Source organism: Streptomyces sp. MAI_2237 (genome assembly GCF_054189285.1).
This window is the reverse complement of record NZ_JAJPGQ010000003.1, coordinates 2975072-3088527: the sequence shown is the minus strand read 5'-3', so window position 1 is coordinate 3088527 and position 113456 is coordinate 2975072. Positions and strand designations below refer to the sequence as shown.

Annotated in this window: 100 protein-coding genes and 4 pseudogenes (2 of these 104 running past the window's edge); 51 read left to right on the top strand and 53 right to left on the bottom strand. The window is 72.5% G+C overall.

Annotated elements, in window-relative coordinates; all coding sequences use genetic code 11:
* The 5 genes and pseudogenes from LN251_RS24580 to LN251_RS24560 form a co-directional block, all read left to right on the top strand.
* Positions 1 to 701: the 3' portion of an ABC transporter permease gene (locus tag LN251_RS24580; RefSeq protein ID WP_458246788.1), read on the top strand. It extends 46 nt beyond the left edge of the window; the window shows 701 of its 747 coding nt (coding positions 47-747); its start codon lies off the left edge, out of view; the stop codon is at positions 699 to 701.
* A gap of 159 nt (positions 702 to 860) precedes the next feature.
* Positions 861 to 2314: pseudogene (locus LN251_RS24575) on the top strand (phytoene desaturase family protein).
* Positions 2315 to 2319: 5 nt separating this feature from the next.
* Positions 2320 to 2832, top strand: a complete 513-nt coding sequence (locus LN251_RS24570) for a hypothetical protein (RefSeq protein ID WP_458246787.1) — start codon at positions 2320 to 2322, stop codon at positions 2830 to 2832.
* Between the two features lie 67 nt (positions 2833 to 2899).
* Complete coding sequence (locus LN251_RS24565) at positions 2900 to 3487, top strand: TetR/AcrR family transcriptional regulator (protein WP_458246277.1); 588 nt, start codon at positions 2900 to 2902, stop codon at positions 3485 to 3487.
* Entirely contained in the window at positions 3480 to 4316 is an 837-nt protein-coding gene (locus tag LN251_RS24560; RefSeq protein ID WP_458246276.1) for an alpha/beta fold hydrolase, read from the top strand. Before LN251_RS24565 ends, LN251_RS24560 begins: the two co-directional genes overlap by 8 nt.
* Here the strand turns inward: LN251_RS24560 and LN251_RS24555 are convergent.
* From LN251_RS24555 to LN251_RS24540, 4 genes are all read right to left on the bottom strand, one after another.
* A complete protein-coding gene (locus LN251_RS24555; RefSeq protein ID WP_458246275.1) occupies positions 4313 to 5149 on the bottom strand; it encodes an isocitrate lyase/PEP mutase family protein in 837 nt (278 codons plus the stop codon). The two genes, LN251_RS24560 and LN251_RS24555, sit on opposite strands and share 4 nt — an antisense overlap.
* A gap of 115 nt (positions 5150 to 5264) precedes the next feature.
* Positions 5265 to 5633, bottom strand: a complete 369-nt coding sequence (locus tag LN251_RS24550; protein WP_458246274.1) for a VOC family protein — start codon at positions 5631 to 5633, stop codon at positions 5265 to 5267.
* 97 nt (positions 5634 to 5730) lie between these two features.
* A complete protein-coding gene (locus tag LN251_RS24545) occupies positions 5731 to 7422 on the bottom strand; it encodes a DUF2264 domain-containing protein (protein WP_458246273.1) in 1692 nt (563 codons plus the stop codon).
* 210 nt (positions 7423 to 7632) lie between these two features.
* Positions 7633 to 8679: a rhamnogalacturonan acetylesterase gene (locus tag LN251_RS24540; RefSeq protein WP_458246272.1), complete on the bottom strand. Its 1047-nt coding sequence runs from the start codon at positions 8677 to 8679 to the stop codon at positions 7633 to 7635.
* A gap of 202 nt (positions 8680 to 8881) precedes the next feature.
* On the opposite strand from LN251_RS24540, the gene LN251_RS24535 reads away from it, so the two are divergent.
* The gene (locus LN251_RS24535) at positions 8882 to 10555 is read left to right on the top strand and encodes a rhamnogalacturonan lyase B N-terminal domain-containing protein (protein ID WP_458246271.1); all 1674 of its coding nucleotides are present in this window, start codon (positions 8882 to 8884) and stop codon (positions 10553 to 10555) included.
* Between the two features lie 12 nt (positions 10556 to 10567).
* On the opposite strand, the gene LN251_RS24530 is transcribed toward LN251_RS24535, so the two are convergent.
* From LN251_RS24530 to LN251_RS24520, 3 genes are all read right to left on the bottom strand, one after another.
* Positions 10568 to 11977 carry an RICIN domain-containing protein gene (locus LN251_RS24530; protein ID WP_458246270.1) on the bottom strand — a complete coding sequence of 470 codons (1410 nt, stop codon included), beginning with the start codon at positions 11975 to 11977 and terminating at the stop codon, positions 10568 to 10570.
* A gap of 1 nt (position 11978) precedes the next feature.
* Positions 11979 to 13076, bottom strand: coding sequence for a glycoside hydrolase family 43 protein (locus tag LN251_RS24525; protein WP_458246269.1), 1098 nt, complete (start codon positions 13074 to 13076; stop codon positions 11979 to 11981).
* A 340-nt stretch (positions 13077 to 13416) separates the two neighbouring features.
* Positions 13417 to 14805, bottom strand: a complete 1389-nt coding sequence (locus LN251_RS24520; RefSeq protein WP_458246268.1) for an APC family permease — start codon at positions 14803 to 14805, stop codon at positions 13417 to 13419.
* A 124-nt stretch (positions 14806 to 14929) separates the two neighbouring features.
* Between LN251_RS24520 and mmuM the strand changes: the two genes are divergently transcribed.
* Entirely contained in the window at positions 14930 to 15847 is a 918-nt protein-coding gene (mmuM, locus tag LN251_RS24515; RefSeq protein WP_458246267.1) for a homocysteine S-methyltransferase, read from the top strand.
* Positions 15848 to 16068: 221 nt separating this feature from the next.
* Here mmuM and LN251_RS24510 read toward each other — a convergent pair whose 3' ends face one another.
* Entirely contained in the window at positions 16069 to 17652 is a 1584-nt protein-coding gene (locus LN251_RS24510; protein ID WP_458246266.1) for a carboxylesterase/lipase family protein, read from the bottom strand.
* Positions 17653 to 18028: 376 nt separating this feature from the next.
* Here LN251_RS24510 and LN251_RS24505 point away from each other — a divergent pair, with 376 nt between their 5' ends.
* Both LN251_RS24505 and LN251_RS24500 read left to right on the top strand, forming a co-directional pair.
* The gene (locus tag LN251_RS24505; RefSeq protein WP_458246265.1) at positions 18029 to 19081 is read left to right on the top strand and encodes a LacI family DNA-binding transcriptional regulator; all 1053 of its coding nucleotides are present in this window, start codon (positions 18029 to 18031) and stop codon (positions 19079 to 19081) included.
* Positions 19082 to 19137: 56 nt separating this feature from the next.
* Positions 19138 to 19704, top strand: a complete 567-nt coding sequence (locus LN251_RS24500) for a GNAT family N-acetyltransferase (RefSeq protein WP_458246264.1) — start codon at positions 19138 to 19140, stop codon at positions 19702 to 19704.
* Here LN251_RS24500 and LN251_RS24495 read toward each other — a convergent pair.
* A complete protein-coding gene (locus LN251_RS24495) occupies positions 19691 to 20347 on the bottom strand; it encodes a ThuA domain-containing protein (protein ID WP_458246263.1) in 657 nt (218 codons plus the stop codon). The two genes, LN251_RS24500 and LN251_RS24495, sit on opposite strands and share 14 nt — an antisense overlap.
* Positions 20348 to 20480: 133 nt before the next feature.
* Between LN251_RS24495 and LN251_RS24490 the strand changes: the two genes are divergently transcribed.
* Together LN251_RS24490 and LN251_RS24485 are read left to right on the top strand one after the other, a co-directional pair.
* A complete protein-coding gene (locus LN251_RS24490) occupies positions 20481 to 21113 on the top strand; it encodes a VOC family protein (RefSeq protein ID WP_458246262.1) in 633 nt (210 codons plus the stop codon).
* A 65-nt stretch (positions 21114 to 21178) separates the two neighbouring features.
* Entirely contained in the window at positions 21179 to 21577 is a 399-nt protein-coding gene (locus LN251_RS24485; RefSeq protein WP_458246261.1) for a VOC family protein, read from the top strand.
* Here the strand turns inward: LN251_RS24485 and LN251_RS24480 are convergent.
* The 3 genes from LN251_RS24480 to LN251_RS24470 are packed head-to-tail and all read right to left on the bottom strand — an operon-like array spanning position 21563 to position 24395.
* Positions 21563 to 22246: a helix-turn-helix domain-containing protein gene (locus LN251_RS24480; protein ID WP_458246260.1), complete on the bottom strand. Its 684-nt coding sequence runs from the start codon at positions 22244 to 22246 to the stop codon at positions 21563 to 21565. The genes LN251_RS24485 and LN251_RS24480 overlap by 15 nt on opposite strands.
* 10 nt (positions 22247 to 22256) lie before the next feature.
* The gene (locus LN251_RS24475) at positions 22257 to 23204 is read right to left on the bottom strand and encodes a cupin domain-containing protein (protein WP_458246259.1); all 948 of its coding nucleotides are present in this window, start codon (positions 23202 to 23204) and stop codon (positions 22257 to 22259) included.
* Positions 23205 to 23258: 54 nt separating this feature from the next.
* Entirely contained in the window at positions 23259 to 24395 is a 1137-nt protein-coding gene (locus LN251_RS24470) for a YihY/virulence factor BrkB family protein (protein ID WP_458246258.1), read from the bottom strand.
* Between the two features lie 166 nt (positions 24396 to 24561).
* On the opposite strand from LN251_RS24470, the gene LN251_RS24465 reads away from it, so the two are divergent.
* The 14 genes from LN251_RS24465 (at position 24562) to LN251_RS24400 (ending at position 38246) form a co-directional block, all read left to right on the top strand.
* On the top strand, positions 24562 to 26196 hold the full coding sequence (locus LN251_RS24465; RefSeq protein ID WP_458246257.1) for an acyl-CoA dehydrogenase family protein: 1635 nt from the start codon (positions 24562 to 24564) through the stop codon (positions 26194 to 26196).
* Positions 26197 to 26544: 348 nt separating this feature from the next.
* A complete protein-coding gene (locus LN251_RS24460; protein ID WP_458246256.1) occupies positions 26545 to 27861 on the top strand; it encodes a GAF domain-containing protein in 1317 nt (438 codons plus the stop codon).
* 157 nt (positions 27862 to 28018) lie between these two features.
* Entirely contained in the window at positions 28019 to 29284 is a 1266-nt protein-coding gene (locus tag LN251_RS24455) for a hypothetical protein (protein WP_458246255.1), read from the top strand.
* A gap of 164 nt (positions 29285 to 29448) precedes the next feature.
* Positions 29449 to 30021, top strand: a complete 573-nt coding sequence (locus LN251_RS24450) for a GNAT family N-acetyltransferase (protein WP_458246254.1) — start codon at positions 29449 to 29451, stop codon at positions 30019 to 30021.
* Between the two features lie 127 nt (positions 30022 to 30148).
* Positions 30149 to 30232, top strand: coding sequence for a putative leader peptide (locus LN251_RS24445; protein ID WP_309486338.1), 84 nt, complete (start codon positions 30149 to 30151; stop codon positions 30230 to 30232).
* A 127-nt stretch (positions 30233 to 30359) separates the two neighbouring features.
* On the top strand, positions 30360 to 32057 hold the full coding sequence (locus LN251_RS24440) for a nitrite/sulfite reductase (protein WP_458246253.1): 1698 nt from the start codon (positions 30360 to 30362) through the stop codon (positions 32055 to 32057).
* A complete protein-coding gene (locus LN251_RS24435; protein WP_458246252.1) occupies positions 32054 to 32230 on the top strand; it encodes a hypothetical protein in 177 nt (58 codons plus the stop codon). The genes LN251_RS24440 and LN251_RS24435 overlap by 4 nt, the downstream gene beginning before the upstream one ends.
* Positions 32227 to 32934 carry a phosphoadenylyl-sulfate reductase gene (locus LN251_RS24430; RefSeq protein ID WP_458246251.1) on the top strand — a complete coding sequence of 236 codons (708 nt, stop codon included), beginning with the start codon at positions 32227 to 32229 and terminating at the stop codon, positions 32932 to 32934. Before LN251_RS24435 ends, LN251_RS24430 begins: the two co-directional genes overlap by 4 nt.
* The gene (gene cysC / locus LN251_RS24425) at positions 32934 to 33497 is read left to right on the top strand and encodes an adenylyl-sulfate kinase (RefSeq protein ID WP_079077873.1); all 564 of its coding nucleotides are present in this window, start codon (positions 32934 to 32936) and stop codon (positions 33495 to 33497) included. Before LN251_RS24430 ends, cysC begins: the two co-directional genes overlap by 1 nt.
* Complete coding sequence (cysD, locus tag LN251_RS24420) at positions 33494 to 34432, top strand: sulfate adenylyltransferase subunit CysD (protein ID WP_458246250.1); 939 nt, start codon at positions 33494 to 33496, stop codon at positions 34430 to 34432. The genes cysC and cysD overlap by 4 nt, the downstream gene beginning before the upstream one ends.
* A gap of 2 nt (positions 34433 to 34434) precedes the next feature.
* On the top strand, positions 34435 to 35763 hold the full coding sequence (locus LN251_RS24415; RefSeq protein ID WP_458246249.1) for a sulfate adenylyltransferase subunit 1: 1329 nt from the start codon (positions 34435 to 34437) through the stop codon (positions 35761 to 35763).
* Between the two features lie 70 nt (positions 35764 to 35833).
* Positions 35834 to 36619, top strand: coding sequence for an ABC transporter ATP-binding protein (locus tag LN251_RS24410; RefSeq protein WP_458246248.1), 786 nt, complete (start codon positions 35834 to 35836; stop codon positions 36617 to 36619).
* On the top strand, positions 36606 to 37490 hold the full coding sequence (locus LN251_RS24405) for an ABC transporter permease (protein WP_458246247.1): 885 nt from the start codon (positions 36606 to 36608) through the stop codon (positions 37488 to 37490). Before LN251_RS24410 ends, LN251_RS24405 begins: the two co-directional genes overlap by 14 nt.
* A gap of 6 nt (positions 37491 to 37496) precedes the next feature.
* A complete protein-coding gene (locus LN251_RS24400; protein WP_458246246.1) occupies positions 37497 to 38246 on the top strand; it encodes a sirohydrochlorin chelatase in 750 nt (249 codons plus the stop codon).
* Between the two features lie 21 nt (positions 38247 to 38267).
* On the opposite strand, the gene LN251_RS24395 is transcribed toward LN251_RS24400, so the two are convergent.
* The 4 genes from LN251_RS24395 to LN251_RS24380 are packed head-to-tail and all read right to left on the bottom strand — an operon-like array spanning position 38268 to position 41187.
* Positions 38268 to 38894, bottom strand: a complete 627-nt coding sequence (locus LN251_RS24395; RefSeq protein ID WP_458246245.1) for a mycothiol-dependent nitroreductase Rv2466c family protein — start codon at positions 38892 to 38894, stop codon at positions 38268 to 38270.
* 55 nt (positions 38895 to 38949) lie between these two features.
* Positions 38950 to 39540, bottom strand: a complete 591-nt coding sequence (locus LN251_RS24390) for a TIGR03086 family metal-binding protein (protein ID WP_458246244.1) — start codon at positions 39538 to 39540, stop codon at positions 38950 to 38952.
* A 25-nt stretch (positions 39541 to 39565) separates the two neighbouring features.
* Positions 39566 to 40588, bottom strand: coding sequence for a ketopantoate reductase family protein (locus LN251_RS24385; protein ID WP_458246243.1), 1023 nt, complete (start codon positions 40586 to 40588; stop codon positions 39566 to 39568).
* A 50-nt stretch (positions 40589 to 40638) separates the two neighbouring features.
* Positions 40639 to 41187 carry a DUF1697 domain-containing protein gene (locus tag LN251_RS24380; protein ID WP_458246242.1) on the bottom strand — a complete coding sequence of 183 codons (549 nt, stop codon included), beginning with the start codon at positions 41185 to 41187 and terminating at the stop codon, positions 40639 to 40641.
* A 276-nt stretch (positions 41188 to 41463) separates the two neighbouring features.
* Here LN251_RS24380 and LN251_RS24375 point away from each other — a divergent pair, with 276 nt between their 5' ends.
* Positions 41464 to 43719, top strand: a complete 2256-nt coding sequence (locus LN251_RS24375) for an MMPL family transporter (protein WP_458246241.1) — start codon at positions 41464 to 41466, stop codon at positions 43717 to 43719.
* A 54-nt stretch (positions 43720 to 43773) separates the two neighbouring features.
* Here the strand turns inward: LN251_RS24375 and mgt are convergent, their stop codons facing one another.
* The 4 genes from mgt to LN251_RS24355 all read right to left on the bottom strand — a co-directional run bounded on the left by mgt (position 43774) and on the right by LN251_RS24355 (position 48105).
* The gene (gene mgt / locus LN251_RS24370; RefSeq protein ID WP_458246240.1) at positions 43774 to 44976 is read right to left on the bottom strand and encodes a macrolide-inactivating glycosyltransferase; all 1203 of its coding nucleotides are present in this window, start codon (positions 44974 to 44976) and stop codon (positions 43774 to 43776) included.
* 74 nt (positions 44977 to 45050) lie between these two features.
* On the bottom strand, positions 45051 to 46334 hold the full coding sequence (locus LN251_RS24365) for an ABC transporter substrate-binding protein (RefSeq protein WP_458246239.1): 1284 nt from the start codon (positions 46332 to 46334) through the stop codon (positions 45051 to 45053).
* Positions 46334 to 47167 (bottom strand): carbohydrate ABC transporter permease, encoded by an 834-nt coding sequence (locus tag LN251_RS24360; protein WP_458246238.1) that lies wholly within the window; start codon positions 47165 to 47167, stop codon positions 46334 to 46336. Before LN251_RS24360 ends, LN251_RS24365 begins: the two co-directional genes overlap by 1 nt.
* On the bottom strand, positions 47164 to 48105 hold the full coding sequence (locus LN251_RS24355) for a carbohydrate ABC transporter permease (RefSeq protein WP_458246237.1): 942 nt from the start codon (positions 48103 to 48105) through the stop codon (positions 47164 to 47166). Before LN251_RS24355 ends, LN251_RS24360 begins: the two co-directional genes overlap by 4 nt.
* 186 nt (positions 48106 to 48291) lie before the next feature.
* On the opposite strand from LN251_RS24355, the gene LN251_RS24350 reads away from it, so the two are divergent.
* Complete coding sequence (locus LN251_RS24350) at positions 48292 to 49155, top strand: phosphotransferase enzyme family protein (protein WP_458246236.1); 864 nt, start codon at positions 48292 to 48294, stop codon at positions 49153 to 49155.
* Positions 49156 to 49171: 16 nt separating this feature from the next.
* Here LN251_RS24350 and LN251_RS24345 read toward each other — a convergent pair whose 3' ends face one another.
* Positions 49172 to 50080: a LysR family transcriptional regulator gene (locus LN251_RS24345; protein ID WP_458246235.1), complete on the bottom strand. Its 909-nt coding sequence runs from the start codon at positions 50078 to 50080 to the stop codon at positions 49172 to 49174.
* 94 nt (positions 50081 to 50174) lie between these two features.
* Between LN251_RS24345 and LN251_RS24340 the strand changes: the two genes are divergently transcribed.
* A complete protein-coding gene (locus LN251_RS24340; protein ID WP_458246234.1) occupies positions 50175 to 51095 on the top strand; it encodes a DMT family transporter in 921 nt (306 codons plus the stop codon).
* Between the two features lie 25 nt (positions 51096 to 51120).
* Here the strand turns inward: LN251_RS24340 and LN251_RS24335 are convergent, their stop codons facing one another.
* The 4 genes from LN251_RS24335 to LN251_RS24320 all read right to left on the bottom strand — a co-directional run bounded on the left by LN251_RS24335 (position 51121) and on the right by LN251_RS24320 (position 55487).
* The gene (locus tag LN251_RS24335) at positions 51121 to 51843 is read right to left on the bottom strand and encodes an exonuclease domain-containing protein (RefSeq protein WP_458246233.1); all 723 of its coding nucleotides are present in this window, start codon (positions 51841 to 51843) and stop codon (positions 51121 to 51123) included.
* Positions 51844 to 51945: 102 nt separating this feature from the next.
* Entirely contained in the window at positions 51946 to 53193 is a 1248-nt protein-coding gene (locus tag LN251_RS24330; RefSeq protein ID WP_079077874.1) for an SAV2148 family HEPN domain-containing protein, read from the bottom strand.
* A 103-nt stretch (positions 53194 to 53296) separates the two neighbouring features.
* Positions 53297 to 54616 carry a copper amine oxidase gene (locus LN251_RS24325; RefSeq protein WP_458246232.1) on the bottom strand — a complete coding sequence of 440 codons (1320 nt, stop codon included), beginning with the start codon at positions 54614 to 54616 and terminating at the stop codon, positions 53297 to 53299.
* A gap of 58 nt (positions 54617 to 54674) precedes the next feature.
* The gene (locus LN251_RS24320) at positions 54675 to 55487 is read right to left on the bottom strand and encodes a Tat pathway signal sequence domain protein (protein ID WP_458246231.1); all 813 of its coding nucleotides are present in this window, start codon (positions 55485 to 55487) and stop codon (positions 54675 to 54677) included.
* 179 nt (positions 55488 to 55666) lie between these two features.
* Between LN251_RS24320 and glgX the strand changes: the two genes are divergently transcribed.
* The 3 genes from glgX to LN251_RS24305 all read left to right on the top strand — a co-directional run bounded on the left by glgX (position 55667) and on the right by LN251_RS24305 (position 61735).
* The gene (gene glgX, locus LN251_RS24315) at positions 55667 to 57790 is read left to right on the top strand and encodes a glycogen debranching protein GlgX (RefSeq protein ID WP_458246230.1); all 2124 of its coding nucleotides are present in this window, start codon (positions 55667 to 55669) and stop codon (positions 57788 to 57790) included.
* 93 nt (positions 57791 to 57883) lie between these two features.
* Positions 57884 to 60238 carry a malto-oligosyltrehalose synthase gene (gene treY, locus LN251_RS24310; RefSeq protein ID WP_458246229.1) on the top strand — a complete coding sequence of 785 codons (2355 nt, stop codon included), beginning with the start codon at positions 57884 to 57886 and terminating at the stop codon, positions 60236 to 60238.
* A gap of 246 nt (positions 60239 to 60484) precedes the next feature.
* The gene (locus LN251_RS24305; RefSeq protein WP_458246228.1) at positions 60485 to 61735 is read left to right on the top strand and encodes a M14 family zinc carboxypeptidase; all 1251 of its coding nucleotides are present in this window, start codon (positions 60485 to 60487) and stop codon (positions 61733 to 61735) included.
* 168 nt (positions 61736 to 61903) lie between these two features.
* Here LN251_RS24305 and LN251_RS24300 read toward each other — a convergent pair whose 3' ends face one another.
* The 3 genes from LN251_RS24300 to LN251_RS24290 all read right to left on the bottom strand — a co-directional run bounded on the left by LN251_RS24300 (position 61904) and on the right by LN251_RS24290 (position 64393).
* Positions 61904 to 62320 (bottom strand): SSI family serine proteinase inhibitor, encoded by a 417-nt coding sequence (locus tag LN251_RS24300; RefSeq protein WP_458246227.1) that lies wholly within the window; start codon positions 62318 to 62320, stop codon positions 61904 to 61906.
* Positions 62317 to 63681, bottom strand: a complete 1365-nt coding sequence (locus tag LN251_RS24295) for a M14 family zinc carboxypeptidase (RefSeq protein WP_458246226.1) — start codon at positions 63679 to 63681, stop codon at positions 62317 to 62319. Before LN251_RS24295 ends, LN251_RS24300 begins: the two co-directional genes overlap by 4 nt.
* 160 nt (positions 63682 to 63841) lie before the next feature.
* Positions 63842 to 64393 carry an FHA domain-containing protein gene (locus LN251_RS24290; RefSeq protein ID WP_458246225.1) on the bottom strand — a complete coding sequence of 184 codons (552 nt, stop codon included), beginning with the start codon at positions 64391 to 64393 and terminating at the stop codon, positions 63842 to 63844.
* Positions 64394 to 64566: 173 nt separating this feature from the next.
* Here LN251_RS24290 and treZ point away from each other — a divergent pair, with 173 nt between their 5' ends.
* The gene (treZ, locus tag LN251_RS24285; RefSeq protein WP_458246224.1) at positions 64567 to 66312 is read left to right on the top strand and encodes a malto-oligosyltrehalose trehalohydrolase; all 1746 of its coding nucleotides are present in this window, start codon (positions 64567 to 64569) and stop codon (positions 66310 to 66312) included.
* 42 nt (positions 66313 to 66354) lie between these two features.
* Here treZ and LN251_RS24280 read toward each other — a convergent pair whose 3' ends face one another.
* The 3 genes from LN251_RS24280 to LN251_RS24270 all read right to left on the bottom strand — a co-directional run bounded on the left by LN251_RS24280 (position 66355) and on the right by LN251_RS24270 (position 69232).
* Positions 66355 to 67296 carry an aminoglycoside phosphotransferase family protein gene (locus LN251_RS24280; protein ID WP_458246223.1) on the bottom strand — a complete coding sequence of 314 codons (942 nt, stop codon included), beginning with the start codon at positions 67294 to 67296 and terminating at the stop codon, positions 66355 to 66357.
* Between the two features lie 46 nt (positions 67297 to 67342).
* Entirely contained in the window at positions 67343 to 68470 is a 1128-nt protein-coding gene (locus LN251_RS24275) for a M24 family metallopeptidase (protein ID WP_458246222.1), read from the bottom strand.
* 117 nt (positions 68471 to 68587) lie between these two features.
* Entirely contained in the window at positions 68588 to 69232 is a 645-nt protein-coding gene (locus LN251_RS24270; protein ID WP_458246221.1) for a LysE family translocator, read from the bottom strand.
* Positions 69233 to 69423: 191 nt separating this feature from the next.
* Here LN251_RS24270 and LN251_RS24265 point away from each other — a divergent pair.
* A pseudogene (locus LN251_RS24265) lies at positions 69424 to 69726 on the top strand (phosphodiesterase); the annotation flags it as partial.
* On the opposite strand, the gene LN251_RS24260 reads toward LN251_RS24265, so the two are convergent.
* The 7 genes and pseudogenes from LN251_RS24260 to LN251_RS24230 form a co-directional block, all read right to left on the bottom strand.
* Positions 69719 to 70303 (bottom strand): PDZ domain-containing protein, encoded by a 585-nt coding sequence (locus tag LN251_RS24260; RefSeq protein WP_458246220.1) that lies wholly within the window; start codon positions 70301 to 70303, stop codon positions 69719 to 69721. The pseudogene LN251_RS24265 and the gene LN251_RS24260 overlap by 8 nt on opposite strands.
* Positions 70304 to 70470: 167 nt before the next feature.
* A pseudogene (gene phsA, locus LN251_RS24255) lies at positions 70471 to 72346 on the bottom strand (O-aminophenol oxidase PhsA).
* Between the two features lie 124 nt (positions 72347 to 72470).
* A complete protein-coding gene (gene cyc2, locus LN251_RS24250) occupies positions 72471 to 74660 on the bottom strand; it encodes a germacradienol/geosmin synthase Cyc2 (RefSeq protein WP_458246219.1) in 2190 nt (729 codons plus the stop codon).
* A gap of 140 nt (positions 74661 to 74800) precedes the next feature.
* Positions 74801 to 75553: an ABC transporter ATP-binding protein gene (locus LN251_RS24245; RefSeq protein ID WP_458246218.1), complete on the bottom strand. Its 753-nt coding sequence runs from the start codon at positions 75551 to 75553 to the stop codon at positions 74801 to 74803.
* Positions 75550 to 76401 (bottom strand): ABC transporter permease, encoded by an 852-nt coding sequence (locus LN251_RS24240; protein ID WP_458246217.1) that lies wholly within the window; start codon positions 76399 to 76401, stop codon positions 75550 to 75552. Before LN251_RS24240 ends, LN251_RS24245 begins: the two co-directional genes overlap by 4 nt.
* Positions 76398 to 77204: an ABC transporter permease gene (locus LN251_RS24235; protein ID WP_458246216.1), complete on the bottom strand. Its 807-nt coding sequence runs from the start codon at positions 77202 to 77204 to the stop codon at positions 76398 to 76400. The genes LN251_RS24240 and LN251_RS24235 overlap by 4 nt, the downstream gene beginning before the upstream one ends.
* Positions 77205 to 77210: 6 nt before the next feature.
* A complete protein-coding gene (locus LN251_RS24230) occupies positions 77211 to 78167 on the bottom strand; it encodes an ABC transporter substrate-binding protein (RefSeq protein WP_458246215.1) in 957 nt (318 codons plus the stop codon).
* A gap of 296 nt (positions 78168 to 78463) precedes the next feature.
* Here LN251_RS24230 and LN251_RS24225 point away from each other — a divergent pair, with 296 nt between their 5' ends.
* Positions 78464 to 79726, top strand: a complete 1263-nt coding sequence (locus LN251_RS24225) for a cytochrome P450 (RefSeq protein WP_458246214.1) — start codon at positions 78464 to 78466, stop codon at positions 79724 to 79726.
* A 3-nt stretch (positions 79727 to 79729) separates the two neighbouring features.
* Here LN251_RS24225 and LN251_RS24220 read toward each other — a convergent pair whose 3' ends face one another.
* The gene (locus tag LN251_RS24220) at positions 79730 to 80899 is read right to left on the bottom strand and encodes a damage-control phosphatase ARMT1 family protein (protein WP_458246213.1); all 1170 of its coding nucleotides are present in this window, start codon (positions 80897 to 80899) and stop codon (positions 79730 to 79732) included.
* 103 nt (positions 80900 to 81002) lie between these two features.
* Positions 81003 to 81650: a ScbR family autoregulator-binding transcription factor gene (locus tag LN251_RS24215; RefSeq protein ID WP_458246212.1), complete on the bottom strand. Its 648-nt coding sequence runs from the start codon at positions 81648 to 81650 to the stop codon at positions 81003 to 81005.
* 469 nt (positions 81651 to 82119) lie between these two features.
* Here LN251_RS24215 and LN251_RS24210 point away from each other — a divergent pair, with 469 nt between their 5' ends.
* Complete coding sequence (locus LN251_RS24210) at positions 82120 to 83049, top strand: lytic polysaccharide monooxygenase auxiliary activity family 9 protein (protein WP_458246211.1); 930 nt, start codon at positions 82120 to 82122, stop codon at positions 83047 to 83049.
* Positions 83050 to 83067: 18 nt separating this feature from the next.
* Here the strand turns inward: LN251_RS24210 and LN251_RS24205 are convergent, their stop codons facing one another.
* A complete protein-coding gene (locus tag LN251_RS24205) occupies positions 83068 to 83721 on the bottom strand; it encodes a Tat pathway signal sequence domain protein (protein WP_458246210.1) in 654 nt (217 codons plus the stop codon).
* A 670-nt stretch (positions 83722 to 84391) separates the two neighbouring features.
* Between LN251_RS24205 and LN251_RS24200 the strand changes: the two genes are divergently transcribed.
* On the top strand, positions 84392 to 85063 hold the full coding sequence (locus LN251_RS24200; protein WP_058922373.1) for a DUF6230 family protein: 672 nt from the start codon (positions 84392 to 84394) through the stop codon (positions 85061 to 85063).
* Positions 85063 to 85515, top strand: coding sequence for a DUF6114 domain-containing protein (locus LN251_RS24195; protein ID WP_458246209.1), 453 nt, complete (start codon positions 85063 to 85065; stop codon positions 85513 to 85515). The genes LN251_RS24200 and LN251_RS24195 overlap by 1 nt, the downstream gene beginning before the upstream one ends.
* Positions 85516 to 85633: 118 nt before the next feature.
* On the opposite strand, the gene tatA is transcribed toward LN251_RS24195, so the two are convergent.
* The 3 genes from tatA to LN251_RS24180 all read right to left on the bottom strand — a co-directional run bounded on the left by tatA (position 85634) and on the right by LN251_RS24180 (position 89152).
* Entirely contained in the window at positions 85634 to 85858 is a 225-nt protein-coding gene (tatA, locus tag LN251_RS24190; RefSeq protein WP_403949157.1) for a Sec-independent protein translocase subunit TatA, read from the bottom strand.
* A gap of 131 nt (positions 85859 to 85989) precedes the next feature.
* The gene (locus tag LN251_RS24185; RefSeq protein ID WP_458246208.1) at positions 85990 to 88812 is read right to left on the bottom strand and encodes an HAD-IC family P-type ATPase; all 2823 of its coding nucleotides are present in this window, start codon (positions 88810 to 88812) and stop codon (positions 85990 to 85992) included.
* The gene (locus LN251_RS24180) at positions 88802 to 89152 is read right to left on the bottom strand and encodes an ArsR/SmtB family transcription factor (protein ID WP_058922376.1); all 351 of its coding nucleotides are present in this window, start codon (positions 89150 to 89152) and stop codon (positions 88802 to 88804) included. Before LN251_RS24180 ends, LN251_RS24185 begins: the two co-directional genes overlap by 11 nt.
* 326 nt (positions 89153 to 89478) lie before the next feature.
* On the opposite strand from LN251_RS24180, the gene LN251_RS24175 reads away from it, so the two are divergent.
* The 6 genes and pseudogenes from LN251_RS24175 to LN251_RS24150 all read left to right on the top strand — a co-directional run bounded on the left by LN251_RS24175 (position 89479) and on the right by LN251_RS24150 (position 96564).
* Entirely contained in the window at positions 89479 to 90492 is a 1014-nt protein-coding gene (locus LN251_RS24175; protein WP_458246207.1) for a substrate-binding domain-containing protein, read from the top strand.
* Positions 90493 to 90662: 170 nt separating this feature from the next.
* Positions 90663 to 92799, top strand: a pseudogene (locus LN251_RS24170) (nitrate- and nitrite sensing domain-containing protein); the annotation flags it as partial.
* 838 nt (positions 92800 to 93637) lie between these two features.
* Complete coding sequence (locus LN251_RS24165) at positions 93638 to 94069, top strand: roadblock/LC7 domain-containing protein (RefSeq protein WP_058922378.1); 432 nt, start codon at positions 93638 to 93640, stop codon at positions 94067 to 94069.
* 1 nt (position 94070) lies between these two features.
* Positions 94071 to 94427: a DUF742 domain-containing protein gene (locus LN251_RS24160; protein ID WP_058922379.1), complete on the top strand. Its 357-nt coding sequence runs from the start codon at positions 94071 to 94073 to the stop codon at positions 94425 to 94427.
* Positions 94414 to 94989, top strand: a complete 576-nt coding sequence (locus LN251_RS24155) for a GTP-binding protein (protein WP_458246206.1) — start codon at positions 94414 to 94416, stop codon at positions 94987 to 94989. The genes LN251_RS24160 and LN251_RS24155 overlap by 14 nt, the downstream gene beginning before the upstream one ends.
* A gap of 168 nt (positions 94990 to 95157) precedes the next feature.
* Complete coding sequence (locus LN251_RS24150; RefSeq protein WP_458246205.1) at positions 95158 to 96564, top strand: glycoside hydrolase family 43 protein; 1407 nt, start codon at positions 95158 to 95160, stop codon at positions 96562 to 96564.
* A 49-nt stretch (positions 96565 to 96613) separates the two neighbouring features.
* Here the strand turns inward: LN251_RS24150 and LN251_RS24145 are convergent, their stop codons facing one another.
* On the bottom strand, positions 96614 to 97570 hold the full coding sequence (locus tag LN251_RS24145) for an ABC transporter substrate-binding protein (protein ID WP_458246204.1): 957 nt from the start codon (positions 97568 to 97570) through the stop codon (positions 96614 to 96616).
* A 357-nt stretch (positions 97571 to 97927) separates the two neighbouring features.
* Here LN251_RS24145 and LN251_RS24140 point away from each other — a divergent pair, with 357 nt between their 5' ends.
* Genes LN251_RS24140 through LN251_RS24125 form a run of 4 tightly spaced genes read left to right on the top strand, consistent with a single transcriptional unit; the run spans position 97928 to position 102363 of the window.
* Positions 97928 to 100819 carry an ATP-binding protein gene (locus tag LN251_RS24140; RefSeq protein ID WP_458246203.1) on the top strand — a complete coding sequence of 964 codons (2892 nt, stop codon included), beginning with the start codon at positions 97928 to 97930 and terminating at the stop codon, positions 100817 to 100819.
* Positions 100816 to 101295: a roadblock/LC7 domain-containing protein gene (locus LN251_RS24135; protein WP_058922384.1), complete on the top strand. Its 480-nt coding sequence runs from the start codon at positions 100816 to 100818 to the stop codon at positions 101293 to 101295. Before LN251_RS24140 ends, LN251_RS24135 begins: the two co-directional genes overlap by 4 nt.
* Before the next feature lie 59 nt (positions 101296 to 101354).
* Positions 101355 to 101774 carry a DUF742 domain-containing protein gene (locus tag LN251_RS24130; RefSeq protein ID WP_058922385.1) on the top strand — a complete coding sequence of 140 codons (420 nt, stop codon included), beginning with the start codon at positions 101355 to 101357 and terminating at the stop codon, positions 101772 to 101774.
* Positions 101761 to 102363 carry a GTP-binding protein gene (locus tag LN251_RS24125; protein WP_458246202.1) on the top strand — a complete coding sequence of 201 codons (603 nt, stop codon included), beginning with the start codon at positions 101761 to 101763 and terminating at the stop codon, positions 102361 to 102363. The genes LN251_RS24130 and LN251_RS24125 overlap by 14 nt, the downstream gene beginning before the upstream one ends.
* 39 nt (positions 102364 to 102402) lie before the next feature.
* Here the strand turns inward: LN251_RS24125 and LN251_RS24120 are convergent, their stop codons facing one another.
* The 6 genes from LN251_RS24120 to LN251_RS24095 form a co-directional block, all read right to left on the bottom strand.
* Positions 102403 to 103071 (bottom strand): ABC transporter permease, encoded by a 669-nt coding sequence (locus LN251_RS24120; protein WP_458246201.1) that lies wholly within the window; start codon positions 103069 to 103071, stop codon positions 102403 to 102405.
* The gene (locus LN251_RS24115) at positions 103068 to 103778 is read right to left on the bottom strand and encodes an ABC transporter permease (protein WP_458246200.1); all 711 of its coding nucleotides are present in this window, start codon (positions 103776 to 103778) and stop codon (positions 103068 to 103070) included. Before LN251_RS24115 ends, LN251_RS24120 begins: the two co-directional genes overlap by 4 nt.
* The gene (locus tag LN251_RS24110; RefSeq protein WP_458246199.1) at positions 103775 to 104905 is read right to left on the bottom strand and encodes an ABC transporter ATP-binding protein; all 1131 of its coding nucleotides are present in this window, start codon (positions 104903 to 104905) and stop codon (positions 103775 to 103777) included. The genes LN251_RS24115 and LN251_RS24110 overlap by 4 nt, the downstream gene beginning before the upstream one ends.
* A 126-nt stretch (positions 104906 to 105031) precedes the next feature.
* Complete coding sequence (locus LN251_RS24105; protein ID WP_458246786.1) at positions 105032 to 105751, bottom strand: FAD:protein FMN transferase; 720 nt, start codon at positions 105749 to 105751, stop codon at positions 105032 to 105034.
* A 25-nt stretch (positions 105752 to 105776) separates the two neighbouring features.
* Positions 105777 to 106190 carry an FMN-binding protein gene (locus tag LN251_RS24100; RefSeq protein ID WP_458246198.1) on the bottom strand — a complete coding sequence of 138 codons (414 nt, stop codon included), beginning with the start codon at positions 106188 to 106190 and terminating at the stop codon, positions 105777 to 105779.
* Positions 106191 to 106209: 19 nt separating this feature from the next.
* Positions 106210 to 107547 (bottom strand): ferredoxin reductase family protein, encoded by a 1338-nt coding sequence (locus tag LN251_RS24095; protein WP_458246197.1) that lies wholly within the window; start codon positions 107545 to 107547, stop codon positions 106210 to 106212.
* Between the two features lie 154 nt (positions 107548 to 107701).
* Between LN251_RS24095 and LN251_RS24090 the strand changes: the two genes are divergently transcribed.
* From LN251_RS24090 to LN251_RS24080, 3 genes are read left to right on the top strand one after another with little or no spacing between them, the layout of a single operon-like run.
* Positions 107702 to 108391, top strand: a complete 690-nt coding sequence (locus tag LN251_RS24090) for a response regulator transcription factor (protein WP_458246196.1) — start codon at positions 107702 to 107704, stop codon at positions 108389 to 108391.
* A complete protein-coding gene (locus LN251_RS24085) occupies positions 108388 to 109848 on the top strand; it encodes a sensor histidine kinase (protein ID WP_458246195.1) in 1461 nt (486 codons plus the stop codon). Before LN251_RS24090 ends, LN251_RS24085 begins: the two co-directional genes overlap by 4 nt.
* Positions 109849 to 109901: 53 nt before the next feature.
* Positions 109902 to 110906, top strand: a complete 1005-nt coding sequence (locus LN251_RS24080) for an NAD-dependent epimerase/dehydratase family protein (protein ID WP_458246194.1) — start codon at positions 109902 to 109904, stop codon at positions 110904 to 110906.
* 290 nt (positions 110907 to 111196) lie between these two features.
* Here LN251_RS24080 and LN251_RS24075 read toward each other — a convergent pair whose 3' ends face one another.
* Positions 111197 to 112309 carry a sensor histidine kinase gene (locus tag LN251_RS24075; protein ID WP_404157085.1) on the bottom strand — a complete coding sequence of 371 codons (1113 nt, stop codon included), beginning with the start codon at positions 112307 to 112309 and terminating at the stop codon, positions 111197 to 111199.
* Between the two features lie 2 nt (positions 112310 to 112311).
* On the bottom strand, positions 112312 to 113025 hold the full coding sequence (locus LN251_RS24070) for a response regulator transcription factor (protein ID WP_458246193.1): 714 nt from the start codon (positions 113023 to 113025) through the stop codon (positions 112312 to 112314).
* A 183-nt stretch (positions 113026 to 113208) separates the two neighbouring features.
* On the opposite strand from LN251_RS24070, the gene LN251_RS24065 reads away from it, so the two are divergent.
* On the top strand, positions 113209 to 113456 hold the beginning of the coding sequence (locus LN251_RS24065) for a glycosyltransferase family 2 protein (RefSeq protein ID WP_458246192.1). 484 nt of this gene lie beyond the right edge of the window; 248 of the gene's 732 nt are visible here — the first part of the coding sequence; its start codon is at positions 113209 to 113211; the stop codon falls past the right edge of the window.

Below are 113456 nucleotides of genomic sequence, written 5' to 3'. Positions count from 1 at the left end.
TCTGGCAGGTGTCGGTGATCGTGTTCGCCACCGTGCTGCTGGCCCGGTTCACCGGGATGGGCGGCTGGGACAGTTCGGAGGTGCTGCTGATCCCGGCGACGCGGATGCTGGCGCACGGGCTGTTCGTGCTCTTCCTGGGGCGGATGCACGGCATCGGCCGGTTCGTCCAGGAAGGGAAGATCGACATCTATCTGGTGCGGCCGCTGCCGGTTCACCGCCAGGTGCAGCTGGAGTACTTCCCCACCAACGCGATCGGCGACCTGACGGTGGCCGCGGGACTGATGGCCGGGGCGGTCGGCCGCAGTCACCTCGACTGGACGGCGGGCCGCGTCACCTACCTGGTGGCCTGCCTGATCGGCGGCATGCTGCTGGAGGCCGCCCTGTTCACGGCGGTGGCCTGCGCCTCGCTGCGCTTCCCGGCCGCCGGCTACTGGGGCCGCTGGCTGGAGGAGCTGCTCGGCACCTTCGGCAGCTATCCGCTGAACGTCCTGCCCAAGGCCGTCGGCGGCCTGCTCACCTTCGGCCTCCCGCTGGCGTTCGTCGCCTACTTCCCCGCCGCCGTCCTCACCGGACACGGCCACGAAACGGGCGTCCCGTACTGGCTGGCGGCCGCCTCCCCGCTGCTCGGGGTGCTCGCCTACCTCGCCGCGCGCCTCCTGTGGCGGTGGAGCCTGGACCACTACACGGGGGTGAACGGCTGAGGGCACCCGAGCCGGTCCACCGCGGGGCCGGCAGGGGCAACGCGTGTGTCCGGGCCCGCGGGCAGCCGTACGGCAGCGAATGACGGGCAGGACGCGGCCCGCCGCCTACGATCCCTGTGCGGTGTCTTCGATCCGTCCGGTCCCGGCGAGGAGAGTTGCATGAGTACGGCCGTCGTGGTGGGCAGCGGTCCCAACGGACTGGCGGCGGCCGTCCTCCTCGCCCGCGCGGGCGTGGACGTCACCGTCCTGGAGGCGGCCGCGACGATCGGCGGCGGTACGCGGACCAGCGAGCTGACTCCGGGCCTGCTGCACGACCACTGCTCCGCCACCCACCCCATGGCCGCCGGCTCGCCCTTCCTGCGCGAACTCGGTCTGGACCGGCACGGTCTGCGCTGGCGCCTGCCCGAGATCGACTGCGTGCATCCGCTGGACTCCGGCGAGGCCGGGGTGCTGCGCCGGTCCGTCCACGAGACGGCCGAGAGGCTCGGCGCGGTCGACGGGCCCCGGTGGCGGCGGCTGTTCGGCCCGCTCGCCGACGGCTTCGACGCCTTGGCCGACGGCATCATGGGGCCGCTCGCCAGGGTGCCCCGCCATCCGCTCCTGCTGGCCCGCTTCGGGGCTACTGCCCTGTTGCCCGCCGCGACTGTGGCCGGACTGTGGCGCACCGCGACGGCCCGGGCCCTCTACGGCGGAGTGGCCGCCCACGCCTTCCGGCCGCTGAACCGGCCCGCGACCGCGGCGATCGGTCTGTCGATCGTCGCGTCCGGGCACCGGTACGGCTGGGCGGTGGCCGAGGGCGGCTCACGGGCGATCACGGACGCGCTGGCCTCGCTCCTGACCGAGCTGGGCGGCCGGGTCGAAACGGGTGTCCACGTGCGTTCGCACAGCCAACTCCCTCCGTCGGACGTGGTGTTGTTCGACACCGCGCCGCGGGCGGTCGCGGACGTCCTGGGCGACCGGCTGCCGGCCCGGGTGGCCCGCGCCTACCGCCGCTACCGGCACGGTCCCGGCGCCTTCAAGGTGGACTTCGCCGTCGAGGGCGGGGTGCCGTGGACCCACCAGGCGGCGCGGCGCGCGGGGACGGTCCATCTGGGCGGCACGTTCGAGGAGGTCGCCGAGGTGGAACGGCAGGTCTGCGCCGGGCGGATGCCGGAACGGCCGTTCGTGCTGGTCGGCCAGCAGTACCTGGCGGACCCGAGCCGGTCCGACGGCGACGTCCATCCCGTGTGGACGTACGCCCATGTGCCGCACGGCTACGCCGGGGACGCCACGGAAGCGGTCGTACGGCAGATCGAGCGCTTCGCACCGGGCTTCCGGGACCGGATCGTCGGCACGGTGACCCGCTCGCCCGCCCAGTTCGAGGCGTACAACCCGAACTACGTCGGCGGCGACATCGTCACGGGCGCCAACACCGCCTCCCAGCTCCTGCTCCGGCCACGCCTCACCCTCGACCCGTACAGCACCGGCGTACCAGGCGTGTTCATCTGCTCTGCGGCCACACCCCCGGCGCCGGCGCCCACGGCATGTGCGGAGCCAACGCGGCACGATCGGCGCTGCGGTATCTGGTCCGAGGATCAACTCGTTCTTCTGCTGGGGAAGTTGGTAGCACGTGACCCGCATGCGTCCGCCCGTCGGTGAGTTCGAGCCGCGCCGGGTCGAGCCCGGCGAGCACCCGGCCCTGGACGAGGCCCTGGCTCTGGTCAACCGGGACCTGGCCGCGACGCTGCCCGAGCGGGAGCCGCTCCGGCTGATGGCACTGGCGTCCTGGGAAGAGGGCGATCCTGAGGACGTGTACGTCGCCCTCGCCGACGGCACCTGGTGGGGCAACCAGCTCACCCGGACCGGCGCGGGGGCCGGCGTCGACCCGCGCGCCGTCCTCGCCGACATCGCCGAGGCGGCGCAGGACACGGTGACCGAACGCCTGCGGCGGGCCTGGCCGGTGTGCGCGGTGCACAACCTCGGCATGCACCTGGGCGAGGCGGAGGGGCGTCCGGTGTGGCGGTGCGCCGGTGCCGGAGGGGATCCGGGACATGTGCGTGCGGCGGTCGGCGAACTCGAAGCCTTCCGCCGCCCGAACCGCAAGCGGAAGGGGGAGGGGAAGGGAAATCAGGGCTCGCCCGGACGCGATTAATCGGTGGCCGACGAAAACCTCGGATGGCTAGGCTCTTTCCTAGGACCTCTAGGAAAGGCGGGGCGTCATGGTCAGGGCCGGTCTCACCGCGGAGCGCATCACCGCGGCCGCCGCCGACCTCGCCGACGAGGTGGGGTTCGAGAACGTCACGCTGTCCGCCGTGGCCCGGCACTTCGGAGTCAGGGACGCGAGCCTGTACTCACACGTCAGAAGCCTTCAGGATCTGCGGACGCGGATGGCGTTCCTGGCCGGCGGCGAGCTGATCGACCGCATCGCGTCGGCGGTGGCGGGACGCGCCGGGAAGGACGCGCTGGCCGCCTTCGCTGGCGCCTACCGGGAGTTCGCGCTGGAGCGTCCCGGACGGTACGCGGCCACCCAGATCCGTATCGACCAGTCCCTGGTCGCCGACTCCCCCGAGCTGCGCCGCACGGCCGACATCACCTACGGCATGCTCCGCGCCTACGGCCTGGAGGAACCCGATCTCACCGACGCCGTGCGTCTGTTGCGCAGCACCTTCCACGGCTACTGCGCCCTGGAGGCGAGCGGCGGCTTCGGTGCCCCGCGCGATGTGCGCAGGTCCTGGGACAAGGCGGTCGACGCCCTGCACATCGCCCTCGCACACTGGCCCCGGGAAGGAACACACGACGATGACTGAACCGCACCACGACAGGCGAGGCGAGGGACCCGTCCTGCTGGTCGTCCCCGGAGGGGCGGGGCACCCGATGGGACTCGGCCCGATGACGGACGTCCTCGCGGAGCGGTTCACCGTGGTGACGTACGACCCGCTCGGGCTGGCGCACGGCCGGCTCGGCGAGCCGGTCGCCGATCAGCGGGTGGAGGAGTGGAGCGACGGCGCGTCCCGGCTCCTCGAAGTGGTGCTGCCCGAAGGGGAGTCGGCGTCCGTGCTCGGTCTCAGCTCCGGCGGGATCGCCGCGCTCGACCTGCTCACGCGCCATCCGCAGCGGCTGCGGCACGTCGTCGCGCACGAGCCGCCGTGCGTGGGGGTTCTGCCGGACGGGGCGCGGCAACGGGCCGTGTTCCAGGAGGTGTACGACACCTACCGCGCCGCCGGACCGCAGGCGGCCGCCGCCCGGCTCGGCGCCGCGCTGACGGGGCAGGAGCCCGGCGACGCCGCCCCGGGCCGACCTCTCAGCAGGGAGCAGGAGTTGACGAGCCCGATGGCGCTCTTCCTCGCCCACGTCGTCCGGGGCTTCAGCTCGTACACTCCCGACCTCGTGGCCCTGGCCGGCGCCCCGGACCGACTCACCCTCGCCGCCGGGTCCGACTCGCGTGGACAACTCCTGCACCGCACGGCCGAGTTCATCGCCGGGCGCACCAGCGCCCGCTTCGTCGAGTTCCCGGGAGGGCATGTCGGGGCCGGCGAGCATCCCGTCGCGTTCGCGGAACGGCTCGTGGAGACGCTGGGCCGTCACGACGGAGCGCGGGGGGCGGTGGACGAACGGCGCGGGCCGCTGACCGCCTAGCGCACGGTGCCGGCGGGTGTCCCGTGCCGGCTCAGGCCGTCGACCTCGGCGTACGACGGTGCCGGATCCAGCGGCCGGCGGCCGGTTCCGATGTCCGCCACCGTCTCCAGGGCCGCTCCCAGCGCACGCCGGTACAGCAGTGAGCCGAGGCTGACGCGGCGCACCCCGAGGTCGGCGAGGTGGGGGACGCTGGGGCCGTCGGGCGAGTAGAGGATGTTGAGGGGGACCCCGGCGCGCCGCACCACGGCGGCGATGGTGCCGGGGTCGGTGAGGCCGGGCACGAACACGCCGTCGACGCCCGCCTGTTGGTAGGCGTCGAGTCGTCGCAGCGTCTCGCGCTCGCCGCCCTCCCCCAGCCAGTACGTGTCGGTGCGGGCGTTCACGAAGAGGCCGGGCGCCGCGGCCTTGACGGCGGCGATCTTGTCGGCGTGCCGCCGGACCGGCCCGAGAGCGTCCTCCAGGTTGATCCCGACGGCACCGGCGGCGGCCAGTTCGCGCGCGAACTCGCCCACCGTGGCGGGATCTTCGCTGTACCCGTCCTCCGCGTCGACCGACAGCAGAAAGGGCCCGGCGCCCAGGGTACGGGCCAGCCGGAGTGTCTCGTCCCGGGTGGCGGAGGCGCCGTCGGGCAGACCGGCGGCCGCGGCGACGCCGAGGCTGGTCGTGCCGACCGCGGGGAATCCGCGCGCGGCTAGGGCGGTCGCCGAGGCGTGGTCCCAGGCGTTGGGCAGGAACAGGGGCCCGTCGGCGTGGTGGAGGACGGCGAAGGCGGTCAGGGAAGGCCGGCCCACCGCATCGACGTGCGGCTCGGTCGCCCTCGGGCTGTCGGTCATACGGGAACGGTAGGCGCCGATCGCTTCGGTGCCCGCCGAAGTGTGAGCGCGCGGCCGGCCATATCCGGCGGCACGGCGTTCCCCCGGTGCGCGGTGTTCGCCCGGGGCACGGTGTTCAGCCGACGCGCTCCCCCGCGCTGCGCTCGACGCAGAACTCGTTGCCCTCCGGGTCGGTGAGCACGGCCCAGCCCTTGCCGTCCGGCTTGCGGTGGTCGTCCACGAGGGTGGCGCCGAGCGTGAGCAGGCGGTCGACCTCCTCGTCGCGGGTGCGGTCCTGCGGCTGCAGGTCGAGGTGCACGCGGTTCTTGACGGCCTTGGCCTCCGGGACGGTGACGAACAGCAGGCTCGCCCCCTCGATCAGCACCTCGGGATCGCCGGGCTCGTTCTCGGGGTGCAGGGGGTGACCGAGCACCTGGGACCAGAAGCCGGCGAGGGCGTAGGCGTCGGCGCAGTCGAACGTCGTGTGGCGGACGGCGGAAGTCATGCAGGGGATTCTCGGGCGCCGGGCCGAGCCGGGCAACGGAGATTCGGGCAGGCGGTGAACACGCACGTCGCCGTGGGCCCCGTCCTGCCCGACCGGATCACCCCGCGCCGATCTCGACCCCCGTCGGACCGAACACCACCCGCAGCTCGGGCCCTTCGCTCCAGCGCACCGTCAACGCGCCCTCCCCGTCGGCCCGTACGTCGACCGTCTCGGCCAGCGGCGGCGGATCCGCCTCGCCGGTGAGCCGGGCCAGGGCGACGAAGAGGGTGTCGCCGTCGCCGGTGACGCCGGTCAGCGCCTCCGACAGGCCGACCGCGGGCAGCAGTTCGGCCCGGGGAACCGGCTCCGCCGTGGGCCAGCCGGTCACCCGGATCGCCGTACCCGGCTCGGCCCCCGAGACCAGGTGTGCCCGCACCTCCACGGCGCCGCGCGCCAGCACCGCACTGGTCACCCGCGCGCCTCCGCCGGCCGTGTGCCGGGAGGCGGCCCAGCCCTCCCCGACGCCCAGCGGCTCGATCCCCGTCCGGCTCGGGTCGTCCCCCACGAACACGCTGTTGTCGTACGAGGAGGAAGGCGCCGTCGCGGTCGAGTACGCCAGCCGCGTGTAGTAGGGGTCGTAGCGGACGTCCTCGCTGCCGTGGTTGTGCAGGCGCACCAGGCCGTCCGAACGCGTCGACTGCACCAGCCAGTTGGGAGGTCCGACCGGGGTCACCGCGTCGGCCCGCTCGGCCGGTCCCGGCTCCTCGGGGGCCGTCCACACCGGATGGTCCGGCGGCAGCAGCAGGCCGACGAAGCCCTTGCTCGCCCAGTAGGGCGAGGCGGGTCCGGAATAGCCCTGCAGGACCGCCGGGTCGGGGCCGTGCCAGCCGAGGGTGAGCAGGCCCCGCTCGTCGACCGCGCCCCGGTCCAGGAAGTACTTGAGCGCGCCGGACGCCAGCCGCCGCGTCTCGCCCGGCGACAGCGGCGTACGGCCGCACAGGGCGCCCAGCCACAGCGGGGCGGTCGTCGCGAAGCGGTAGGTGAGCGAGCGGCCCTGGTGCATCGGCGCTCCGTCCGCGCCGAACAGGCGGGCGTAGTCCTCCAGATGACGTGAGAGCCGGCCGCCGTACAGCTCCAGCAGCCGGGTGTCGTCCGCGAGCCAGGCGTGCAGCACCGGGTACAGATGCATCGCCCAGCCGTTGTAGTAGTCGAACTTGCGGCCGTCTCCGTCGGTGTACCAGCCGTCGCCGAGGTACCAGTCCTCGATCCGGGCGAGTCCGCGGTCGATCGCCTTGCGGGAGGCGTCCGTCTCGTACCCGATCTCGTCGAGGAATCCGCCGACCGTGACGGGGAACAGCTCCCAGTTGCAGGGCCACGCCTCGGCGGTCAGCGCGTCGCTCAGCCAGGCCGCCGCCCGTTGCCGTACGCCGTCGTCCAGGCGGTCCCACAGCAGCGGCCGGGTCAGGCGCAGGGCGAGGGCGACGGACGCGGCCTCGACGAGGGGCTGGCCACGGTCCTCGATGCGGGGCCACACGCCCGCGGTGCCGGCCGCGAGGCCCTCGGCGTAGCGCTGCAGCGCGGTCTCGTCCCGGCGGAAGGCCGCGAGCAACAGCGTACGGGCGTAGCCCTCCAGGCCGTCGGAGAGCCGGCCGGACCAGCTCTGCCGGTCGCCGGGGAGGTGGTAGAGCGCGCCGCCCTCGGTGGCGTACGGCTCGACCGCGGCGAGCAGGGCGTCGGCGGTCGCCTCCCAGTGGGCGCGGGTGTAACCGGTGTACGGGCTGCGGGCGTGGTCGGCTGGGGGCAGGTGCATCGGCTCTCTCTCACGGCTCACGACATCACGGCTCACGACATCAGGGCTGACGACAGCACGGCTGAAGACAGCACGGCTTACGGCAACACCGCCCATGGCATCACGGCTCACGGCTCCCCTGGGCCACGGCTGTGACACGGCGCTCACGGCAGCGCGCTCGGGAAGGGGAGACCTGGGGCGCCCCGGTTCCGGTCGAGACGCCCCAGGGGCTCATCCCACCCGCACCGTGCCCCTGGGCACGAGATGCCGGGCGAGAAGTTCGTCGCGGACAAGGCCCGCGTACACGGTGGCGCCGTGCACGGAGGTGTGGGTGTTGTCCTTCTTCTCGTTGTAGAGGTAGATCGCCTTGGAGCCTTCGACACCAAGGGATTCCACCAGTGCCTTCGTCTTCGCCGTCAGGTCGATGAGCGGTACGTGCTCCGCGGCCGCGACCGACCGGATGACGGCCGGATGGTCCACACCCAGACCATTGACGAGCAGCGCGGTGTCGTTGTTCAAGGTGCCGTCGGCATTGAACCACCGTCGCACGATCGGCGTCACCAGGACGGGCCGTCCGCCCTTGTCCCTCACCCCGGCCACCAGCGTCTCCAGGTTGGTTCTGTAGGTGGCCTCGTCCGTGGTCTTGTCGTTGTGGGCGAGCTGGACGAGCACCAGGTCGCCGGGGCGGATCAGTGGCTGGACGGTGCCCCACAGCCGCGGGTTCCCCAGATAGGTGACCGTACTCTCTCCGGAATCGGCGTAGTTGGCGACGGACACGCCCTTGCGCAGGAACTGCGGGAGCTGCTGGCCCCAGCCGGAGTAGGGGTCGGCCGGCTGATCGCAGACCGTGGAGTCGCCGATCAGCAGAATTCGGCGGGTGTGCCGGGCGGCCGGGGTGACGCGGATGTCCGCGAGGGCGGGGGCCGAGCCGCCAAGGGCCAGGTCCAGTCCGGGAGTTCCGTCGGGGCCGGTCGGCTCGCCCTCCGGGGTGCGGACGTCGACCGTGAAGCTGCGGGCGACGCGCTCGCCTGCCGCGACGGGCGTCTCGGGGAGCAGGGAGCGCCGGGTCTCGCCGCTGACGGCGGTGCTGGAGTCGGCGTCACCGCCGAGCAGGACCCGCACGTCGTAGGTACCGGGCGGGACGTCGAAGTGGCAGGCGGTGGCGGTGCAGTCGTCGACGCCGAGGGCCATGGGGCCGTCGTGCGCACGGGCGGGCACGGCGGTCAGACAGGCGCTCAGGATCAGCGCGGCGGACATGGCGAGGCTGAAACGTCTCATTCGCGAATTCCTCCGACGGGACACCGGGGGCGACAGGATCGGCGGCTGGACCGTACCGCCATCGACAAGCGCTTTCTAGTCTTTAGGTCATTTTCGCAAGACGACCAACGAGCACACCGTGAAAGCCCTTTCGCGAAATCGATTCAACTGCCACCCTCACACTCACCCGCACCCCCACCCGCCCCCCGAAGGAGGCACCCCCATGTCCGACACCGCGAACAGACCGGTCGGCCGCCGCACCTTCGTCCTCGGCTCCGCCGCCGCCGGCACCGCGGCCGTCGCCGGACCCCTCGCCCCGTCCGCGTCCGCCGCTGGCTTCGGCTGGAGCGACGACGGCTCCCACTACGTCGTCGACACCGGCGCGAGCCTCGTCTTCAAGGTCAGCAAGACCAACGGCGACCTGACCTCGCTGGTCTACAAAGGCACGGAGTACCAGGGCTACGGCGGCAAGAACTCCCACGTCGAATCCGGCCTGGGCACCTCCACCGTGACCGTCAAGCAGTCCGGCTCGACGATCCTGATCTCCGTGGCGTACGGCACGCTCAAGCACTATTACGCGGCCCGCAGCGGCGAGAACAACGTCTGCCTGTGGACGAACAAGGCCGACGACTCGGTCTCCGCGACCCGTTACATCGTGCGCGTCAGGGCGGGCCTGTTCCTCAACGACGAGCCCGACTCCTACACGTACACGACCAGCACCGTCGAGGCCTCCGACGTCTTCGCCAAGTCTGACGGGCAGACCCGATCCAAGCACTACTCCAGGCTCCGGGTCATCGACTACGACTGCATCGGCTGGAGCACGGGAAGCGTCGGCCTGTACGTCGTCCGCTCCAACCACGAGAAGGCCTCCGGCGGCCCCTTCTACCGCTCTCTGCTGCGCCACCAGAGCGCCGACGGCGGCGGGCTGTACGAGATCCTCTACTACGGCGAGAACCAGACGGAGGCCCAGCGCTTCGGCCTCCAGGGCCCGTACGTCATCGCCTTCACCGACGGCGGCACGCCCTCGACCTCGCTCTACCACGCCAACCTCACCACCCCCTGGGCGGATTCGCTCGGCATCTCCGGGTACGTGGCGGCGAGCGGGCGCGGCAAGGTGGCCGGGGTCGGCATCACCGGCCGCAACACGGCCTTCCCGTACACCGTGGGGCTCGCCAACTCGGCCGCTCAGTACTGGGGTTCGGCCAGGTCCTCGGACGGCTGGTTCTCCATCGGGGGCGTTCTGCCGGGGACGTACACGCTGACCGTCTACAAGGGCGAACTCGCCGTGTACACAGGGTCGGTGACGGTCACGGCAGGCGGCACCACCACCCTGAACACCCTCGCGATCCCGCCCTCCAACGACCCGGGCAACGCGAGCGCGATATGGCGCATCGGCGAATGGAACGGCACGCCGAGCGGGTTCAAGAACGCGGACCTCATGACGTACGCGCATCCGTCCGACGTCCGGGCCGCGTCCTGGGCCGGGAACGTCGTCGTCGGCAGCGGCACCGAGACGTCCGCCTTCCCCTGCTATCTGTGGAAGGACGTCAACAGCGGCATCCTCGTCTACTTCAGGCTGACGGCCGCCCAGTCCGCCGCCGCGCACACCCTGCGGATCGGCGTGACGACGGCCTACGCCAACGGACGGCCGCAGATCTCGGTCAACGACTGGACGTCGTCGATCCCCTCCCCGCCCTCCCAGCCGAGCACCCGGTCGCTGACCGTGGGCTCCTACCGGGGCAACAACTACACGTTCACCTACAGCGTTCCGGCGAGTGCCTGGCTCACGGACACCAGCCAGTACAACGTGCTGAAGATCAACGTGGTGAGCGGTTCGGGGACGACGTCCTTCCTCAGCGCCGGCACGTCGATCGACGCGATCGACCTGCTGGTCTGACCCGACGGAGCCTCAGGTCCCGCGCGTCCACTGCTGGTTGGTGGCTCCGCTGCAGGTGTAGGTGATGATGGCGGCGGAGTTGGCGGTGGACGCGCCGGACACGTCCAGGCACTCGCCGGTGGCGCGGGCCTTGATGTTCACGTAGGAGCCGGAGGTCACCACCGACCACTGCTGGGCGGTGGCGCCGGTGCAGTTCTCCTGGGTGACGGTGGAGGCGTTCTCCTGAAGGCACAGGGAGCTCCCCCGGCCCATCAGCGCGTAGTAGCCGGTACCGAGATCCTTGAACCACCACTTCTGGTTGGTGCCGCTGTTGCAGGTGTACTGGCTGATCGCGGCGCCCTGCCACAGCGACTGGTTCGGCACGTCCGCGCACTTGCCGCTGTTGCGGGCGACGAGCGTGTTGTACGTGGCGGCGGTCCCGGCGACCGTGCCCGCGGCGGTGTCGACCATGACCTCCGGGTACCAGGACAGGGACAGGGAGGTCGAACTCGGGAACGTCAGCGGCAGCCAGACGTAGCGCGAGTCGTTGACCGTGCCGCCGAAGGAGTTGCCCCAGCGGTCGCCCATGTAGAGGTACGAGGTGCCCGAGGTGCCGGTGACCGGGAGCACGTACGCGGTCTGGGAGTTGTAGGCCGTGGAGTCGCCGACGTTCGTCCACGACGTCCACGGGCCCGAGAGGGAGGTCGCGGTGGCGTACTGCTGCTGGTTGGGGCTCCAGCCGGTGGCTCCGGACGTGAGCATGAAGTAGACGCCGCCCCGCTTGAACAGCGCGGGAGCCTCGCGGTGGCCGCCCGGCCAGGGGTTGGCGACCAGGCTGTCGATCGCCGTGTAGTCGGCGGTGAGCCGGTAGATGTGCAGGTCGTAGTTCTCGTTGGCCGCCGAGACCATGTACGCCGTGCCGTCGGTGTCGACGAAGGTGGTGATGTCCCGGGACATGTACTGCCCGAGCGGCTGGAAGCTGCCCCGGTAGGTGTAGCTGCCGTCGACGGTGTCGGAGACGGCGACGGCCGCGCGGGCCTGGCTGTAGTCGACGCCGTTCTCCTTGTGCATCCACATCACGAACTTGCCGGTGGAGGCGTTGTAGATGACCTTCGGGCGCTCGATGTAGGCGGTGGCCAGCTCGGAGGCGGAGGACTGGGTCAGGACGTGGTTCCTGAACTCCCAGTTCTTCAGGTCGGTGGAGCGGTAGGCGTCCACGTACCGGAAGGTGTTGTCGGCGTTGCGGTCCTCGCCGAACCAGTAGTAGTACGAGCCGACCTTGATGACCCCGCCGCCGTGGGCGTGCACGGGGTTGCCCGAAGTATCCGTGAACTGGGTGCCGTTGGTGATCGTCTGGGTGGCCGCCTGGGCCGGGCCCGCGGTCGCGAGGGCGCCGAACAGGCCCAGGCAGAGGGCGAGCAGCACCGCGTGGGCACGTCTCATCTCACAACTCTCCTTCGCTTCGGTCGGCGGCCGTGTCGGCCACGGGGATGCCGAAGTCGGGGGTGCCGTCCGGGTTCCAGCCGAGCTTCTGGACCCGGGTGTGCCGGTTGGGGTCGTTCAGGGGATCGCCTGTGATCTCCTTGTACGGGCGGGCGTGGTAGACGAGGACGTCGCTGCGGCCGTCCTCGGCGACCGTGAAGCAGTTGTGGCCGGGTCCGTACTGCTTGGTGGTGTCGTTGCTGGTGAAGACGGGGACCGGGGACTTGGACCAGGTGGCGGGGTCCATCAGGTCGGCGTCCGCGGCGGCCGTGAGCAGACCCATGCAGTAGTGGTGATCGGTGGCCGACGCCGAGTAGGACAGGAACAGGCGGCCGTTGCGGGCGAGGACGGCGGGGCCCTCGTTGACCTTGTAGCCGACGCACTCCCAGTCGAACTCCGGTGTCGACAGGCGCACCTGAGGCCCGGTCAGGGTCCACGGGTTCGCCATCCTCGACAGCCACAGGGCCGTGTTGTTGTCCATGTCGGGCTCGTGCTGGGCCCAGACGAGGTAGCGGGTGCCGCGGTGGCTGAAGGTGGTGGCGTCCAGGGAGAAGGTCTCCCAGGCGGTCTTCACCTGCCCCTTCTCCACCCATGTGCCCCTGAACGGGTCGGGGTCGGCGTTCTCCAGGACCCAGATGCGGATGTCCCAGACGCTCTCGGCGGGCGCGGAGGCGAAGTAGACGTACCACTTGCCGCCGATGCGGTGGATTTCCGGCGCCCAGATGTGCGCGCCCATGACACCGGTGGCGTGCTTGGTCCAGATGACCGACTCCGTTGCGGTCGCGAGGCCGTTCAGGGTGCGGGAGCGGCGCAGGACGATGCGGTCGTACTCGGGGACGGTGGCGGTGAAGTAGTAGAAGCCGTCGGCGTGACGGTGGACGAAGGGATCGGCGCGCTGCCGGACGAGCGGGTTCACGAACGGGGCGGCCTTCGGCCTCGGTGCTGCGTCGGCCGTCCCGGGGGCCGCCGCCAGGGCGCCCGCTGCGAGGGCGGCTCCCTTCAGCATCAGGCGGCGCGTGGGGGGCGGGGTGCTGGCGGGCAGGTCGTCATCGCGGCTCATACGGCTTGCCTCTCGGGGCGCGGGGGGAGTGTTCGAGATGTCAAACAACATCTGTCATGACGAACGCCGAAAAGGTAAGGGTGTGGAACCTGGAGGTCAACGGGTCTGACGGGTCCGACAGGAAGCGCTTTCACAATTCTTGTCGCGGCACCCGTTCTTCGGCCTGCTCCCCGGGGCTCGCGGCGCCGGCCGTCCGACGGCGGGGGTACGCCGGACGGCGGAGCGGCGGTGGCGGGGACGCGGCGCAGCGGCGCAGCGGCGCCGGCTGACGGCGCAGCGGCGGTGGCGGGGACTGCCGCCTTCGGCGGAGCGGCGGCAGGTGTGCGGTGCGGGGCTGAAATCAGGCCCGCGCCGCCTCCGGGGTCTCCTCCGGCTGCCGGCCCCGCAGCCACACGTACACCGGGATGCCCGCGAACAGGAACAGCACACCCTGGTAGACGGCGGCGTAACCGGCGCCCGCGATCAGCCAGAACGAGAACGCGAAGGACAGCGCCGCGACGATCAGGTCGCGGACCAGGCCCGCCGGGCGGACCCGCTCCCGGGTGCCCCGGGCGAGCCAGAACAGCTGGGCCGCCGCCGACAGCAGGTACGGCACGCAGCCGGTGAACGTGGTGATCAGGACGAGGACGCGGAAGGTGGAGTCGGGGCCCGCCGTGTAGTTGAGGGCGATCAGGAGCGTGCCGAGGACCGCCACCGCCCAGACGCCGAAGCCGGGCACACCGCCCCTGCCCACCTTGGCGAACGGCTTCGGGAACAGTCCGTCGCGGGCTGCGGCGTACGGCATCTGCGCGGCCAGCAGGATCCAGCCGTTGAGGCAGCCGGTGATCGAGGCGACGGCGACGAGCGCGATGGCGGTGCCGCCCCAGGAGCCGCCGGTGATCGCGTTCACCGCGTCGGCGAAGGGCGCGCCGGAGTCGACCAGCCGGTCGTGCGGAACCAGCCCGAAGACCGCGACGGTGCCCAGGATGTACACCAGCGCGGAGGCGAGCGTGCCGAGGACGCTCGCGCGGCCGACGTTGCGCTCGGGGTCGTCCACCTCGCCCGCGCTGACCGCGGCCGACTCGACGCCGAGGAAGCTGTACAGCAGCAGCGCGGCCGCGGCGGCGAGCGCGCCCGGCGTGCTGTCGCCGGAGGCGTTGAACGGCCCGAAGTTGTCCGGGTCGACGAAGAACAGCCCGATCGTGGCCACCAGCAGCAGCGGGACGAATTTGAGGACCGTGGAGACGATCTGGACCGCGCCGACCCAGCGGGTGCCGGCGAAGTTGGCGGCGGCGGGCAGCCACAGCGCGGCCAGGGCGACGGCCCCTTCGAGGGTGTGGTCGCCGTGCAGGGGGATCAGGACGTCGACGTAGCCGACGACCGCGACGGCGAGGGCGGCGATGCTGACCCAGCACATCGTCCAGTACGACCACGCCGACAGGAATCCCGCGAACGGGCCGAAGGCGTCGCGCGGGTAGACGTACAGACCGCCGGTGACGGGGCTGCGCCGGGCCAGGCTGCCGAACAGCAGGGCGAGCAGCACGGCGGCGACCGACAGGACGGCGAAGGCGAGCAGACTGACCGTGCCGTAGGGGGCGACGGCGGCGGGCAGCGCGAAGATGCCGCCGCCGATGATGTTGCCCATGACGAGCGCGGTGGCGGCGGCCGGGCCGAAGGTGCGGCGGCGCGGGGCGGGGGCCGCCGGGGTGCCGGACGGGTCGGTGGCCTCGGTGGGGCTGGGGGCGGTCATGGTGGTTCCAGATGCAGGCGGGCGGGGAGGGCGTGATCGTAACCCGGCGTCCCACATGCTGGGCGCAGTGTTCACCTGCTGGACACATGCCGTCGGTCGGGGGCCGTTCGCCTAGCCTCGTGGCATGACCAGCGACACCTCCCTCGCCGCCGCCCTCGCCGCCGGAACCGTCGTCCTCGACGGCGGCATGTCCAACCAGCTCGAGTCCGCCGGGCACGACCTGAGCGACGAGCTGTGGTCGGCGCGGCTGCTCGCCGAGCGGCCCGAGGCGATCACCGAGGCCCACCTCGCCTACTTCGAGGCCGGCGCGGACGTGGCGATCACCGCCAGCTACCAGGCCACGTTCGAGGGCTTCGCGAAGCGCGGGATCGGTCGCGAGCAGGCGGCCGAACTCCTCGCGCTGAGCGTCGAGGCGGCGCGTGAGGCGGCGCGGCGGGCGGCGGCGAAGGGAGTCACCCGGCCGTTGTGGGTGGCCGCCTCGGTGGGCCCGTACGGCGCGATGCTCGCGGACGGCTCCGAGTACCGGGGGCGGTACGGGCTGAGCGTGGACGAACTCGCCGACTTCCACCGGCCGCGCGTCGAGGTGCTGGCCGCGGCCCGTCCCGACGTGCTCGCCCTGGAGACGGTCCCCGACGCCGACGAGGCACGGGCGCTGCTGCGGGTGGTGCGGGGGCTCGGGGTGCCGGCCTGGCTGTCGTACACCGTGGACGGCGAGCGCACCCGCGCCGGGCAGCCGCTGGAGGAGGCGTTCGCCCTGGCCGCCGATGTGGACGAGGTGATCGCGGTGGGCGTCAACTGCTGTGCCCCGCAGGACGTCGACGGCGCGGTCCGGACCGCCGCGCGCGTCACCGGCAAGCCGGTGGTCGTCTACCCCAACAGCGGCGAGGCCTGGGATGCCGGGGCCCGCGCCTGGGACGGGCGCTCCAGCTTCACGCCCGAGGAGGTCACGGGCTGGCGGGCGTCTGGGGCACGGCTGATCGGCGGGTGCTGCCGGGTGGGACCGGAGGCGATCGCCGGGATCGCGGCGGCGCTGACGCCGTGAGGGAACGCCGGCCCACTCCCCCGGCGCACTGCCGACCCCCGGACGGAAACCTGCGGCGGCTTCCGTCTTCCGGGATTCCGGGACTCCGGGACGCCGGGACTCCGGGACTCCGGGGCGGCGATGACGCGGCGCGCTTCGGTCGGGCAACCGGTCCAGGCGGGCAAGGCACACGTCCAGCGCCCCGCCCCAGCCGTGGCCGGCCACCGGCCGAGCGGCCCGGCTCAGCCGCGCCGTACTCCGGTCGAGCGCCGCAGCCGTCGGACCGTCGCGCGCAGGTCCGCCGTGCGGGCGGGTGACGGGTCCGTCACCGCAGTGACGGGGGGCTCGCCGGGCGTCGCGCCGGGCGCGGTCCACAGGGCCAGTTCGGCGTCGCGCGGACCGTAGGCCGTGCGGGGCTCGTCGGCGTCGAAGATCCGCACCGGATGCCGCGCGTCCCAGGCCTCCCAGCCGGGGTCGCCGTCGGCGGCGAAGCGCACCCACGCGCCGTGCATCGCGTCGGCCAGTTCCTGCGGCGCTTCGTCACCGGCCAGCTTGCGCGACTCCGGTACGTCGCCGCTGTCGAAGACGAAGCCGAGTTCCAGCGCGTGGCAGGAGCCGAGGCCGGGCAGGCCCGAGGGCCAGGCGAACTCGTAGACCCAGGAGCCTGCGGGGCGGGCGTCGGCCAGGCGGTGCAGGGGGCGGCGCAGCAGGTGGTCGGTGACCATCTGGCCGACGATCTCGGCGGTCCCGGCCCGCGGGTGCAGGGCGCGGTAGCCGCGGGGCACCTCGGTGCCGCAGTGGCAGCGGGCCATGGCGCCGGCGAGGGCGACGGCCCCGAGCCGGTCGAGGCGTTCCAGCAGGCCGCCGGGGACGAGCCAGAGGCGGTACTCGTCGCTGGTCCAGCCCATCATCAGGTCGACGCCGGTGGCCGCGTCGCCGTCGACGAGGGCCTCCAGCGGGTCGCGCGGGACGAGGTCGCCGTCGACGACGATGCCGAAGGAGGGGCCGCCGAGCACCGGGCTGCTGAGCCGGCCCACCTCGGCCTGGGTGCGCAGCAGCAGCTCGCGGTCGACCTCGGCGAAGGCGGCGGCGGTGGCGGGGATCTTCAGGCGGGTGGCCATACGGCGCACCATGCGCCGTACCTTGTCCCGTTCGAACGCCTCGGGCGGCCCGCTCTGCAGGACCGCCCGCCGCACGAGCCCCTGCGCCTGCGGGGCGGCCAGCAGGGCGCCGGCGCTGATCGCCCCCGCGGACTGTCCGGCGAGGGTGACGCGGTCCGGGTCGCCGCCGAAGGCCGCTATCGCGTCGCGCACCCATGTCAGGGCGGCGAGCTGGTCGCGCAGTCCGGGGTTGGCGGGGGCGTCCGGGAACAGTCCGTAGCCCTCGACCCCCAGCCGGTAGTTCACCGAGACGAAGACGACGCCGTCGCGGGCGAAGGTCCGCCCGTCGTACACGGGGACGGCGGACGAGCCCCTGGTCAGAGCGCCGCCGTGCAGCCACACCAGGACCGGGAGCCGGGCTCCGGGGCCCGGCTCCGGCGTCCACACGTTGAGGTTGAGGCAGTCGTCGCCCGGCACGACGGGGTCGGACAGGTACTTGTCGAAGGCTTCGGAGTACGGCGGTTTCGGCGCCGTCGGCCCGAAGGCGCCCGCGTCACGGACGCCGTCCCAGGGCTCGGGCGGGACGGGCGGCCGGAACCGGCGGGGACCGAAGGGAGGGGCGGCGTACGGGATGCCCCGGAAGACCGCGACGCCCTGCTCGAACCGACCTCGTACCGCCCCGTACGGGGTGCTCACCACGGGGTCCGCCTGGATTGCTGCCGTCATGGGCTCACCAGCCTCCTCACCGCGCTACTGCACCGGTAAGACCACAGCACCACAGATCGCCGCGATATTCCGGTGGGGAGGGCGCTTCGGGGGGCCGCACGAGGTACCCCCGGGAGCTCCGGGCCGGGAGCCCGGGCCGGTCGTGGCCGGGAGCCCAGGCCGGTCGTGGCCGCCGGAAGGCCCGGCTGCCCCGACCGCCTCCGGCCCCCCTCGCCCGCCGCCGCGTTCGAAGTTTCGAAAGCCGGGGCCTGTGAAGACCTGGCGAAGTCGCCCTCTTCCCCGCTCCAGCCCGCGAACCTAGGGTAGGAAGCGCTTACTGCCGTGCACCTGTCGAAACTTTTCATGGCCCTCGGGCGGGCCGGAGAGGTGGTTCCCTATGGTCCGTACGGGGAGTGCCGGCGTGGCCGCCGGTCCGACGCTGGCCGTGGTGGCCCGCGAGGCGGGGGTCTCCGTGCCGACCGCGTCCAAGGTGGTCAACGGCCGCGAGGACGTGGCTCCGGAGACGCGCCGGCGGGTGACGGAGGCGCTCGACCGGCTCGGCTACGTCCGCAGGCCCCGGTTCGACGCGGCGAAGGTCCCCGGCCTGGTCGACCTGGTCGTGCACTCGCTCGACAGTTCCTGGTCGGGCGCGATCCTGCAGGGCGTCGAGGGGGCCGCGCACGACGCGGGGCTGGAGGTCGTGGTCTCGGCGGGGCTGACCCGGACGCGGGGCGCGCGGCCGGAGCGCGGCTGGCTGGACAAGCTGATCGCGCGCGGCTCCTCCGGGGTGCTGTTCAACCTGTCCGAGCTGACGCAGTCGCAGTACGCCTGGCTGGACCAGCACCGCATTCCGTACGTCCTGATCGACCCGGTGCTGGAACCGCCGCCGGGTGTCGTGTCGGTGGGCGCGGCGAACTGGCAGGGCGGTGTGACGGCGACCGAGCACCTTCTGGCGCTCGGCCACCGGCGCATCGCGGTGATCGCCGGGCATCAGCGCAAGATGTGCAGCAGCGCGCGAGTCGCCGGCTACCGCTCGGCCCTCGCCTCGGCGGGCGTGCGGCACCGTCCGGAGTACGTCCGCCACGCCGGGTTCGACGAGTCCGTCGCCCACCGCCGCATGCTGGACCTCCTGGACCTGCGGGAGCCTCCGACGGCCGTCTTCGTCTGCTCGGACCGCATGGCGCTCGGGGTGTACGAGGCGCTGGCCGAGCGGGGGTTGAGGGTGCCCGAGGAGGTCAGCGTCGTGGGCTTCGACGACCTGCCCGAGTCCCGTTGGGTCACTCCCGCGCTCACCACCGTCCGCCAGCCGCTGTCGGAGATGGCGGCGACGGCCCTGCATCTACTGGTCCGCATGATGGAGGGCGACCGCCCGGAGGGGACGCGCACGGAGTTGTCGACGCGGCTGGTGCGGCGGGCGAGCACGGCACGCGCGCCGATGCCCCAGGCGTGACCGGTGACCGCGGGGCCCGTTGCGGTGGCGTGTGCCGCGAACCGATCATGGCTGTCATGGAGCGACCGAGTCAGTTCATCGAATGCGGCGGCCTGGTGCTGCGACGCTGGCGGCCGCAGGACGACTTCACCCCGGCGTTCAGGCTGATCGAGGAGTCGGTGGACCACCTGCGTCCCTGGATGGGCTGGGTCGCCCGGCACGGCGAGGAGACCACCCGGGACTTCCTCGCGAAGGCCGAGTCGAAGTGGGCGGCCGACGAGGCGTACAACTACGCCATCGCCGAGGGCGGCACGCTCGTCGGCATGTGCCAGACCTACCGCGTGGAGGCGCCCGCCCGCTGGCGGATGGGGTACTGGCTGCACCCGGCGGCCACCGGCCGGGGCATCGCCACGAGAGCGACGGCCGCCCTGGTCGCCGAGATGTTCGCCCTGCCGGGCGTGGAGTACGTGGAGATCACCCACGACCTGGCCAACACGGCCAGTGGCAGGGTTCCGCGCCGTCTGGGGTTCACCGAGATCGGCCACGAGCGGACCCTGCCGGAAACGCCCTCGCTCGTCGGCGTCGACGTGGTCTGGCGCCTGGACCGCCCCGGCACGCCGGCCGACGGCACTACGGCTCGGTGAGCGTCCGCCCCGCCCAGCCGATGCCGCCGCGCAGGTGCTCCCGGAACTCGGGCGACGCGTAGGCCTCGGCGGTGTGGCCGAGTGCCGTGTAGAACACCCGGCCCGCGCCCTGCTCCCGGCACCACGCCAGCGGATGGTCGGCGCCCATGCCGCCGCCTTCGTACGACGACTCGTCGGCGCTCATCAACACCCGCACCCGGTCGCGGGGGTTGGTGCGGAAGTCGTACCACTCGTCGGTGAAGTCCCAGGCGGCGGGCAGGTGCCGGGTGGCCGGATGCGCGCGGTCCTCGACGACGGCCCGTCCCGGCTGGAGCGCGGGGTGCCGGTCGAAGCGGGCGCCCAGCAACTCGCCGTAGTACGGCCAGTCGTACTCCGTGCAGGCCGCCGCGTGCACCCCGGCGAACCCTCCGCCGTCCTCGATGTAGGCGGCCAGCCGCTCCCGTCCGGCCGGGGTGAGCACCTCGCCGCTGGTGGAGAGGAAGACGACGGCGGCGTAACCGTGCAGGGGGCTCTCGAAGACGGCGGGATCTTCGCTGTGGTCCACCTCCAGATCATCGAGCGCGCGCATGGCGGCGACGGCGGCCGGTATGGAGTCGTGGCGGTAGTCGGTGGTGCGCGTGTAGACGAGGAGTCGGGGGGCCATGGACGCGAGCCTAACCGGGGACCAGGGGTGTTCCCGGTCCCCTGACCGCCGCGAGATCGACGCCCGGGCCTCCTGCCGAGGTCACCGCACAGGTGTTCCATCGGGGGCCGGTCGCCCCCTAGCCTCGACTGCGATGAACGCCATTCCCGCGCATCTCGACCATCTCGTCCTCGCGACCCCCGACCTGGCGGCGACGGTCGCCGACTTCACGCGGCGCACGGGCGTCGCGCCCGCTCCCGGCGGCGCCCACGTGGGCCGCGGGACGCGCAACTTCCTGGTGGCGCTGGGCGGTGGCAGCTATCTGGAGATCATCGGGCCGGACCCGGAGCAGACCGATCCGGACGGTCCGCGCCCGTTCGCCGTCGACGAGCTGGCGGCCGCGCGCACGGTGACCTGGGCCGTCAGCCCGCCCGACCTGGACGCCGCGGTCGCCGCCGCCCGGGCCCGCGGCTACGATCCGGGCGCCATCCGCCCGATGAGCCGCCGCCGCCCCGACGGCACCCTCCTGCGGTGGCGGCTGACCGACGGCGACACCCAGCACCCCTCGGGCCTGGTGCCCTTCCTCATCGACTGGGGGTCCGCCGTCCACCCCTCCGCCTCGGGGCTGCCCGTCACCCCGCTGCTCCGGCTGTCGGCGAGCGCCCCCGACCCGGCCGAGCTCCGCCCGCTGCTGGCCGCCGTGGACGCCGAACTCCCCCTGACCGAGGGGCCGGTGGCCCTCACCTTCACCCTGGACACCCCGCACGGCCCCGTCACCTTCTCCTGACCCCCGAGCCGGCTCTGTCCGATTCCTTCAAGACCGCCGTCAGGTCCGCTGCCTACGGTGGCGGCATGACTCCACGATGCGCCGTGATCGGCCTGGTCGCCTCCGACATGGCGGCCTCACTCGCCTTCTACCGCCGCCTCGGCCTCGTCTTCCCCGACGGCGCCGAGGACCAGCCGCACGTCGAGGCCGAACTGCCCGGCGGGCTGACCCTCGCCCTGGACACCGAGGAGACGATCCGCTCCTTCCACCCGGGGTGGCGCCCGCCGCGCGGCGGCGGGCGGATCGCGCTGGCCTTCCGGTGCGGGTCGCCCGCCGAGGTCGACACGCTGTACGAGGACCTCGTGGGCGCCGGCCACCACGGCGAGCTCAAGCCGTGGGACGCCTTCTGGGGCCAGCGGTACGCGGTCGTGCACGACCCGGACGGCAACGGCGTCGACCTGTTCGCGCAGCTACCCCAGCAGTAGCCGGCCGAGCGGCACCCCGGCCAACTCCTTGACGTCACGGGCCAGATGGGCCTGGTCGGCGAACCCGGCCCGGGCGGCCGTCTCCGCGAACGGCAGCCCCTCCCGGGCCATCCCCACGGCCCGCTGCAACCGCAGCACGCGGGCCAGCGTCTTGGGCCCGTACCCGAAGGCCACCAGCGCCCGCCGGTGCAACTGCCGGACCCCGAGGCCCAGTTCGTCGGCGGCCCGGCCGACGGGACGGCCCGCGTCGAGGGCCGCGACCAGGTGCCGCAGCAGCGGGTCAGGGGGTGCGGCGGCCGCGGCCAGCCGCACCGCCGCCTCCTCCAGGCCCAGGGCCGGTTCGGGGGCCGCGTCGACCAGTGCGGCGAGCCGGCGGACCTCCGCGGCGGGCCGCAGTGCGGCGAGTTCGGCGCGCCGGTCGCGCAACTCGTGCGCGGGCACGCCGAGGATCGAGGGCGCGGTCCCGGGGAAGAAGCGGACGCCCGTCCAGAGGCCGGGCGCGCCGTCGGTGACGTAGGCGCGGGTGTCGGGTCCGGCGACGAGCAGCCGGCCGTCGTGCCAGAGCAGGTCCATGCATCCGTCGGGCAGCACCCGCCCCACGCCGGCCTCGGCCGGGGTGTTGCGCCACACGACCGCTCCGGGGAGCCGGGAGGGCCTCTCCTCGTACACGCCCGCCAGCCTACGCGCGCGCGGGTGCCGGCCGCCCCCGGTGTTCCTGCGGGCTGACGCCGTGGACCCGCTTGAACGCGGTGGACAGGGCGAAGGCGCTGCCGTAGCCGACGCGGCGGGCGATCGCCTCCAGGGTGTCGTCGGTGTCGCGCAGCGCGTCCGCGGCCAGGGCGAGCCGCCAGCCGGTCAGGTAGGTCATCACGGGTTCGCCCACCAGGCCGGTGAAGCGCCGGGCGAGCGCCGCGCGGGACACTCCGGCCCTGGCGGCCAGTGAGGCCACGGTCCAGGGGTGCGCGGGGTCGTTCTGGACCAGCCGCAGCACCCGCCCCACCACCGGGTCGCCCAGCGCCCGGTACCACGCGGGCGCCGCCGCCTCGGGGCGGGCGAACCAGGCCCGCAGCGCGGTGATGACCAGCAGGTCGAGGAGCCGGTCTAGGACGACTTCCTGCCCCGGTTCGTCGCGGACGATCTCCTCCATGAGCATCGGTGTGAGCGGGCTCGGCCACATGCCGGAGGTCAGCGCCAGCAGGGGCGGCAGGACGTCCAGCAACCGTCCGCCGACCTCGCCCTGCCACAGGTATGTGCCGATCAGCAGGACGGCCGAGCCGTCCGGCCGGTCGCCCCAGGTGCGCACGCCGAGGTCCATGGAGCCGTTCAGGGACCGCCCGTCGGGGTAGCTGCACTCCGCACCCGGCAGGATCACCACCTGCGGCCGCGTTCCGGGGGCGTCGCCGCAGGTGTAGGGGTCGGGGCCGCGGGCGATCGCGAGGTCACCGGCCCGCAGCCGAACCGGCTCCCCCGCCTCCGGCGTGACCCAGGCGTCGCCGCGGACCAGGAGCATCACGGTCAGCGGGGCCCGGTCCTCCACCCGCACGGCCCAGGGCGGGTCGAAACACGCCCGGATCATGAAGGCGCCACGCGCGCGGGGGCCTTCCAGCAGACCTGCGAGGGCGTCCATGGCGGTCAGCGTAGACGCGCGCGGCGGAGGCGGCGGACGGTTCCCGGGGAGCCGTCAGGGGCTCTCCGGTTTGTGCGGCGGGTGGGTGCTCTTGACGTGGGTGCGCAGGCGGGAGGTCACATCCTCCGGTGGGAGGAAGCGGGACCAGCGCTCGGGGAACTCCGAGGGCATGTCGGGGTCGTCGGGATCGGCGTCGATTCCGGCCGCGGCGCGGGCCACGTGTTCGGCCAGCTGGGCCTCGCGCAGCCGCTCGTTGGCGGCGCGGGCCGCGGCCGTGGCCGCCGCCGGCCACACCCGGTCGATCGCCGCGTTGACCGCGGCCCCGACGAGCACGGCGAAGGCGCCCACCCCGATCCACAGCAGCACGGCGACGGAGGCGGCGAGGGAGCCGTAGATGGAGGCGCCCTCGATGGTGCTGGTGAGGTAGATGCGCAGCAGGAAGCTGCAGACGACCCACATCGCCAGGGCCACCAGCGCGCCGGGCACGTCCTCGATCCACGGGGACCGCACGGGAACGGACACGTGGTAGAGCGTGGTCAGGAAGACGATCGACAGGATGATGACCACGGGCCAGTACAGGACCTGCACCAGCGTCTCCGACCACGGCACGATCCGCACCACCGCGTCCGGGCCCGCGACCATCAGGGGCAGCGCGACCGACCCGATCACCAGGGCCGCGAGAAACAGCAGGAACGCCACGATCCGGGTCTTGACGATGCCGCGCACGCCGTCGAGCCCGTACATGACGGTGATGGTGTCGATGAAGACGTTGACCGCGCGGGAGCCCGACCACAGGGCGAACAGGAAGCCGATGGAGATGACGTCGGGTCTGCCGCCCTTCATCACGTCGTGCAGGATCGGTACGGCGATCTCGTTGACGCCCTTCTCGGACAGGACGGTCTGCGACGCGTTCAGGAGGTTCGTCTCCAGGCTGGAGATGCTGTCGGTGCCGGTCCAGGCGTCGACGTAGCCGAGCAGGCCGATGAGGCTGAGCAGCAGTGGCGGCACGGACAGCAGCGTGAAGAACGCGGCCTCCGCCGCGAGGCCGAGGATGCGGTACTCCATGCAGGAGTTGACGGTGTCCTTGAGCAGCAGCCAGGCGGTCCTGCGCTTGGAGACGTTCCGGTAGAGGGCACGCGCCCGGTGGAGACGGCCGGAGGGCCGCGGCGAGGACTCACTTGCTGACTGCACGACCTAACGGTATCCGGCGGGTCCACGTGCGCTCATCCCCCGGCCCCGGGCAACACGGCCGGAAACCCGCGCCGCGACCCGGCCACGTAACTGTCATGTCCCCGTAGACCGGAATGTTCCCGGCCGGGTCGTGCTGACCGGCGCCGAGAGCGGGTACTTTCGCGGCATGGCAGGCACCACGCACACCGTGTCCAACCAGCCCCCACCGCTGACCGGCTACGACGTCTACTCCACCGACCGCGCGCTCACCGAGGCCGTCGACCGGCACGTCTCCCCCGACCTGCTCGACGAGGTCCACGGCGAGCTGGCCGCACTCGGCCGGGCCTCCGGGTCCGCCCAGGTGCAGGAGTGGGGCGCGCAGGCCAACGACAACCCGCCCCGGCTGCGCACCCACGACCGCCACGGCCACCGCGTCGACGAGGTCGAGTTCCATCCGGCCTGGCACCGCGTGCTCGGCAAGGGCGTCGGCGCCGGACTCACCGCTGCCTGGGCCCGCCCCGCGGGCCATGTGCGCAGAGCGGCGGCGTTCCTGGTGTGGACGCAGGTCGAGGCCGGCAACCTCTGCCCGCTGTCCATGACCCACGCCGCCGTCCCCGCGCTGCGGACCGACCCGGATCTCGCCGCCACGTGGGAACCCCGACTCACGTCCATGATCTACGACCGCGAGCTGCGGCCCGCCCGCCTGAAGGCCGGCGCCCTGTTCGGGATGGGCATGACGGAGAAGCAGGGCGGCAGCGACGTACGCGCCAACACGACGGCCGCGACACCGCTCGCGGAGGAGGGGACGTACACGCTCACCGGGCACAAGTGGTTCTGCTCGGCGCCCATGTCCGACGGCTTCCTGGTCCTCGCCCAGGCACCGGAGGGGCTCACCTGCTTCCTCGTGCCCCGCGTCCTGGAGGACGGCTCCCGCAACGTCTTCCTGCTGCAACGCCTGAAGGACAAGCTCGGCAACCGCTCCAACGCCTCCGCCGAGGTCGAGTTCGACGGGACCTGGGCGCGGCGGGTCGGTGAGGAGGGGCGCGGGGTGCGCACCATCATCGACATGGTGGCCGCGACCCGGCTGGACTGCGTGCTCGGTTCGGCCGGCCTGATGCGGCAGGCGGTAGCGCAGGCCGTCCACCACTGCACGTACCGCGAGGCCTTCGGCGGCAAGCTCGTCGACAAGCCGCTGATGCGCAACGTGCTCGCCGACCTCGCCCTGGAGTCCGAGGCAGCGACCGTCCTGGCGCTTCGCCTCGCGGCCGCCTGTGACGACGGCGGCGAGCAGGAACGGGCGCTGCTGCGGCTCGCGGTGCCGGCCGCCAAGTACTGGGTGACCAAGCGGTGTACGCCCGTCGTCGTCGAGGCCGCCGAGTGCCTGGGCGGCAACGGCTACGTCGAGGAGTCGGGGCTGCCCCGGCTGGTGCGCGAGTCGCCGCTGAACTCCGTCTGGGAGGGCGCGGGGAACGTGCAGGCCCTGGACGTGCTGCGCGCCCTGCGCCGGGAGCCGACGGCGCTGAACGCCTACCTCCAGGAGGTGGGCCGGGCCAGGGGCGCCGACCACCGCCTCGACCAGGCGATCAAGAACCTGCTGACCGACCTGGCCGACCTGGACGGGATCGAGGCCCGCGCCCGCCGCCTGACGGAACGGCTGGCCCTGGTCCTGCAGGGTTCGCTCCTGGTCCGGTTCGCACCCCCCGAGGTGGCCGACGCCTTCTGCGCCTCCCGCCTGGGCGGCGACGCCGGCACGGCCTTCGGCACCCTCCCCCACACCCTGAACCTGAAGTCGGTGGTGGAACGGGCCCGGCCGCACGACTGACGGGGACGTCACCCACGCAAGGGGCGCGGGGAACTGCGCGACCAGCCACGACCCGACCCGCACCCGCCGTCACACACAAGCCCCCCCAAGGCGAGGTCGGCCCCATCGCCGAAGGCAAAGGCAGGGGTGGTGCTGCGCCGACACGGCACCACCCCCGCCGCACTGGCCCGGTCGAGGCCGCGAACGCCGCTCGGGACGGCGTCGCTCAATATTCAAACAGTCCGGGAGCGTTCACCAGGGTTGCAGGGGGTTGCAACTTGCTGCTGTCTGTGGCCGGACTGTGTCCGTCCGTCATGAACCGGCGGCACTATTGGACGGACAGTCAGGACGTTTCCTCCGGGAGGACCCGTGGCACTCTCGCCGACGGACGTGACGCAACTCGCGGTGGTGGACACGGCCCGCGCGGCACGGGTACTGAGCGACGTCCGCTCCGCCGCGCTCTCCGGGCGGCGGGCGCCGGTCCCGCCGCGGCCGGTGATCGAGCAGTCCTGGGGACGCATGCTGCGCAGCGGCGTCGACCCCGACCACGACTTCCGCACCGGGCTGCTGTCCCGGGAGGAGGTGCGGCGGCGCCGGGAGGCCTCGGAGCTCCGGCATGTGCTGCCGGTGCTGCGGGAGGGGCTGCTGTCGGTCGCGGACACCGCCCACCACATCATGGTGATCGCCGACGCCGATGGCCGCGTGCTGTGGCGGGAGGGCAGTTCACCGGTGCTGCGCAAGGCCGACGGGACCGGCTTCGAGATCGGCGCGGACTGGCGGGAGAGCGTCATCGGCACGAACGGCATCGGCACCCCGGTGGTGGAGCGCCGGCCGGTGCAGGTGTTCGCCTCCGAGCACTTCGTGCGCTCGCAGACCTCCTGGACCTGCACCGGCGCGCCCATCACGGACCCGCGCGACGGCCGGCTGCTCGGCGTCGTGGACGTCAGCGGGCCGCTGGAGACGATGCACCCGGCCACCCTCGCCTGGGTCGACTCGGTGGCGAAGCTCGCCGAGTCCAAGCTGCGCGAACTGCATCTGGGCTCGCTGGAACGGCTGCGCTCGGTGGCGGCCCCGGTGCTGGCCCGGGTGGGCGGCCGCGCGCTGGTGGTGGACCGGGACGGCTGGACGGCGGCGGTGACGGGGATGCCGTACACGAGCCGGACCTTCCTGCCCAGGTCCCTCTCAGCGGGCCGCCGGTTGCTGCCGCCGTTCGGGCTGTGCGCGGTGGAGCCGCTGGCCGGGGGCTGGTTGATCCGGGTCTCGGACGAGCAGGTGCCGCGGGTGGCCACCCGGGTCGTCCTGGATCTGACGCGGCCGCGCCGCGGCTCGGTGACGGTGTCCGGGAGCGCCGGCTCGTGGAGCCACGAACTGAGTCCGCGGCACGCCGAGTTGCTGTACCTCCTGGCCCTGCACCGCGACGGCCGCAGCGCGGCGGGCCTGGCCGAGGACGTGTTCGGTGACCCGGCCCGCACGGTGACGGTGCGGGCCGAGATGTCGCGGGTACGGCGTTACCTGGGCGGTCTGCTGGAACACCGCCCCTACCGCTTCGCCGAGAGCGCCGACGTCGAGGTGCTGCTGCCGGACGACCCGCGCGAGCTGTTGCCGCACTCGACGGCGCCGGCGGTGGTGAGCGGGCGAACGCCGGGCGACATGCCAGGAATGTATCCTTCCGCTCCCTCCGAGTGACAACGCGGGCCATCGAGGGAGCATCTTCCGCATATTTGCAGGGTCTTCGCCCTGGACCGCCCCGAACTGCCGTAGCATCCCTCTTCGGGCCACCCCACCTGCTCCTTTGGTCAACACACGGACCAATGAACGCAGTTGGCTCGCCTCGGGAGGACCTATGAAGCAACGTGGCAGGCACCGTCGGCAGAAGCGGGGCCGAGCGCTGCGCGCTTTCCTTGCCGGGACCGCCCTCGCGCTCACCGCGGCGGCCACGATGATCAGCGCCTCGCAGGCGACGGTCAGCAAGGATCCCGGGGGGTTGAAGACCCTCGCCGCGTCCGCCCGCGAGTTCCGGCTGCGGGAGCAGCTGGTGCCACAGGCCACGCTGGACCGGCTCGCCTCCGAGATGGGCAGGCCCGTCGGCGTGAGCGCCGTCCTGGACGACGCCGACCACTCCCTGCGCACGCCGGCCGACTGCACCACCGCCGACCGTGCCGCGCTGCCCGTCGAGCCGGCGGCCACGCGCGCGTACTGCTGGGACGCCGCCGACACCCGCGGCTGGCGGCCCGGCGCCGTCACCACCTCGGGCGACGCCGACGACGACGGCCACTGGGGCGAGCACCGGGTGCTGCTGTCCGGCTGGGCCCACTCCGGCAGGGCGGGCGTGCCGGGGCTGGCCCGGGTCGCCTTCGTCGACGCCGACGACCCCGACAACCTCGTCTACACCTGGGCCCTCCTCGCCGTCCCCGTCGACGGCGGCCGCGACTACCGAGGGCTGGCCTCCGCCGTGTCCGGCATGACCTGGTACCAGGGCAAGCTGCTGGTCACCACGGCCGACGGCCTGTACGTCTACGACCTGCACCGCGTCCAGCGGGCCACCGTCGACAGCGGACAGGTCGGCAAGGTGCCCGGCGGCTGGTCGGCCCACGGCTACCGGTACGTGTTGCCGGCCATCGGCTCCTACCGGCCGGCCGCCGGCGCCGCCCGCCCCGAGGCGATCTCCCTCGACCGCAGCACCGCGCCCGACAGCCTTGTCGCGAGCGAGCGGGTGGCCTCGGACAGCGGCCGGCACACCCGCCTGTGGCGCTACGCGTTCAGCGCCGACCCGGCGCGCGCCGGGCTGCTGGCCACGGACGCCGCCGGACAGGCGTCGGCGACCCGGGCGTACGAGACGAAGACGACCGACGTCACGGGCGTCCTGTCGTACGGCTCGAACTGGTACCTCGACCGCGCGGCGGACCATCAGGCCGGACACGGCACACTGTGGCGGCAGAACAGCCGCGACGCGCGGGCCACCCAGTGCGGCACGGACGAGTCCACCAGTTGCTGGAGCGGCCGGTCCGGCTCCCTGTCCTACTGGGAGGAGACCGGCGAGGTGTGGTCGCAGTCCGGGCAGATGCTCTACGCACTGCCGCTGAGCTCGATCGACAGGTCTCTGAACTGAATCGAAGGGGCCCGGGCATTGATCGACGGGAATCCGAGCGGTGATCGACGGGGCCCGGGCATTGATCGAAGGGGCTCCGAGCGGTGATCGACGATGCTTCGGGCTGATCGACAGGTCTCGGGGCAGATCGACAGATCTCGGGGCCGGATGATTCCCTGGCGGACATGACGAACATCCCCGTGACCACCTGGTCCCTGGAGCAGACCGCCCCGACCGACCTCCTGCCGGCCTCCGCGCCCGAGGGAGACGTCCGGATCGTGCGCTCCGAGGTCCCCTCCCCCGAGTTCAGCCGCTTCCTCTACGCCTCGGTCGGCGGCGACATCCGCTGGACCGACCGGCTGGACTGGACGTACGGGCGGTGGGAGGAGCACCTGGTGCGGCCCGGCGTGGAGACATGGGTGGCCCACGACCGGGGCACGCCCGCCGGGTACGTGGAGCTGGAAGCGCAGGACGACGGGGTCGTGGAGATCGTCTACTTCGGGCTGATCCCCGCCTTCCGGGGCCGCCGGATCGGCGGGCATCTGCTGTCGTACGGCGCTGCCCGCGCCTGGGACCTCGCGGACCGCTGGCCGGGGCGTGACCGCACCAAGCGGGTCTGGCTGCACACCTGCAGCCTTGACGGCGAGCACGCCATGGACAACTACCAGCGCAGGGGCTTCAAGCTCTTCGACACCAAGGTCGAGGAGCAGGCCGAGGTGACCGCTCCCGGCCCGTGGCCCGGCGCCTACCGCGTCTGACCTGCGCGGACAAGAGTCCGTGCACACGGTGTGATCGACGACACCCTTGTCTCGCCTGTCGGGACAAGGGTGTCCGCATCTTGGACGAAGCTGGACTGTGTCCAGATCGCCATGACACGCTTCCGTCATGTCCGGAACTGGAATTGCCTTGGTGAGTCGGCGGCACGTCGACCTCGGCCGCATGTCCAGCGCCATCTGTCCGGCGAGCTGACAGCTCAGAGCCGCCCGACATCTTCTGACATCTCCTCTTTCCCTGCGCAAAGACGCGCACGTATGCCCATGCGCGTGTACGCGCAGGCCAGAGCCGCTTTCCGCCTGTCCCGAAGGACGTAATCACCATGGCCGCCTCCCCGCAGAACCCTGCCGCCGCGACTTCCCGCCGCAAGGTGAGCCGTCACCGTGGCGAGGGTCAGTGGGCCGCGGGGCACTTCACTCCGCTGAACGGCAACGAGCAGTTCAAGAAGGACGACGACGGTCTCAATGTGCGGACACGCATTGAGACGATCTACTCCAAGCGGGGCTTCGACTCGATCGACCCGAGCGACCTGCGCGGACGGATGCGCTGGTGGGGCCTGTACACCCAGCGCAAGCCCGGGATCGACGGCGGCAAGACCGCGATCCTGGAGCCGGAGGAGCTGGACGACAAGTACTTCATGCTGCGGGTGCGCGTCGACGGCGGCCGCCTGACGACCCAGCAGCTGCGGGTGATCGGCGAGATCTCGCAGGAGTTCGCGCGCGGCAGCGCCGACATCACCGACCGGCAGAACATCCAGCTGCACTGGATTCGCATCGAGGACGTGCCGGAGATCTGGGAGCGGCTGGAGGCCGTCGGGCTGTCCACCACCGAGGCCTGCGGCGACTGCCCGCGTGTCGTCATCGGCTCGCCGGTCGCCGGGATCGCCGAGGACGAGATCGTCGACGGCACCTGGGCCATCGAGGAGATCCACGACCGCTACATCGGCAGCAAGGAGTTCTCCAACCTGCCGCGCAAGTTCAAGACGGCGATCTCCGGCTCCCCGCTGCTGGACGTCGTGCACGAGATCAACGACGTGGCGTTCGTCGGCGTCGAGCACCCCGAGCACGGCCCCGGCTTCGACCTGTGGGTCGGCGGCGGACTGTCCACCAACCCCAAGCTCGGCGTCCGGCTCGGCGCCTGGGTGCCGTTGGAGGAGGTCCCGGAGGTGTGGGCCGGCGTGGTCGGCATCTTCCGCGACTGGGGCTACCGCCGGCTGCGCAACCGCGCCCGTCTGAAGTTCCTCGTCGCCGACTGGGGGCCGGAGAAGTTCCGCCAGGTCCTGGAGGACGACTACCTGAGCCGCAAGCTCGTGGACGGCCCCGCGCCCGCCGACCCCTCGGGCCGCTGGCGCGACCACGTCGGTGTGCACCGGCAGAAGGACGGCCGTTTCTACGTCGGTTTCGCCCCGCGCGTCGGCCGCGTCGACGGAACCACCCTCACGAAGATCGCCGAGGTGGCCGAGGCGCACGGTTCGCACCGGGTGCGGACCACCGTCGAGCAGAAGATGATCGTCCTCGATGTCGAGGAGGCGCAGGTCCAGCCGCTGGTGGAGGCTCTGGACGCGCTGGACCTGACGGCCGAGCCGTCGCCGTTCCGGCGGGGCACCATGGCCTGCACCGGCATCGAGTACTGCAAGCTCGCCATCGTCGAGACCAAGCAGCGCGGTTCGTCGCTGATCGACGAACTGGAGCGCCGTATCCCGGACTTCGACGAGCCGATCACCATCAACCTCAACGGCTGCCCGAACGCCTGCGCCCGTATCCAGGTCGCGGACATCGGCCTCAAGGGGCAGTTGGTCCTCAACGACCAGGGCGAGCAGGTAGAGGGCTACCAGGTGCACTTGGGTGGGGCACTCGGCCTGGAGGCCGGCTTCGGCCGCAAGGTGCGCGGCCTGAAGGTCACTTCGGAGGAGCTGCCCGACTACGTCGAGCGCCTCCTGAAGCGGTTCCAGGCGGAGCGCGAGGACGGCGAGCGGTTCGCGGCCTGGGCCGCGCGCGCGTCCGAGGAGGCCCTGTCGTGAGCGAGCGGGCCGCCCCCTTCTACTGCCCCTACTGCGGCGACGAGGACCTGCGTCCCGGCGAGCAGAGCCACGGCGCGTGGGAATGCGCCGCGTGCAACCGGGCCTTCCAGTTGAAGTTCCTCGGGCTGCTGGCCCGGGGCCTTCGGACAGAAGCAGGGGGAGATCAGACATGACCGCGGTGACGGAAGAACGCACCACCGATGACCTCAAGGCGCTCGCCGAGCAGGCGGGCCGCGACCTGGAGGACGCCTCCGCCCTGGAGATCCTGCGGTGGGCGGCGCAGACCTTCGGCAAGCGTTTCTGCGTGACGTCGTCGATGGAGGACGCGGTGGTCGCCCACCTCGCCTCCCGCGCGATGCCCGGCGTCGACGTGGTGTTCCTCGACACCGGCTACCACTTCCCGGAGACCATCGGCACCCGCGACGCCGTCGAGGCCGTGATGGACGTCAACGTCATCACGCTGACGCCGCGTCAGACGGTCGCCGAGCAGGACGCGGAGTACGGCCCGAAGCTGCACGACCGCGACCCCGACCTGTGCTGCAAGCTGCGCAAGGTGCAGCCGCTGGAGCAGGGCCTGCGGAACTACGTGGCCTGGGCGACCGGTCTGCGCCGCGACGAGTCCCCGACCCGGGCGAACACCCCGGTCGTCGGCTGGGACGAGAAGCGGCAGAAGGTCAAGATCTCCCCGATCGCCCGCTGGACCCAGGACGATGTGGACGCCTATGTCACCGAACACGGCGTTCTGACCAACCCGTTGCTGATGGACGGCTACGCGTCCGTCGGCTGCGCCCCCTGCACCCGCCGGGTGCTCGAGGGCGAGGACGCGCGCGCCGGCCGTTGGGCCGGGCGGGCCAAGACCGAGTGCGGGCTGCACTGATGACCACGACGACCGAGGAGTTGCAGGTGACGACCGGAGCCACCGTCTGGCTCACGGGTCTGCCGAGTGCCGGCAAGACCACCATCGCGTACGAGCTGGCCGGCCGGCTGCGCGAGGAGGGCCACCGCGTCGAGGTGCTCGACGGCGACGAGATCCGCGAGTTCATCTCCGCCGGTCTCGGCTTCAGCCGCGAGGACCGGCACACCAACGTGCAGCGCATCGGCTTCCTCGCCGAACTGCTCGCCCGCAACGGCGTCAAGGCGCTGGTCCCGGTCATCGCGCCGTACGCCGACAGCCGCGAGGCGGTGCGCAAGCGCCACCAGGACAGCGGGGCGCCGTACGTCGAGGTGCACGTCGCGACCCCGGTCGAGGTGTGCTCCGTACGGGACGTGAAGGGCCTGTACGCCAAGCAGGCGGCCGGCGAACTGACCGGGCTGACGGGTGTGGACGACCCCTACGAGCAGCCCGAGTCGCCCGACCTGCGCATCGAGTCGCAGCACCAGACCGTCCAGGAGTCCGCGGCCGCGGTCCACGCGCTGCTCACCGAGAGGGGACTGGCATGACGACGACCGTCGCCGAGACCGAGGAGGGCACGGAGGCTCCGTACGCCCTCTCGCACCTGGACGCGCTGGAGTCCGAGGCGGTGCACATCTTCCGTGAGGTGGCGGGTGAGTTCGAGCGGCCGGTGATCCTGTTCTCCGGCGGCAAGGACTCCATCGTCATGCTCCACCTGGCGCTGAAGGCCTTCGCCCCGGCCGCGGTGCCGTTCTCGCTGCTGCACGTGGACACCGGGCACAACTTCCCCGAGGTCCTCGACTACCGCGACCGGGCGGTCGCCCGGCACGGGCTGCGGCTGCACGTCGCCTCCGTGCAGGAGTACATCGACCGCGGTGTCCTCAAGGAGCGCCCGGACGGTACCCGCAACCCGCTGCAGACGCTGCCGCTGACGGAGAAGATCCAGGCCGAGCGGTTCGACGCCGTCTTCGGCGGCGGGCGGCGCGACGAGGAGAAGGCCCGCGCCAAGGAGCGGGTGTTCTCGCTGCGCGACGAGTTCTCCCAGTGGGACCCGCGCCGCCAGCGCCCCGAGCTGTGGAACCTGTACAACGGCCGCCACGCGCCCGGCGAGCACGTCCGCGTCTTCCCGCTGTCCAACTGGACCGAGCTGGACGTGTGGCAGTACATCGCCCGCGAGGGCATCGAGCTGCCGGAGATCTACTTCGCCCACGAGCGCGAGGTGTTCGCCCGCAACGGCATGTGGCTGACGGCCGGCGAGTGGGGCGGCCCCAAGGACGGCGAGACGGTCGAGAAGCGCCTGGTGCGCTACCGCACGGTCGGCGACATGTCCTGCACGGGCGCCGTCGACTCGGACGCCGTGACGCTGGAGCAGGTCATCACCGAGATCGCCGCCTCCCGGCTGACCGAGCGTGGCGCGACGCGTGCCGACGACAAGATGTCCGAGGCCGCGATGGAAGACCGTAAGCGCGAGGGGTACTTCTAAGCATGAGCACGACCACGGAAATCTCCGAGACCACCCTGCTGCGTTTCGCGACCGCCGGCTCCGTCGACGACGGCAAGTCCACCCTGGTGGGACGGCTGTTGCACGACTCCAAGTCGGTCCTCGTCGACCAACTGGAGGCGGTCGAGCGTGCCTCCGCGAGCCGCGGCCAGGACGCCCCCGACCTCGCGCTGCTCACCGACGGCCTGCGGGCCGAGCGGGAGCAGGGCATCACGATCGACGTGGCGTACCGTTACTTCGCCACGCCGAGGCGGCGGTTCATCCTCGCCGACACCCCCGGCCACGTGCAGTACACCCGCAACATGGTCACCGGCGCCTCCACGGCCGAGCTGACGGTGATCCTGGTCGACGCCCGCAACGGCGTCGTCGAGCAGACCCGCCGCCACGCGGCCATCGCCGCCCTCCTGCGGGTCCCGCACGTGGTCCTCGCCGTCAACAAGATGGACCTGGTCGAGTACCGGGAGTCGGTCTTCGCGGCGATCGCCGAGGAGTTCACGGCGTACGCGCTCGAACTGGGCGTCCCGGAGATCACCGCGATCCCGATCTCCGCGCTGGCCGGCGACAACGTGGTGGAGCCGTCCGCGAACATGGACTGGTACGGCGGCCCGACCTTCCTGGAGCACCTGGAGACGGTCCCGGTCACCCACGACCTGAGCCACTGCCACGCCCGTCTTCCCGTGCAGTACGTGATCCGCCCGCAGACCGCCGAGCACCCCGACTACCGGGGCTACGCGGGGCAGATCGCCGCCGGTTCGTTCCACGTCGGTGAGGCGGTGACGGTCCTGCCGTCCGGCCGTGCCTCCCGGATCGCCGGCATCGACCTGCTCGGCGAGCCGGTCGACTTGGCCTGGACGACGCAGTCGGTGACCCTCCTGCTGGAGGACGACATCGACATCTCGCGCGGCGACCTCATCGTGCCCAGCAAGGACGCCCCGGCGACCACGCAGGACATCGAGGCGACCGTCTGCCATGTCGCCGACGCCGCGCTGACCGTCGGCCACCGGGTCCTGCTCAAGCACGGCACCCGCACGGTGAAGGCGATCGTGAAGGACATCCCGTCCCGGCTCACGCTCGACGACCTGTCCCTGCACCCGCACCCGGGGCAGCTCGTGGCCAACGACATCGGCCGCGTGAAGATCCGCACCGCGGAGCCGCTGCCGGTCGACTCCTACGCCGACTCCCGGCGCACCGGTTCGTTCATCCTGATCGACCCCAGCGACGGCACCACCCTCACCGCGGGCATGGTCGGCGAGTCGTTCGCGTCCCCGGAGCCCGTCAAGGACGAGTCCGAGGACGACGGCTGGGACTTCTGACCGTCCCGGGCGGCACGAGTCCGCCGCCCTCCCCGCCACGGCCACGACGAGATCCCAGGAGGTGACGACCATGGCCACGATCACGACGCTCGCCAAGGCCGACGAGACGGTCGGGCAGGCCGCCCGCATCGAGCACGTCTCGAAGTCCTTCGCGACCCCCGCCGGGCAGCAGCTCGTCCTGGACGACATCAGCCTCGATGTCGCCCCCGGCGAGTTCGTCACCCTCCTGGGCGCCTCCGGCTGCGGCAAGTCCACCCTGCTCAACCTGGTCGCCGGCCTGGACCGGCCCAGCACCGGCACCATCACCACCGACGGCCGCCCGGCCCTGATGTTCCAGGAACACGCCCTGTTCCCCTGGCTGAGCGCGGGCAAGAACATCGAACTCGCCCTCAAGCTGCGCGGAGTTGCCAAGCCCGAGCGCCGCGAGCGCGCCGAGGAACTGCTGGAACTCGTGCGGCTGACAGGGGCGTACGGCAAGCGGGTGCACGAGCTGTCCGGCGGCATGCGCCAGCGCGTGGCGATGGCCCGCGCGCTCGCGCAGGACAGCCGGCTGCTGCTGATGGACGAGCCGTTCGCCGCGCTGGACGCCATCACCCGCGACGTGCTGCACGACGAACTGACCCGCATCTGGGCCGAGACGGGCCTGTCGGTGCTGTTCGTCACCCACAACGTGCGCGAGGCCGTCCGGCTGGCCCAGCGGGTGATCCTGCTGTCCTCCCGCCCGGGCCGTATCGCCCGCGAGTGGCGGGTCGACATCCCCCAGCCGCGCCGGATCGAGGACGCGCCCGTGGCCGAACTGTCCCTGGAGATCACCGAAGTCCTGCGTGGGGAGATCCGCCGCCATGGCCAGCACTGACACCACACCGGCCCAGGACGCCGGGAGCGTGGAGGCCGGCCTCGACGCCCTGGAGACCACCACCACCGGACGGACGCCGCTGCGCCGGACCCTGGTCGACAAGGTCCTGCCGCCGGTCATCGCGATCGCCGTGGTGCTGGTGGTCTGGCAGGGGCTGATCTCCTTCAAGATCGTCGACGACCCGAGCAAGCTGCCCTCACCGGCCGACGTCTGGCACGTCCTGCGCCAGTCGTGGCTGGAGGGCACGCTGCTGGGCTACATCTGGACGAGCGTCTCGCGCGGCCTGCTCGGCTTCTGCCTCGCCCTGCTCATCGGCACCCCGCTCGGCCTGCTGGTCGCCCGCGTGAAGTTCGTCCGCGCCGCCCTCGGCCCCATCCTCTCCGGCCTGCAGTCCCTGCCCTCCGTCGCCTGGGTACCCCCCGCCGTGATCTGGCTCGGCCTGAACAACTCCATGATGTACGCCGTCATCCTGCTCGGCGCCGTCCCCTCCATCGCCAACGGCCTCGTCTCCGGCGTCGACCAGGTCCCCCCGCTCTTCCTGCGCGCCGGCCGCACCATGGGCGCCACCGGCCTCAAGGGCACCTGGCACATCACCCTGCCCGCCGCCCTGCCCGGCTACGTCGCCGGCATGAAACAGGGCTGGGCCTTCTCCTGGCGCTCCCTCATGGCCGCCGAGATCATCGCCAGCTTCCCCGACCTCGGCGTCGGACTCGGCCAACTCCTCGAAAACGCCCGCACCGCCTCCGACATGGCCATGGTCTTCGAAGCCATCCTCCTCATCCTCTTCGTCGGCATCGCCATCGACCTCATCGTCTTCAGCCCCCTCGAACGCCGGGTCCTGCGCAGCCGCGGCCTGCTGGTGAAGGGCTGAGGTTGCATGCGTACGACGTCCGGCCGCCCCGTCCTGGTGGTGATCGCGCACGGCAGCCGTGACCCGCGGCACGCCGCGACGGTGCACGCCCTGGTCCGCGAGGTGCGCGCGCTGCGCCCGGAGGTCCGGGTGGAGACCGGTTTCCTGGACTTCAACATCCCGTCCGTGCAAGGGGTCCTGGAGTCGCTGGCGGCGGAGGGCGTGCGCGACGTCGTGGCCCTGCCGCTGCTGTTGACGCGCGCGTTCCACGCGAAGGCCGACATCCCGGCGGTCCTGCGGGAGGCGCCGTCGCGGCTGCGCATCCGCCAGGCGGAGGTGCTGGGCCCCTCGCCGCTGCTCCTCACAGCCCTCGAACGGCGGTTGTACGAGGCGGGGTTGTCGCCCGCCGACAAGTCCTCGACCGGGGTCGTGCTGGCCTCGGCGGGGTCCACCGACCCGGAGGCGATCGAGGTGATCGCAGAAATCGCGCGGGAGTGGCGGCACACCGGTTGGTGCGCCGTGCGGCCCGCGTTCGCCTCCGCCGCTCTGCCCCGCACCGAGGACGCGGTACGGGAGCTGCGTGCCCTGGGGTGCGCTCGGGTGGCCGTCGCCCCGTACGTCCTCGCGCCCGGCTTCCTCCCCGACCGCATCGCGCGGGGCGCGGCCGAGGCGGACGTGCTCGCCGACGTCCTCGGCCCGGCGCCGGAGGTGGCCCGGGTGCTGCTGGAACGTTACGACGCGGCGCGCACACCGGCGCTGACGGCGCTCGGCGCCTGACCCGGCGCGCGCCGCCGGGCGTCAGTCGAAGCGGAGCGCTCCCGTGCGGGTGCGCTTGAGCTCGAAGAAGTCGGGGTCGGTGGCCAGGACGCGGAAGCTGTCGAAGAGCGCGGCCGCCCTGGCCCCTCGGGGGACGGCCCGCAGGACGGGGCCGAACCACACCGTGCCGTCGACGTGGAGGGTGGGCGTGCCGACGTAGCCACCCGAGTCGGGTTCGGCGCCGGCCGCGTGGCTGCGGCGGACCGCGTCGTCGTAGGACGGGTCGTGCGCGGCGGCGGCCAGGTCGGCCGGCAGACCCAGTTCCGCGAGGGAATCGGCGATCACGGCGGCGAAGAGGTCCGCGGAATCGGCCTTGCGCTCGTGGATGCGGGTGCCGAACGCGGTGTACAGATCGCGCAGCACCTTCTCGCCGTGCCGTTCCGCCGCGGCCACGGCCACCCGTACCGGGCCGATCGACCGGTCCACCAACTCCCGGTACCAGTCGGGGAGTTCGTTGCCGATGTTGTGCAGGTACAGGCTCATCGCGTGGAAGCGGAGGTCGAGCGGGCGCTCGCGCTCGACCTCCAGCAGCCAGCGGGAGGTGATCCAGGCGAAGGGGCAGGCGGGGTCGAACCAGAAGTCGACGCGGACGGGTGCGGTGTCGTTCATGCCGTCGACGCTAGCCTCCAGGCGGCACAGGGTCTTGCCCCAAATGTTCACTCTTTCATTGGCCCAATTTCGGGTCGCGTCCGCTGGCGGCGAGGGCGCGGTCGAAGACGGGGGCGTCGTCCGACACCGGCACGGGGTCGGCGAAGCCGTCGTACTGCCGGTAGAGGGCGCCGTGCTTGTCGACCACGTGGAGGATGAAGCGGGCGGCGTCGTCGGAGATCCGGAACGTCTGGCCGGTGGCGGTGGCCACGTCCCAGCCGTGCACCGCCATCTCCTTGATCACCATGGAGGCGATGTCGAGGGCCGGCACCTTGGCCATGCCCAGGTCGACCTCGCCCTCCCACACCGCCGGGTCGGCCCAGGCGGCGACGGCGCGGTCCAGCTGGGCGGCGTAGGCCTCGGCCCAGTCCGGGTCGGCGGTGAAGTCGCGGGCGGTCAGCTCCTCGGGGAGTGCCTTGCGCCGGGCGCGGTGCTCCAGGCCGTGGGAGGTGTAGAGGACCCAGTGGTTGACCAGGGCGCGGACGTCCCAGTCGGGGCAGTGGGTGGGTTCGCCGAGGCGTGCCGCCGGGACGCCGCGCGCCACGCGGGCCGCCTCGGCGGCGCACTCGGTCATGTACGGGTGCAGGTGCTTGGGGTCGTACGTCATGCACCCCACGCTAGGAAGAGGCCGCTCAGGACTCTTGAACAAACGCGACAGCCTCGTCGGCGAGCCGGACCAGTTCCTCGACCGGCATCGAGCCGGCCGCCCGGTGCTCGCGTGCGAAGGTGTTGGCGAGCCGCTGCAGGAGGTCGTTGAGCGGAGTCGGTACGCCGTGCAGCCGGCCCAGCAGTGCGATCTCGCCGTTGAGGTGGTCGGCCTCGATGGTGCCGGTGCCGCGGGTGAGGGACTGCCAGGAGGAGCCGCCGCCGCGCGGGGCGCCGTCGAGGGCGACCAGGTCGACCTTGTGCCCGCGGGCGACCCGCTGCTCCTCGGCGCTCGCGTACGCGATCCCGGCGGCGTCGAGTACGGCCTCGCCCTCGGCCCGCACCCGCCGGTACAGCTCCCCCGCCCCGTCACCGGCGACCGAGGAGACCGCCTCCAGCGCGTTGGCCAGGTTGGACAGCAGCTTGGCGTACTGCCAGCGCGTCACGTCCGGCACGACCGGCGCCTGAAGGAACCCCGTCTTCTCCAGGTCCGCGGCGATCCGGCGGACGGTCTCGTCGGTGCCGTGGGGGTAGCGGCCCAGGTGCAGGATGCCGGTGAGCGGGGCGCCGGCCGCCGAGATGCGGCCCGGTTCGACGAAGGTCGCGGGCAGCCACACGCAGACGCCGTACACGTGCCGGAAGACGCGCAGCGCCAGCCGCTGTCCCTCCACGCCGTTCTGGGCGCACAGCAGCGGCAGCCGCTCGGCGGCCGTGCCGCCGCCCGCGACGGGCGCCGGACCCCAGGTCCGCAGGGCGGCCGCCGTGTCCTGTGTCTTGACCGCGAGGACGAGGACGTCGTCGGCCCGCAACGCGCCCAGCTCGTCCGGGCCTTCGACGGCGGGCAGCCGGTAGGTGTGCCGGCCGTCCGGCACGGTCAGCCGCAGGCCGTTCTCCCGCAGTGCCGCGAGGTGCGCGCCGCGGGCGACCGCGACGACCTCGTGCCCGGCCCCCGCGAGCCGTCCGCCGATCGCCCCGCCGACGGCGCCCGCTCCGATGATGATGTGGCGCATGGCAGGAGCCTCGCACACCGGTGCGGGCCACCGGTGGTCCGGCCCCGGGGTCAGCCCGCCGTGAGCTCCACCAGTTTCACCACGGTGTTCCAGTTCCGGGTGGTGGCGATCAGGCCCTTGTTCACGCGGGGCCGGGCGAGCAGTTCGGCGAGTCGGGAACGGCCCAGGCCGTCGGGCGCGTAGAGGTAGAGGGCGCGGTCGCCGAGGCGGAACTCCTCGGGGAGACAGGCCTGCTGGTCGATCTCCGCGAACCGGTCGGCGGTGACGGGTGCGGAGAAGTAGGTGACGTGCAGTTGCTTGGCCTCCAGGTCGGCGGCCGGGAAGGGGCACGCCTCGGCGATCGCCTTCAGATAGGCGTGGTCGCGCACGATCACGTCGACGGCGAAACCGAAGTGCTCCTCGACGGCCTGCCTGAGCTCGGCGGCCAGGGACTCCTCGTCACCGTGGCCGGACGTGAACACGGCCTGCCCGCTCTGCAGGTGGGTGCGTACGGCGTCGTGTCCGAGGCCCTCCATGAGCTGCCGCAGCTCGGCCATCGGGACCTTCTTCTTGCCACCCACGTTGATGCCGCGCAGCAGCGCGGCGTACGTCGTCGTCATGGCGCACACCCTAGGACGGCCCTCCCACCCCGTGGGGGTGGGCACGACGGCCGGGTCCCGGTGAGGGCGGCCACCCTGATCGCCACCTCGAGCAGCCCGGATAGATGTAAGGGACCGCTGTCCTCCTCAGCGGTGAGGGGGCCGACTCCGAGGGGATGAGATCGGGCCACCGCACTTCACCGGGCAGCACGACGAGACGGGCTTACCTCGCCCATACCTTCGAAACGGAAGGTGGCGGCACGGGGCTGTCACCGCTCACGAGGGGGCAGGCCCGTCATGGGGAACGAGGAATCGCGGGTGCGGGGCATCGCCGCCCGGGCCGGCGGCTGGAGTGCCCGGCACCGATGGGCCGCCGTCGGCATCTGGGTGCTGTTCGTCGTCCTGGCGATGGGACTCGGCTCGGCGGCGGGCCGGGTCGATCTCAAGGACACCGACCAGCTCAAGGGCGAGACGCACACAGCGGCGAAGATCGTCGAGGACGCGGGGATCAAGGAACCGGCCGGCGAGACGGTCCTGATCCAGGCGAAGGACGGTGGCCCGAAGGCCACCGACGCCGAGTTCCGCTCGGCGGTGGCGGCGGTCGTGAAGGCCGTGGACGCCACCGGCAAGGTCACCGACGTGAAGTCGCCGTACACCACGGACACGATCTCCAAGGACGGGCGCAGCGCGCTGGTGCGGTTCGACATGCGCGGCGACGCGGAGACCGCGGGCGACCGGGTGGAGCCGGTGCTGAAGGCCGTCGCCGGGGTGCAGAAGGACCACGGGTCGCTGCGGATCGAGGAGATCGGCAGCGCCAGCATGCGCAAGACCTTCGACGACGCGTTCGGGAACGACTTCAAGAAGGCCGAGTACTCGGCGGTGCCGGTCGCCCTCGGCATTCTGCTCATCGCCTTCGGTGCCCTGGTGGCCGCGCTGCTGCCGGTGGCCCTGGCGATCACCGCGATCATGGCGACGATGGGCCTGATGGGCCTCGTCAGCCACGTCCAGCCGATGACCGACACCGCCAACTCCGTCATGCTGCTGGTCGGCCTGGCCGTGGGCGTCGACTACTGCCTGTTCTACCTGCGCCGTGAGCGCGAGGAGCGGGCCGCCGGACGCGACGGGCAGACGGCCCTGCGGGTCGCCGCCGCGACCAGTGGCCGCGCGATCATCGTCTCCGGCATCACGGTGTGCGTGGCGATGGCGGGCATGCTGTTCACCGGGCTCGCCACCTTCGAGGGCATGGGCCTGGCCTCGCTGATGGTCGTCGCCGTCGCCATGGTCGGCTCGGTGACCGTCCTGCCGGCGCTGCTGTCGCTGCTGGGCGAGCGGGTCGAGAAGGGCCGTGTGCCGTTCCTGCACAAGGCCATGCAGCGCCGGGCCGCCCGCTCGGGCGGGCAGAGCCGGTTCTGGAGCGCCGTGGTACGCGCGGTGCTGGCCAGGCCGCTGGTGTCGGTGGTCGTGGCGGCCGGCGCGCTGCTGGCCGTCGCCGCTCCCGCGCTCGGCATGAAGACCCAGAACCTCACGCTGGACCAGGAGTTCGGCGACTCGCTGCCGATCGTGCAGACGTACAACCGCGTCAACGACGCCTTCCCGGGCGGCTCCGAGCCGGCCGAGGTGGTCGTCAAGGCGAAGGACATCAACGCCCCCGAGGTCAAGAGCGCGCTCGCCGACTTCAAGGAGCGGGCGATCAGTTCGGGCGCCTCGCGCGGCCCGGTCCAGATCACCCTGCACGACGCGCAGAACATCGCCTACGTCTACGTCCCGCTGGTCGGCGGTTCCGACCTGGACAAGGCGGGCGCCAGCCTGGAGAAGCTGCGCGACGAGGTGCGGCCCGCCACGCTCGGCAAGGTGGACGGCGTCCAGGCCCCGATCACCGGGCAGGTGGCCGGTTCGAAGGACTTCAACGACCAGCTCGGCGGTGCCGTCGTCCCGGTCTTCGCGTTCGTCGTGGTCTTCGCCTTCGCGCTGATGCTGCTGTCGTTCCGCTCGCTGACCATCGCGATCACCTCGATCGTGCTCAACCTCCTCTCCGTGGGCGCCGCCTACGGCATCCTCGTCGCCGTCTTCCAGCACGGCTGGGGCGCATCCCTGGTCGGCGCGGAGGGGGTCGGGGCGATCATCACCTGGCTGCCGCTGTTCCTGTTCGTGATCCTGTTCGGGCTGAGCATGGACTACCACGTGTTCGTGGTCTCCCGGATCCGCGAGGCGCGGCTGCGGGGCCGTACGACGAACGAGGCGATCCACCACGGCGTGGTCACCACGGCGGGTGTCGTCACCAGTGCCGCGGTCATCATGGTCGCCGTGTTCGCGATCTTCGGCACGCTGTCCATGCAGTCCATGAAGCAGATGGGCGTGGGCCTCGCGGCCGCGGTGCTCATCGACGCCACGATCATCCGGGGCGTGCTGCTCCCGGCCGTGATGGCGCTGCTGGGCGAGCGCAACTGGTACCTGCCGAAGTGGCTGAACCGGATGCCCGACCTCACGCACGACGAGGCGCCCGAGGCCGTCACGCACGCGGCGGAGGACGAGGGCGAGCCCGTACGGGTCTGAAGCCGCCCTTGCCGAGGGCCCGTTGGTCTCCCGGGGGAACCAGCGGGCCCTCGCTCATGCCCGCGCGCGGGCGAGTTCGGCCTCGATGAGATCGGCCGCCCGTCCGGTGCCGCCCTCCTGGGCCATCGCGGCCCGGATCTCCCCCAGCCGCCGGGCCACTTCGGGGTCGTCGACCAGGGCGAGGGCGGTCGCCCGCAGGGCCTCGGCGGTGGCCTCCTCGGTGTCGAGGCGGCGGGCGACCCCGAGCGCCTGCAACATGTCGGCGTTGCCGAACTGGTCGACGGCCTGCGGTACGGCGATCATCGGCGTGGCGGTGGCCAGTCCCTCCTGGCTGCCGCCCGCCCCCGCGTGCGTGACGAACAGGTCGGCCCGTCGCAGGACCGCCAACTGCGGCACCCAGGACCGCACTTCGACGTTCCCGGGGACTTCGCCGAGCCTGGCCGGGTCCATGCGCTCACCGATCTGCAGCACGAGGTGCCAGCCAGTGAGTCCGCCGAAGGCCCGCACGCACTCCCGGTAGAAGCCGGGCCGGTCGGTGAAGGTGGAGCCGAGCGAGACCAGCACCACCTTCTCGGCGTCCGCCGGGCGCACCCAGTCGCCCTGCGCCGCCCGGTCGCCCTGACAGGCGCCGACGAAGGTGTACACGCACTCGTCGACCCGGTCGGCGTGCGGCTGCAACGCCCTGGGGATCAGCACCAGCGACCGGTCGGGCCGGCCTGCGAAGTCGTCCGGGTGCAGCCCGATCCCGTTCTCCTCCAGCCAGGCCCGGAAACGCGCGTAGTAGGCCTTTCCGCGCTCGGTGCTCTTCGGCTCCGCCCACATCGGCTCGGCCACCTCCTCCTCGTACCCCTCCCAGGCCACGAGGTTCGGCGACAGCGACACGGCGGGCACGCCCCAGCGGTGGGCGAGCACGCGGGCCGGGTAGGCCGTGATGTCGTGCAGCACGAGGTCCGGTACGTCTCCCTCGTACGCCGCCGCGAGCTGCGGCAGCGCCTGCATGGCGTCGGCGAGGAACAGCTCCACGTGGTCCAGCAGTTCGCTTCCCCAGGCGGCCGGGTCGGCGCCGGGTCCGGGGAGCGTGGAGTGCCACGGCCTGGGTTCGGCGCCGGTCTCGGCGACCTTGTCCACGAAGGCCGGCGGGATCGCGTAGGTGACCCGGTGCCCGCGGGCGACGAGTTCGCGGATCACTTCGAGGCTTGGGTTCACATGGCCGTGGGCGGCGATGGAGAACATGGCGAGGTGGGCGGGGGCGGTCATACGACGACCGTAGGCGAGACGATACGTCTCGTCCAATGTTTTAGCGGAAGGGCGACCGCGGGCCGGGGGCGGTGTCAGCGCTGGTAGCGGGCGAGGACCAGGTTGCCGTCCCGCTCCAGGCGGTGGCGCAGCGCGGCGAGGCCGATCGCCCCGCTGTAGTACTCCTGGAAGGCGGGGGTCGCCACCTTGTCCTTCCACTCGGGGTAGCCGCGGACGGACTGCGCGGGGGCGGGGCGGAGGTGGGCGGCGAGGGCGGTGCCGGTCGCCCAGCCGTTCTCGGCGGTGTGCAGGGCGGGGTCCTTCAGGGCCCGGGTGCCGGTGGGCAGCATCCAGTCGCCGAGGGCCAGCCGCACCATGTTCCGCGGCCGCAGCAGGAAGTCGACGAACGCGGCGGCCTCCTTCTTGTGCGGGCTGTCCTCGGCGATGGACAGCGTCTGCGGGCTGACGCCCTGGGCGAGCCCGTCCGCTCCGGCCGGGGCGGGCAGCACCTGCCAGGCGAAGCCCTTGGGAGCCTGCTGGGCGATCTGCTGGCGGTAGGAGAAGCCGAGCGGCACCATCGCGTACTTCCCGCCGAAGAACCCGGGCAGGGTGTCCGAGCCGCCGCTGCCCAGGGTGGTGGGCGAGGCGCTGTGGTCGGTGTTCGCCTGGGCGTGGACGGTCCGCGGCACCACCTGGTCGGCCGCGCCGAAACGGACGGTCACCTTGCCGTCCGCGCCCCGGTGGAACAGCTCGCCGCCGGCCGACAGGGAGAGGTTGAGGGTCGCGGAGACCGGCTCCTTGAGCGGCCAGGCGACGCCGTACCTGCCACCGCGGCCCAGCCGCTTCGTCACCTGCCTGAACTCCGCCCAGCTCCAGGGGTGTTCCGGCGTCGGGATGCGCACCCCCGCCTTCTTCAGCCAGGTGGCGTTGGCGACGAGCACCCGCGGCTCCTGGAGGAACGGCACGCCGTACACGCCGTCGCCGAAGGTCGTCGTGCGCCAACTGCGCTGCGGGATGTCGGACTTCAGACGGCGTGAGAGCAGTCCGCGCAGGTCGGCGAGGTAGCCGCCGTAGGCGAAGTCGGCGAGGTCGTCGGAGGCGTCGTGGATGATGTCGGGGGCCTCGCCGCCTTCGAAGGAGGTGAGGAGCTGGTCGTGGACGCTGTCCCAACTGCCTTGCACGTACTCGACCTTGACGTCCGGATGCGCGGCGTTCCACTCCTTCACGAGTTCCTTGTTGGCCTTCACCGACTCCTGCTGCCAGGCCAGGGACTGGAAGCGGAGGGTGATCCGGCCGCCGTTCGCCGCCTCGCCGCCGCCGGTGCAGCCGGCCAGCAGCAGGAGCAGGACGAGGACGCCGGTCGTGAGCCTGGCGCGCATCAGTTCTTCACCGCCCCGGTGAGCATGCCGCCGGTGATACGTCGCTGGACGAACGCGAACACCACCAGCGAGGGCAGCGTCGCGAGGAAGGCGGCCGCCGCGAGCGGGCCGAGGTCGGCGACGCCCTCGGCGCCGATGAAGTGGGTGAGGACGACCGGCAGGGTCTGTTTCTCCGGCGTCTTCAGCAGGACGAGCGCGAAGAAGAACTCGTTCCAGGCGGTGACGAAGGCGAACAGCCCCGTCGCCACGATGCCGGGCGCGAGCAGCGGCGCGACGACCGAGAAGAGGGTACGGGCCCGCCCGGCGCCGTCGACGGCCGCCGCCTCCTCGACCTCGGCCGGCACCGCCCGTACGTACCCGGCGAGCATCCACAGCGCGAACGGCAGCGCCCACACCACGTACACCAGCGTCAGCCCGGCCAGGGAGTCGATCAGCCGCAGGTTCTTCAGCACCAGGAACAGCGGGATGATCACCAGGACGAGCGGGAACGCCTGGCTGACCACCACCCAGCCGGTGGCGGCCCGGGTCAGCGCGGTACGGCGGCGGGCCATGACGTAGGCCAGCGGGGTCGCGATCACCACGGCGACGACGGCGGCACCGGCGGCGGCCAGCAGGGAGTTGAGGGCGGCGTGCAGCAGCGGCTGGGCGTCGAAGGCCTGGCGGAAGTTGTCCAGGGTGGGACGGCGCGGAATCCAGGCGGGGTGCGGACTGCCCAGCTCTCGGGGCGACTTGAAGGCCGTGGAGAGCAGCCAGAGGAACGGGAAGGCAAGGAAGGCGAGATAGCCGAGCAGGGCCGCGTACTGGCCCGCGCGGGCGGTCGTCGAGGTCCTCACGCGTCGTCCCGTCCCCTGAGCCGGCCCACCAGGAACAGGGCGAGGAGCACCGAGATCACGGCGACCATCACGCAGCCCATTGCCGCCGCGTAGCCGAACTGGCCGTAGCGGAAGGCCTCTTCGTAGGCGAACAGCATGGGCAGCCGGGTGCGGCCGCCGGGTCCGCCGCCGGTCAGGACGTAGACCAGGGCGAAGGAGTTGAAGTTCCAGATGAGGTTGAGGGCGGTGATGGCGAGGGCGACCGGTCTCAGGGCGGGCCAGGTGACCGTGCGGAAGCGGCGCCAGGCGCCCGCGCCGTCGACGGCGGCGGCCTCGTGCAGCTCGCGCGGGGTGTTCTGCAGGCCGGCGAGCAGGGCGACCGTGGTCTGCGGCATGCCGGCCCAGACGCCGACGACGATCACCGCGGGCAGGGCGGTGCCGAGGCTGCCGAGCCAGTCCTGTCCGCCGCCGAGGCCGAGGTCGTGCAGGGTCTCGGTGAGGACGCCCGTGTCGGGGTTGTAGACGAGCCGCCACATGATGCCGACGACGACCTCGGGCATGGCCCACGGGATGATCGCCAGGGCCCGGGCCAGCCACCTCAGCCGCAGGTCCTGGCCGAGCAGCAGGGCGAGGCCCAGTGCCAGCAGGAACTGCGGCACGGTCACGCCGACCGCCCACACCAGCCCGATGCGGAACGACTCCCAGAACAGCGTGTCGTGCAGCAGGTCCCGGAAGTTGAGGCCGCCGATCCACCGGGTGGGCTGGGTGCGGCCCGACTGGGAGTCGGTGAAGGCCAGCAGGATGCCGTAGAGCAGTGGTCCGACGCTCAGGACCAGGATCGGGATCAGCGCGGGCAGGACGAGGAACCAGGCCCCGCGGTCCCGCGGCGGCCGGTCCGGGCCGCCGGCGGCGCGCGGCGTGCGCTGCGCCGACCGCTTCGTCGCGGTCACCAAGGTCACGTCATCGGCTCCTTCGCACGGCTCGTGACGTTCGCACCCGGCGGGCCCGTGTCATGGTCGTGAAGGAGGCATACGCCGTCAAGGCAGCGCGCACACCCCCCGACCTGTGCGAATGCGAGACTGGCCGGGGGATGGCGCGATCTCGACGCCGTACACCGGGGCAAACGCTGACATGGGAGGCGGACGATGGACGAGGCACGGGCGCGGGACGTACTGGCCGCGGCGGACGTACTGCCCGGCCCGGCACGGGACGCGCGGCTCCTCGCCCTGGGCGAGAACGCGGTGTTCGCCGCGGGTGACCTGGTCGTCAAGGTGGGCCGGGACGCGGAGCTGCTGGACCGGACGCGGCGCGAACTGGACATCGCGCTGTGGCTGGCCGAGGCCGGCGTCCCGGCGGTCCGCGCGGCACGGCCCGAGCCGCTGCTGGTCGAGGGGCATCCGGTGACCGTGTGGCAGCGGATGCCGGACGCGGTACGGCCCGCCGAACCCCGGGATTTGGCCGAACTGTTGCGGGTCGTGCACGCCCTGCCCGCGCCCGCGTTCCCGCTGCCGCCGCGTGAACTGCTCGGCGGGGTGGAGCGGTGGCTGCGGCTCGCGGGGGACGCGATCGACCCGGCCGACGCGGCGTATCTGCGCGAGCGGCGGGACGGGTTCGCGGCGGCCTCGGCCGCGTTGACGCCGCGGCTGGCTCCGGGGCCGATCCACGGGGACGCGTTGCCCCGCAACGTGCACGTCGGTCCGGACGGCCCGGTGCTGGTGGACCTGGAGACCTTCTCCTCGGACTTCCGTGAGCACGATCTGGTGGTGATGGCCCTCTCCCGGGACCGGTACGGCCTGGCGGCCGAGGCCTACGACGCGTTCACCGAGGCGTACGGCTGGGACGTGCGGGAGTGGGAGGGCTGCCCGGTCCTGCGGGGCGCCCGGGAGACGGCCAGTTGTGCGTGGGTGGCCCAGCACGCACCGAGCAACCCCAAGGCGCTGGCCGAGTTCGGGCGCAGGGTGGCGTCGCTGCGGGACGGCGACGAGAGCGTGCGCTGGTATCCGTTCTGACGACGGCCGTGCCGGTCTAGGCGGTCTCTCCGCTCCGGATCGTGTGCGCCGCCCGGCGAAGCTCCGTGAGGACGGTGCGCACCGCTGCCCGGGCCGTGCGTTCGGGGCGGTGCAGGACGTCGATGTGGCGTCTGGCCTGTACGCCGCTCAGCGGCCTGAGGACCAGGTCCGCGTGCGGTCGCATCGTCCAGCGGGGCATCAGGGCGAGACCGCCGCCGGCCGCCACCGCCTCGGCTACCACCGTGAAGTCGTTGATGCGGTGGGCGAGGCGGAGGCGCCGGCCGGCCGCTGCCGCGATCGCCTCGATCGTCGCCAGGATGGGGAAGCCGTCGTGGACGGTGATCCAGGGCTGGTCGGCGACATCGCGCGGGGTGACCCGGCGTTTGACGGCCAGCGGGTGGCCGGCGGGCATCGCCACGTCGAGGGGCTCACGCAGCAGCGTGACCGCCGTCACCGTGTCCGGCCACGGCGGGGCGTGGTCCAGACGGTGGGCGAGCACCAGGTCGTAGACGCGCGTGAGACGGGGGAAGTCCTCCTGGGCCACGTCCTCGTCGCCGAGCCGGACGAGCGGGGCACCCGGCCCGGTGAGCGCGCGCAGGAGGAGCGGGAAGAACGCCGTGCCGGCGCTGTGGAACGCCGCCACCGAGACCTCGCCCTTTTCGTGGTCCAGGAACTCCCCCACGCTGTGCCGGGCCCGGGCGAGCGCCGCCTCCACCTCGATCGCCGCCCTCGCCAGTGCCTGGCCGGCGTCGGTGAGGACCAGCCGCCTCCCCTGGCGCTCGGTGAGCGGCACCGGGATCGACCGCTGCAGCAGCCGCAGCTGCTGGGAGATCGCCGAGGGGGTGACCAGCAGCGCCTCGGCGACCGCGGTGACGCTGCCCAGCTCGCCGAGCTCGCGCAGGATCCGCAACTGACGTTCGTCCATGGTGCGAGTGTAGGGAGTCAATGAAGTCGTGCTAAAAGATCCTTGTAGAAGGTGGTACTGGGCTTCAGGGACGGTCCCGGTGCACCGTGGGCGGGTGACCGACGTCCGCCGTACCGATGCCGTGCTCCTCCTTGTCGCCGTCGTCTGGGGTTCGAGCTATCTCTCCGCCCAGACCGCCACGTTCGCGCTGCCCGTCCTGACGGTGCTGTTCGCGCGCTACGCCCTGTCCGCACTGGCCTGTCTGGGCCTGGTCGCCGGCCGCCGCGGGCCGCGCCGCTGGACCCGGGACGAGGTGCGGGCCGGGCTCGCGCTGGGCGTGACGCAGGCCGCGGTCCTGGTCGTGGAGACGTACGGCGTGGCCCACACCAGCGCCGCCAACGCGGGGCTGATCATCAGCCTCACCATCGTGCTCACCCCGCTCCTGGACCGCTCGCGCGGCACCCTGCCCGCGTCCTACTTCGCCGCCGCCGGCGTGTGCGTCCTGGCCGTCGGGCTGCTGATGTCCGGCAACGGATTCCACAGCCCACGACTCGGCGACCTGCTGATGCTCACGGCCGCGGTGATCCGGGCCGGCCATGTCGCGCTCGTCGGAAGGCTCACCGGCGGCCGAGACGTCCGTCCACTGCATCTGACGACCGTGCAGGCCCTCGTCGGCACCTGCCTGTTCCTGCCCGGCGCCGCCACGGGTCTGCCCGAGCTGTCCCGGGCCGGCGCGGCGACCTGGACGCAGCTGGTGTATCTCGCCCTGTTCTGCAGCGTGTTCGCCTTCCTCGCGCAGACCTGGGCCGTGCAGCGCACGTCCGCCAGCCGCGCCAGCCTGCTGCTGGGCACGGAACCGGTGTGGGCCGTCGTGGCGGGCATCACCCTCGGTGGCGAGCGCTACGGCATCCTGACCGCCGTCGGCGCGGCCCTGCTCGTCGCCGGCACCTACTGGGGGCAGTCCGTGGAACGCGCCGACCGTCGACGGCGCATGCAGAGCCGGGACCTGCGCATCGCGAGCCCCGTGGGCGGCTGAGCGGTGGCGGTCCGTCGGCCGCCGCTCAGACCGGCTCGTCCGTCAGTTGCCGCAGCGGCCAGGTGCCGTCGACCACCGCCGTGGCATCGCCCTTGCGGCGCAGGAAGCTCTGGAAGTCCGCCGCCCACTGCGCGTACCACTCGATCTGGCGGCGGTGCAGTTCCGCCGGGCCGAGGGCCGCGATCTTGGGGTGGCGGTCGGCTATCGCACAGGCCAGGCCGGCCGCGGCGAGGGCGTCGGCCGAGGCGTCGTGGGCGGCCTCCAGGGGGACGCCGTACTCCGTGCAGACCGCTTCGAGGTTGCGCTTGCCGCGGCGGTAACGGTCCACCCACCGGTCGATGGTGTACGGGTCGATGACCGGCGCGGGGTCGAGGCCGCCGAGGCGGTCGCTCAGGGAGGGCAGTGCGTGGCGGCGCAGCTCGGCGGAGAGCAGGCTCAGGTCGAAGGCCGCGTTGTAGGCGACGACCGGGACTCCCGTCTTCCAGTACGAGGTGAGCACGTCCGCGATGGCGTCGGCCACCTGGTCGGCGGGCCGGCCCTCGGCGGTCGCGCGTTCGTTGCTGATCCCGTGCACGGCCACCGCGTCCGCCGGAATCTCCACGCCCGGATCGGCGAGCCATTCCCGGCGCCCCATGGGCCGGCCGCCCCTGACCTCGATCACGGCCCCCGTGACGATGCGAGCCTCGCGCGGATCCGTGCCGGTCGTCTCCAGGTCGAAGCCGATCAGCAGCTCCCGGTGCCAGGCCATCGGCGGCCCCCCTTCTTGGTGGTGCTTTCCCCCAGTGGTCTCCACCTTCCCATGCGCCACTGACAATCAGAGGACCGCATTCCGCTTACCTCTTCGGACAGTTCAGGACACGGGACGCGAATCCACCCAGGTCGTTTCGAACTCCTCGCGGTATGTCGGGAACAGGCCGCTGTCGACCCCTTCGTTCTTCTCGTCCGACTTGACCACGCGGCTGCCGTTGCGCAGGACGAGCACCGGCGCCTCCATGCCCCGGGAGCGGCGCAGGTACGACTGCACGACGGCGACGCCGTCCGCGCCGTCGCCGTCGACGAGGTAGGCGGAGAAGCGCGGTGTCTCGTCGTAGACCTGGATCTCGAAGGCGCCCGGGTCGCGCAGCCGGGAGCGGACCCGGCGCATGTGCAGGATGTTCATCTCGACCGCGCGGCTCAGTTCGCCGCGTTTCATGCCCAGTTCCCGCTCGCGTCGTTTGACCGCGCTGGAGGCGGGGTTGAGGAACAGCAGCCGCGTCCGGCAGCCGGCCTCGGCGAGGCGGACCAGACGGCGGCCGGAGAAGTTCTGCACGAGCAGGTTGAGGCCGATGCCGACGGCGTCGAGGCGGCGGGCTCCGCCGAAGATGTCCTCGGCGGGGAACTGGCGCAGCAGCCGCACCCGGTCGGGGTGCACGGCGACCACGTCGGCGTACCGGTCGCCGACCAGGTCCTCCACCGCGTCGACCGGCAGGCGGCGGGCGGACGGCACGTCACCGCCCGCGCCGAGGGCGTCCAGCAGCTTGGCCGAGGCCCGCTCGGCCTGGTTCAGGACCGCCTCGGACAGCGCCCGGTTGCGGGAGACGACATTGCGGGTCACCTCCAGCTCGTCCAGGGCGAGTTCGACGTCGCGGCGGTCGTCGACGTAGGGCTCGAAGCACGGCCAGTGCTGCACCATCAGCTCGCGCAGCTGGGGCAGGGTGAGGAAGCTGAGGACGTTGTCGTCGGCCGGGTCGAGCAAGTAGCCCTTGCGGCGGCTGACTTCGCGGACCGCGACGGCGCGCTGCACCCACTCCTGGCCGGCCGGTCCGGCCGCGGCGATCACCCACTCGTCGCCGTGGACGGGTTCGTAGATGGGACGCAGGACGGCGGCCACGACCGCGCGCAGCCGCTGTTCGACGAGGTTCAGCCAGATGTAGGCCCGGCCGGCCCGCTGGGCGCGCGTACGCACCTCACGCCAGGCGTCGGCGTCCCAGTCCAGCTCCGGTCCGATGGACGTCGTCTCCATCGGCCTGGCCAGGGACACCGTGCCGGGCGGGACGTCTGCGGAGTTCCCCTCGTGACCCTCGTCACCAGGGGGCAACTCCAGCCCTCCCGAGCCCACCCGCGCACCGCCTTCCGCTCCCCCGAGCACTCCCCTTGCCAACGATCAAGGAAGGGTACTCCGGGACCGGTCGGCGATGCAGCCGGATGGACAGGGTCGTTTCTCAACTACGCGGTCGCCAGTGGCCGTTCTGCCACGAGAGCTCGTCCGGAGTGAGCGGATTCATAGCGGTGACGTCCCGGGGAGCGATGGAGAATCCCTGCCAGTGAATGGGCATGGGCTGCTGGTCCTCGTCCCGCGCGATGTGGTGGAAGCCCACGTTCATCCAGACGATGGGGTGCGTGAGCGTCTGGCCGTTGACCCACTTCTCCACCGACTTGCCCGCTCCCGCGGGGCAGTTGCCCGTGTTGTTGGTGGCGAACTGCTCGCACTTGTTGTACTCGGTGAAGTACACGTCGTGCTTGGTGAAGCTCCGGCCGGCGTACTTGGTGGTGGGGCCGGGGACGATCTCGTACGAGCGCGCGTGGCCGTCCTTGTTCTTGCCGGTGGCGCTGACCATCCGCCACCAGCGGTAGGCCTTGTAGTCGCCGCCGAGTTCCTTGGTGACCTTGGTGCGGGTGGTCTTGGCGCTGGGCGCCTCCTGGCCGTGCGCGGGCGCGCTGACGGTCGAGTCGTACTGCTCGACCTTCGTCTTGGAGGAGCCGTCGAGGCCGAAGTCGAGCCGCCAGAAGACGTTGTGGCTGTGGCTGGTGGCGTAGGCCTTGGCGCCCTTGCCCAGCGGCCAGCCGCGGCCGTCACCGGCGTCGTAGTCGTCGTAGGACAGGCTGCCGGTGGCGCCGACGTTCATGTTGACGGTGCCGTCGTCCTGGAAGCGCCACTCGGTCATGTACTCGTACCAGCCGACCTGGTTGACCGTGTAGACGAGGAGGTCCTTGCCCTGGGCCTGGTAGACCTTGTTCGCGGTGTCGCCCTGCATCCGGTACGCGTGACCGCGCGAGCGCGTGGTGGTGCACAGGCCGTTGACGTTCGGGTGCTGCGGGTCCCAGGCGTCGGGGACCTTGACCTTCTTGATCGTGCCGCCGGGGCATTCGCCGGGCGCGAGGTTCATCAGGCCCTGGGCGAAGCCGAAGCCGGTGAGGTCGTCGTACTCGACGCTGCCGTCGTCGTACGGGACGTCGATCTGGGCGAGCCGGGCGCTGTTGAGGACCTTGATCGGCGCGCTCTCGCCCTTGGGCTGGTAGGAGACGTTGTCGAGGACCAGTCCGGCCTTGCTGTCGTAGCGCCAGCACATCCGCCAGGTGGTGCCGCTGGAGAGCTTCTGCTCGATCTTGTAGGCGGCGCTGCAGTCGGCGGCCGCCGTGCCGGCGGCCCTCGGCTGGGCGGTCGCGGGGCCGGCTCCGGTGGTCGCGCCGGCGGCCAGCGCGGCCACGGACAGGCCGACGGCCGCGCGGGTGCGGGCGCGGCTCATTCTCTTGACGGGCATGAAGAGGTGACTCCCTTGCACAGGAGGAGCAAGTTGGAAAAGTGGACGGGGTGCCGGCTCAGCCGCGCTTGAGCTCGGCGACCTTGCGGGCGCTGAGGTCGATCACGAAGGACCGCGCGTCGATCCACGGGCCGTTGACGACCTTGGGGAACAGCCGCACGCACCGGTGCTCGCCGCACTTGTCGAGCGCGGCGGGCTGGGCGCCCGGCGTGGCCCGGTAGACGGCGCCGTTGAGCAGCAGCTGGTCGGCGGAGGTGAGCTCCTTGCCGGTGGCGTCCTTGTAGTCGGCCCGCAGGCCCTTGCCGAGCGGGTCGGCGATCAGCAGCGTGGCCGCCTCAGCGTTCTCGGCGCGGCTCAGCGGCGGCTGGACGCCGTGCTGGACGCCGGTGTCCTCGACCTTGCCGGTGTCGAGGTTGACGGTCTTGGTGACCAGCGTGTCGTTGCTGTAGTCGTAGAACGTCACGTCGGCCCGCCGCGGCGCGGACGGGCCGTCGGTCTCGTCGTTCTCCGGGTCGGCGAGGTCGACCGTCAGGCGCTGCGGGCCGCGCTTGCCGTCGACGTCCTCGGCGGACCTCAGCAGTTGCCGGCTCGCGGCGATCTGCTCGGCCCGCTTCATCTCGTCGTCGGTCAGCGGATCGCCGCCCTTGCCCTTGTCCCCCTGCGCCGGCGCCTGCTCGACGACGCCCGCCGGGACGGCCCCGTCCTGCCCCGGGCCCGCCTGCTGCCCCGCCCGGGTGCCGGTCTTCCCTCCCGTCTCGTCCGCCCCTGCCGTCCCCGGCAGCGTGATCCCGACCATCACAGCGGTCCCCGCCACCGCTATGGCCGCACCGGCCACCACCTTGCCCAGATGGCGGTGCACTATCTTGCGCACATCTTCCCCCTACTCCCCCTTGGTCACGGGAGTACGTGTCTGCCCCACTGGTTCGGCATACCGCGTATGCCAGGTCGATCGGTAAGAGGGGCGTAAGTCATAGGTGGTTCCATCACTTTCGGGGAGACTCGACGCCAAGGCGCCACCTGGGGCGCGCTCCACCTGAAAGAGTCGTATCCATGCAGGTCTGGCCTGGCGAGGCGTATCCACTCGGTGCCACGTACGACGGCGCCGGCACGAACTTCGCGGTCTTCTCGGAAGCCGCGGACCGAGTAGAGCTGTGTCTGCTGCACGACGACGGCTCGGAAACGGCGGTGGAACTGCGCGAGAGCGACGCGTTCGTACGGCACGCGTATGTACCCGGCATCATGCCGGGACAGCGCTACGGCTTCCGGGTGCACGGCCCGTACGCCCCCGAGCGCGGGCTGCGCTGCAACTCGTCGAAGCTTCTGCTCGACCCGTACGCGCGTGCGATCGGCGGTTCGATCAGCTGGGGCGAGGAGGTGTACGGCTACCACTTCGACGCACCCGACCGGCGCAACGACCTGGACTCGGCGCCGCACACGATGACGTCGGTCGTGGTCAACCCGTACTTCGACTGGGGCGACGACCGCCGCCCGCGCCGCGGCTACCACGAGACGGTGATCTACGAGGCCCATGTCAAGGGCCTCACCATGCGGCACCCGGGGCTCCCCGAGGAGCTGCGCGGCACCTACGCGGCGCTCGCGCACCCGGTGATCATCGAGCACCTGGTGGAGCTCGGCGTGACGACGCTGGAGCTGATGCCGGTCCACCAGTTCGTCAACGACCACCGACTGGTCGACATGGGCCTGAACAACTACTGGGGCTACAACACGATCGGCTTCTTCGCCCCGCACAACGCGTACGCCTCCTGGGGCGACCGGGGCCAGCAGGTCCTGGAGTTCAAGTCGGCCGTCCGGGCGCTGCACGAGGCCGGCATCGAGGTCATCCTCGACGTCGTCTACAACCACACCGCCGAGGGCAACCACCTGGGCCCGACGCTGTCCTTCAAGGGCATCGACAACCCGCAGTACTACCGGCTCACCGACGACCCCCGGTACTACATGGACACCACCGGCACCGGGAACTCGCTGCTCATGCGGTCCCCGCACGTCCTGCAGCTGATCATGGACTCGCTGCGCTACTGGGTGACCGACATGCACGTCGACGGCTTCCGCTTCGACCTCGCGGCGACGCTGGCCCGGCAGTTCCACGAGGTCGACCGGCTGTCGTCGTTCTTCGACCTGGTGCAGCAGGACCCGGTGGTCTCCCAGGTGAAGCTGATCGCCGAACCCTGGGACGTCGGCGAGGGCGGCTACCAGGTGGGCAACTTCCCGCCGCTGTGGACCGAGTGGAACGGCAAGTACCGCGACACCGTGCGCGACATGTGGCGCGGCGAGCAGCGGGCGCTCGCGGAGTTCGCGTCCCGGCTGACCGGGTCCTCCGACCTCTACCAGGACGACGGCCGCCGCCCGCTGGCCTCGATCAACTTCGTGACCTGCCACGACGGCTTCACCCTGCACGACCTGGTGTCCTACAACGACAAGCACAACCGGGCCAACGGCGAGGACAACCGCGACGGCGAGAGCCACAACCGGTCGTGGAACTGCGGCGCGGAGGGCGAGACCGACGACCCCGAGGTGCTCACGCTGCGGGCGCGGCAGATGCGCAACTTCGTCGCCACCCTGATGCTGTCCCAGGGCGTGCCGATGATCAGCCACGGCGACGAGTTCGCCCGCACCCAGAAAGGCAACAACAACGCCTACTGCCAGGACAACGAACTGTCCTGGGTGAACTGGCCCGCCCCCGACGACGAGGAAGACGGCGACGGGCTGCTGGCCTTCACGCGCGCGATGGTGTGGCTGCGCAAGGACCACCCGGTGTTCCGGCGCCGCCGCTTCTTCCACGGACGGCCCGTGGAGGGCACCCACGACGACCTGTCCGACATCGCCTGGTTCACCCCGGAGGGCCGGGAGATGACCCAGCAGGACTGGGACTCGGCGCCGGCGTCGGCCCTGACGGTGTTCCTCAACGGCAACGCGATCTCCGAGCCCGGCTCCCGGGGCGAGCGGATCACCGACGACTCGTTCCTGCTGATGTTCAACGCCTCGCCCGAGCCACTGGACTTCGTCGTCCCGGTCGACCACGGCCGGCAGTGGCAGGTAGTCGTCGACACCGCGCGCGCGGACGGCGTACCCCCCGGCGAGGGCCCGAAGGTGACGGCCGGCGACCGGCTGACCCTGGTGGACCGCAGCCTGACCGTGTTGCAGCGGCCGGTCTAGAGCGGCGTGCCCGGCCGCCGGGCCGGGCACCCGCGCGGGCCCTCGGGAGCAACGGATGACACGAAGCGGCGCGGGGCGGGTACGTAGGTCTGCATGACATCTGTGCGACCCGACCCCGCGGTGCCCACGGCCACCTACCGGCTCCAGCTGCAGCCCGACTTCCCGTTCACCGCCGCGGCGGCGGCCGTTCCCTACCTGGCCTCCCTCGGCGTCTCGCACCTGCACCTGTCCCCCGTCCTGGAGGCCGTGCCCGGTTCGGCGCACGGCTACGACGTCGTCGACCACGCGCGCGTGCGCGACGAACTCGGCGGTGAGGAGGGGCTGCGCGCGCTGTCCCGCACCGCGCGCGAGCACGGCCTCGGCCTGGTCGTCGACATCGTGCCGAACCACATGGCCATGTCCCCGCGCCACAACCACGCCCTGTGGGAGGTCCTGCGCGAGGGCCCCAAGTCGCCGTACGCGCGCTGGTTCGACATCGACTGGGAGGCGCAGGACGGCCAGGTGCTGCTGCCGGTGCTGGGCGGCCCGCTCGGCTCGGTCGTCGACGAACTGCGGGTCGACGGCGACGTCCTGCGCTACTACGACCACGCGTTCCCGCTCCGCGAGGGCACCGGGGACCTGCCCCTGCCGCAGCTCCTGGACGCCCAGTGGTACCGGCCCGTGTGGTGGCGGCTGGCCCGCACCGAGCTGAACTACCGGCGCTTCTTCAGCATCTCGGAGCTGATCGGGGTGCGCGTCGAGGACCCGGAGGTGTTCGACGCCACCCACGCGAAGATCCTGCAGCTGCTCCGCGAGGGCGTGATCGACGGGCTGCGCGTGGACCACCCGGACGGGCTCGCCGACCCCGACGGCTACCTGGCACGGCTGCACGAGGCGACCGGCGGCCGCTGGACGGTCGTGGAGAAGATCCTCGCGGACGCGGAGCCCCTGCCGGTCTCCTGGCCCGTCGCCGGCACCACCGGCTACGACGCCCTGCGCCACATCGACGGGCTCTTCGCCGACCCGGCCGGGTGCGGGGAGCTGCTGGGCCTGTACCGGCGCTTCGCCGCCCCGCAGACGGACCGGGGCGGCGACTGGGCGGCGACGGTACGGCGCGCGGCGTACAAGGTGATCACGCACGAGCTGGCCACCGAGGTCGACCGGCTGACCCGGGCGGCGGTCCGGGTGTGCGCCACCGCGCCGGACCCGGCCCTGCGCGACCGCGCCCCCTGGGCGCTGCGCACGGCGCTCCAGGAGCTCCTGGTCCGGATGGAGGTCTACCGGCCCTACACCTCCGGCGACCCGGCCCTGGTGGTCACCGAGGAGGCCGCCGCCGAGGCGCGGGGCGCCTTCGCCGTCCCGGAGGAGGCCGGCGCGGTCGACGTCGTGCGCGACCTGGTGCTGGGGCGGGCCGGCGCCGGTCCCGAGCAGGCGGAGTTCTTCACGCGGTTCGCGCAGACGGCCTCCGCCCTGCGCGCCAAGTCCGTGGAGGACACGGCGTTCTACCGCTACGTGCCGCTGCTGTCGGCTAACGAGGTCGGCGGCGACCCGGGGAGCCCGTCGGTGTCCCCGGACGACTTCCACGCCTACTGCGCGCGCGTGCAGCGCGACTGGCCGACGACCGGAATGGTCGTCTCGACGCACGACACCAAGCGCAGCGCCGACGTACGGGCGGCGCTGGCCGTCCTCACGGAGTGCCCCGGGCGCTGGGCCGACGTGCTGGCGGACGCCACCCACGCCGAGGAGAACGTGCCGGACGCGCAGCTGGCGTGGGCGGCCTGGCAGACCGTGTTCGGGCTCGGCCCGGCGGACGCGGAGCGCGTGCAGCAGGCCCTGCTCAAGCACGTGCGCGAGGCCGGCCTGTTCACCAGCTGGACCGAACAGGAGCCCGCCTACGAGGAGGCCGTCGCGGCGTTCGTGGCCTCGGGCCCGTGCGGGGCGCCCGCCGAGCACGTCGCCGCCCTGCGCGAGGCGCTGGAACCGCACATCCGGGCCAACGTGCTGGGCACCGCCCTGGTGCATCTGACGATGCCCGGCGTGCCGGACGTCTACCAGGGCACCGAGAGCGAGTACCTGGCCCTCGTCGACCCGGACAACCGGCGGCCGGTGCGATACCCGCCGGAGGACCCCGGCGACAAGGGGGCGCTGACGGCGGCCGCACTGCGACTGCGCGCCCGCCGGCCCGCCGCCTTCGGGGACACGGCCACCTACACGCCCCTCACGGCGGAGGGGACGGCGGCGGAGCACTGCCTGGCGTTCGCCCGCTCCGGGGAGGTCGTCACGGCCGTGACCCGCCTGTCATTGCGACTGGCCGAGGCGGGAGGCTGGCAGGACACGCTGCTGCCGCTGCCGCCGGGTCGATGGTCGGACGTCCTGACCCCGGACCGGGAGTTCACGGGTCACGCCCGTGCGGAGGACCTTTTCGCCCACCTGCCGGTGGTGCTGCTGGAGCGGGTCGAGGAGGGGTGAGGGGTGGGGGCCGGCGGTGTCGTGGTGGTGGCAGGCTTACGGGAGGCATCCGCTGACTGACCCTGATGCCGAGGGGGGCGGCCTCGGGTCCGCTCGCGCCGCCGTCGTACGAACCCCCCGGCGGCGCCCTCCGGGCCCGCGGTGAATGCATCCGAGCGCCCCCTGGAGGCTCCCCGGGTGCCGGCTTGACAGGTGCCGGAGACCGTGGGGTACTGCGGATTGCGAGGCCGGGCGGATGTGTCGGGGGTGAGTCTCCTGCCGGTGCTGCGCTACCCCACGGTGACCCAACTCATCTCGTCCGCAGGAGCGTTGGCCGCTCATCGACCCAGCTTGTGCGTGCTGAGGCAGGTGGGTGTCTCCCGCGCGGGCAGGCCCCTGCACCTGCTGTCCGTGGGCCGGGCCCGGCGTGCCGTACTGGTCGTCGCCGGCGCCCACGCCAACGAGCCCACGGGCGGCCCCACGCTGCTCGCCCTCGCAGAAAGGGTGGTGCGGGAGCGGGAGTTGCGCGCCGACACCTCCTGGCACTTCCTGCTGTGCGCCGACCCCGACGGGGCGAGCCTGCACGTCACCCCGGCGCCGCGCAGCCTGTTCGACTACCACCTCGGGTTCTTCCGGCCGGCGGCCGAGGAGCAGCCGGAATGGTCGCCCTCGGTGCTGCCGCCGGACCGGTTGCCGCCCGAGACGCGGACGCTGACCCGGGTCGTCGACGAACTGCGCCCCTATCTGCAGGTGACGTTGCACGGGACGGACCTGGGCGGCACCTGGGTGCAGCTGACCAAGGACGTGCCGGGGCTCGCCGAGCCGTTCGCCAAGTCCGCGGCGGAGCTGCACATCCCGGTGGAGACGGGCGCCTCGGACGCGGCGGGCTGGGCGGCGTCCGGGCCCGGCGTGCATGTGATGCCCTCGCCCGGGGCGGGCGCCGCGTATCCGAGCATGCCGGACGACGCGCGGCGGAGCACCTGGTACCGCACCCACCGTTACGGCGGTCTGACCGCGGTGGTGGAGGTGCCGATGTGGGCGAGCGACCTGGTGGACGATCCGGCGCCGCATCCCGCGCCGGCCGAGGCGATACGACGGCTGGCGAGCCGGCTGCTGCGGGACGGACGGGAGGTGGAACGGGTCCTCGCGGACGCCCTGCCGCGCCTGGAGGGCGCCGACGGGCCGCTGCTGCGGGCCGCGAGATGGGCGCTGGACCTGGTCCCGGGGCTGGCCGAGGACTGGAGACGCACGCAGCCCGCCGACGACACGATGGCGTACGTCGGCAGTGTGGACGCGTTCGGGCGGCGGCTGCCCCTGCGGGCGGCGGCGATGCTGCTGAGGGTCCTGCGGGAGACCGACGACCGGGCGGCGCCGCGCATGGAGCGGCTCGTGGCGACGTGGAGCGATGCCTTCGAGGAGCGTTTCCGTGCCCGCTGGGTCCCGCTGGAGCACCAGATCGAGCACCAGGCCCGCACGGTCGTGGCGGCGGCGCTCCACGCGCGCGACCGCACCGCCTGAGCCCCGGGCCCGAAGACCCACGCGCGCGCCGCCCGCCCGCCCAGCCGCCGACGCCACCCGCCACCCCGAGCCGTAAGCGCCCAGCCGCCCAGCCGTAGGCCGCCCAACCGCCCAGCCACGGGCCCTCAGCCGTAAGCCGCCAGCCGTAGGCCGTCAGCCGCCCAGCCCTCAGCCGTCGAGTGCGAACACCGAGCCTGTGCGCGCCGACATCGCGCACCCGTTGGGGAAGGTCCGTGCGTACTCGACCTGCCGGCCGTCCCACATCCCGCGCGCGTGCACGCTGACCGGCGCGTAGACCATCGGGCAGAACACGTCCTTCGGCGGAAGTGCCGCGATGTCGCCGCCCGCCGCGGCCAGTTCCGCGCACGCCTGGGCGGCGAGCGTGTGCCCCTGGGGCGGGTCGCACATCAGGAGGGTGCCGCGCGTGTCGCTGGAGCGGGTGTCGCCCTTGGTGACCGTGAGGTAGAGGTAGTCGCCGGCGAACGGGTAGGGCGCCGCCGCCTGCGCCGGGGCCGCGCCGGCCAGGAGCAGGACGGCCGTCAGCAGACCGCCCCGTACCGCTTTCGCTGTGATGCTGATCGTCATTCCAGATGCATCGGCACGGCGGCCTGGGAACCCCACCCCGGCTCACCCGAACGGGAGCACGCGGGCGCGTGTCCGACGGCGAGTTCGAACGCGTCGAGCACCACGCGGGACTGGTACTCCACCTGGCGCGTGACCGGTATCCAGCGCGCGCCGCAGCCGTCGCGGTAGTCGACGCACCACTCGTCGATCAGGCGGTCCAGGTCGGGCAGCACGCCGGCCGGATCGCGTCCGGCGGACGTGACGAGCTGGTGCAGCAGGCCGGCCGTGCGCAGCGCGAGCCGCCGTCCGGCGATGCGCAGGGCGGCCAGGTGGGCGGTGCTCATCGGCGGCAGCGGGCGCGCCCCGTCGGCGACGTCGGGGTCCCACGCGTCGGCGAGGCCGGGACAGACCAGTAAATAGTCGTCCACCGGAGCGAGCAGACGGGCCGCGTCCGGCACGTCCGCGAGATGCGGCCGGACCTCTGTCAGGAGCCGCTTCAAGAGCCGGGTGTCGTGGCGGAGCGTGTGGCTGACGGTGCGCAGCACGGCGGCCGCGTCGGCGGGCGGGGAGCCGTCCTCGACGGCGGCCACGCCCCACATGGGCGCCTCGACGATGGCGGTCACCGTGCCGTACCGGTAGGGGTGGTACCAGGTCGACTCGACGGCGGCCTCGGTGATGGCGGCGGCCAGGTCGCCGATCCGGGGCGGCGGGATCCGGTAGACGGCGGGGCCGAGGTTCGGCCAGTACAGGGTGTCGTACGGGCCGAGTTCGCGCGGGACGCGCAGGCGGGCGGCGGTGTGGGCGACGCGCTGGGCGAGGCCGGGCAGGTCGTGGGTGAGCTCGACGAACCCGCCGCCGACGTCGACGCCGTGCAGCGAGCACTGCAGGAAGGGCCGCAGCTCGTCCTGGAGGTGGAGCAGGGTGCGGGTCTCCGGCAGCGCGGCGCCCGCCGCGCCGTCGGGCAGCCATTCGGGCTGTTCGTGGAAGCCGGGCCGGAAGAAGTTCCGGAAGTAGCGGCCGAGGGTGTACGGGCCCCGCAGCCAGCCCTCGTTGCGGCGCAAGCCATCGGGGTCGAGGGAGAGGAGCAGGTTCCAGGTGGCGTCGGCGCCCTCGGTGTAGCGGGGGTCGGCGAGCGCGCGTTCGGCGAGACGCAGGACCGTGGCGCCGCCGACGGGCTCGTTGGCGTGCGGGCCGGCGACGACGAGGGCCTGGCGGCTGCCGTGACCGACGGAAAGCAGCCACATGGGCGTGCCCGCGCGCGAGGTGCCCACGCGGCGCAGCCGTGCGGTGCGCGCGTGGCGGGCGACGAGTGCGGCCGCCCGGGCGCCGAGTTCGTCGACGGTCGGGTAGCGCTGGAGGGGCGGCAGGGCACACCTCCACAATGCGGTGCCGTCGGTTCACCTGACGTACATGGCGTACGCACAGTCAGTCACGAGTTGCGGGGTACGTCAACACCATGGAGAGGAAGAGGATTTGAGCCATCACACCAGGTCAACGCCGTGTCATGCTCAGGCCAAAGCTAAGGTTCGGCTCAGTCGTCCGTCAGTCGACGGCGAGCCGGAAGGACATCCGCCCGAAGCCGACCTGGTCGCCCTCGCGGACGACGGCGGCACCGATGACCCGCCGGCCGTTGACCGTCGTGCCGTTGGTGGACCCCAGATCCCGCAGCACCCACATGCCGCCCTGGCGGCTGAGCTCGGCGTGCACGCGGGAGACCGTCTCGTGCGTCAGGCGCAGTCCGTTGGCCGGATCCCGGCCTATCCGCAGCGCATGGCCGCCCGCCGGGTGCGGCAGCAGCAGCTTGGGCAGGCGCTCGGACTGCCAGGCCCTGCGCAGCCGTACGGTGAAGCCGGAGACGGCCTCCACGGTGCCGAACACCAGACGGGAGACGCGGCTCTCCTGGGGCAGGTCCGCGGTGAGGACGGCGAGCTCGTCCGAGCGGCGGGCCGCGAGGGCCAGTTCCATGCGGCGGATGAACGTGTCGTGCGACAGCCGTCCCATGGCGACGCCGTCACGGAGCACCTTCAGCGCCTGGTCGCGCTCCGCGTCCGACAGCCGCGCGGGGTACGTGTTGAACTCGAAGGACGACGTCACGTTCGTGATTGTCGGTCAGTGAACCCCGAGTGTCCAGAAAACGAGAAAACGGCCGCCACGCGTGCGTGCGCAGCGAGACCCGCCGGAAAAGAGGCCATTGGAAAGCGGATTGATCTCGTTTGAAGCACCATGGACGGGCTACATCACGGTGAGCAGACGAAGGGGAACCGTCCGTGCAGTTCGAGGTGTGGGCACCGCAGGCCGGCCGAGTGACGCTCCAGTGCGAGGACGCCACGTACGCGCTGGAACCCGACCCGGAGCGGGAGGGCTGGTGGCGCGGCGAGGCGGAGGCGCGGGACGGCTCGCGGTACGGGTTCGCGCTGGACGACGGCCCCGTGCTGCCGGACCCGCGCTCGCGCAGGCAGCCGGACGGCCCGGACGGGCTGAGCGCTGTCGTCGACCAGGGCCGGTACGCCTGGCGCGCCGACTGGGCCGGACGTCCGCTCCCGGGTGCCGTGCTCTACGAGCTGCACGTGGGCACGTACACCTCCGAGGGCACCCTGGACGCGGCCGCCGAGCGCCTCGGGCACCTCGTCGAACTCGGCATCACACACGTCGAGTTGATGCCCCTGTGCCCCTTCCCGGGGACGCACGGCTGGGGCTACGAGGGCGTGTCGCTGTGGGCCGTGCACGAGCCGTACGGCGGCCCGGAAGGGCTGAAACGGTTCGTCGACCGGGCGCACGAACTGGGCCTCGGGGTGGTCCTGGACGTCGTGCACAACCACCTGGGGCCGTCGGGCAACTACCTGCCGGCGTTCGGGCCGTACTTCACGGACACGCACCACACGCCCTGGGGTTCCGCCGTCAACCTCGACGCGCCGGGATCGGACGAGGTGCGCGACTACCTGCGTCAGAGCGCGCTGGCGTGGCTGCGGGACTACCGGCTGGACGGCCTGCGCCTGGACGCGGTGCACGCGCTGGCGGACACGCGCGCGTGCCACTTCCTGGAGGAGCTGTCGGCGGCGGTGGACGCCCTGTCCGCTGACCTGGGACGGCCGCTTTTCCTGATCGCGGAGTCCGACCTGAACGACCCGCGGCTCATCACGCCCCGTGAGGAGGGCGGGTACGGCCTGCAGGCGCAGTGGAACGACGACTTCCACCACTGTCTGCACACCGCGCTGACCGGTGAGTCGAAGGGCTACTACGCCGACTTCGCGCGCGCTCCGCTGGCCGCGATCGCCAGGACGCTCACCCGCGGCTACTTCCACGACGGCACGTACTCCAGCTTCCGCGGCCGCCACCACGGGCGGCCCCTGGACAGCACGCGCGTGGCGGCGCACCGGCTGCTGGGCTACAGCCAGACCCACGACCAGGTCGGCAACCGCGCGCAGGGCGACCGCCTGTCGGCGACGCTCTCCCCCGGCCTGCTGGCCTGCGCGGCCACACTCACGCTCACCGCCCCCTTCACGCCCATGCTGTTCATGGGCGAGGAATGGGCGGCGGGGACCCCCTGGCAGTTCTTCACCGACCACACCGATCCCGAGCTCGCGGAGGCCGTACGGCGGGGCAGGCGGCGGGAGTTCGCGGCGCACGGCTGGGCCGAGGAGGACGTGCCCGACCCGCAGGACCCGGCGACCCGGGACCGGTCCTGCCTCGACTGGAGCGAGCCGGAGCGCGACCCGCACGCGCGCGTGCTCGCCTGGTACCGCCGCCTCATCGCCCTCAGGCACGAACAGGCCGACCTCACCGACCCCGACCTCGGCGACACCAAGGTGGCCTACGACGAGCGGGAACGCTGGCTGGCCTTCCGGCGCGGTGACGTGCGCGTGGCCGTGAACCTCGCCAAGGCCCCCGCGGCGATCCCCCTGGGACCGCGCCACGCGCGCGTGCTGGCCGCGTGGGAGCCGGTGCAGCCCCCGGGCGCCGACGGCGTGCTGCACGTGCCGGGCGAGTCCGCGGTGGTGCTGCTGCAGGGCTGAGGGCGGGAGCGGGCCGGTTCGCGAAGCCGGACCCCCGAGCCTCTACGGCTCCTCGCCCGCACCCGCGTCCCGCGGTTCCGTCACCCGTTCCAGCAGGATGGCCTCCCAGGCGTGGCGGAGCTGGAGCCGCAGGAGCGGCAGGGCGGCCTTGTCACCGGCGTCGAGGCGGTCGGCCAGGCGGATCACCGTGTCGCAGCGGGCCAGCCACAGGCCCCGCAAGCAAGGGCGGGCGCCGTAGCCGGCGAGGGTGGCGGCGCGGACCGCCGCCGGGGAGCCGACGGCGACCGCGAGACCGGCGATGTCCTCCGCGGGGTCGCCGACCGCCGCGGCGGTCCAGTCGAGGACGCCTCGGACCCGGCCGTCGGCGCTGACGACCAGGTGCTCGCCCCGCAGGCCGTGGTGGACGAGGACCGCGGTGCCGGGCTGCGCGGCGAGCTGGACGGCGGCCGGCGAGGTGAGCTGCCGCAGGCGCGCGCGGTCGAACTCGTCGGCCGCGGCCAGCCGTCCGGCGGCCTTCTCGGCGGCCCTGCGCAGCGCCTCCAGGGAGCGCGGGGCGGTACGCGGGACGCCGAGCGCCTCGGCCTGCCGGGCGGGCACCTCGCGCAGTCCGGTGAGCAGTCCCGCGAGGTCGGCCTCGCCGACGGCCGACACGTCGTGCTCCTCCGCGGTGCCGCCGGGCACCTTGGTGTCGAGCGTGTACGTCAGCCCGGGCGCCCACTCGCCGTGCGCGACGCTGGTCGGCACGGCGAGCGGGAGGTGCGGGCGCACGACGTCCCGCAGACGCAGTTCGCGGCGCTGGCGCAGCGCGGCGTCCCGGTCGGGGGCGAGGCGCAGGACGTGCCGGGTGCCGACCCACCAGGTGGAGTGCCCGCCGCCCTCGGCGACCGGCCGCACCTCCGGCCCGGCGGTGCCCGTGCCGTCCCTCAGCAGGGAACTGACCAGTCGGCGGACGGTGTCCGCGGTGGGTGTCGGTGCCTGGGTCATGGTCGCGCCGTTGTCACTCGGGGGTGTACGGGGGCTCATGGATCGCTCAGTCCACTATGACCATCTCGCGGTCGGTGTCGTTGAGGCGGCGGCCGCCGTTCTCGGTGACCGTCACGATGTCCTCGATGCGCACGCCGAAGCGGTCCGGCAGGTAGACGCCGGGCTCCACCGAGAAGCACATGCCGGGCACCAGGGGCTGGAGTTCGCCCTCGATCATGTACGGCGGCTCGTGCGTGGTGACGCCGATGCCGTGCCCGGTGCGGTGGATGAAGTACTCGCCGTACCCGGCGTCCTCGATGACCGCGCGGGCGGCCCGGTCGACCTCCTGGCAGGCGACCCCGGGGCGGACCGCCCGGAAGCCGGCCTCCTGGGCCTCGCGCACGAGGTCGTGCACCCGGCGCTCCTCCTCGGTGGGCTCGCCGACGTGCACGGTGCGGGAGGTGTCGGAGCCGTACCCGTCCTTCAGGCCGCCGAAGTCGAGGACGACCATGTCGCCGTGCTCGATGACGCGGTCGCCGACCTCGTGGTGCGGGTTGGCGCCGTTGGGTCCCGAGGCGACGATGGTGAAGTCGACCTGGGAGTGGCCGAACCGGCGCAGCAGGTCGGCGAGGTCGGCGCCGACGTCGGACTCCCGGCGGCCGGCGAAGGGGACTTTCCGGATCTCCTCGAACGTCGCGTCGGCGGCCGCGCCCGCGGCCGCCATCAGCTTGAGTTCCGCCTCGTCCTTGACGGCCCGCAGCATCGGCAGTGCGTCGGTGAGCGAGGCGTACGTGGTGCCGGGCAGCGCCCGCTGCAGGCCGAGCAGGTGCATCGCCCAGGCGTTGTCGCTGATGCCGAAGCGCCCGTCGACGTCGAGGAGGGCGGCGGTGGCGGCGTAGGGGTCCTTGCCGTCGGTCCAGTCCCGCAGGCTCAGGGCGGAGGCGCCGGCCGCCTTCGCCGCGTCCGGGGCCTCCAGGGTGGGGACGACCAGGACGGGGGCGCGCCCGGGGGCGAGGACCAGGAGGGTGAGCCGTTCGGTGGCCGCGGGGGGCGCGTAGCCGGTCAGCCACACCAGGTCCGGTCCCGGTGCCACGAGGAGCCCGGCGAGCCCGGCGTCGGCGGCCGCCCGCGCCGCGCGGTCCATGCGGGCCCGGTAGTCGTCGGCGGTGAAGGGCGCGGGCGTGCTGCCGGTCATCCGGGCCTCCCTGGTCGGGTGAAGGGACCACAAGGGACTACGGGCAGCATCCTGCCCGCACACCGGGGGCCGCGCGACCGGTCCGCGGATCTTTCGGCGGCCTCGTCGTCCACGGCGTCAGCCCTCCAGGGCGAGCCGGACGCCGAGGAGCAGCAGCACGCCTCCGGAGACCTGCTCCAGGCGCCTGCGCACCCCGGCACGGGACAGTACGGTGCGCAGGCGGCCCACGCACCACACGTACAGGCCGTAGTAGCCGACCTCGTAGACCGCCCAGAGCGCGGCGAGGCCGATCATGGCCGGCAGGTGCGGGGCGCCCTCGGGCACGAACTGCGGCAGGAAGGACAGGGCGAACACGGCGGCCTTGGGGTTGGCGAGGTTGAGCAGCAGTCCGCCGCGGTAGGCGGCCCAGCCGCTCCCGCCGCCGCCCTGCCGGGCGTCCGCGGTGTCCACGGCGTCCTCGGTGTCCTCCGCGTCCCCGGTGCGCCGGGCGCGCCGCAGCGTCTGGACGCCGAAGGCGACCAGGACGAACGCGCCGGCGAAGCGCATCACGCCGTAGGCCACCTCGGAGGCGGTGAGCAGCGCGGTCAGCCCGAGGGCGGCGACGACGCCCCAGGTGAACACCCCGGTCTCGTTGCCGAGGACGGTCAGGAAGCCCGAGCGGCGGCTGCGGAGCGACTGTTTGACGATCAGCACCGTGCTGGGCCCGGGTGAGGCGGCGATGAGCGTGCACGCGCCGAGAAAGGCGAGGAGGGTGCTCAGCATGGTGGCCATCGTGGCCCTGGTCGCGGGCCGGGACCACCGCTTTTCCCCGCTTGACGGCGAACGTCTCGCCAACCGTCAGCCGCCCATGCTCTGGGAGACGTACGGCCGTGCTCGTGCTCGCACCCCCCCTTCTCGTACTCCGCCTCCGTCCCGTGGTCGGCGATGTCCCCGGTCACCAGCAGCGCGTCGACCACCCGCCGGCCGCCTTGCACCATCCCCTGCCCGACGCCTGCCGGTCGGCCGATCCGGGCCGGCTGGCAGGACTGCCGGAGCGGCGGCCGGAGATCGCGGGGCTGGTCACCGGCCACGCGCACACGGGCGCCGCGAGCGTCTTCGCCGGGCGGCCGCCGGTCGTCGGCCCCGGGGTGACGTGGACGGTTCGGCTGCCGTGGGAGGGCGAGGGGGCGGGCGACCGGGACGCTCCGGTGGGGCCGTCCTTTCACGTGCTGGACCACGCCGGGCGCCTGACCGCGCACTTCCGGGGGGTCACGTGACCACGCCCGGCACGGCGGTCAGCTGCTGGTATCCACCGCTTCGGTGACGGACCGTCAGGGTGACCGGAGCGCCGGGGCGCGCGTGGGCGACGGCGCGGGCGAGGTCGGCCGCCGAGTCGATGCGGGTCCGGTCGAGGGCGAGGAGCACGTCGCCGCGGACCAGGCCGGCCGTGCAGCCGGGGCCGGGGACATGGACGCCGACGACCAGGGCGCCGGCCTTCTCGGCGTCGACGGCCTCCACGCCGAGGGTGGGCGCCGCGGCCGCCGGCGATGCGGTGCCCGGTGCGGGCCGCGGTGAGGGAGCGCGGTGGACCGCGCCCGCCGGGCCGCCCGGGAGATGCACCTGGCGTTGCAGTTCGGCAAGCCTGCCCGTGCCGATCGCGGTGACGCCGACGGCGCCCAGGCCGACCCCGCACAACACCAGGAGGGACCCGGTGAGCAGCGCGAACAGCGCGGTCCTGAGCCGCCGGGCCCGGCGTGGGGCGGCATGCGGGCGAGGCGCGGTCGGCCCGGGCGCGGCCCCGCCGCCGGGGTCCCGGCCGGGCATCGGCTTGGGACGCAACGCAGTCTGTTCCATGTCTCGCCTCCGGCTGGAGCCCTACCCTGCGCCCCGGCGCGCGACGAGCCACGAACGAGTGAGACTGCCCGCCGGCCGGGACGGAAAGCCGGTCCGGCGGGCGGCCGCTCACGCCCGCGTCCGAGGGTCCGGGCGCCGGCGCGAGCGGCCGTGGAGCACGCGCGGCGTCAGCCCGTGTGGCCCTCGCCGTGGCCGCCGTGGGCCCCGCCGTGGTCGAACCTCATCGCCTCCTCGGGCATGACGACGAAGGGCCGCATCATGCCCATGTCCTCGTGTTCGAGGAGGTGGCAGTGGTACATGAACCGGCCGTACGCGCCGTCGAACCTCCCCATGACGCGCAGGATCTGGCCGCCCGGCACCCGGAACACGTCCTTGTGGCCGAATTCGTTGGGCGCCAGCGGGATCCGGGTCGCCGGGTCGAAGGCGATCGGCGTGCGCGTGCCGCCCACCGCCGGGTCGAAGCCCGAGACGTCGCAGGCGTCACGGCCCATGAGCTGGAAGTCGGCCAGGTGGATGTGCATCGGGTGGACGATCGGCGCGAGGTTGAGGAAGCTCCACTGCTCGTAGGAGCCCTCGGCGACGGTGAAGCCGAGGCCGTCGTTGAACGTCCGGGAGATGCGGCGGTACGTCTTCGTCGTGCCGTCGGCGCCGGTGAGCTGGATGACGCCCTCCGAGGGGACCTGGATGTCGCCGGGGTCGTCGACCTCGGTCATCTCCCAGATCTCCGGGTGCCCGCCGGAGCCCTTGGTGCCGGGCACGGTCAGCACGACCAGGCGGTGGCCGTGCGGGATGTCGTGCGTGAGGCGGCGGAAGGAACCGGACAGCACCTCGGGCAGTTCGAAGGTGTCCGGGCAGTCGTCCTCCCCGACGCGGAACTCCATCACCGCCGGGTAGCGCACGTCGCCCGCCGGGTCGGGCACGCCCGGCGGCCGGTTGCGTCCCTTGTTGACCAGCCGCAGCGTCCTCCCGGCGAGGGCCGCGGAAGTCGACGAGCAGGTCGAAGCGCTCGGCCGGCGCCACCGTCAGCGTCGGCAGCGCACCGTCGAAGTCGACCGGCACGGGGCGGGGCAGCAGTCCGCCGTCGCTGCCGATCTGGTGGACGACGCCCGGCACCGGGTCGCCGTCCTCGTCGACCAGGGCGAGCTCGTAGATGCGCGCGTTGGACGCGTTGACCAGCCGGAAGCGGTACCAGGCCGGGTCCACGTCGGCGTACGGCCAGATGCGGCCGTTGACCGTCGTGTACGGGCCGGTGAACGGGATGGAGACCGGCTTGCCCGTCTCCGGGTTCCGCTGCTGGACGATCACCGTCTTGTGCAGCAGCCGGCCGTTGAGCCGGCCGTCCTCGTCGGTGTCGAGATTGCGGTCGGCGAGCAGCAGCGGTATCTCCCGCTCCCCGGAGGGGAGTTGCAGGGTGTCCTCCTCGTCGTCCCGGACGAGGTAGGTGCCGTACAGGCCCGTGTGCACGTTCCACCGGGTGATGTTCATGGCGTGGTCGTGGTACCACCACTGCACCGCCTGGTGGTCGTTCGGGTACTCCGACAGCTGGGCGTCGCCGGACCCGACGGCGTTGTCGGCCCAGCCGTCGTTGCCGCCGCCCGTCTGCGCTCCGTGCAGGTGCGTCACCGTCCACGCGGGCAGGGCGGCGACGTCCTTGTTCGGCTCCGCTCCGTCGCGGCCCGGCTCGGTGCTGGGCGGCGCGGTGCCGGGCGCCCGGGCGGGCACCTCCACCGAGGTGACCGGGTACTCGCTGCCCTGGGGAATCCGGTTGGTCCACGCGACACGCACCCGCTGTCCGCGCCGGACCTCGATGGTCGGCCCCGGCACGTGTCCGTCGTAGCCCCACATCAGGGTCGGCGGAAGCTGCGGGTGCAGGCGGACCCAGGTGGGGCGCACCGCGATCTCGGTCTCGCGCAGCACGTCGCCGGTGCCGGGCCGCAGGACGGGCGGGACCGGCAACGGCGCAACGTACGGCACCAGTTCGTCCGGAGCCGGTGCCGCGTCCCCCGTGCCGTCGCCGGCGATCCTCTCGATGATGTCGGTCAAGGTCGAACACCCCCGTGTGTTCTGTGGTCCTGTTCTGTTCTCTCACCTCACTTGACTCACGACACACCGGTGAAGTTCCAGGAATGCCCCGTTCCGCGCCGATTGGCCGGAAATCCCCGATGGTTCAGTGGGCGGGTACGGCGGACCGCGGGTCCGGCAGGAAGCCGTGGGTGCGGCGGGCCAGGTAGTCGGGCTTGTAGCGGTCGACCTCGCGGTGCCAGTTGAGGATGCCCGACAGCCAGTGCTGCAGGTCCGTCACATAGCCCCGCATGATCTCCCGCGCCTCGTCGGAGAGATCGAAGTCGTCGTACACGACGGGGAGTTCGTTCGCCGCGACGTGCTCGAACTGCTCCATGCGCCGGGTCATCAGGTCGTGGACGACGCGCAGGGCGGCCGGGTAGTCGACGCCGAAGAAGTTCTGGACCACCAGGATCGCGTTGTGGATCTCGCCCTCGTACTCGATCTCCTTCTGGTACGAGAAGACGTCGTTGACCAGGCAGGCGTAGTCGACGGCGGCGTTCTCCAGGGAGCGGACCGGGCCGCTGCGGTAGACCTCGGGCGGGACGGCGGGGCCGTGTCCCGTCCGGCACAGGCTCATGGTCAGGTCCGCGCCGAAGGTGGCGCGGCGCATCTCCAGGTAGTCGACCGGGTCGGGGATACGGTTCTGCAGCTGGTTGGACAGCTCCCACACCCAGCTCTCGGTCATCACGTCCACGGCGTCCTTGAGGATGCGCCTCTGGTCCGGGGTCATCGGCGCCGTCGTACGCGCCCACAGGTCGGTCAGGCCGCGTTCCATGGCATTGACCGGGACGAGGGCCTGCGCGCCGTCCAGGGGCATGCACTCCGACAGGCGCCGTGTGGTGAGGCGGGCGGCGGCCAGGTCACGCCGGTGGCCGAAGACGAGCGGGTAGTAGTCGTCGCCGTAGGTGCCCCAGGCGAGCCACGCGGCGCTGAGGTCGAGGGCTTCGGGTGTCGCGTCGGGGTCGAGGCCGGCCGAGCAGAGCGGCAGGTCGTAGGCGGCCAGCTTGTCCTCGTCCCAGACGCCCTCGTGGAGGATGCCCATGGTGCGCGTCCAGTCCGCGAGCCGGGTTCGGGCGCCCTGGAGGTGCGGGCTCAGCTCCACCTGGAAGGGCATGCGGAAGTCGGGCAGCAGCGAGGGGCCGACCTTCTGGTAGGGCACGTGCGTGTACGCGCGCAGCCTCCCCCACTGCCTGAAGGGCGTGGGCGGTGCCCCCATGGCGCCCGCCGACGCGAGGAGCGCGCCGACGTCGGCCGCGGAGGTGCCGGGGCCGGCCGGACCGTGCCAGCGGTCGGTGGCACGCGCGCGGGCGTTCATGTAGCGACTGGAGCGCAGGTGCCACTCGTGGCCGCCGGACTGCCAGTCCTGCAGGCCCTGCGTGTACTTCGCGACGGCCGCGACCTCGGCGGCGGTCAGACCCCGGTCCAGGGCGAGCGCGGGCACCTCGGTGAGCGCGGTGTGCTCGAACTGGTGCAGGCGTGAGGTCAGCACGTCGTTGACGGTGTCGGCGGCCTCCTGGGTGGTGCAGCCGAAGAAGGTCTCCAGGACGAGGACGCCGTTGCTGTTCTCGCCCTCGTCCTCGACCTCGCGCTGGTAGGAGAAGAGGTCGTTGCGCAGGTGGACGGCGTCGGAGAAGGTCTCCATCAGCACCCTGAGCGGCCTCGATCCGGCGACGCACGTGGGCACTTCGGCCGTCGCGTACTCCACCAGCCCCGCCGACCAGGGCGCGCCGCCCACCTTGCGGCGCATCTCGATGTACTCGACGGGGTTGGCGATCCGTCCCTCGTTGATGTTGGACAGTTCCCACAGGGACTCGTTGAGCAGGTGCTCGGTGGCCACGGCGAAGCGGCGGCGCCAGTCGACGGACATCGACGGCACCGTGCGCGCCCACAGGTCGGCGAGTCCCGCCTCGACGGGGTTGCACGGCTCGGGCACGGCGGTCGCGAGGTCGAGGGGCATGAAGAGCGGGAGCCGGTCCAGGTACGCCTTGCCGCCGGGCCGGTCCTGGGTGCGTTTGAAGGTCTCCAGGAAGTGGTCGTCGAAGAAGAAGACCCACACGTACCAGTCGGTGATCAGCGACAGGGCGGGGCCGTCGCAGTCGGGATGGGTGTAGGCGCAGAGCAGTCCGTAGTCGTGCGCGTCGAGGTCCGACTGCTCCCAGATCCCGGACCCCTCCAGCATGCCCATCTCGCGGGCCCAGCGGGTCGAGTGGGCGCGTGCCTCGTCGACGTGCGGGTTCAGCCGCGCGGGATACGGCATGTAGAAGTGCGGGAGTTCGAAGGGCTGCTGCGTCATGGCCGGGCCCTACCCGTGGCCCCGCGGCGGCATCCGCGGGGCGGGACGTGATCACACCATCGCGTGAACCGGGGCGGATCCGGGAGCGTCCGCGGCCTCTTGGGGCGTTCACGCTTCAAACGGGACGGGCCGGCGTGCTCTCAGGCGCCCCGCACGGCTCGTCCCACCCGCGCCCTGAGCGCGACGAACTCCGGCAGGCCGCGGGTGGTGATCTGGTCGCGCTTGCCGGGGAGTTCGACGGGGAGCTCGAGGACGACGCGGGCTCCGGGGCCCGGGGAGAGGACGACGACGCGGTCGCCGACGTAGACGCTCTCGTCGATGTCGTGGGTGACGAGGAGGATGGTGGTGTTCTCGGTGCGGTGCACCTCCAGGAGGAGGTCTTCGAGGTCCTCGCGGGTCTGGGCGTCCAGGGAGCCGAAGGGCTCGTCCATGAGGAGCAGCGAGGGGCGGCAGACCAGGGCGCGGGCGATGGCGACGCGCTGCTGCATGCCGCCGGACAGCTGCCAGGGGTGGCGGCGCGCGGCGCCGTCGAGGCCGACGCGTTCCAGGATGCGCTCGGCCTCGGCACGCCGCTCCGCACGGGCCAGGCCGCGGCGGCGCAGCGGCAGGGCGACGTTGTCGCGGACGGTGAGCCAGGGGAAGAGGGAGCGGCCGTAGTCCTGGAAGACGACGGCGAGATGGTCGGGTACGCCGGTGACGGGCGTGCCGTCGAAGGTGACCGTGCCCTCGTGCGCGGGCCGCAGTCCCGCGACGGTGCGCAGCAGCGTGGACTTGCCGCATCCCGACGGGCCTACTACGCACAGGAGTTGGCCGTCGGGGACGGTCAGGGTGATGTCGCGCAGGACGGGGTGGTCGCCGTAGCGCTGGCCGAGGGCTTCCAGGCGGAGGGTCATGCCGTCGTCCTTCCCCGTCCGAGGAGCCGCCGCTCGACCGCCAGCAGAGCGGTGTTGAGGACGTACCCGAGGACGCCGAGCAGGAGCAGGGCCGCCCAGACGGTGAGCAGGTCGGAGCGGGACTGGGCGTCGGTGAGGGTGAAACCGATGCCGTCGGCGGTGCCGGGCAGGAGTTCGGAGAACACCATGAGGATCAGCGAGAGGGAGAGGCTGAGGCGCAGGCCGGCGAAGATACGGGGCATCGCCGACGGCAGGAGCAGGAAGCGGAGCCGTTCGACGGGGTGGAGGCGGAGCACGGCGGCGACGTCCAGCCGGAGCGGGTCGGTGTTGCGCACCCCTTCCGCCGTGTTGATCAGCACCGGCCACACGGCGCTGAAGGCGATCGCCGTGATCTGCATGGGGGTGCCGAAGTCCAGGACCACGACGAACACGGGCACCAGGGCCGGCGGCGGCACGGCGCGAGCGAACTGCAGCACCGGGTCGCACAGCGCGTACGCCCACCGGGACCGCCCGACCGCCACGCCGAGCCCGATCCCGCAGACGACGGCGATCCCGAATCCGGCCGCCATCCGCCCCAGGCTCGGCAGCACGTTCCGCACGGCCACGTCGGTGAGGAAGAGGTGCCGGACGGGCCCGGAGAACCACAGGTCGTGGGCGCGACCCGCGATACGGCTCGGGGGCGGGAAGTAGACGCTGCCATGGGCTCGCCCGACCGCCTGCCAGACGGCGAGGGCGAGAAGGAGGACCAGAAGACGCGGGAGCAGGGCGCGACGGGACGCGGGGCCGGCAGCGGCGGGGCGGGACACGGGGGACGTACGCGCCGTGCCCTGACCCTGCTCCCCTCTCACGCCCCCACCCCCCGGGCGGTCGCCGCCTGCCGTTCCGGTGTCCAGGGAAACAGCCGGTGTTCGCCCCACACGAGCACCCCGTTCACGACGAGCCCCAGGGCGCCCGCCCACACCACGCCGGCGAGGACGTCGCGGGTGCCGTCGGTGGCCAGTTCGGCCTGGGCGATGAAGATGCCGAGGCCCTGGCCGAAGCCGGAGAGGAGTTCGGTGGCGACGGCGAGGATGAGGGCGACAGCCGCGGAGATGCGGACGCCGGCGGCGATGAAGGGTGCCGTGCCGGGGAGTTCGACGCGCAGCAGGACGGCGAACCGGCCGAAGCCGAAGGCGCGCAGGGTCTCCTTGGCGAGCGGGTCGGTCTCACCGAGGCCGTAGACGGTGTTGAACAGGACCGGCCAGACGGAGGCGTACGCGATCAGGGCGACCTCGGTCTCGGTGCCGGTGCCCAGCAGCAGGGACACCAGAGGGATCAGCGCCACGGACGGCAACGGCCGCAGGAACTCGACGATGACGCGTACGGCTGAGTCGACGACCGGGAGGCTGCCCAGCAGCAGCCCGAGCGGCACGGCGATCACGACGGCGAGCCCGAGGCCGAGCGCCCAGGCGCGCAGGGTGGCGCCGACGCCGTTCAGGAAGGCCCGGTCCCCCGCCAACTCGACCGCCCGGCCCAGGACTTCGGAGGCGGGCGGGAGGTAGCTGCGCCGCACGAGGCCGGCCCGCCCGACGATCTCGCAGACACCGAAGGCGATCAGAGCGCCGACAAGCCCCAGCCACGGCTCCCGGCGCCGTCGTACCCGCCCGTTCACCTCGCGTCACTTCACCAGGAGCGTGGCCGGATCGATGTTCTTCTTCAACAGGCCCTGTTCCTTCATCAGTACGGTGAGCCGGCGCAGCTGGGCCGCGTCCGCGGTCGCGGGGTAGGACGGCAGGTGGATGGTCCTGGCCTGGTCCGCGGTGACCTTGGTGTACTTGGGGAGTTCGGCCCGTACCGCCGAGGGGTCGGCGGAGGCGAGCTTCGAGGCGGCCTCGATGGCCCGCCGGAACGCGGCCGCGGCCTCGGCGTGAGCGGTGGCGAACTTCCCCGTGGTGACGTAGCCGCTGATCGGCAGCGACCGCACCGGCGCCGTCGCCCCGTCCAGCAGCACCTTCGCCTTCAACTGCCCCTGGATCGCACTGTCGAAGGGTTCCACGGCGTGGACGGCGTCGACCTGGTTCCGCTCCAGCGCGGGCCCCATCTGGGGGAACGGGATCTGCCGGTAGACGGGCCGGCCGACGCCCTGCCGGTCGAGGATCGCGTTGAGGGTGAGGGACTGGATGTTGTTGAGGATGTTGACGGCGACCTTCTTGCCCGAGAGGTCGGCGACGCTCTTGATGCCGGAGTCGCGGGGCACGAGCACGTCCATCATGTGCGGCGCCGTGCGCACACCCTCGGCGAGGATCCGCAGGTCGAGGGTGCCTTTCTCATCGGCCTGGAGGAACGTCACGTAGTTCGCGCTCGCGATCACGTCGACCTGCCCCTTGGACAGGGCCGGCAGTGCCTGGATGCTCTGCTGGACGGGCTGGATCCGGACACTCAGCCCTTCCTTCTTGAACAGGCCCCGGTCCCGGGCGAGGTAGAGCGCGGCAGAGTCCGTCAACGGCAGTGCGGCGACCCTGACTTCGGTCAGTCCGCCGCCCTCGGCGGAATCGGATCCCCCGCCGTCGCCGCAGCCCGCGAGGAGCAGTGCCAGAGCGGCCAGGACGGCCGTCGGCTTCCCGGCCCCCGCCACCCCGGACCGACGCCCTGCCCGTGCTCGACTTCCCACCCGCAATCGATGCAACGCCATGCGGGCATACCTATCAGGGTTCTGTCATGATCACCACAGATTGATCGGGATGACGGCAGCTGTTCGAAGAGGATGGAAGTGTTCGCCGCCCGGCCTCCGTGCCGAGCCCCCGCGGGCTCGCGGTCACCATCACCGTGCCGCACCCCGAGGACCCGCGGTCACCCTGCCTGGCCCGCTCCCCGAGGCCCCGCGGTCACCGTTGCCTTGCCGCGTCCCGGCCGTCGCGTCACCGTGGTGCCATGAGCGCACGTGAGGCCCCGCCCGTTCCGGACGTCTTCGATCCCCGGCAGTACGCCGTCGAGGTGCCCTACGCCGCCTATCGCGTCCTGCGCGATCACCACCCCGTGGCCTGGCAGGAGGAGTCCGAGGTGCTGGGCTGGCCGGCCGGGCCGGGATTCTGGGCGGTGACCCGGCACGCGGACGTGGTGCGGGTGCTGAAGGACTCGGCGACGTACTCCTCGTCCGTGGGAGCGACGCAGATCCGCGATCCCGACCCCGACGACCTGCCCTTCATCCGGCGCATGATGCTCAACCAGGACCCGCCGGGGCACGGCAGGCTGAGGCGCCTGGTGAGTCGCGCCTTCACCCCCGGCCGGGTCGACCGCTTCACGGCCGTCGCCCGGGAACGGGCCCGCACCCTGCTCGCCGAGGCGCTGCGCACGGCCCGCGCGGCCGACGGCACGGTCGATCTGATCACCGCCGTGACCGACGAGTACGCCCTGCTCAACCTCGCCGACCTGCTCGGCGTCCCGGCCGCCGACCGCGGACTGCTGCTGCACTGGACCCAGCGGATCATCGGCTACCAGGACCCCGACGAGGCGGGCCCCGCCCTGCTGGACGCGGAGGGCAGGCCGGTCAACCCGCGCTCCCCCGCAGCCCTGCGGGACATGTTCGACTACGCGCAGCGGCTGGCCGCGCACAAGCGCCGCCACCCCGCCGACGACGTGCTGACCACTCTCGCCCACGACCCCGAACCGGCCGACGCGGAGCTGGAGATGTTCTTCTTCCTGCTCACCGTCGCGGGCAACGACACGGTCCGCAGCGCCGCACCGGGCGGACTGCTCACCCTGGCCGAACACCCTGAGGCATACGAGGCACTCCGCGCCGGGAAGACCGAAATCGACTCTGCGGTGGACGAGTTGCTGCGTTGGCACCCGCCCGTGCTCACCTTCCGCCGCACCGCGGTCCAAGACACGGAGCTGGCCGGCCGGCGCATCCGCGCCGGGGACAAGGTGGTCGTCTTCCACGCCTCCGCCAACCGCGACGAACGGGCCTTCACCTCGCCGGACCTCCTCGACCTCGCCCGCACACCGAACCCGCACGTCTCCTTCGGTGACGGCCCGCACGTCTGCCTCGGCGCCCACTTCGCCCGTCTGCAACTGCGGTTGCTGTACGAGGAGGTCCTGCGGGAGCTTCCGGTGCTGCGGACGGCGGGACCGGCCCGGCGGCTGACCTCGAACTTCATCAACGGCATCAAGTCGCTGCCGCTGCGACTGGCATGACGTCTACGGACGCACCTGGACGAGGGCGTGGGTCCCGCTGGTGCGCCACCGCTGCCCCTCCGCCGCCACCAGCGCGGCCTCCGTGTCCGCGTCCAGCCCGGTGATCACGTCGGACTTCAGGGTGCGCAAGGCGGCCACCGGGCCCGGGAAATGGGCGGTGACCTCGGCGAACGGGGTCGTCGGCGGCCACCGGCGATCACCCACCAGGCGGCGGTAGTTGAGGTCGCCCTTGACCACGGTCAGCGTGGCACCGGCGAGTTCCGCGCGCAGGTCGCCGGGCATGTCCGCGAACGGCAGCGGGGCGCAGGAGAAGGGGTGGGCCCGCACCGCGAGGCGGCCGTCGGTCATCGCCGACCAGAGCGTACGGCCGTACGAGGCCGCCGCACCCGGCGCGGCGGCCAGCCGGCGGAGTGCGTCGAGGACGTCCTCGGGGGTGGCGTCGGAGACGTAGTAGGGGTGGGGCTTGACGTGCAGCACCGCCCGCTCCACGCGTCCGCCGTCGAGGAGGTGGGCGATCAGCAGGAGGTCGGGGACGAGTTCGCGGCCCGCGTTGTCGGCGATCAGGCAGAGCGTGCCGGTGCCGGCGGGCGGGAGCAGGGACCACAGGGTGCCGCTGTCGTCGGCCACCAGTCCGGGGACGGCCGCCGCCGTGCCGGCGCTCGCGTCGGAGAGCCGGAAGCCGAGGTCGGCGCGGTTGCCCCACAGGGAGCCGTGGAGCAGGGCCGGACCCGTCTCCCGCGGGGACAGGCCGTCCAGCGCGGCGAGTTCCTCGTCCGTCTCGGGGGCGTCGAGTTCGGCGAGCTTGAAGGGGCGGAACGGATCGATGCCCTGCCAGGGACCCGGCTCGAAGTAGCCTACGGCTTCGAGGAGTTGGCGGTAGAAGTAGCTCTCGGACCACAGCCACGGGACGTCGTACCAGGAACGGCCCGTGTACGCCGTCAGGCCCCAGGCATTCCAGCGGTCCAGGTCCGGCGCCGCCGCCGGGAGCGGTTCGATCACACCTTTGGTGCAGCTGTCGAGGAGCGCGTCGAGCGCGCGATGCGTCGCGGGGCCGTACGGGAAGGCTTCTCGCACCTGCCGGATGATCGCCGGGTGGCGTTCGGCGAGGACGCTGTGCGGGAACGACCCCGGCTCGTTGCCGAGGATCACGGGCGCGGACGGGGCGTGAGGCATGCGGCTCACCGTATCGCGCGGCTCGGACGGCCCCGGGCTCCCGCTCCAGCCGCGCGGCGAGCCTCGGACGGTTCTCGGCCCCCGCTCCGGAGCCCGGCGCGCCTCAGACCGTTCTCGGCTCCCGCTCCAGCCGCGCGGCGAGGCTCAGATAGCGGGCGCGGCGGGTCACCGGGACCAGGCCGCGGATCATGACCTGCCACATCTCGGCGACGCGGCGGGGCTGGCGGGCGACGGGTTCGAGGGTGCGGCCCACGACGCGGGTGCCGACGAACCAGCTGACCAGAGCGTGCGCGGTGGCCTCGATATCGATGTCGGGGTGAATGTCGGACTCCTTGACGGCGCCGTGGAGCTTGCGGGAGGCCAGGTCACGCCATTCGGTGAACGGATGCGAGAGCGGCGGGCGCACCTCGACCGGGCCGGTGGCGAGACGGAGTCCGGCCCGCTGTATCGGCCCCTCCACGGACATGCGGGAGATCCCGAACGTGATGCGCATCAAGGTCTCCAGGGACGAGTAGCCCCGGCTCTCCACCTCATTGGTCACCTCGCGCGAGGCCTTGGCCTGGAGCTCCATGATCGCGTGGGCCAGGTCCTCCTTCGCCGCGAAGTGGAAGTACAGGGCGCCCTTGGTGACTTGCGCGTACTCGACGATGTCGCTCAGGCTGGTCGATTCGTAGCCGCGACGGTCGAACAGTTCTGCTGCGGCTGTGATGATCGTCGCGCGGGTCTGCTCGGCGCGTAACTGCCTCGCCATCGACTGAACTCTCCTGGGACCGGGACCGAACACTCCTGGGAAAGACTTGAACCCTCCCGGGACTGGAAAGAACGGGGCATGCCGTTTGTTTCTTACTCCCCGTACACGATATCTCACCGTGCGGTGATGCGGACGGTGCCCTTTCAGACCGTCGACTCACCTTAGCTGGCGGGGAGTTGGCCTACCGCGCCGACCCGGGCGGCTCCCGACGACACGTGTCACCCCGCGCTTGCGCAACCGGTGGGCCGCCAGGGTCTGTTGAGGCATTCCCTGCCTCGGCCCTGCGAAAACGGAAGATGTCCCGGGGGGTGACGCGCCGGTGCGGGCGGGCGCCGAAGTACGGGGCGATCGGTTGGTTTTCAACGAGTAGAGGAGCCCCTGGGCCAGGCCGACCGGTGAACAACCGGCGCCGGTTCGCCGTACTCCACGGGAGCAGCCCGTTCCCGCGCCGGCCGAGGAGACGATCCGGATGCCCCGGATGACCGCACACCGCACCGCCCTGGCGGCCGCCTTCGTGACCCCGTTCCTGCTGCCGCTGTGGGCGGCGGGTCCCGCGCAAGCGCACGGCGCACCCACGGACCCGGTCAGCCGGGCGTACGCCTGCTCCCCGGACGGCGGGACGAACGCGAAGTCGGCGGCGTGCCGGGCGGCCGTGGCCGCGAACGGCGCGCCCTTCACCTTCTGGGACAACCTGCGCGTGGCGGACGTGAACGGGCGGGACCGGCAGACCGTTCCGGACGGAAAGCTGTGCAGCGGGGGCCTGCCCGACTACAAGGGCCTGGACCTGGCCCGCGCGGACTGGCCGGCGACGCGGCTGGAGCCGGGCGCGACGCTGAGGATGACGTACGCCTCGACGATCCCGCACACCGGCACGTTCAAGCTCTATCTGACCGAGCAGGGCTACGACCCGACGAAGCCGCTGACCTGGTCGGAGCTGCCCGAGCGGCCGTTCGCCACGGTCAAGGACCCGGCGCTGACGAGCGGCGCGTACCGGATCACCGCCAAGCTCCCGTCCGACCGGACGGGACGGCAGATGCTGTACACGATCTGGCAGAACAGCAGCACGTCGGACACCTATTACTCGTGCTCGGACGTGGTGTTCCCGGCGGCCGGGGGCAAGGGCACCCCGGCCGCCGGGCGGACGGGCGGCAGCACTCCGACGGCCGAGCGGTCGAACGGCGGCTCGCCGCCCCCGACGGCCGAGAAGCGCCGTACGGAGACGGCGCCCGCGCAGAACACGGAGGCGACGCCGGCGCCGTCGAGTCCCGACAGCACCCCCGTCGCCTCCGCCCGGAACGCGGACTCGGGCCCGTCCGCGCCCCTGCTGGCGGGCGGCGCCGCCGCGGTGCTGGTGCTCACCGGCGGCGCCGCCCTGGCCCTGCGTCTGCGTCGACGCTGAACCTCGTTTCTACGGGCGTCAGTTGACGTAGACCGTGGCGCCGTTGTCGGTCACCGGGGCGTACTTGGCGGTGAAGTAGCCGCTGCTGAAGCAGAGCGACGAGCCGGACACCTTGGTGAACTGCTGGTTGGTGAAGTTGATGCTGTTGTCTGCGTTGGCGGCCGTGCCGGTCAGGCTGGGGGCCTGGTAGACGCAGGTGATGCTGCCCAGCAGCGTCTTCAGCTTGACCGTGGTCTGGATGGTGGAGCCGCTCGCTGGGGTGACCGTGAGGGTGCCGTCGGAGGCGACGGTGGTGGTGTAGGGCAGGTTGTCCACCGTGATGCTGCTGACGCCGGTCACGCCGAGGACGTTGCTGGTGCAGCTGCTGCTGTCGAAGGTCTGCCCGCTGACCGACTCGGTGGCCGTGCCCGGCGCCGCGGGGTTGTCCGCGACGGTGGCACTGAAGGTCGAGGACGCGCAGGACACACCGCTCGTGCCGGTCGCGCTGGAGTACAGGGTGGCGTTGGTACCGCTGGCCAGCGGGGCCGTGAGGGTGTCGCCGACGGCGACGGCGGCGCCGCCCGCGGAGCCGGTGGTGAGGACCGCGGTGTCGGCCGCCGAGGCGGGGGCGACGGCGGGCAGGGAGAGCGCGGCGACGGTGCCGACGAGGGTGAGAAGGGTGCGAGTGCGCATGCGTCAGTGCCTCTTTCGGAAGTGGGGGTGGTTCGAGGGTGGGTGGAACGTGGGGGGTTGAAAACGGTGGGCGCGAGTCGACGTCCGCCGTTGCCGGCCCGTGACGCCTTCTCCTTACGTCACGGGCCGGCGACGGCGACCGGCCGGCGGTCGGCCGCAGACCCGTGGGGAGGGCCGTCGGCCGGGCCGGCCGGGAAGTCGGCCCGGCGCGGACCAGGGGGGAAGTGCCCGTGCCGGGCCGTGGAGGGCTTGTGTCGGGCGAGGAAGTGCCCACTCTGGACAACAGGGGTCCGGGAGACGCGGACGATGCCGCGTGACGGGATCCGGCGCCACGGATCCGGGTGAAGCCAGGGGCAGTTGTAGACCTGATGTTCAGTCAACGTCAAGCGCCCACAAGGGAGTTGACGATCGTTCTAATAGTCCGCACAAGAAGAGAGGGACAGCGGTCGGCTCACGACCCACGGGCGACCCACAATCGACACCCTTTTTTCACAACTGCCTTGACCCTCGAAAGTAACCACGGGTAACTTCCTCGCTGGCTACTGCGGAGTACGAGAAAGCCCTTCCACCCGCCGGGAGTTGGAAGAAGCCGTGCGTCCGCAGGCTGTCCGCGCCAGGACAACGCGCCGCTGACGCCCAACCCGCACTGACTATGCACATGGGAGCAGAAATGGCCTCGTCCCCGGACGTCACCTCGTCCGCCGACCTCACCCCCGAGAACCCCGAAAGCGGTTCCTCGTCCGAGCCCGCCAGACGCGGCCGGGTTCGCGCCCGCCGCGCCGCGGTGATGGCGGTCCCCGCCGTCGCCGCGCTCGCCGGCCTCGGCATCCTCACCGCCCAGGGTGCCCTGGGGGTGTCGTTCTCGATCTCCGGCATGCCCTTCACCGTCACCGCGAAGTCGCTGGACGGCACCGGCTTCGAGCAGTTCGGCGCGCTCGACAGCATGATCGACAACAGCCCGAACGCGGGCGACACCGGCGGTCAGGTCCTGGTCGTCACCTCGGCGATCAAGAACGCGACGCTGGACAGCCTCTGCCAGAGCGTGGACCTGGGCGGCACCAACCTGCTCATCACGGCGGGCAGCGGCTCCTCGAAGGTGCAGGCGAACAACCTCACCACCGACTCGACGCAGCTGACCGGCGACGCCTCGTTCAACAACATCGAGATCGGCAACGACGCGAGCACGCTCAACAAGGCCGGGGTCAAGGGTCCGGAGGGCGTCTTCAGCCAGCAGGCCGACACGGTCCACATCGACAACCTGCGGCAGACCAACTACGCCACCACCGCGGGCGTGTTCAAGCTTCCGGGCCTCAAGCTCCGGTTCAGCGACTCGGGTTGCTGATGTCGGGCATCCCGAGGCAAGGGTTCGGTCCCGCCTTCCGTCACTGGCGGGCGGGCCGGCCGTTCTGGGGCGGGCTGCTGCTCACCCTGGGCGGGGCGGAGATCCTGCTCACCGAGAAGGCCTCCTTGAAGGTCATCATGCACATCGGCATGCAGGGTCTGGCCGGCTATCTGCTGCCGGTCGTGATGGTGCTGTGCGGGCTGCTGACGCTGCTCAGCCCCGGTCAGCGCCTGTTCTACTCGATCATCGGCGTCATGTCCTCGCTGGGCACCTGGCTCACCTCGAACCTGGGCGGCTTCTTCATCGGCCTGCTCCTGGGCGCCGTGGGCAGTTGCCTGATCTTCGGCTGGCTGCCCGACCAGGAGCCGCGCCGCAGCCGCCGGCAGCGCCGGAAGGCCGCGGAGGCCGCCGCGGAGCCGGGGGCTCCCGCGGATGCGGTCCAGGTGCCGTAACCGCACGGCCGCGGAGCCGCCGCCCGACAGCCGCAGGACACACGTGCAGGCCGACCCGGAGTCGTATTCCGGGTCGGCCTGCACGTGTGCGGAGGTGCGGGGAGCGGGGAGCGGCGGCTCAGGAGGCCGCGGCCCCCTTGCCGACCTCCGTCGGCTCCACGACCGTCGGCGCGGGCGGCGCGACGGGGCCCTCGTCCTTCATCGCCTTCGCCTCGCTCTTGAGGATGCGCATCGACTTGCCCAGGGCGCGGGCGGTGTCGGGCAGCTTCTTCGATCCGAAGAGCACGATCACGACGATGGCCACGATCAGCAGGTGCCAGGGTTCCAGTCCGTTGCGGAGCATGCCGCACCCTCCCTTTCCTCAACTACGTCACACGTCGGCGACGGACGGTCGGCGCTGCTCGCACACCCGTCAACGGTTGCCACTTTGCGCAACTGTACAACCCATGGGCGGGCGTGCGGAGAGCCTCCCGGTCATCCGTGCCGTCGCTCGTACCAGGCCCTCGCCGCGAGCAGGGCCAGCGCGTACAGGGCGAGCACGGCGGTGAGCAGGAGGTGGTACGCGGCGGGCAGGGCCGTCAGCCCGAGGGCCGCGCCGAGCGGGCTGAGCGGCAGCAGGAGGCCGACGGCCGCGAGGCCGGTGGCGGACCAGCCGAGGGGGCCGGGCGCGCGGCCCTCGGCGAGCCGCCGGCCGGTGCGCAGCAGGAGCATCACCAGGGCCTGGGTGAGCAGGTTCTCGGTGAACCAGGCGGAGTGGAAGACGGGGGCGTCGTCCAGCGCCTCGGAACCGGGCAGGGCGAGCGCGAGGACGGCGAAGGTGGCGAGGTCGGCGACGGCGTTGAGGACGCCGAAGCCGGTGATGAACCGCAGGAACGCCCGGGGCCGCAGGCCGGCCGGACGACGCAGGGCGGCGGCGCCGGGGCGGTCGTGGGCGAAGGCGAGCTGGGCGGCGTCGAAGCAGAGGTTCTGCACCAGCACCTGGGCCGGCAGCATCGGCAGGAACGGCAGCAGCAGGCCGGCGGCGAGCATCGCCAGGACGTTGCCGAGGTTGGAGGAGAGCGTCACGCGCAGGTACGAGGCGATGTTGCCGCTGCTGTAGCGGCCCATGGTGACGGCGTGCCCGATGGCCGTGAGGTCCTTGGCCGCGAGCACGACGTCGGCGCTCTCCCGGGCCACGGCCACCGCGTCCCGCGGCGTGATCCCGACGTCGGCCGCCCGCAGCGCGGGCACGTCGTTGACGCCGTCCCCGAGGAACCCCACGGTGTGCCCGGCGGCCCGCAGCCCGGCGACGAGACGGGCCTTGTCGTCCGGGGTGCAGCGGGCGATCACGACCGTTGGGCACTCCGGGGCCTTCGCTCCGGCGACCACCGGCGCGCGCGCCGCGCCCGAGGCGGGCTCTCCGGCCCGGAGGGATTCCCGGGCCCCGTGGGCGGCGCCCTCGCCGGCCGCGCCGAGGACGTCCCCGGCCACGGAGGCGTTCACGGTGGGCCGTCCCGCGAGGTCCGCGGCCGCGCCGACGCCCCCGGCAGTCGCTCCCGAGCCTTCCCCCGCCGCCGCGGCGTCCCCAGGGGCCGTGCCGGCGAACTCCGGCACGGTCGCATGGGAGGGCGACGGTCCCAGGACGTCCGCCGCCACCTGGACCCGGCTCGGTCGCAGGCCCAGGTCCCGGCAGACGCGGGCCGCCGTCGCGGGGTGGTCGCCGGTGAGGATGTGCACGGCGACGCCGCGCGCGGTCAGAGCGCGCACCGCCTCGGCCGCGCCCGGTGCGAGGGCGTCGCGGAAGGTCACGAAGCCGCGGAAGTCCAGGCCGTGTTCGTCGGCGGGCGTGTGGTCGCGGGGGCGGGCGGGGCGCCGCCCGGTGGCGACGGCGAGCAGCCGCAGCCCCGAGTCGGCCTCGCGCGCGGCGAGGGCGAGCAGCCGGTCCCGCTCCCGCGGTGTCGTGGCGCACCGGTCGAGTACGGCCTCCACGGCGCCCTTGACGACGACGGTGCGCGTGCCGGGTCCGGGGCCCCTGACGACGGCGGTGGCCAGTCGCCGTACCGGATCGAAGGGGACGGCGCCCACCCCGTCGTACTCCTCGCCCGCCGCACCCGCCGCCTCGAACAGCGCCTCGTCGAGGGCGTCCGGGGTGGGGAGTTCGGCGAGCTGCAGGCTCCACCAGGCGCCGACGGCGGCCCAGCGCAGGACGTCGGGGTCGTCGTCGCCGGCCGCGTCGAGGGAACGCACGACGACCGGCCGGTCCCGGGTGAGCGTGCCGGTCTTGTCGACGCACACCACGTCGACGGCGCCCAGGTCGTGCAGGGCGGGCAGCCGTTTGACGATCACGTCGTGGCGGCGGGCGAGCAGCGTGGCGCCGCGGGCCAGACAGGTGGTGACGATCACCGGCAGCATCTCGGGCGTCAGCCCGACGGCCACCGCGACGGCGAACGGCAGCGTCTCCAGTCCCCGCCCGCGCAGGGCGGCGCCCGCCATGAGCACCAGCGGCGGTGTCAGCAGCATGAACCGGATCAGCACCCAGGAGATGCCGTGCACGGAACGGTCGAAGGAACTGATCTCCGGCGGCGCCGTCCCGGCGGAGCGCCCGGCGCGCCTTCGCCGCGCCGCCCGCGGTCCGCTGTCGTGGGCGGCGCCCAGTCGCGTGCGCGGGCCGGTCTCGAGGACGACGGCGGTGGCGCTGCCCGTCGCGACACCGCTGCCCTGGTAGCACAGGTGGGGCTCGCCGAACGGGCCGTCGGCCGGTGCGGACGTCTCGCCGGCGGACTTGGGGACCGGCGTGCTCTCGCCGGTGAGCGCGGCCTGGTGCACGGTGAGACCGCGGGAGCGCAGCAGCCGTACGTCGGCGGGGACGAGGTCGCCGGGGCCGAGCCGGATCACATCGCCCGGGACCAGTTCGGCGACGGGTATCTCGCGGGCCGCCCGTCCGCCCTCGCCGCGCCGCAGCACGGTGGCGGTGCCGGCGACCAGGCCGCGCAGCGCGGCCATCGACCGGTCGGCCCGGTGCTCGCCGCTCGCCCGCAGCACACAGCTGACGGCGACCAGGGCGAGGATGACGGCGGCGGTGCCCCAGGAGGCGACGGCGGCGGACACCAGGCCGAGGACGAGCAGCACGGCGGTGAAGGGGTCCCGCAGGCCGCGTATGCAGCGGCGCGTCCAGGACGGTGTCCGCAGTTCGGGCAGCGTGTTCTCGCCGGCCTCCGCCAGCCGGGCGGCGGCCTCGGCGTCGGTGAGCCCGCGCGGGCCGGTCTCCAGGTGCCGCAGCACCTGCAGCCGGGTGCCGGCGGCGGGCTCAGAGGCCACGGAGGCGGGGCGCCGGGACGTCGCCCGCCCGGTCGGAGAGCCGGTCCACCATGAGCCGTACGACGTCCACGACGTCCTGGTCGTCGACCAGGTACACCTGGCGCCGGCCCTCGCGGCGGGCGCGCACCAGACCGGCCAGCTTGAGCTTGGTCAGGTGCTGGCTGACGGCGGGCAGTGCGCCGCCGACGCGCTCAGCGAGTCCGGTCACGTCGCTCTCGCCCTGTGCGAGCGCCCACACGATGTGCAGCCGGGCGGGCGAGGCGAGCAGCCCGAAGGCCGCGGCCGCGCGGTCGAGCACGTCGGCGGAGGGGTCCTCGAAGCCACTGCCGGCTGCCGCCACGTCGTCGCTCTCCTGTCCGGGTCCTGTCGTACGAACCGCACCAGTCTAGGCGCCGGGGCCCCGGCGCACCGGCCCGCGGAGCCGGCCCGGAACCGCTCGGGACGGGGGGCGTTCGAGGTGCAAACGGTCGATCGGGGTCCGCAAACATCACGAAGCGGCAGCAGTAACTTACTGAAAGTGGCTGCTCACTTGACTACCGGCGGTCACACGCGATTGGCTCCGGCCAGCGAGAGTCGCCTGGACGGCGTACCACCCGTCGGACGTCGTCCGGAGCCGTGCTCGCGCTGTTCCTCCAGCTCGGCCGCACAGCGAGGTGCCGCACTTCGATGAAGACTCCTCCCCCACCGTCTGCCTCCCACAGACCGGTTCGTCTCGCGGCCCTGGCCGTGGTCGCCGGGCTGCTCGTGGCGGGCTGTTCAGCCTCCGGCGACCGTTCGCAGTCCACCGCGGACTCCGTCGGCAAGGCGGGCGGCAGCGCTCGTCTGAAGATCACCATGGTCACGCACGGCGCGAAGGGCGACGCCTTCTGGGACCTGGTGCGCAAGGGCGCCGAGGCGGCCGCGGCCAAGGACGGCGTGACGCTGACCTACGCCAGCGACTCCGACACGGCCGGCCAGGCGGAACTGGTGCGCGACGCCGTCCGCAACAAGGCGGACGGTATCGCCGTGACCCTCGCCAAGCCGCAGGCGATGAAGGCGCCGATCGCCGCAGCCCGGGCGGCGGACATCCCCGTGGTCGGCATCAACTCCGGTATCGACTCCTGGCGGTCCGAGGGTCTGCTGGAGTACTTCGGCCAGGACGAGAGCGTGGCGGGCCAGGCCGTCGGCAACAAGCTGGACGACCTGAGGGCCAAGCACGCCCTGTGCGTCATCCACGAGCGCGGCAACGTCGCCCTGGAGGCCCGCTGCGCCGGTGTGAAGAAGACCTTCGGCGGCCGGACCGAGAACCTCTACGTGGAGGGCACCGACGCCACCGCGACCAGCGCCGTGCTCACGGCCCGGCTGCGGCAGGACCCGTCGATCGACGAAGTGGTCACCATGGGCGCGCAGTTCGCGCTGCTCGCCGTCAAGTCGGTGCACGGGTCGGGGAGCCGCGCGAAGGTCGCCACCTTCGACCTGAACGACAACCTCGTCAAGGCCGTCCAGAACGGCAGTGTCCAGTTCGCCGTGGACCAGCAGCCGTATCTCCAGGGCTACCTCGCCGTGGACGGGCTGTGGCTGTACCGGACCAACGGCAACATCAGCGGCGGCGGGGTCTCCCCCGTCCTGACCGGACCGGCGTTCGTGACGAAGGCGAACGTGGCCTCGGTCGCGAAGTTCGCGGCGGGCGGCACGCGCTGAGCGGCCGCCGCCCGACATTTCACGGCCGGATGTCTCGAAAGATTCTTCGGGCCCGTGGCTCATGCGGTCACTTGTACGGATAGCATCCTGTGCACCCCTTCTCTCCCCCGCTCACGGTCACCCCCGTTGCCCGCTCCCCTCTCCGCTTCCGCTGATCGCCTAGGACGACGATGTCTCCACGGACAGGTGCCCGGCCCCGCCGTCTCGGCTCCATACGTCTCTCCCTGATCCTGCTGGCCCTGGTGCCCACCGTCACGCTCGCCGCCATGTGGGGCGTGACGACGACGCAGATGTTCACCGAGGGCCTGCGGCTGCGCGGACAGACCCAGCTCAGCCGGTCCACCGGCGCGATGGGCACCGAGGCGACGCTCGCCCTGCAGCGGGAGCGCAGCCTGTCGGCCGCCTGGCTGGCCGGCGACCCGCGCGGCTCGCGGTCCGCACTGGAGGCGCAGCGCCGGATCACCGACAGGGCGGTCGCCAAGCTGGTCGGCCAGTCCGACGCGATCAACAAGGCGCCGGCGCGCATCTCGGACCGGCTGTACTCGGTGCTCGGTTCGGTCGGCAGCCTCGAGTACTACCGGGGGCAGGTGGACGACCCGGCCGACATCACCGCCGCGCAGGCGCTCGGCCAGTACGACTCGATCATCGACGACCAGATCCACGCCTTCCAGGAGCTCTCCCAGGTCGACGACGGCGACCTGACCTCGCAGGCCCGGCCCGCTGGTCGCGCTGGAGCACGCGGCCGAACTGGTCGCGCAGGAGGACGCGCAGCTCACCCTGGCCTGGCCGACGGGGAAGCTGACGGAGCGGCAGTGGTCGGCGTTCTCCCAACTGGTCGCCACCCGGCGGTGGCTGGTGCAGGACCAGATCGTGCCCTCGCTGCAGGGCGGTGCGAAGGCCGAGACCGAGCGGATCCTGCAGAGCCCCGAGTGGCGGGCCGTCGAGGATATCGAGGACCAGGTGCTCGCCGCCCGGCCCGGCGCCGACGGCAGGGCCGCGCTGCCCGACGCGCGGGACAAGTGGGCGGGCGCCTTCGCGACGGTCGGCGACGAGTACGGGCGGATGATCCGGTCGCAGACGTCGGTGCTGCTCGACCGCAGTGCCGACAAGGCGCACAACCTGCTGCTGACCGCCGCTTCGCTGAGCGCGGGCGGCCTGATCGCCCTGCTGCTGTGCGTCGGCATGTCCTGGCGGATCACCCGCTCGCTGTCCCGGCGGCTGCGCGGTCTGCGGGAGGCCACGTTGAGCCTGGCCGAGGAACGACTTCCGGAGGTGGTGGCGCGGCTGGACCGGGGCGAGAAGGTCGACGCGGACGAGGCGGCACCGCCGCTGGACTACGGCCGGGACGAACTCGGCCAGGTGGCCCGGGCGTTCAACAAGGCGCAGCGGACCGCGGTGCACACCGCCGTCGAACTCGCCGACACCCGGCGCGGTTTCCAGAAGGTCATCCTCGGCATCGCCCGCCAGTCGCAGAACCTGGTCAACCTGCAGCTCACCAAGCTGGACACGCTGGAGCGGGAGCACACCGACCCCGACGTCCTCAAGGGCCTGTACGAACTGGACTCCACGGCGAGCCAGTTGCGGCGGTACGAGGAGAACCTCGTCATCATCAGCGGTGAGCAGCCCCGGCGCAGCTGGCGGGAGCCGGTGGCGCTGATCGACATCATGCGCAGCGCGGTCGGCGAGGTCGCCGAGTACGCGCGCGTGGAGGTGCACACCGACGAGGACGTGTACCTGGCGCCGCCCGCCGTGGCCGACGTGATCCATCTGCTGGCCGAGCTGATCGACAACGCGACCGCGTACTCCCCCGCACCGGCGCCGGTGTCGGTGCGGGCGGCGCTGGTCGCCAAGGGGCTCGCCGTGGAGATCGAGGACCGCGGGCTCGGCATGTCCGAGGAGGACTACGCCTCCTTCAACGAACAGCTCGCGGTGGAGCCCCAGTTCGACGTCGTCGCGCTCGCGGACGACCTGCGGCTGGGCATGTTCGTCATCGCCCGTCTCGCCACCCGCCACGGCATCGCCGTCACGCTGCGCCCGTCGCCGTACGGCGGCACGACGGCGATCGTCCTGATCCCGCACGACGTCGTCGTACGGGAGGCGCCGGAGCCCGGCGCCCCGGACGCGGCCCACGGCCGCGCACAGCACGGGAGCGCCGGGACCGCCGCGGCGTACGACGCGGCCGGCCTCGCCGACGGGGAGCACACCCGAGCGGCCGAGACCGGTCCGTCGGCCGAGCCGGACCACACGGCACCGCGGGCCGCGGCCGCCGCCCGCCCGGACGGGACGGCCGACGCGGACGTCCGGCCCGCCGACGGCACCGTGTACACCGAGGGCACCTGGCTCGCCGGAGGCACCGAGCACGCCGGCAAGGACGGACGGACGGCGGACGCCGGGCGCGGACACCTCGATGGAGTCGACGAACTCGGCGGACTCGACGCGGTCGACGACCACCCGGGGCGCACGGACCGGAACCCGCCGGACGCGCCCGGGGCGGACACCGGCCCCGGGCACGTGGCCCCAGACGCGGCGGAGTTCGACCGCGGGCGGCTGGACCGGCTCTCGGCGTACAGCAACCGGCTGGCGAGGACCAGACGGATCGAGGAAGCCGTATGGGCGAAGGAGGCCCGGGCCGTGGACGGCCGGGCGGCGTCGGGCGCCGGACGGTCCGAGGCGGAGGACCGGGAGCTCGGAGCGGGCACTCACCGCACGGGCGGAGCCGACGGCACCGGGTCCTGGCGCACCTCCGACGCGGGGCGCGCGGACGGTGTCCCGGGCGCGGCCGGGCGGGGCGGCGAGGCCGACGGCGGCCCGCGCCCCGGATGGCCGCGGGGTTCGGGACGGCGTCCGGGGCTCGCCCCCTTGCCCCGTCGTGTCCCGCAGTCCAGTCTGGCCGCCGAGTTGCGTGAGGACCTGCCGGGCGAGGACGAGGGGTCGGCCGCTGAGTTCACCGCGGAACGGGCCGCGTCCTCGCTGGGCGGCTTCCAGCGCGGCACGCTCCGGGCACGCGACGACGACGCCGGGGCCCACGACGACCGGGAGGAGAACCCCGTACCGCAGGACCAGGCAGAACCGGACGCCGGGGCCGCCGACACCGGCGCCGGCACTCATACGCCCCCGCCCGCCGACCGCTGACGAAGGACACGTCATGACACGCCCCATCCCCGCCACCCACACCCAGCTCGACCAGTTGCTCACCGGCCTGGTGGAGCGGGTCGCCGAGGTGAACCACGCCGTGGTGCTCTCCGAGGACGGCCTCGTCGTCAGCAAGTCCACGGGGTTCCTGCGTGACGACGCCGAGCGGCTCGCCGCCACCGCCTCCGGGCTGATGAGCCTCAGTAAGGGCGTCAGCATGGACTTCCGCGGCGGTCCGGTGCGCCAGGCGCTGATCGAGATGGCCAACAGCTTCCTGATCCTGACCTCGGCCGGTCCCGGCGCCCATCTGGTCGTGCTGACCAGCGCGGGCGCCGACGTCGGCGTGGTGGCGTACCAGATGAACATGTTGGTCAAGAAGATCGGCGAGCACCTCAGCGCGGCGCCGCGGGCCGGTATCGGCCCCTCCGTCGACTCCGGCGCGTGAGGTGGCCGGAGGCGACACGGCAGGCCGTCTCGTACGACCGTTCGCGCTGACCGGCGGACGCACTCGGCCGAGCCGTGCCGACTTCACGCTCATCACGACGGTGACCGCGGTGGACCCGCCGCCGACCTGGGCCACCCGACCGCAGCCGGAGCAGCAGCGCATCCTGCGCCACTGCGCCCGGCCGATCGCCGTCGCCGAACTCGCCGCCCTGCTCGACCTGCCGGTGAGCGTGATCGTGATCATGCTGTGCGATCTGCTGGAGGCGGGCCGGATCACGCTCCGTCCGCCGCGCCCGGTGTCCCAGAACCCGGATCTGGACCTGTTGCAGAAAGTGAGGGACGGCCTTGGCCGACTCTGACACCGTCACCCGGGCCGCGCCCGACACGGTGAAGATCCTGATCGCCGGCGGCTTCGGCGTCGGCAAGACCACCATGGTCGGCTCGGTCAGCGAGATCGCTCCGCTGCGCACCGAGGAACCGCTGACCGAGGCCGGTCTGGGCGTCGACGACCTTGAGGGCATCGAGGAGAAGAAGGCCACGACGGTGGCCCTGGACTTCGGGCGCATCACCATCGGCGACGACCTGGTGCTGTATCTGTTCGGCACACCGGGCCAGCAGCGGTTCTGGTTCATGTGGAACGACCTCGCGCTGGGCGCGCTGGGCGCGGTCGTCCTGATCGACGTCCGCCGCCCGGAGAGCAGCTTCGCCGCGATCGACTTCTTCGAACGCCGGGGCATCCCCTTCGTGGTGGGCGTCAACGGCTTCTACGGCGAACACCCCTATCCGCCCGAGGAGATCCGCGACGCCCTGGCCCTGCCGGAGCACGTCCAGGTCCTGCTGTGCGACGCCCGGGAGCGCGGCTCGTGCCGGGACGTACTGATCGCCCTGCTGGACCAGTTGATCGCCTCGGCCGTCAACTGACCTGTACTCAGCCGTCGTTCACTCGTCGGGTCCGGTCCGGGAGGTCCGGACCGACGAGAACCGGCCAAGCGCGACCGTGTGATTGACGCACCCGCGTCACATCCCTACCTTCTGATCGGTTTACCGAACCTCGTTCGAAATACCGTCACTTGGAGCACTGGAGCGCACATGGACGCCAGACCGCCGCACCCCCTCCCCCACCCCTCCCGGCGCCACTTCCTCGGCATGGCCGCGACCGTGCCGCTGGCGGCGACCGGCGCTCTGGCGCTCGGCGCCGGCACCGCCCGGGCGGCCACCGACTCGGCGTACGTCATGTGCTACTTCACCGAGTCGCCGGACATGCTGGCCGCCGACTACGGCCTGCACCTGGCCGTCAGCACCGACGGCCTGGAGTGGACCCCGCTGAACCAGAACGCCCCGGTCGCCACCCCGACCGCGGGCTCCACCGGTCTGCGCGACCCCTTCGTCCTGCGCAAGCAGGACGGCACGTTCGTGGTGCTCGCCACCGACCTCAAGGGCACCGACTGGACCTACGTCAGCCAGTACATCCACGTCTGGGACTCCACCGACCTTCGCACCTTCACCGGCTACCGGCGGATGAAGCTGCACGACATGAACACCCACAGCTGGGCGCCCGAGGCATTCTGGGACGCGGGGCGGGGCCAGTACGGCGTGATCTACTCGGCCGTGAACTCCAGCGGCCACAACGTCATCATGATCAACTACACGAGTGACTTCGTGACCGCAGGCAGCCCCCAGGTCTTCTTCGACCCCGGCTACGACGTCATCGACGGCGATCTGGCCGTCGGCGTGAACGGCGTCAACTACCTGTACTTCAAGAAGAACTCGACGCTGGTCGGCGCGAGGTCCACCTCGCTGGACCCGGGCAGCTTCACCGAGTTCAGCACCGCCGTCTCGCACGGCGGCACCGAGGCGCCGACCCTCGTCAAGTCACTGACGTCCGGTTCGACCTGGTACCTGTGGGGCGACACCTGGTCGCCGAACGGCGTGTTCTACGCCTGGCAGACCGGCAGCCTGGCCGCCGGCACCTGGACCGCCCTGGACCAGAGGGTGTACACCCAGCCGCTCAACTCCAAGCACTGCGGCATCCAGCCGATCACCGCGACCGAGTACGCCAACCTCGTCGCCAAGTGGGGCACCCCCGCCTGGAACCGGCTCAAGTCCTACAACTACCCGGCCCGTTACGTCCGCCACGCGGACTACGTCGGGCGGATCGACGCCTACGCCTTCGACCCCTACACCGACTCGATGTGGAAGCTGGTGCCGGGCCTCGCCGACTCCTCCGGGGTGTCGTTCCAGTCCGTCAACTACCCCACGCGCTATCTGCGGCACTACGACTACCAGATGCGGCTGGACGTCAACGACGGCACGTCGACGTTCGCGGGGGACGCCACATTCTACCGGACGGCGGGCCTCGCCGACTCGTCCTGGTCGTCGTTCCGGTCGTACAACTACCCGACCCGCTACCTCCGGCACGCCGACTTCGTCCTGCGCATCGACCCGATCTCCGGCAGCGCGGACCAGCAGGACGCGACCTTCCGCGTCGGGTACTGAGACGACAGGGGGTGCCCTCCGCCGAGGAGGGCACCCCCTGTCGCACGGGTCAGGAGGCCAGGCCCGCCGACTTCAGCCACGCCTTGGCGACGTCCAGCGGGTCCTTGTTGTCGACCTGGACCTGGGTGTCCAGGTCCTGCAGGGTCTTGGTGTCGAGCTTGGCCGAGACCGCGTTCAGGGCCGAGACACCGGCCGAGGACAGACCGCTCTTGTATACGAGCGGCTGCACGTTCTCGAACCCGAAGAGGTTCTTCGGGTCCTGCAGGACCACGAACTTCTCCTTGGTGATGTGCGCGTCCGTGGTGAAGATGTCCGCGGCCTGCACGGTGTTCTTCTTCAGCGCCGCCAGGGTCAGCGGGCCACCCGCGTCCAGCGCCTTGAAGGTCTTGAACTCCACGCCGTACACGGACTTCAGGCCCACCAGGCCCTGCTGGCGGGTCTGGAACTCCGGCGAGGCGCCGATGGTGAGGTCCTTCGCGATGTTCTTGAGGTCCGCGATGGAGGACTCGGAGGTCAGCTTGTACTTGTCGGCGGTGGCCTTGTTGACCGTCACCGAGTCCTTGTCCTGCGCGGAGGACGGGTCGAGGAGCGTGAGCTTCGAGTCCAGCTTGGCCTCGATGGCCGCCGTGGTGGCCTGAACCGTCTTCGGCGTCGCCTTCGGGTCGAGGTAGGCCAGCAGTGCGCCGTTGTACTCCGGCAGCACGGTGATGGAGCCGTTCTTCAGCAGGCCGTAGGTGGTCTCGCGGCTGCCGATGTTCGGCTTGTACGTGACCTTGACCCCCTTGGCCTTGAGGGCCTCGCCGTAGATGTCGGCGATCAGGATGCTCTCGGCGAAGTTGTTGGAGCCGACGACGACCGTCTTGCCGTCGGACTTGCCCCCGTCGAGGGGGTTGGAGTTGCCGTCGGAGGAGCCACATCCCGCCAGCAGGGCCGTGGTCGCGGCGAGCGCGACGGCCGCCGCGGGGTAGCTCTTGATGGACCTGCTGCGTGGGGCGTTGGAAGTCACGATTCCCGTTCCGGACTCGGGGGATTGATGAGGAGCAAGCGCTGCAACTGATCCAATCCAGCCTGTTCTCCCTCAGTCAAGAGCGGCCTGGTCACCAATTGGCCTCAATGGGTGATCGGTTGTGAAGGCCGAGTGAACGGATGCAAGCGGAATCGGAGGCGCGTTGTAACGGATTCTTGACGTTGGGCGACGCGCTTGATCATTCGAAGAGACGGTAGTCTCACCGAAGTTGGCGTCGGTCACAGCGGTTCACGGGGGCCGCTGCGGTGTCATCCGCACCATCTTCACGATCCAGCATCGATCGGAATCGGTCAGGCGCGTCTCGCGTGACCGAGGATTCCCGTGTAAGGAGGCTCGGTGTCCACGAACGAGGTGGACGCGCCGCCCCGGTCGGCTCCGCCGCAGCTCAGGCGCGGTCGTCTCCGGCACTTCGCCGACCGGTGGCCGTTCCGGCAGAAGCTCAATCTGCTCGTCGGCATCCCGCTGGCCGTCGTGGCCGTCCTGCTCTCCTACCTCATCGCCGACCAGGTGGGCCAGGCGAGGGACGCGGCGTCCGCGGCCGACCTCGTGCGCAACAGCGAGCAGGTGGCCGGGCTGGTCAACGACCTGGAGAGCGAGCACCAGCTGGCCATCCTGCTGTCCGTGCGCTACGAGGCCGGCGGCATGGGCGTGGAGTCCACGCTCGCCGGTTACCGCAAGGCGCAGGACAAGGTCGACGCACAGATCGCGAAGGTGCGCGAGGCCTTCGGGGACGGGCTGCCGGACGGCGAGGCACAGGCGCTGAAGGAGGTCGAGGGCCTCACCAGCCTGCGCGGGACGGTCGAACAGAGCTACCTGCCCGCCAGCAACATCGACCCCGCCTACAACAACGCCGCCAGGACCGTGATCGGCGGACTCGGCCTGGACCGCAACTCCGAGCTCGCGGTCACCTTCACCGGCAACCTGCTCGACTCCCTGCTGCGGGCCGACGCCGCGCACGGCTCCTTCGAGACCGGCGTGTTCTCCGCGACGACCGGTGACACCAACGCCCAGATCGAGTTCACGACCGCCGTCGGCGCCTACGAGCTCTACAACAACCAGGTCGAGCGCTTCTCGCGGTTCGCCACCGCGGAGCAGGCCGACGAGCTGGCGGGCATCGAGCACACCGAAGCCCAGCGGGACATCGCCGAGGCGTACGCCGAACTCCAGGTCGCCCCCAGCACGTTGCAGGCCGGTTCCCCGGCCGAGATCAGGACGGCGTTCCGGGACGCCCTGGGTGACTACCCCGCCTATCCGCGGCAGGCGGAGGCCCGGCTGAGGATCACCTCGTCGCTGATCGGCCAGATCGCCGATCGCGCCGACGCCGCCCGCAGCGACGCCGCCTGGCGCGCCGGCCTGCTGCTGACCATCGGTCTGCTCGGCTTCGCCCTGTGGATCGCCTTCTCCATCGTCGTGCGCCGCTCGGTGGTGCGGCCCGTGCTGGCCCTCACCGGTGCCGCGCAGGAGGTCGCCGAGGTGGCCGGCCGCGAACTGGCCCGCGTCGCCGACGACGACGAGGACGACAGCCCGCCGAAGCTGCGGGAGATGCCGGCCACCGCGGACGACGAGATCGGTGAGCTGGCCGAGGTCTTCAACCGGGTGCAGACCACCGCGATCGCGCTCCTCGAACGGCAGGTGCTCAGCAGGCGCAACGTGGCCGAGATGTTCGGCAACGTCGGCCGCCGCGTCAGCAACCTGACGGCACGTCAGCTGTCGTTGATCGACGCGGTGGAGCGCGGCGAGACCGACCCGGCGCTGCTCGAACGCCTCTACTCCATCGACCACATCGCGGTACGTCTGCGGCGCAACGCGGACAGCCTGATGCTGCTGGCCGGCATCCGCGAGACCGTCCTCGACTCCGGGCCGACGGCGCTGACGAACGTCGTGCGCGCGGCGCTCGGCCAGATCGAGGGCTTCCAGCGGGTGCAGCTGCACGCGCGCACCGAGGTCATGGTGGAGCCGGACATCATCGGCGACCTCACCCTGATGGTGGCCGAACTCCTGGAGAACGCGGTGTCGTTCTCGCCCGCCGGCAGCCCGGTCGAGGTGTACGTCCGTGACACCTCCGCCGCGGAGGCCGCGGGCGGCGCGACGATCGTGGTCGCCGACCACGGCCTGGGCATGGGCGCCGAGCGGCTCGCCGAGGAGAACGCCCGTCTCATCCGCCGCGAGCGGCTGGACGTGGTGCCGACGAAGGTGCTCGGCCTGTTCGTGGTCGGCACGCTGGCCCGCCGCTGGGGCATCGGTGTCGCCCTGTCCCGGACGCCGGGCGGCGGTGTGACGGCGGAGGTGTCGGTGCCGCCCTCGCTGCTGCTGGCGATGAGCCCGGTGACCGCCGCGACCGCGGGTACGGCGAGGACACCGGCAGCCGTCGACAGGGCCGCGAGTTCCCTGCCGGCGCCCGAGCCGGCCGCCGGCCGCACGGCGGTCGCCGAAGCCCCGGACGCCTCGCGGGGGTTCGCCGAGCCGTCGCCTGCCGGCACCGCCGTCGGCCCGCGCCGGGCGGCCGTCACCCGGGACAACACCACACGCGACGGCCACCCCGGCCCGCTGCCGCGCCGGGTCCCCCGCCGGGACCCGGACCCCGCGGACCAGGCGCCCGCCGAGACCACCGGGCAGAACGCCACCGCGGACCCGGCCTCCGCACCCCTGCCCGCCGCGGCCCCGGCCGCTCACGCGGCATCCGCCGACACCGTGCGGAGCCGGACGGTGGACGCGGCGTCCGAGACCGGGCCCGGTGTCGACCAGGCCCCCGCGCCGGGTCCCCTGGCCCGGGGCACAGGCTCACCGGGCTCCGGCGAAAGGCCGTTCGTGCCGCGGGTCCGTGGGGAGGCGGAGGCCGGCGTGGTCCACACCCGTCCCGAGGACGCCGCCCCCGCCCGCTCGGGCGAGGCCGCGCGGACGGTATCGTCTGTCGAGGTCGGGCCGGACGAGACAGCGCTGTCCGACCGGTCGGCCGGCGACGGCCCCCGGCCTCTGCGCCGCCGCGTCCGCGGCGCCACCCTGCGCACGACCGTCGACGCCGCCGCCCAGTACGCGGCCCGGCAACCCGCCCGCCCCGCCGACGCGGCAGCCGTCCGCGACGCTCTCGACGAGTTCGAGGCGGCCGTGGAACGCGCCAACCGCGACAGTCTCGCCCCGGACGACGGCGACCGCCCCGGCGGACCCGCCCCGCGTCCGACCACCGACCCGCACCACCAGAACCACCTCCCGGAAGGAGCCGAGCAGTGAGTACGTCGACAGGTGACACTCCTCCCGCGGGAGCCACCACGCCGGCCGAACTGCAGGCCGCCGCAGCCGACTTCACCTGGCTGCTCAACCGTTTCGCGACGGAGACCGCCGGCGTCGTCGACGCCATCGCGGTGTCGTCCGACGGACTGCTCATCGCCGTGTCCGAACTGCGCGAGCACGCCGACTCCGAGCGGCTGGCCGCGATCGTCTCCGGCATCACGTCCCTGGCCGCCGGCGCCTCCGGCAACTACGGCCTGGGCGGCCTCAACAAGGTCATCATCGACCTGGAGGGCGGCCATGTCCTGGTCTCCGCGATCGGCAGCGGCGCCGTCCTCGGCGTCGTCACCGACAAGGAGGCCAAACTCGGCAACATCGCCTACGAGATGACGCTGTTCGCCAACCGTGCCGGCAGCGCGCTCAGCCCCCAGCTCGTGCTCCAGCTCAAGAACAGCGTCGGCGCCGCGTCCGCGCGCTGACCGGTCGCCGTCGCGAAGCCCTCGGCCGAGGGCACGGTCGAGGAGGAAGAAGACACCCCATGCCGGACGGCTCCCCGCCGCCGGACGGCCCGGAACCGGTCGGTCCCGCCCCCGCCGTACGGCCGTTCCTGGTCACCGCCGGCCGGGTCGCGCCCACCGCGTCCGGCCGGCCGGTACCGGTGGAGACCCAGGTGGTGGCCACCGCCGAGGGTCTCGCCGAACTCGACGACCTGACCTTCGAGCAGCACGACATCGTCGCCGCCTGCCGGCAGCCGCAGTCCGTCGCGGAACTCGCGGCCCGGCTCAGGCTGCACCTCAACGTCGTACGGGTGCTCGCCGAGGACCTGCGCGCCGCCGGTCTCCTGGTGGTGCACGTCCCCGACACCGGCATCATCCACGACGCCACCGTCCTGCGCAGGGTCATCGACGCCCTGCGTGCCATCCCCGACTCCCGAGGGGTACTCCGTGACTCCGACTGAACCGGCCGCCCCTGTCGCGACCGCTCCGGTGGCCGCCGTACGACCGCCGCTGCCGGTCAAGATGGTGATCGCGGGCGGCTTCGGCGTGGGCAAGACCACCGCCGTGGGCTCGATCTCCGAGATCGAGCCGCTGACCACCGAGGCCGCCATCACGGAGGTCGCGGCGGGCGTGGACGACCTCAGCCACACCCCGGGCAAGACCACCACCACCGTGGCGATGGACTTCGGCTGCATCACCATCGACCCGACCCTGAAGCTGTACCTGTTCGGCACCCCCGGCCAGGAGCGGTTCGGCTTCATGTGGGACGACATCGTCGAGGGCGCCGTCGGCGGCCTTGTCATCGTCGACACCCGCCGCCTCGACGACTGCTACGCCGCCGTCGACTACTTCGAGCACCGGCAGATCCCGTTCGCGGTCGCCGTGAACGCCTTCGACGGCAAGGTCGAGCACACCCTGGAGGAGGTGCGCTGGGCGCTCGACGTCGCCGAACGCGTCCCGCTCATCGTGTTCGACGCCCGCGAGCGCGGCTCGGTGCGCGACGCCCTGCTGGTCGTCCTGGAGCTGGCGCTGGAGCGGACGGGGGGCTGACGGACGGGCCCGGGAACACCGGCTCCCGGGCCCTCGGGGTCAGTTGCCGCGCCGTACGCCCGGTGACACGGTCAGCCGCGCCACCAGGCCGAAGAACCCCAGTGTCAGCAGCGCCAATACGGCCACCAGGGTCGCGCCGCCCACCACCTTCTCGTAGTTGAGCTGGTAGAGGCCGTCCACGATGTACCGGCCGAGGCCGCCGAGCGACACGTACGCGGCGATCGTCGCCGTGGAGACGATCTGGATGGCCGCCGAGCGCAGGCCGCTGAGGATCAGCGGGAGCGCGACCGGGAGTTCGACCTGGAACAGGACGCGTGACTCGGACATGCCCATCCCCCGGGCCGCGTCCACCGGAGAGGGGTCCACGGAGCGCATCGCCTCGTAGGTGGTGACCAGGATCGGCGGGACGGCGAGGACGACCAGCGGGATCATCACCGGGGTCAGGCCGAGTCCCAGCAGCGTGAACATCAGCACCAGCAGGCCGAAGCTGGGCAGCGCGCGCCCCGCGGTGGCGACCAGCGCGAGGGCGTTGCCGCCGCGTCCGGTGTGGCCGGTGAGCAGGCCGATCGGCAACCCGATGGCGGCGGCGACGGCCAGCGCGATCAGCGTGTACTCGATGTGCTCGCGCAGCCGGGTGGGGATGCCGTCGTAGCCGTGCCAGTGGGCGCCGTCGCTGAAGAAGGCGTTGACGAGGTGCAGGACGTTCATCGGGCGGCGTCCTCCAGGGCGGCCGTGAGGGGTTCGGGCTCGTCCACGGGACGGGGTGCCCGGCCGCCGCGCGGCATCCACGGCGTCACCAGGATGCGGACGAGGACCAGCAGCGCGTCGGCGACGACGGCGAGGACGGCCGTACCGATGACGGACAGCCAGATCAGCCGGGGCTGGTTGTAGATCTGGCCGTCGTGGAGCAGGTTGCCCAGCGCGCCCTGGTTGCCGATCAGCATGCCGACGGAGACCAGGGAGATGCTGGAGACCGTGGCGATCCGCAGGCCCGCGATGATCGCGGGCGCGGCGATGGGCAACTGGACCTGGAAATAACGGCGTACGGGCCCGAGACCCATCGCGGTGGCGGCGTCGAGCGTCTCCTGCGGCACCGACCGCACCCCGTCGACGATCGCGGGGACGAACACCACCAGGCTGTAGACGCCGAGCGGGATCATCACGGTCGTCTCGGTCTGCCCGGTGTAGTCGATCAGCACGACGAAGAAGGCGAGTGAGGGGATGGCGTAGAGGACCGTCGTCACCCACAGCACCGGCGGGTACAACCAGCGCAGCCGCACGCAGAGTTGGGCGATGGGCAGCGCCACCACCAGTCCGACGGCGACCGGGATCAGCGCCTCGCGCAGATGCAGTCCGACCAGACCCCAGTAGGAGTTCTGCAGGTCGCTCGGGATGTCGAACAGCCCGCCGCTCATCCGGCGACCTTCTCGTCGCTGCGGCCCTCGGCGTGCGCGGTGCGGATGGCCTCGCCGATGGCCTGCTGGGAGACCACGCCGGTGACCCTGCCGTCGGCGTCCACCGCGACCGCCCAGCCGGTCGGCGACAGGACGGCGCCGTCGAGGGCGGCGCGCAGGGACTCCTCGCCGTGCACGAAGGGCCGCCCGTACGGCAGGAGCCGGGAGGTGTCCACGGCGCCCGCGGTCAGCCGGTCCGGCTCGGCCCAGCCGAGGGGCAGGCCGGCCACGTCGGTGACGAGGAGGTAGGGCACGTCCTTCGAGGCGCGGGCGGCGATCTGCTCGGCGGTGGCGTCGACCGCGACGACCGGGGTGGTCAGCAGGTCGAGGCCGGCGGAGGAGAAGAAGGAGAGCCGCCGGATGCCGCGGTCGGCGCCGAGGAAGTCCTCGACGAAGCCGTCGGCGGGGTCGGACAACAGCTCGGCGGGCGGGGCGAATTGGGCGAGGTGGCCGCCGGTGCGCATCACGGCGACCATGGTGCCGATCTTGACGGCCTCGTCGATGTCGTGCGTGACGAAGACGATGGTCTTGCCCAACTCGTCCTGCAGGCGCAGCAGTTCGTCCTGCAGGCCCTTGCGCACCACCGGGTCGACGGCGGAGAACGGCTCGTCCATCAGCAGGACCGGCGGGTCCGCGGCGAGTGCCCGCGCGACGCCGACGCGCTGCTGCTGGCCGCCGGAGAGCTGGTAGGGGTAGCGCTTGGCGAGGGAGCCGTCGAGCCCGACCCGCTCCATCAGCTCCCGCGCCCGGGCCCGTGCCCTGGCCTTGTCCCAGCCGAGCAGCCGGGGCACGGTCGCGATGTTGTCGACGATCGTGCGGTGTTGGAAGAGACCGGCGTTCTGGATGACGTACCCCATGGACCGGCGCAGCGTGTCGACGGGCTGCTTGGTGATGTCCTTGCCGTCGATGGTGATCGTGCCGGAGCTCGGCTCGATCATCCGGTTGATCATCCGCAGGGTCGTCGTCTTGCCGCAGCCCGAGGGTCCGACGAACACCGTGATCGCACGATCGGGTATGTCCAGCGACAGGTTGTCGACCGCCACCGTGCCGTCCGGGTAGCGCTTGGTGACTGAATCTATTCGTATCAAAACGCCGAATACCCTTCGGGTCTGGACCGTTGGAAGCCGAGTCTAGACCCCCTCTGTTGCGCCACTTCTGCGGGATCATGGCCGGTTCGCCGTGGCCGACCTGTGCGTTCTGCGACTCCCACGGGTTCATCCGGGTGCCGGGTCGTCCCGCGCGACCGGGAAGCCCTCCGTGCGCAGCACCTGTCCCCCGGCGTCGACGGCGAACACCTCGCACCCCGGCAGCGACGCGGCCCAGCCGATGCCCTCGGCGCCCATCGCGAAGGCGGCCGTGGCCACCGAGTCCGCCTCGGTGAGGGAGGAGGCGACGACCGTGAGGCTCAGCAGTCCGGTCGCCGGGCGTCCGGTCCGGCCGTCGACGATGTGGTCGCCGCGCTCGTAGCGGGCGGAGGTGGCGACGGCGCCGTCGGTCAACTCCAGTACCGTGCACAGCTTGTCGGCGTGTTCGGGGTGCCGTACACCCACCCGCCAGGGCCCGCCGGCGGCGACCACGTCACCGCCGGCGTTCAGCACGAACCGCCGTGCGCCGGCCGCTCGCAGCAGGTCGGCGGCCCGCTGCACGGACCAGCCCTTGACCACCGCGTTGGGGTCGAGTCCCCGCCCCGGCAGCCGTGCGTCGAACGCACCGCCGGTCGCCCGGCGGTAGTGCTCGCACAGGTCGAGGACCTCCACGAGATCGTCGCTGAGCTCGTGCCGCTCCAGCTCGCCGCGGTCGTAGCGGCACACCTCGCTGTCGGGCCGGTAGGGGCTGAACCGGGCGTCGACCTCGCGCAGCCACGCGAAGACGGCGTCCGCGGCCTGCTCGGGCACGTCCTCGTCGTCCACCCGCAGCGAGACGGGGAAGCCCATGACGTGTTCGACCCGGTGCACCGGATCAGCCTCTCACGTCGATCGCGGCCTGCAGGGATTCCTTGTAGGCGCCGCTGGTGATCGTCGCGCCGGACACCGTGTCGATGTCGGCGCTCTGCGCCTTCAGCGTCTCCGCGACCAGCTTGGGCACGGCGGCCGTCGTCTGCGGGTGGTTCGGCTGCTGGAGCATGCGCACGGCGGTGATGCGGTCGCCGTCGAAGGTGACCTCGACCTGTACCGGACCCTTGTCCGTCCGGATCGTCGTCCCCTTGACGACGGTTCCCGGCGAGGTGCCCGAGGAAGTGCCCGAGGAGGCGGACGCGGACGGTGCCGTGGCCGGGGCGGCGGTGGAGGCCGGGGCGCCGGCCGACGGTTCGTAGCGCCAGACCGGGACCAGGCCCGCGATGCTGAGGACGACGACAGGTACGGCTCGCTTCACGATGTCTTTCCCCTCTTCCTCATCCGGCCAGGCTGAAGCGTTCGAAGTGGACCTGCCGCTTGGGGACGTCCAGCTCGTCGAGGGTGCGCAGCACCGCGTTCATCATCGGCGGGGGTCCGCACAGGAAGACGTCCCGCTCGGCGATGTCCGGCACCAGCCGGGCCAGTTCGCTCGGCGCCAGCTTGTCGGGGACCGGCGGCCCGGTGACCAGGTGCAGTTCGGCGCCCTTGGCGAGCGCGAGGTCGCGCAGCTCGTCGTAGAGGACGGCGTCGCGTTCGGAGGCGACGCGGTAGACGACGACCGCGTGGCCCTCGATGTCCTCCAGGACGGCCCGGATGGGGGTCACGCCGACGCCGCCCGCGATGAGCAGCGACTCGGTCCTGGTGCGGTGCAGGGTGGTGAAGGCGCCGTAGGGGCCCTCGGCGAAGACGCGGGTGCCGACCTTCACGTGGCGCAGGGCGGCGCTGCCCGCGCCGGCGGCCTTGGCGGTCAGGCGCAGGGTGCGGCCGTCGGGGGCGGCGGAGAGGGAGAAGGGGTTGGCCTGCCACCATCGGTCGCGGGTCAGGAAGCGCCACAGGAAGAACTGACCGGCCCGGGCGGGCAGTTTGTCGAGGTCCTTGCCGGTGACGTGGATCGACACGACGGTGTCGGACTCGGGGACGACCGCCGAGACGCGGAACTGGTGGCGGGCGTTGCGCCACAGGGGCAGCACCAGGCGGCCGAGGGCGACCGCGCCCAGCGCCACGGCCCACACGCCGTACCAGTACGCCTTGGCGGCGGACGACGCGGTGAAGGTCGTACCGACCGCGACCTGGTGGGTGAAGGCGAGGACCACGGCGACGTACGTGTACAGGTGGACGAAGTGCCAGGTCTCGTAGGCGAGTCGGCGGCGGGCGTAGCGCGCGGAGACCGCGCCGACCGCGAGGAGGATGCCGAGGGCGACGACCGCGCGCAGCACGCCCTCGGTGGTCTCGGCGAGGTCGACGAGTTCGGTGACCGGGCCGACGCCGGCCCCGTCGGCGTATCCGAAGGAGATGAACACGGCGTGCGCGAGGAGCGTCCACAGCAGGGCGAAGCCGGTCCAGCGGTGCCAGGAGGTCAGCCGGTCCATGCCGATGCGGCGGTCCAGCCAGGGCAGCCGGGCCACCAGCACCAGCTGGAAGGCCATGATCAGGGCGCCGTAGAGGCCGGCGAGGCGGCCGATGACGATGAGCGCGTTGGAGGCGAAGCCCGCCTGGGCGAAGATGTAGGCGACCACGGCCGCGTTCGCGGCCAGCACGGCGTACAGGCCTGTGCGGGCCACCACCCTGGGGCGTATCGCCGTGGGGGGCGCAGGGGGTGATTGGACGGTCGTCACGGGACGGCAGCTCCTTGATCGGTGATCCGGACACCCCGAGCTTCGCTGGCGGGAGCTGTCGAAAACCTGTCGGACAACTGACAACTGCCTATCGATGTGCCCGCCGTGAGCCGCGGGACACGGCGGCGCCGGTGGTGTGCCGCAGTATGAGCGGGTGGAAAAAGTACGCCTCCTCGTCGTCGACGACGACCCGCCCATCGCCGATCTCGTCGCGACCGTCGCCCGCTACGAGGGCTGGGACGCGGTGACCGCGAACTCCGGCGAGGAGGCGCTGAGGCTGGCCGGCACGTTCCACCCGGACATCGTGGTGCTCGACCTCATGCTGCCGGACGTGGACGGCTTCGGCGTCCTGGACCGGCTGCGGCGGTCGGGCACGATGGTGCCGGTGGTGTTCCTGACCGCGCGGGACGGGGTCGCCGACCGGGTGGCGGGGCTGACCCGCGGCGGGGACGACTACCTGGTCAAGCCGTTCGCCGTGGAGGAGTTGATGGCCCGGCTGCGGACGGTGCTGCGGCGCAGCACCGGGCCCGGCTTCCAGCGCTCGGTGCTGCGGGTGGCGGACCTGACGATGGACGAGGACACCCGCGAGGTCCGCCGCGGCGGGAAGCTGCTGACGCTGACGCCCACCGAGTACGAGGTGCTGCGCTTCCTGATGCGCAAGTCGCCGACCGTGATGACGAAGGCGCAGATCCTCGACCACGTCTGGGAGTACGGCTTCGGGGGCCGCTCGAACGTCGTCGAGCTGGTCGTCAGCAGGCTGCGCCGCAAGCTGGACGACACGGGTGAGCCGCTGATCCACACGGTCCGGGGTTTCGGGTACGTCGTGCGGCGGGCCGCCGAGTGATCGGCCGGCTCCTGCGGTCGTACCGGCGGCTGCGGCTCGGCACCCGGCTGGCACTGGGGCTCGGGGCGCTGGCGCTGGTGGTGTTCGCGGTGGTCGGCACGGCCCTGACGACGTACATGCGGGACTACCTGTCCAACCAGCTCGACGACCAGCTGGGGCTCGCCCAGGTCGCCCAGTCCAAGAGCATCGCGGAGAACGGCACCCTGGCGGGCAAGAAGTACTACCGCTGGTACTACGCGGTGTACGACGTCTCGGACGGCCGGGCCGTGCTGCGCAAGCCCGAGGAGAGCGGCGACCTGCCCGCCGACATCGCGCCCCTCACGTCCCTGGCCGCGGCGCAGCTCACCTCGCACACGGAGACCCTGCGCACCGCGCACCTCGCGGGCCAGGGCGAGTACCGGCTGCGGGCCTGCGAGGTCGAGCCCGGGGTGGTGCTGGTCAGCGGGGCGCCGATGGACGACATCGACGCGACGGTACGGCGGCTGATCACCGTCCAGGTGGTGGCGTTCGGGCTGGCGCTGGCGGCGCTGGTGGTGTTCGGCCGGCGGATGCTGCGCCGCGGGCTCAACCCGCTGAGCGACATGGCGCACACCGCGCACGGCATCGCCTCGCACGACCTGACCGAGTCGGCGGCCCGGCTGCCGCTGCGCGCGGACGAGCGGGGCGGCGGCCCGGAGGTGGAGGAGCTGCGCACGGCCTTCAACACCATGCTGGAGCACATCGACCACTCGCTGGCGGTGCGCGCGGAGGCCGAGCAGCGGCTGCGCCGGTTCGTCGCGGACGCCTCGCACGAGCTGCGCACTCCCCTGATGTCGGTCCGGGGCTACGCGGACCTGTTCCAGTACGCGGCCGCCAACGCGCCCGAGGAACGCGAGCGGCATCTGGCCCGGCTGCGCGCCGAGGCGGCCCGGATGGGCGTCCTCCTGGACGACCTGCTGCTGCTCGCCCGGCTGGACGCGGCGGAGGTGGACGCGCCACTGCGGCCGCAGGACACGGACCTGGTGGCGCTGGTGGAGGAGGCGGCCGCCGCGTTCCGGGCGAGCCGTCCGCAACGCCCCCTGGCCGTGCGGACCGGCCCGGGCCCGCTGAAACTGCGTCTGGACCCGCACCGCGTCCGGCAGGTGCTGGACAACCTGCTGACCAACGCCGCCGTGCACACCCCGCCCGGCACGCCGGTGTCGGTCGAGGTGGCGCGGGAGGGGGACACGGCCGTGGTCCGGGTGGAGGACGCCGGCCCCGGCATTCCGCCCGAGGACCGCGAGCGGGTCTTCGACCGCTTCTACCGCGTCGACAAGGCCCGCAGCCGCGACCGCGGCGGCAGCGGCCTGGGCCTGTCGGTCGCGAGCGCCCTGGTCCGCGCCCACGGTGGCACGATCGGGCTGGACGGCGAGCCGGGGGCGACGGTGTTCACCGTGCGGCTGCCCGCGCGGGACGGGGAAGGTCTTACGGAGCGATGACGTGACGGCCACGCCCGGTCCGCCGGGGCCGCTCGCCGCCCTACGTTGAACGCATGCGTGTACTGGTCACCGGCGGTGCCGGGTTCATCGGGTCCCATGTCGTGACGGCACTGGACGCCCACGGGCACGAGCCCGTCGTCTACGACACCCGTGCCGAGCCCCCGTCCGACGTGCGGGATCCCTACGCCCTGGAGCGCGCCCTCGCCGGCGTGGACGCGGTCTGCCACCAGGCGGCCATGGTCGGTCTCGGCACCGGCTTCTCGGACGCGGCGGAGTACGTCTCCCGCAACGACCTCGGCACGGCGGTGCTGCTCACCGCGATGGCCGAGGCGGGCGTACGGCGGCTGGTGGTGGCCGGTTCGATGGTGGTGTACGGGGAGGGGCGGTACAAGTGCGCGCGGCACGGCGTCGTACGGCCCGGTCCGCGTGCCGTCGACGACCTCGACGCGGGCCGCTTCGAGCCGCCGTGCCCTGTGTGCGGCGCCGAGCTGACGCCGGGGCTGGTCGGCGAGGACGCTCCGGTCGATCCGCGCAACGTGTACGCGACGACCAAGCTGGCCCAGGAGCACCTGGCGGCCGCCTGGGCCCGCGCCACCGGCGGCACGGCGGTGGCGCTGCGCTACCACAACGTCTACGGTCCGGGCATGCCCCGCGACACCCCGTACGCCGGGGTCGCCTCCTTCTTCCGCTCGGCGCTGGCCCGCGGCGAGGCGCCCACCGTGTACGAGGACGGGCGCCAGCGGCGGGACTTCGTGCACGTGCGGGACGTGGCCGAGGCCAACGTGGCGGCGCTGGAGGCCGGTTCGGCCGACGGCACGCTGACCGCGTACAACACCGGCAGCGGCGAACCGCACACGGTCGGGGAGATGGCCCGGGCCCTGGCCTCCGCGTACGGCGGCCCCGACCCGGTCGTCACCGGCGAGTACCGCCTGGGCGACGTCCGCCACATCACAGCCGACTCGACCCGCCTCCGAACAGACCTGGGCTGGAAGCCCCAGCTCTCCTTCACGGAGGGCATGGAGGAGTTCGCCCGAGCGGGGATGCGGGGGGCGCCCTAGGCGGGGGCGCCTCCTGGCGCGGGACGCCTGCCGGCGCGGGACGCCGCCAAGGCGGGGCGCGGAAGGCGCCGGACGCCGGGGCGGGAGCGCCGGAGCAAGCGGCGCCGGGCGCCGGAGGCGAAAAGCCTCGCCGGGCGAGCGACGCCCGACACCAGGGGTGAAAGCCCCGCGGGTCGAGCGGCGCCCGACGCCGGGGGTGAAAGCCCCGCGGGCCGAGTGGCGCTCGGCGCCGGGGCGGAAGCCTCGTGGGGTGTGAGGGCCCCGTATGAGCTGGTGGTGTTGCCCGTCTATCAGGAAGCGGCGGCGGGCAGCACCACCTCGAAGCGGCAGCCGCCGGGGACGTTGCGGACGGTGGCCGTGCCCTGGTGGGCCTCCACGATGCCGCGGACGATGGCGAGGCCGAGTCCCGCGCCGGCGGGGGGAGTCCGGGCGTGGGTGCCGCGCCAGCCGGTGTCGAAGACCCGCGGCAGGTCCTCCTCGGGGATGCCGCCGCAGCCGTCGGTGACGGACAGCACGACGCCCTCCTCGCGCAGCTCCGAGGACACGGCGACGGTCCCGTCCGCCGGCGTCCGGCGGATCGCGTTGACCAGCAGGTTGCCCAGGACCCGGCTCATCTCCTTGCCGTCCACCTCGACCGGCACGGCCGTCACCCCGTCGCCGACCAGCCGCACCCCGTGCTCGCGGGCGAGCGGATCGGCGCCCGCGAGGGCGTCGCCGACGAGGTCGTACAAGGAGATCCGGCTCGGGCTCAGCGCCAGCGCGCCCGCGTGGATGCGGGACAGCTCGAAGAGGTCGCCGACCATGTCGTTGAGGCGTTCGACCTCGGTGCGCATCTGCCGCAGGTAGCGGGGCGGGTCGGCGGCGACGCCGTCCTCCAGGGCCTCGGACATGGCGCGCAGGCCCGCCAGCGGGGTACGCAGGTCGTGGGAGATCCAGGCGACCAGCTCGCGCCGCGAGGACTCCAGGGCGCGCTCGCGGTCCCTGGACTCGGCCAGCTTGGCGCTGGTGGCCTCCAACTCCCTGCTGAGAGCGGCGAGTTCGGCGGTGGCGGGCCCGTCGGGCGAGGTGAAGTCACCGCCGTCGCCGAAGGAGCGGGCGGCGAGCGTGAGGGCACGGCTGCGGGCCGCGACCCAGCGGCCGAGGAGGACGGCGGTGGCGAGGGAGACCACGGCGGCCATCGCGACGACGGTCGTGACCACCTTCAGGTCGTGCCCGGACAGGAACATGGCCTGCGCGACCGCGAGCGTGCCCGCGAACATGGCGGTGATGCCGACGCCCGCGACGACGCCGAGGTGCAGGGCGAGCGAGCGGCGCCGGATGAGCAGCAGGACACCGGCGCCGAGCAGCCCGGCCACGGCGGCGCCGAGGAAGGCGAACAGGGCGATGAGCAGGTTGGCGCGCACGGTCAGGCCCCCTGGTCCGCGGCGTCGAAGCGGTAGCCGACGCCCCACACGGTCTGGATCAGGCGGGGCCGGGCCGGATCGTCCTCCACCTTGCCGCGCAGCCGCCGCACATGGACGGTCACGGTCGACAGGTCGCCGAAGTCCCAGCCCCACACCTCGCGCATCAGGTCCTCGCGGCTGAAGACCCGGCCGGGATTGCGCAGGAAGAAGGCGAGAAGGTCGAACTCACGGATGGTGAGGGCGAGTTCGGTGCCGCCCTTGAGGGCGCGGCGAGCGGAGGGGTCGACCGAGAGGCCGGCCGCGCGCAGGGCGGCGGAGGGCTGGGAGGGCCGGGTGCGGCGCAGCACGGACTCCACGCGGAGCACCAGTTCGCGCGGGCTGAAGGGCTTGGTGACGTAGTCGTCGGCGCCGACCTCCAGGCCGAGGATGCGGTCGTCCTCGTCGCCGCGGGCGGTGAGCATGATGACCGGCACGGGGCCGCGGCCGCGCATGCGCCGGCACACCTCCAGGCCGTCCATGCCGGGCAGCATCAGGTCGAGGACGACGAGGTCCGGCCAGTGGGCCTCGGCCCGGGCGAGGGCGTCGGGGCCGTCACCGGCCCGGTCGACGACGTATCCGGCCCGGTCGAGATAGCCGGTGACGACCTCGGCGACGGTGGGGTCGTCGTCGACGACGAGGACCCGGGCCCCGCCCCACCCGTGTTGCTGCAGTTCCATGCAGCCAGCCTCGCATCCCCCGCCCCGGGCCGCGCCACCACCGGCCGAACGTCCGACTTCCGTAAGAAACCCCCGGCCCGCGAACGACCTCGCGCGGCGGGCAACTCGCCACCTCCGCACGCCCGTCGACGTCCGTGTTTCGTAAGAAGCCCGCGCCCTTTTTGTCCGTTTCGTGATCGTAGGGTGAGAGCCGTGACGAGTCCATCCTCCGCAGCACCCCCGACGACGTCCGTGGACGTCGTCCTTCCCTGTCTCGACGAGGCCGAGGCCCTCCCCTGGGTACTGGAACGCATCCCGCCCGGCTGGCGCGCCCTCGTGGTCGACAACGGTTCCACGGACGGGTCGGCCGACGTCGCCCGGGCCCTCGGCGCGAGCGTCGTACGCGAGGAACGCCGGGGCTTCGGCGCCGCCTGCCATGCGGGTCTGGCCGC

What these genes read in the sequence shown, in the direction of transcription:
- LN251_RS24380 (WP_458246242.1), bottom strand. Translation starts at nt 41,187, where the DNA reads ATGACGACGACGTACGCCGCGCTGCTGCGCGGCATCAACGTGGGTGGC.
- LN251_RS24365 (WP_458246239.1), bottom strand. Translation starts at nt 46,334, where the DNA reads ATGCGCGCCAGGCTCACGACCGGCGTCCTCGTCCTGCTCCTGCTGCTG.
- LN251_RS24120 (WP_458246201.1), bottom strand. Translation starts at nt 103,071, where the DNA reads ATGAACGTCCTGCACCTCGTCAACGCCTTCTTCAGCGACGGCGCCCAC.
- LN251_RS24465 (WP_458246257.1), top strand. Translation starts at nt 24,562, where the DNA reads ATGGCAGGCACCACGCACACCGTGTCCAACCAGCCCCCACCGCTGACC.
- LN251_RS24280 (WP_458246223.1), bottom strand. Translation starts at nt 67,296, where the DNA reads ATGACCCAGGCACCGACACCCACCGCGGACACCGTCCGCCGACTGGTC.
- LN251_RS24195 (WP_458246209.1), top strand. Translation starts at nt 85,063, where the DNA reads ATGTCGGGCATCCCGAGGCAAGGGTTCGGTCCCGCCTTCCGTCACTGG.
- LN251_RS24270 (WP_458246221.1), bottom strand. Translation starts at nt 69,232, where the DNA reads ATGCTGAGCACCCTCCTCGCCTTTCTCGGCGCGTGCACGCTCATCGCC.
- LN251_RS24510 (WP_458246266.1), bottom strand. Translation starts at nt 17,652, where the DNA reads ATGACGGCAGCAATCCAGGCGGACCCCGTGGTGAGCACCCCGTACGGG.
- LN251_RS24545 (WP_458246273.1), bottom strand. Translation starts at nt 7,422, where the DNA reads ATGCACCTGCCCCCAGCCGACCACGCCCGCAGCCCGTACACCGGTTAC.
- LN251_RS24300 (WP_458246227.1), bottom strand. Translation starts at nt 62,320, where the DNA reads ATGACGATCAGCATCACAGCGAAAGCGGTACGGGGCGGTCTGCTGACG.
- LN251_RS24275 (WP_458246222.1), bottom strand. Translation starts at nt 68,470, where the DNA reads ATGACCGGCAGCACGCCCGCGCCCTTCACCGCCGACGACTACCGGGCC.
- LN251_RS24350 (WP_458246236.1), top strand. Translation starts at nt 48,292, where the DNA reads ATGGACGAGGCACGGGCGCGGGACGTACTGGCCGCGGCGGACGTACTG.
- LN251_RS24225 (WP_458246214.1), top strand. Translation starts at nt 78,464, where the DNA reads ATGAGCGCACGTGAGGCCCCGCCCGTTCCGGACGTCTTCGATCCCCGG.
- LN251_RS24505 (WP_458246265.1), top strand. Translation starts at nt 18,029, where the DNA reads ATGGTCCGTACGGGGAGTGCCGGCGTGGCCGCCGGTCCGACGCTGGCC.
- LN251_RS24210 (WP_458246211.1), top strand. Translation starts at nt 82,120, where the DNA reads ATGCCCCGGATGACCGCACACCGCACCGCCCTGGCGGCCGCCTTCGTG.
- LN251_RS24205 (WP_458246210.1), bottom strand. Translation starts at nt 83,721, where the DNA reads ATGCGCACTCGCACCCTTCTCACCCTCGTCGGCACCGTCGCCGCGCTC.
- LN251_RS24345 (WP_458246235.1), bottom strand. Translation starts at nt 50,080, where the DNA reads ATGGACGAACGTCAGTTGCGGATCCTGCGCGAGCTCGGCGAGCTGGGC.
- LN251_RS24400 (WP_458246246.1), top strand. Translation starts at nt 37,497, where the DNA reads ATGCGTACGACGTCCGGCCGCCCCGTCCTGGTGGTGATCGCGCACGGC.
- LN251_RS24395 (WP_458246245.1), bottom strand. Translation starts at nt 38,894, where the DNA reads ATGAACGACACCGCACCCGTCCGCGTCGACTTCTGGTTCGACCCCGCC.
- LN251_RS24430 (WP_458246251.1), top strand. Translation starts at nt 32,227, where the DNA reads ATGACCGCGGTGACGGAAGAACGCACCACCGATGACCTCAAGGCGCTC.
- LN251_RS24130 (WP_058922385.1), top strand. Translation starts at nt 101,355, where the DNA reads ATGCCGGACGGCTCCCCGCCGCCGGACGGCCCGGAACCGGTCGGTCCC.
- LN251_RS24525 (WP_458246269.1), bottom strand. Translation starts at nt 13,076, where the DNA reads ATGAGCCGCGATGACGACCTGCCCGCCAGCACCCCGCCCCCCACGCGC.
- LN251_RS24410 (WP_458246248.1), top strand. Translation starts at nt 35,834, where the DNA reads ATGGCCACGATCACGACGCTCGCCAAGGCCGACGAGACGGTCGGGCAG.
- LN251_RS24550 (WP_458246274.1), bottom strand. Translation starts at nt 5,633, where the DNA reads ATGACTTCCGCCGTCCGCCACACGACGTTCGACTGCGCCGACGCCTAC.
- LN251_RS24495 (WP_458246263.1), bottom strand. Translation starts at nt 20,347, where the DNA reads ATGGCCCCCCGACTCCTCGTCTACACGCGCACCACCGACTACCGCCAC.
- LN251_RS24500 (WP_458246264.1), top strand. Translation starts at nt 19,138, where the DNA reads ATGGAGCGACCGAGTCAGTTCATCGAATGCGGCGGCCTGGTGCTGCGA.
- LN251_RS24540 (WP_458246272.1), bottom strand. Translation starts at nt 8,679, where the DNA reads ATGAGACGTTTCAGCCTCGCCATGTCCGCCGCGCTGATCCTGAGCGCC.
- tatA (WP_403949157.1), bottom strand. Translation starts at nt 85,858, where the DNA reads ATGCTCCGCAACGGACTGGAACCCTGGCACCTGCTGATCGTGGCCATC.
- cysC (WP_079077873.1), top strand. Translation starts at nt 32,934, where the DNA reads ATGACCACGACGACCGAGGAGTTGCAGGTGACGACCGGAGCCACCGTC.
- LN251_RS24150 (WP_458246205.1), top strand. Translation starts at nt 95,158, where the DNA reads ATGGACGCCAGACCGCCGCACCCCCTCCCCCACCCCTCCCGGCGCCAC.
- LN251_RS24405 (WP_458246247.1), top strand. Translation starts at nt 36,606, where the DNA reads ATGGCCAGCACTGACACCACACCGGCCCAGGACGCCGGGAGCGTGGAG.
- LN251_RS24080 (WP_458246194.1), top strand. Translation starts at nt 109,902, where the DNA reads ATGCGTGTACTGGTCACCGGCGGTGCCGGGTTCATCGGGTCCCATGTC.
- LN251_RS24455 (WP_458246255.1), top strand. Translation starts at nt 28,019, where the DNA reads ATGAAGCAACGTGGCAGGCACCGTCGGCAGAAGCGGGGCCGAGCGCTG.
- LN251_RS24105 (WP_458246786.1), bottom strand. Translation starts at nt 105,751, where the DNA reads ATGGGCTTCCCCGTCTCGCTGCGGGTGGACGACGAGGACGTGCCCGAG.
- LN251_RS24415 (WP_458246249.1), top strand. Translation starts at nt 34,435, where the DNA reads ATGAGCACGACCACGGAAATCTCCGAGACCACCCTGCTGCGTTTCGCG.
- LN251_RS24520 (WP_458246268.1), bottom strand. Translation starts at nt 14,805, where the DNA reads ATGACCGCCCCCAGCCCCACCGAGGCCACCGACCCGTCCGGCACCCCG.
- LN251_RS24565 (WP_458246277.1), top strand. Translation starts at nt 2,900, where the DNA reads ATGGTCAGGGCCGGTCTCACCGCGGAGCGCATCACCGCGGCCGCCGCC.
- treY (WP_458246229.1), top strand. Translation starts at nt 57,884, where the DNA reads ATGACATCTGTGCGACCCGACCCCGCGGTGCCCACGGCCACCTACCGG.
- LN251_RS24070 (WP_458246193.1), bottom strand. Translation starts at nt 113,025, where the DNA reads ATGGAACTGCAGCAACACGGGTGGGGCGGGGCCCGGGTCCTCGTCGTC.
- cyc2 (WP_458246219.1), bottom strand. Translation starts at nt 74,660, where the DNA reads ATGACGCAGCAGCCCTTCGAACTCCCGCACTTCTACATGCCGTATCCC.
- LN251_RS24335 (WP_458246233.1), bottom strand. Translation starts at nt 51,843, where the DNA reads ATGGCCTGGCACCGGGAGCTGCTGATCGGCTTCGACCTGGAGACGACC.
- LN251_RS24570 (WP_458246787.1), top strand. Translation starts at nt 2,320, where the DNA reads ATGCGTCCGCCCGTCGGTGAGTTCGAGCCGCGCCGGGTCGAGCCCGGC.
- LN251_RS24555 (WP_458246275.1), bottom strand. Translation starts at nt 5,149, where the DNA reads ATGACCGACAGCCCGAGGGCGACCGAGCCGCACGTCGATGCGGTGGGC.
- LN251_RS24445 (WP_309486338.1), top strand. Translation starts at nt 30,149, where the DNA reads ATGTCCGGAACTGGAATTGCCTTGGTGAGTCGGCGGCACGTCGACCTC.
- LN251_RS24220 (WP_458246213.1), bottom strand. Translation starts at nt 80,899, where the DNA reads ATGCCTCACGCCCCGTCCGCGCCCGTGATCCTCGGCAACGAGCCGGGG.
- LN251_RS24390 (WP_458246244.1), bottom strand. Translation starts at nt 39,540, where the DNA reads ATGACGTACGACCCCAAGCACCTGCACCCGTACATGACCGAGTGCGCC.
- LN251_RS24165 (WP_058922378.1), top strand. Translation starts at nt 93,638, where the DNA reads ATGACACGCCCCATCCCCGCCACCCACACCCAGCTCGACCAGTTGCTC.
- LN251_RS24260 (WP_458246220.1), bottom strand. Translation starts at nt 70,303, where the DNA reads ATGGAACAGACTGCGTTGCGTCCCAAGCCGATGCCCGGCCGGGACCCC.
- mgt (WP_458246240.1), bottom strand. Translation starts at nt 44,976, where the DNA reads ATGACCGCCCCCGCCCACCTCGCCATGTTCTCCATCGCCGCCCACGGC.
- LN251_RS24385 (WP_458246243.1), bottom strand. Translation starts at nt 40,588, where the DNA reads ATGCGCCACATCATCATCGGAGCGGGCGCCGTCGGCGGGGCGATCGGC.
- LN251_RS24485 (WP_458246261.1), top strand. Translation starts at nt 21,179, where the DNA reads ATGACTCCACGATGCGCCGTGATCGGCCTGGTCGCCTCCGACATGGCG.
- LN251_RS24375 (WP_458246241.1), top strand. Translation starts at nt 41,464, where the DNA reads ATGGGGAACGAGGAATCGCGGGTGCGGGGCATCGCCGCCCGGGCCGGC.
- LN251_RS24450 (WP_458246254.1), top strand. Translation starts at nt 29,449, where the DNA reads ATGACGAACATCCCCGTGACCACCTGGTCCCTGGAGCAGACCGCCCCG.
- LN251_RS24115 (WP_458246200.1), bottom strand. Translation starts at nt 103,778, where the DNA reads ATGAGCGGCGGGCTGTTCGACATCCCGAGCGACCTGCAGAACTCCTAC.
- LN251_RS24440 (WP_458246253.1), top strand. Translation starts at nt 30,360, where the DNA reads ATGGCCGCCTCCCCGCAGAACCCTGCCGCCGCGACTTCCCGCCGCAAG.
- LN251_RS24215 (WP_458246212.1), bottom strand. Translation starts at nt 81,650, where the DNA reads ATGGCGAGGCAGTTACGCGCCGAGCAGACCCGCGCGACGATCATCACA.
- LN251_RS24530 (WP_458246270.1), bottom strand. Translation starts at nt 11,977, where the DNA reads ATGAGACGTGCCCACGCGGTGCTGCTCGCCCTCTGCCTGGGCCTGTTC.
- mmuM (WP_458246267.1), top strand. Translation starts at nt 14,930, where the DNA reads ATGACCAGCGACACCTCCCTCGCCGCCGCCCTCGCCGCCGGAACCGTC.
- LN251_RS24325 (WP_458246232.1), bottom strand. Translation starts at nt 54,616, where the DNA reads ATGCCCGTCAAGAGAATGAGCCGCGCCCGCACCCGCGCGGCCGTCGGC.
- LN251_RS24490 (WP_458246262.1), top strand. Translation starts at nt 20,481, where the DNA reads ATGAACGCCATTCCCGCGCATCTCGACCATCTCGTCCTCGCGACCCCC.
- LN251_RS24560 (WP_458246276.1), top strand. Translation starts at nt 3,480, where the DNA reads ATGACTGAACCGCACCACGACAGGCGAGGCGAGGGACCCGTCCTGCTG.
- LN251_RS24245 (WP_458246218.1), bottom strand. Translation starts at nt 75,553, where the DNA reads ATGACCCTCCGCCTGGAAGCCCTCGGCCAGCGCTACGGCGACCACCCC.
- cysD (WP_458246250.1), top strand. Translation starts at nt 33,494, where the DNA reads ATGACGACGACCGTCGCCGAGACCGAGGAGGGCACGGAGGCTCCGTAC.
- LN251_RS24535 (WP_458246271.1), top strand. Translation starts at nt 8,882, where the DNA reads ATGTCCGACACCGCGAACAGACCGGTCGGCCGCCGCACCTTCGTCCTC.
- glgX (WP_458246230.1), top strand. Translation starts at nt 55,667, where the DNA reads ATGCAGGTCTGGCCTGGCGAGGCGTATCCACTCGGTGCCACGTACGAC.
- LN251_RS24200 (WP_058922373.1), top strand. Translation starts at nt 84,392, where the DNA reads ATGGCCTCGTCCCCGGACGTCACCTCGTCCGCCGACCTCACCCCCGAG.
- LN251_RS24175 (WP_458246207.1), top strand. Translation starts at nt 89,479, where the DNA reads ATGAAGACTCCTCCCCCACCGTCTGCCTCCCACAGACCGGTTCGTCTC.
- LN251_RS24475 (WP_458246259.1), bottom strand. Translation starts at nt 23,204, where the DNA reads ATGGACGCCCTCGCAGGTCTGCTGGAAGGCCCCCGCGCGCGTGGCGCC.